The sequence below is a fragment of the Prauserella oleivorans genome, assembly GCF_042685745.1.
Taxonomy (GTDB): domain Bacteria; phylum Actinomycetota; class Actinomycetes; order Mycobacteriales; family Pseudonocardiaceae; genus Prauserella_A; species Prauserella_A oleivorans.
Map to the genome: position 1 here is coordinate 2304664 of NZ_JBHUNT010000001.1, position 113409 is coordinate 2418072.

The following is a 113409-nucleotide window of genomic DNA, read 5'->3' on the forward strand; positions in this document are numbered from 1 at the left end:
ACGCAGCAGGCCGGCGAGTCGGAAGCGCGGGTCCGGCGCGGTCGGGTCGGTCTCGCCGAGGCGTGGGGCACCGGTCGCGGGCGGCAGCTCGCGGACCCGGCGCAGCAGCTCCGGCGTGGGCGGCAGGTCCAGCGCCGCCCGGGCGCCCGGCCCGCCGCCACCCCCGGCGCTCGTCGCGCTGCGTGCCGAGGCGGTGCGGGCGAGGGCGTCGACGTCGTCCGGGTCGTGCTGCCGCGGCCACAGCTGGGGCGTGATGCCGGAGGCGTCCCGGGCGGGCACGTCGTCGCGGTGGCGTTGTTCGACGTCGTCGCCCGGGCCCGCCACGAGCTCGCGGAACAACGCGCACCGCTGCTCGAGCTCGCCGGCCGTGCCGACGTCGACGACCCGCCCGGCATCGAGCACGGCGATGCGGTCGGCCAGGGCCAGCGTCGAGCGCCGATGGGCGATCAGCACCGTCGTGCGCGAGCTGGTGACCGTCCGCAACGTCTCGTGAATGGCGGCCTCGGTCGCCGTGTCGACCGCCGAGGTCGCGTCGTCGAGGATCAGCACTCGCGGGTCGGTGAGCAGCGCCCGCGCGAGGCCGAGCCGCTGGCGCTGGCCGCCGGAGAGGGTCAGCCCGCGCTCGCCGACCTGCGTGTCGTAGCCCTCGGGCAGGGCGCTGATGAACTCGTGTGCCTCGGCGGCCTTCGCGGCGGCGATCACCTCCTCGTCGGAGGCATCGGGCCTGCCGTAGGCGATGTTGTCCCGCACCGACGTCGAGAAGAGGAACGCCTCCTCGAACACGACGCCGATCGTGCGCCGCAGGTCGGCCAGGGGCAGGTCCCGCACGTCGGTGCCGCCGATCCGGACCGCGCCGGAGTGCACGTCGTAGAACCGGGGCAGCAGCAGGGAGATCGTGGACTTGCCCGAGCCGGCCGTGCCCACCAGCGCCAGCGTCTCGCCCGGACGGGCGCGCAGGGAGAGCCCGTCGAGTACGGGCTCGCTCAGCGTGTAGCCGAACCGGACGTCGTCGAGTTCGAGGTCGAGCGGCCCGTCCGGGATCGGCGCCGGGTCCGGGCATTCGCGGACCTCGGGCTGGGCGTCGACGAGTTCGTGGACACGTTCGGCGCCCGCGCGCGTGAGCTGGGCCTGCACGACGAGGCTCGCGAGCATGCGCGCCGGGCTGATGAGCGCCGAGACGTAGGTGGCGAAGGCGAGGAACGTGCCGAGGCTGATCTGTCCGCGCAGCGCGAGAATGCCGCCGACCGCGAGCACCGCGATCTGGCCCGCCGCGGGCAACGCGGCCGTGGTGGCGGTGGGGATCGCGGACAGCTTCGCCGCGCGCAGCCGCTCGGCGTAGAGCTTGCGTGCCGACCGGGACAACCGCTCGGTCTCGCGGGACTCCTGCCCGAACCCCTTCACCACGCGCACGCCGGTGACGGTCTCCTCCACCTGCTGCGCGATCTCCGCGGCGCGCTGCTGCGCCGCCCACGTGGCGGGGAAGAGCTTGCGCCTGCTGACCGCCAGCACGATCGCCACGGCTGGTGCCACCACCAGGGCGATGAGGGTGAGCAGCGGCGACATCCACACCATCGCGCCGAGGGCCAGCACCGCGAACACCACCGAGCCCGCCGAGAGCGGGACCTGCATCAGGAACCCGGTGACGAGCTGCAGGTCGGTGATGGCGCGGGACACGATCTGGCCGGTACGCAGCGAGTCCTGCTTGCCTCCGTCCAGGCGTGACACCGACGCGAACACGGCTTGCCGCAGGTCGTGCTGAACGTCGAGGGCGAGCCGGCCGCCGACGTAGCGGCGGGCGAAGGCGCTGCCGAACGCCAGGAGATGCAGCCCCAGCAGCGCGGCGGCGAGCCAGCCGAGCCGGGAGGTGTGGCCGTCGACGGCGTCGTCCACGGCCGCGCGGACCAGCAGCGGGCTCGCGGCCTGGAGCCCGACACCGAGCATGGCGGCGCCGAGCGAGAGCACCACCAGCACCGGGTGCCGCCAGCAGGCGGCGGCGATGCGGCGGATCCAGCCGGTGGGGCGGTCGTGAGTGCCGGGCGGCGGCTCGGCCGGGGAGCGAGTGTCCCGCGCGGCGTTACCGACTTCGCTCGACACTCACGACCTCCCGACTCCTCAGGTGATGTCTCGGCGCTGGTTGGCCGCCCATCCGCCCACGAAGAACAGCATCGTCCACGCCAGGAAGATCAAGGCGGCCGCCCACCACGAGAACGCGCCGGGTGCACCGGCGGCGTACTGCAGCAGCCACTGCAGGTCGTCGTCGAGTGCCCCGGGCACGGACAGCCCGGCCGCGCCGAACGCCTCCGCACCGATGGCGCCGACCACACCGTTCAGCGTGCCGTTGGGCAGCACGCCGCCGAGCCACGTTACGCCCCACCAGCCGAAGGCGACGAACACGAGCACGTTCTCCACCACCAGCATCCAGATGGTGAGCGTGATCGTCGCGCCGACGACACTGTTCCACACGGCGCCGACGCCGATCCCGAACAGCGTCGCGAGGATGGTGGCCAGCACGCCCGCGCCGAGCACGCCGAGCCACTGACTCGCCGTGGGCAGGCCCCGGCTGTCGACGGTGAGCACGGTGCCGAGGCTCGACGCACCGACGATCACGAGGCCGTAGATGGCACCCCAGACCATGTAGGTGAGCATCTTCGCGGTCAGTGCCGATCCGCGGTTGGGCGCGGTGAGGAACGTCGTGGTGATCGTCTTCTTGCTGTACTCGCCCGCGAGGGCGAACACGCCGAAGATCACCGGGAACATCATGCCGATGTTGGCGCCGTGGGCCAGCGCCAGCAGCCCGACCGGCAGCTCGACCAGCTGCACGCCCGTGGCCGCCGCGAACTCCTCGGCCTCGGAGCTGCCGAAGAAGTCATTGACGTCGTTGGTGACCGCGCCCCAGCCGAGCGCGAACAGGAACGCGAACAGCACGGCCGGGATCATCAGGCCCCACCAGCTCTTGGTGGTGAGCGTCTTGCGGAACTCCGCCTTGACGAGGTTGCCCATCACTGGTGACCTCCCCAGCTCTGCTGGTAGCCCTGCGGCTGCTGGTGTCCGGGTGGCGGCGGGCCCCAGCCGCCGGGTGGTTGCTGCGGGGGAGGACCGTACTGGGCCGCCCCGTACTGCGGGTTGGTGAGCTGGAAGAACAGCTTCTCCAGGTCGGCCTTCTCCTCTTCCATGCCGTACACGGCGATGCCGGCCTTCGCGGCGAGGTCACCGATCTGCTGCACGCTCGCCCCGTACACGGCGACGCGGCCGTCCGGAGTCGGCTCGAGCTGGGTGAGCCCGCCCTCCCGTAGCGCCGCGACCAGACCGTTCGCGTCGGCAGGCTGCACGAGCACGCGCGACTGCTGGCCCGCGCGCAGCTGGTCGAGCGAACCGTAGTAGCGGGTGGTCCCGGCGCTGACGATCACGACCTGGTCGATGGTCTGCTCGAGCTCGGAGAGCAGGTGGCTGGACACCAGCACCGTGCGGCCCTGCTGCGCGAACGACCGCAGGAAGTTCCGCAGCCACGCGATGCCCTCGGGGTCGAGGCCGTTGGCCGGTTCGTCGAGCACCAGCACCTGGGGGTCGCCGAGCAGGGCCGTCGCGAGCGAGAGCCGCTGCCGCATGCCGAGCGAGAAGTCGCCCGCCTTGCGGTCGGCTGCCGGTGCCAGACCCACCAGCTGCAGGAGCTCGTCGGCGCGCTGGTCGGGCACACCGATCGCAGCCGCGTACACCCGCAGGTGGTTGCGCGCCGTGCGCTTGGGGTGGAAGCCCTCGTTCTCCAGCACCGCGCCGACGACGCGGGCCGGGTTGCCGAGCTGGTGGTACGGGCGGCCGTTGATGGTCGCGATGCCCATCGTCGGCGTGACCAGGCCGAGCAACATTCTGAGCGTGGTCGTCTTGCCGGCCCCGTTGGGTCCGATGAAGCCCGTGACCGAACCGGGCTCCACGGTGAAGCTGAGGTTCTGGACCGCGGTGACGGCCCCGAACTGTTTGGTGAGGTTCTGCACCGCGATGCGGCCGCTGCCGTCGTGCATGGTCCTCTCTGTCCCCTCGTGTCTGCGCTGTGGCGGTGGCCATCCTGCCGTACCGGCTGTTCGACCTCCGGCCGGGTGGTCCGGTTCCCCGGTGACCGGGGTGGCACGGCCGCACGCGGTGGGTGACGGGACGGGAACAGACCCGCTGACGTGGACATTCACCGGTGTCCACGGGCGGGTGAGAAGAAATAACACCGCGACATGACGCCCCCGGGGGAGCGAAGTCGCGCGGGACGACCTAAGCTTGTTGGTGGCGGCCCGCTCCCGGTGACCCCCAGGCTGGTTGAGCGGGCCGCCCCTTCTTGTCATCCCGGTTTCCCCGAGCCGCAACGCTTTGTGCGGCTCGCGGTGATCCGGCAACTACAGTCCCACGGGCTCGTGGCTCAGGCCGTGTGCCGTCGCGACGGCTTCGTTGGTGAGCGCCCCGGCGTGCGTGTTGAGTCCCTTGGCGAGACTCGCGTCCTCCCGCAGCGCCCGGCGCCAGCCGAGCTCCGCGAGCCGCAGCACGTACGGCAGCGTGACGTTGGTGAGGCCGTAGGTCGACGTCCTCGGCACCGCTCCTGGCATGTTGGCGACGCAGTAGAACACCGAGCCGTGCACGAGGTAGGTCGGGTCGTCGTGCGTGGTCGGCCGGGAATCGGCGAAACAGCCGCCCTGATCGATGGAGATGTCCACGAGCACGCTGCCCGGCCGCATCCGCGACACCAGTTCGTTGGACACGAGTTTCGGCGCCTTCGCGCCCGGTACGAGCACGGCCCCGATCACCAGGTCGGCCTCGACGACGGCGGCGTCGAGCGCCAGCGCGTTGGACGCGACCGTGCGGATGCGGGCACCGAAGTCGTGGTCGATCTGGCGAAGCCGGTCGACGTTGGTGTCGAGCACCTCGACATCGGCGCCCAGCCCGAGCGCCACGCGGGCCGCGTTCAGCCCGGCGACCCCGCCGCCGATCACGACGACGCGCGCCGGGTGCACACCGGGGATCCCGCCGATGAGCACGCCGCGCCCGCCGCCGGGCTTCATGAGCGAGTACGCCCCGACCTGCGGCGCCAGCCTGCCCGCGACCTCCGACATCGGCGCGAGCAGCGGCAGGCTGCCGTTGGGCAGTTGCACCGTCTCGTAGGCGATCGCCGTGGTGCCCGCGGCCAGGAGCGCGTCGGTGAGCGCGCGGTCGGCGGCCAGGTGCAGATAGGTGAACAGCACCTGGTCCGGGCGCAGCCGCCGGTACTCCTCGGCGACCGGCTCCTTGACCTTGAGCACGATCTCGCCCTCGGCCCAGGTTTCCTCCGCGGTGGGCAGGATCTTCGCGCCCGCGGAGAGGTACTCCTCGTCCCGGATGGCCGACCCGGCGCCGGCCTCGGTCTCGATGAACACCTCGTGCCCGCGCTGGACGAGCTCGTGGACGCCAGCCGGAGTCAGCGCGACGCGGTACTCGTGCTTCTTGATCTCTCGCGGGACGGCGATGCGCACGGCTTCCTCCTGATGTGTGCGGTGTCGCTGACCACGGTGGAGTACCCGGAACGCGGTGTCATCGTGGGCGCACGACAATCATGACCTGATTCGGTCGTCGTGGCAGAACAAGCCTTGACCTCCAGTTAGCTGGAGCCAGCAGGCTTCCTGTGTGAGGAAAGGGGAGCCATGAAAGCGGTGTGGTTGACGAGGTTCGGCGGGCCGGATGTGCTCGTGCCGGGCGAGGCTCCGGACCCGGAACCCGGGCCGGGCGAGGTGCTCGTCGACGTCGAGTACGCGGGCATCACGTTCGTCGAGACGCAGTTCCGGCGCAGCGGTTTCGGCCCGTTCCGCGCGGAGCCGCCGGTGATTCCGGGCAACGGCGTCGGTGGCGTGGTCGCCGCGGCCGGGGTGGGCGTCGATCCGGCGCTCGTGGGGACGCGGGTGGTCACCGGTCTCGGGGGATCGGGCGGATACGCCGAGCGCGCGGTCGCCGACGCGGCGGCTGTGCTGGCGGTTCCGGACGGGCTGGCGCTCGACGATGCGGTGGCCCTGCTGGCCGACGGGCGCACGGCGATGATGCTGCGGCAGGAGGCACGATTCCGGCCGGGCGAGCGGGTGCTGGTCGAGGCGGCTGCCGGTGGCGTGGGAAGTCTGCTGGTGCAGCTCGCCCGGCGCGCCGGTGCCGTCGTGGTCGCGGCGGCGGGCGGGGAGCGCAAGCTCGACCTCGCCGCGGACCTCGGCGCGCAGTACACAGTGGACTACCGCAAGCCGGAGTGGACGGACACGGTGCGCGAGGCCGTCGGCGGGGTCGATGTCGTGCTCGACGCGGTGGGCGGTGAACTCGGGCGCGCGGCGTTCGACCTGCTTGTGCCCGGCGGCCGGATGGTCGGTTACGGCCTCGCCAGCGGGACGGCGACCGAGATCCCGGACGGGCTCGCCGCCGAGCGTGGCGTCAGCGTGAGTTGGGGCATCCGGGCCACTCCGGAGCAGCTGCGGAACTACGCGCGGGACGCGCTGGCCGAGGCGGCGGCAGGCCGGCTGCGGCCGGTGATCGGCCAGCGGTTCCCGCTCGATCGGGCCGCGGACGCCCACGCCGCCATCGAGGCGCGCTCGACGCTCGGCAAGACGCTGCTCGAGGTCCGGTAACCCGGGTCACGACCAGCGCAGGGCGACGAGCTGGGTGAGGAGGGCGAGGCGCACGTCCGGGTCGTCGAGGTCCAGCGGCACCAGTTCGAGCAGCCTGCGCATGCGATACCGCAGGGTGTTGGGGTGGATGCTCAGCTCCTTCGCCGCGCTGCGCGGGTCGCCGGGATGGCGCAGCCACTGGTACAGCGTCGCCACGTAACCGGTGTCGTGGGCCTCGTCGTGTGCCAGGAGTGTCCCGAGTGGACCGAGCTCGGGCACCCCGGCGCCGCGGGCGGCCGTCGCCGCGCGGTGCAGGGCGAGCTGGGTCCACACCTCGTCGAACGTCGCCACCCGGCCGCGCAGCACGCCGGAGCGGAGCAGGCCGAGAGTCTCCTCGGCCTCGGTGCGGGAGCGCGTCAGCTCGGCGAGGCCGGCGGCGCTGCCCGCGGCGGCCCGCAGCTCGCCCGCCTCGCGTCCGCCGTGGACCGCGGCGAGCGCGTCGTGCAGCTCAGGCCACGACCCTGGTCCCGCGCCGTCCGGCACCACGGCGTAGAGCAGGCCGGCGTGCTCGGCGGCGACCGGCCTGCGACCGATGCCCTGCGAGAGGCGTTCCAACAGGGCAAGGCGAAGGCCCTCTCCGTCCAGCGTCTCGCCGCCGGGCGTCTCGACCACCACCACACGGTGCGGTTCGTCGGCGAGACCGAGCTCCGCGACGGCCTTGCGCGGCCCGACCTCGCCGTGCAGCAACGCGCGCACCAGCTCGGCCGACGCCCTCCGCCGGACGTCGGCGTGGGCCCGGCGGCGTAGCAGGTGCAGGGCCACGACGGGGGCCGTGTCGGCGAAGGCGGCGGCGCGTTCGTCGGGCACCGGCCCGCTCACCACGGCCCACATCGAGCCGAGCAACTCGCCGCCCATCCGGATGGGCACGATCAACCGGGGCAGGGTGCCGTCGCGCTGGCCCGGCACGAAGATGGTCTGCCTGCCTCGTGACAGTTCCCGGAACACGCCGCGTGAGCGGAACCGGGCGAGCACGTCGTCCGGGATACGCCTGCCCATGATGGTCGCGACGCGGGCGGGGTCGGTGATGTCCTGGCGCGCCGAGTAGGCGAGCACGCGCGAGTTGGTGTCCTCAATGGTCACCGGAGCGTCCACAACGGAGGCGACGGCATCGGCGAGGCGGAACAGGTCGCCCGCCGCGGGATCGTCGCCGCCCTCCAGCGTGTCGGCCTCGTCGGCGATGGCATCGAGCACCGTGCGCAGCAACCACACGAGCTGGGCCCACGACGTCGCGGCGTGCACCTCGATCAGCCCGATGGCCGACTTCCTCGCCGCCTGCCGCACGCGTGGGGTGCGGGCCAGCGGTGCCTTCATCAGGACGGCGGCCGCCCCGTGCTCGGCGCTCTCGCGGACGAGCGCCGTCGCCGCCGGGGCGTCGGGCACGGCGACGCCCAGCACGAGATCGCCCGCCCCGGGTCGCGGGGTCGCGCCGGGCTCGGCGATCACCACGTCGCCGACCGCGACCGTGTCCTCCGGCAGGTGGACGGCGTGCAGCAAGGTCGGTCCGACCCGGTCGACGACACTGCGCACGCTGACCATCAGCGTCCGGTGTGGGTCCGCGCGGCGATGCCGCCGACAACGCCGACGACGCCGACGACGCCGACGACGCTGACGACGCCGACGAGACCGACAACGCGGGCGACGTGCCGCACCCGGCTGGTCATGCGGACCTCGCCTGCCGGTCGAGCAGGCCGGCCTCGGCGGCGGCCGCGGTGAGGCGGTCGAGCAGCCGGGCCTCGCGGACGGCGACCGTCCGGCCGAGCTCGGTCAGCCGGTAGTAGCGGCGACGCGCGTCATGCGGTCCGTTCCCCGTCCGGCCGGTGACCTCCTCCACGAGTCCGTCGGCGGAGAGCCGGGACAGGGTTCGGTAGAGCGTCCCGGGACCGAGTTTCGCCGAGCCTGCCGTGAGCTCGTCGACGTAGCCCATGATGGCGTAGCCGTGCGACCGCCCGCGGGCCAGGGCGAGCAGCACCTGGAACGCGGCCGGCGTGATGGCCGGCAGGTTGCCGTTCGGCATGCGCGGAGCATACACTCCGATTTCGTTGTATCCGGAGTGGATATAGCGGAGGCGGGCTCCCGGTAGGCGGGTTTCCGCACACGACTCGGGAGTCGGCCATGGCCATCCGCGGCGTCAGCAAGGTCGTCATCGGCGTGCGCGACCAGGACCGCGCGAAACGCTTCTGGTCCGAGACGCTCGGCTTCGAAATCACCACCGATGTGCCCTACGACGACGCGGGCAACCACTGGGTGGAGGTCACCTCGCCGGACGGCGCGACGATCCTGATCCTCAGCCCGGACCCACAGGATCAGTACCGCCGGGAAACGAGCGGGGACCTCCCCACCACCAACGTCTTCTTCTACGCCGACGACATCGAGCGGACCTGTGAGGAACTGTCGGCGCGCGGGGTGGAGTTCCCGGCCGCGCCGGAGTGGCAGCCGTGGGGCTGGTGGGCCATGTTCGTCGACTCCGAGGGCAACCGTTTCGCCCTGCAGCAGCGCTGAGCGGCGCGAGGCCGATACGCGTCAGTCCGCCAGGGCCTCCGAGATCCAGGGCGCCACGGGCAGCTCCCGCTCCAGGCACTCCGCCGACAGCCGCACCGTCCAGCGCAACGCCTGCAGGATCAGGCTGTCCACCTCGTCGGGGGCGGCGTTCGTCAGCGCGATCTCGACCTGTTCCCTGGCGGCGTCGGTGTTGCCGTGCACCTCGGCCAGCAGCGTCCGCACGGCGGTGCGCACCGGCGGGTCCGCCTGGTCGATCGACACTTCCTCGCCCGCTTCGTCGAACACCTGGACCTTCACCGGGGCCGCACCGCCGTCACCGAGCGTGGCGACCATCGCGCTGCACGCGCCGAACAGCAGCAGCATCAGCTCGCGGGTGTCGGCCATGCGCGCCTCCGGAGTGGGTGCGAGCACCTCCAGCGCTTCGGTGTCGTCCCCGAAGCGCATGGCGATGAGCGCCCGCTGCGCCCTCTCGACGAGGTCGGCGGGCTCCTGCTCGCTTCCTTCCGCGTGCACGTGCCCCATCAAACACCAGCGTGCGCGGATTCGGTGCCGCCCGCTGGAGTGATCATCACTTCGCCGCGTACAGGGCCCCGAGCGCGAGCCGGGTGAGCAGCTCGGCGAGTTCGTCATCGGGCAGATGCCGGTTGTACGGCGTGGAATTGATGAGCCCGAACACCGCGTGCGCGGCCGACCGCGCATGCGGCTCGTCCAGCTGTGGCACCGCCGCCCGCAGCACCGACACCCACACCTCGACGTAGCGCCGCTGCAGGGCCCGCACCTGCCTGCGATCGGCATCGGTGAGGTTGGCGAGGTTGCGTTCCTGCACGGTGATCAGCGCCGGCTGCTGCAGCGCGAAGTCGACGTGGAACCGCACGAGCCCGGCGAGGATCTCGTCCGCGTCGCCCGCGCGCTCGATGCGTCGCCTGCCGCCCTCGAGCAGATACTCGCTGATCGACGTCAGCATCTCGCCGAGCATCGCGTCCTTGCTGCGGAAGTGGCGGTACAGCGCGGGACCGGAGATGCCGACCGCCGCGCCGATGTCGTCGATGCCGACCCCGTGGAAGCCGTGCTTGGCGAACAGCTCGGCCGCCGCCGCGAGGATCTGCTCGCGCCGGGTCGGGTTCTCATTGCCGGACAACGGGGCGGAGCCGTGGGACATCGCGTCATTCTAAACAGCGGGGTTAGCGAGCGCTAACCTGCCGTCCGACTTCCGGGGTGATCCATGCGGGTCAAGCCCGGTCTGAACCCTTTCCGCGGCCGTGAGCGACTGGTAATCCTTCTGACCGGCCAACGGTTGACGGAAAGGGTGGCCATGGCGGTTAGAACCTTTCGCTCCCTGTCCCTGCTTCTGGTCACCGCGCTGACGTTGGTCGGCGCAGCGGTGGCCGCTACGGCGGCCCCGGCTTCGGCTGGCGGCTACGTCGCGCTCGGCGACTCCTACTCCAGCGGCGTCGGTGCCGGCGACTACGGCGACTCGGGCGGCTGCAAGCGCAGCGCCAACGCCTATCCGCAGCTCTACGCCGACGCGAACGGCATCACCGACTTCCAGTTCGTGGCGTGTCTCGGCGCCCGCACCGACGACGTGCTCGCCCAGACCTCCGCGCTGAGTGCGAGCACCACACTCGTCACGGTGTCGGTGGGCGGCAACGACGCCGGATTCACCGACGTGATGATCGACTGCACCACGAGCGGTGACCAGGGCTGCGTCGACCGCGTGGAGGAGGCCAAGAGCTACGCCGAGACCACGTTGCCCGGCCTGCTCGACGAGGTGTACTCGACGATCCGCAGCAAGGCGCCCAACGCCGAGGTCGTCGTGCTCGGCTATCCGCGCTTCTACGAGATCGGCGGCTCGTGCAAGGCGGGCCTCTCCGACACCAAGCGCGCCGCCATCAATTCCGGAGCCGACACGCTCGCCGACGTCATCGGCAAGCAGGCGGCCGATGCCGGGTTCACCTTCGTCGACGTGCGTGACCGGTTCACCGGCCACGAGATCTGCTCGGCCGACTGGTGGCTGAAGAGTCTCAGCTGGCCGGTCGACGAGTCGTACCACCCGAACGTCAACGGCCAGCGGCTCGGCTACCTGCCCGCGCTGGAGGCCGCGGCAGGCTGACACACCGCGGCTGGACACCCAGGTTAGCGGCCACTAACATCCTCACCGGTGTTAACGGCTGCTAACCTTGAGGTGCGTGATGGACACTCCGGCGCTCACCAGCCACGCCGATCCGCGCAGTGAGGCGTTCGCCCGCAACGTCGGGGCCCACGCCGAGCTCGTGGAGGACCTCCGCAAGCGGCTCGCCGTCGCCCGGCTCGGCGGTCCGGAGAAGGCGCGCGCCCGCCATGTGGAACGTGGCAAGCTGTTGCCGCGGGACCGGGTGGACGCCTTGCTCGACCCCGGGTCGCCGTTCCTCGAGCTCTCGCCGCTGGCCGCGAACGGGCTCTACGACGACGAGGCGCCGTCCGCGGGGATCATCACCGGCATCGGCCGCGTGTCCGGCCGCGAGTGCGTGGTCGTCGCCAACGACGCGACGGTCAAAGGCGGCACGTACTACCCGATGACCGTCAAAAAGCACCTGCGCGCCCAGGAGGTCGCGCTGCACAACAACCTGCCGTGCGTCTACCTCGTCGACTCCGGCGGCGCGTTCCTGCCGCGGCAGGACGAGGTGTTCCCGGACCGCGAGCACTTCGGCCGGATCTTCTACAACCAGGCCACGATGTCCGCCCGCGGCATCCCGCAGATCGCCGCGGTGCTCGGCTCGTGCACGGCGGGCGGGGCCTACGTTCCCGCGATGAGCGACGAGGCCGTGATCGTGCGCAATCAGGGCACGATCTTCCTCGGCGGGCCGCCGCTGGTGAAGGCGGCCACCGGCGAGGTCGTCACGGCGGAGGAACTCGGCGGCGGCGACGTGCACGCACGTCAGTCCGGCGTCACCGACCACCTCGCCGCCGACGACGCCGACGCGCTGCGGATCGTGCGCTCGATCGTCTCGACCCTCGGCCCGCGGGCGCAGCGCCCCTGGGAGGTCGCGCCTGCCGAGGAGCCCGCGGTGGACCCGAGGGAGCTCTACGGCGTGGTTCCCGTCGACCCGCGGACGCCCTACGACGTGCGCGAGGTGATCGCCAGGATCGTCGACGGCAGCCGGTTCGCCGAGTTCAAGAAGGAGTACGGCGCCACGCTCGTCACCGGGTTCGCGCGGATCCACGGCCACCCGGTAGGCATCATCGCCAACAACGGCGTCCTGTTCTCCGAGTCGGCGATGAAGGGAGCCCACTTCATCGAGCTGTGCGACCGGCGCTCGATTCCGCTGGTGTTCCTGCAGAACATCACCGGCTTCATGGTCGGTCAGGCCTACGAGGCGGGCGGCATCGCCAAACACGGCGCGAAGATGGTGACGGCGGTCGCGTGCGCGCGGGTGCCGAAGTTCACCGTCATCATCGGCGGCTCGTTCGGCGCGGGCAACTACTCGATGTGCGGCCGGGCCTACTCGCCGCGGTTCTTGTGGATGTGGCCGAACGCGCGGATCTCCGTGATGGGCGGCGAGCAGGCGGCGTCGGTGCTGGCGACCGTGCGCCGGGACTCGATCGAGTCCAGGGGCGGGGAGTGGCCCGCCGAGGAGGAAGAGGCGTTCAAGGAGCCGATCCGCCGGCAGTACGAACACCAGGGCAGCCCGTACTACTCCACGGCGCGCCTGTGGGACGACGGCGTGATCGACCCCCTGGACACCCGCATGGTGCTCGGCCTGGCCCTGTCGGCGGCCGCGAACGCACCACTGGAACCCGTCGGCTACGGCGTCTTCAGGATGTGAGCACATGTTCGATGCAGTTCTCGTCGCCAACCGTGGAGAGATCGCCGTCCGCGTGATCCGGACGCTGCGGCGGCTGGGAATCCGGTCGGTCGCCGTCTACAGCGACGCCGACGCCGACGCCCGCCACGTCCGGGAGGCCGACACGGCCGTCCGGCTCGGGCCCGCCGAGGCCGCTCGGAGCTATCTGTCCATTCCGGACGTCGTGCGTGCCGCGGTCGAGTCGGGAGCGCAGGCTGTGCACCCCGGTTACGGATTCCTCGCCGAGAACGCGGCCTTCGCGCAGGCGTGCGCGGACGCCGGGCTCGTGTTCGTCGGGCCGCCCGCCTCCGCCATCGACGCGATGGGCGACAAGATCCGGGCGAAGGCGACCGTTTCGGCGGCCGGAGTTCCGGTCGTGCCCGGGAAGTCCGATGTGGACGACTTCGCCGCCGCGGCCGCCGAGGTGGGCTATCCGGTGTTGCTCAAGCCGTCCGCCGGCGGTGGCGGCAAGGGCATGCGGCTGGTGACCGAACCGGCCCAGCTGGCCGCGGCCGTCGAGTCGGCGCAGCGGGAGGCCAGGGGTGCGTTCGGTGACGACCGGCTGCTGCTGGAACGGTTCGTCGAATCGCCGCGGCACATCGAGATCCAGGTGCTGGCGGACGCCCACGGCAACGTCGTCCACCTCGCCGAGCGCGAGTGCAGCTTGCAGCGGCGGCACCAGAAGATCGTGGAGGAGGCGCCGTCGGTGCTGCTCGACGGCGACACGCGTGCCCGCATGGGCGCGGCGGCGGTCGAGGCGGCGCGCTCGGTGGGCTACGTCGGGGCCGGCACGGTGGAGTTCATCGTCTCCTCGGCCGACCCGGGCGAGTTCTTCTTCATGGAGATGAACACGCGGCTGCAGGTGGAGCACCCCGTCACCGAACTCGTCACGGGCATCGACCTCGTCGAGTGGCAGTTGCGCGTCGCGGCGGGTGAGCCGCTGACCCTGCGGCAGGAGGACGTCCGGCTGGACGGGCACGCCGTGGAGGCGCGCGTCTACGCCGAGGACCCGGCGCGAGGCTTCGTGCCCACCGGCGGAACCGTGCTGCGGCTGGCCGAACCGTGCGGTGACCACGTGCGCGTCGACTCCGGTCTGCGTGAGGGCACCCAGGTCGGCTCGAACTACGACCCCATGCTCGCCAAGGTGGTGGCCTGGGGCCCTGATCGGGCGTCGGCGCTGCACCGGCTCGACCGGGCGCTGGCCGAGACCGCCGTGCTCGGCGTGCACACCAACGTCGCCTTCCTGCGCGCGCTCGTGACCGACGACGACGTCCGGGTGGGCAGGCTGGACACGGGACTCGTCGAGCGGAAGCTGGAGAGCCTCACCTCCTCCGGCGTTCCCGACGACGTCTTCGTCGCCGCCGCGCTCGACCGGCTCATCGGGCTGTATCCGCAGTCGCCCGGGGCCGGTCCGTGGGACGTGCCGAGCGGCTGGCGACTGGGTACGTCCGCGAGCGTGACGTTCCGGCTGCGGGCCGAGCAGGACGAGACCCTCGTGCGCGTGGAGGGCTCACCCGGCCGCGCGCTGGTCACCATCGGCGACGGCGAACCGGTCGAGGCCGCCGCCGAGCGCGTCGACCACGGGCTCGCCGTCCACTGTGGCGGCCGGTACCGGCGATACCTGCGCGCGGAGGCGCCGGACGGCACCCTGTGGCTGGCCCGCGACGGCCTCGGCGTCGCGATCGGGGAGCGGCCGAACCTCCTCGCCAGCCACGCCGAGAACGTCGACGCGGGCCCGGTCACCAGCCCGATGCCCGGCACGGTGCTGGTGGTCAAGGCCGCGCCCGGTGACGTGGTGTCCGCCGGGACGCCGTTGCTCGTCGTGGAGGCGATGAAGATGGAGCACACCATCACCGCGCCCGTCGACGGCGTCGTCACCGAACTGCACGTCCAGGCGGGCCAACAGGTCGCGCTGGACGAACCCCTCGCACTGGTCACCCCTGAGGAGCAGCGACCATGATCGACTTCCGGCTCGACGACGAGTACGAAGCTCTGCGCAAGACCGTTCACGACTTCGCCCAGTCCGAGGTCAAGCCGGTGATCGGCGGATACTACGAGCGGGAGGAGTTCCCGTACGACCTCGTGGCCCGCATGGGCGGTATGGGGTTGTTCGGGCTGCCCTTCCCGGAGGAGTACGGGGGCATGGGCGGCGACTACTTCGCGCTGTGCCTGGCCTTGGAGGAGCTGGCGCGCGTCGATTCGTCGGTCGCCATCACGCTCGAGGCCGGTGTGTCGCTCGGCGCGATGCCGATCTACCGCTTTGGTTCCGACGAGCAGAAACGGCAGTGGCTGCCCGCGTTGTGTGCCGGTGAGGCGCTGGGCGCGTTCGGGCTGACCGAGCCCGGCGGCGGTTCCGACGCCGGCGCCACCCGCACCACGGCCCGGCTCGACGGTGACGAGTGGGTCATCAACGGCAGCAAGGCGTTCATCACCAACTCCGGCACCGACATCACGCGGCTGGTGATCGTCACGGCCGTCACGGGCCGCGAGGGCGACGGGAGCAAGGAGATCTCGGCGATCCTCGTGCCGTCGGGAACACCGGGATTCACGGTGGCGCCGAAGTACTCGAAGGTGGGTTGGAACGCCTCCGACACCCACGAGTTGTCGTTCTCCGACTGCCGGGTGCCCGCCGACAACCTCGTGGGCGAGCGCGGCCGCGGCTACGCGCAGTTCCTGCGGATCCTCGACGAGGGCCGCATCGCCATCGCGGCGGTGAGCGTCGGCCTCGCGCAGGGGTGCGTCGACGAATGCCTGCGCTACGCCGGCGAACGCGAGGCGTTCGGCAACAAGATCGGCGCGTACCAGGCCATCCAGTTCAAGATCGCCGACATGGAGGCGCGCGTGCACACCGCCCGGCTGGCCTACTACCAGGCGGCGGCGAAGATGCTGCGCGGCGAGCCCTTCAAGAAGGAGGCGGCGATCGCGAAGCTCGTCTCGTCCAATGCCGCCATGGACAACGCCCGCGACGCCACGCAGATCTTCGGCGGGTACGGGTTCATGAACGAGTTTCCGGTCGGCCGGTTCTACCGCGACGCCAAGATCCTCGAGATCGGCGAGGGGACGAGCGAGGTGCAGCGGATGCTCATTGCCCGGGAGCTGGGGCTGCGGTAAGTGGCTCGTTGGCGCCTGCCGGTGTGGTGGGCCGGGTCGGCTGTGGCGGTGTGCGCGGTTCGCGTTGGCGTGTTTGCCGTTCCGGTAGGCGTGTCTGCCGTTCGCGTCGCCGTGTCTGCCGTTCGCGTCGTCGTGTCTGTCGTTCCCGTCGTCGTGTCTGTCGTTCGCGTCGTCGTGTCTGTCGTTCCCGTCACCGTGTCTGCCGTTCCCGTCGTCGTGTGCGCCGTTTGCGTTGGCGGGTTGGCCGTTTGCGTCGGGCGGGGTGCCGTTGTGGTGGTTGCCGGAGTCGCGTTGGTGGGTGGGTTTCAGGCACGCCTTCGGCGCGCCGTGGGAAACTGCCGCTCCACGCATCACCTCTCATTGTCTGATTGCTAGCGGCAGTTCCCCACGGAACGGGTTTCGTGGTCACGTTCCGTTGTTTGCGGCTTCACCCATATGATTCGATATTTCGCGGTAGAATCGTTGGCATGGGGAAAGTTCTATCGATGAGGTCGTTCGACTGGAGCGTGAGATCGCTCGGCTGCAGGCGTTGCAGGTAGGGGCTTTGGCGGAGTATTCGGCGGCGCGGGACGATGCTGCGGATGTGGCGTCGGAAGTGGCGCTGGCGTTGGCGATTTCGGAGAATGCGGCGCGGATCAAAATCGGGTTGGCGCGGGATTTGGTGTCGCGGCTGCCGGAAACGTTGGGTGCGTTGTCGCGGGGTGAGATTGATTTGTACAAGGCGTCGAAGGTGTCGGAACCGACAGCGGTCTTGTCTGATTCGCGGGCGCGGGAGGTGGATGCGCTGGTCTCCGGGCGGTTGGTGGGGCGGGATCCGTCGTGGATTCGGCGGATGGTGAACCGTGCGGTGTACAAGGTGGATCCGGAGGGTGCTGTGGCGCGGGCGGAGGCGCGGCGGCGGGAACGGCGGGTGGAGTTGCGGCACGGCGATGATGCGATGGCCACGTTGACCGCCGAGCTGCCCGCCGAGGTCGCCTCCGCCGCCTATGCGCGCATCGACCGGTGTGCCCGCGCGCTGCGCAACGCCGGCGACGGCCGGACCATGGACCAGCTGCGAGCCGACGTGTTCGCCGACCTGCTTCTCAGCGGGCCGTCCGGCGAGGCGTCGGTGCGGGCGGAGGTGTTCGTGCACATTGACGTCGCCACCCTGGCCGGTTTGTCGGACAACCCTGCTGAGTTGGCTGGGCACGGGCCGCTGCCCGCGTCGATCGCGCGGGCGATCGCGTTCGACCCGAACTCGACCTGGCGGCGGATCATCAGGCACTGTCATGATTTCCGTGTAAGCCACGGATGATGTGTTTCTTATCTTAGTGGAGTGGTATGCGGTTGGGGAAGAGGGTGACGAGGGTGTTGAGTGCTTGTTTCCAGCCCCATGTGCCTGTTCCTGATGGTCCTCCTCGGTGGCTGGTGATGTTGCGTAGTCCGAGGTAGAGGAGTTTCGTTGCGGCGGCGTCGCTGTCGAAATGTCCGCGGTTCTTGGTGAGTTTGCGGAGTTGGAAGTTGATGTTCTCGATGAGGTTTGTGGTGTAGATGACCCGGCGTAGTTCGGGTGGGTAGTCGAGGAACGGGGTGAAATCGTTCCAGGCGTGTTGCCATACCTGGACGGCGGCGGGGTATTGGGTGCCGAATTCTTTGTCGAAGTTCTTCAGTGCGATCTCGGCGGCCTCGAGTGTGGGGGCGGTGTAGATGTCGCGCATTCCGGCGGCGACCTTTTTGCGGTCGCTGTAGGAGATGAAGCGCATGGCGTTGCGGATCACGTGTACCACGCAGGTTTGGATCACGGTGTCGGGAAACGCCGAGCGGATCGCGTCGGGCAGTCCGGTCAGTCCGTCGCAGCAGGCGATCACGATGTCTTTCACGCCGCGGTTGCGTAGGTCGGTGAGGACCTTGGCCCAGAACTTCGCGGCTTCGGTGTCGGCGATCCAGAGCCCGAGGGCGTGTTTGCGGCCCTCGACGTCTACGCCGAGGGCCAAGTAGCCGACCTTGGTGGTGACCACGCCCTTGTCCTTGATCCGCAGGCGCAGCCCGTCCACGTACAGGATGGGATACACCTCGTCCAGCGGGCGGGATTGCCAGAGTGCGATCTCGTCGACCACGACCTCGGTGACATTGGAAATCAATTCCCGCGACGCGTTCACGCCGTATACTTCGTGCAGGTGGGATTCAATATCGCGGGTGGTCATGCCACGTGAATACAGTGACAGGATCGCCTCGTCGATGTTGCCGAGACGTCGGGCGCGTTTCGGCACGATCGCGGGCTCGAACGAGCCATTCCGATCCCGCGGCACTGCGACCTCGATCGGGCCGTTCGTCGTGGACACCGTTTTCGTCGACTTGCCATTGCGTGAATTACCACTCCCGGCGCCGGCCGGGTCGCCTTTCTCGTAGCCGAGGTGATGTGTCATCTCGGTTTCCAGCGAGCGCTCCAGCACGGCCTTGGTCATGCGATTCAGCAATTCCTGGGCACCCAACGCGCCGCCATTGGCGTAGGCGTCTTTCACCAAAGCATCAAGGGCCTCCGATGACAACGCGCCGGCGAGCGCCTTACCGGCCGCGGAATCCCCAGCCTGAGTAGGTGTGTTCTCGGTCACAGATGGATCCTTTCTGGATCGCGTCGGACAAGCTGATCTTGGTCCATCCGCGGCTTACACAGTTGTCATGACACGGCCGATCATCACCGACCCGCAGACGGGCGCCCCGCTCGATGTCGGCCGCACCCGCTACCGGCCACCGGCCGTCACCGCCGACCACGTCACAATCCGGGGCCGGGAATGCCGGTTCCCGACCTGCCACCGCCCGGCGCACTTTGTCGATCTCGACCACGTGATCCCGTACCAGCGTGGCGGTGAGACCAACACCGGCAACCTCATCGGGCTGTGCCGACGTCACCACTGGACCAAACACACCCCCGGCTGGCGATTCCACCTCACCGACACCGGCCAACTCCACATCACCACCCCCACCGGCCACACCTACCCGACGCCCTGACGCCGAACAGAGCTGGCCGGAAGCCCGGCCGTGCATTCCCGTAGTAGGTACCCGCAGCAGGTACCGCCTCGTCAGGCGTTCAATCTGCTCGATGCGCCTTGCCCCACGGGGACCGGCTCTGATGGGCACACTGCTGGAGAAGCCCGGCCGTCGCCACGCGCCAGGCGTGCTGCTGGACGGACCCCTGACATGCCGAGAACCCGGCAAGGCCCGTGCTCTGCCGCGCGCGGTGGCGAGCACGCCGGCGTCGTGGACTTCCGCCGCGGCGAGACCGGTCAGCGGTGCCCGGACGACTTGGCCGTCTCCATGTGACAGCACACCGGCGCCCCCCCCAACCGGATTTCCGCCCGCCACGGCGCGACACCACCGACCGCCGCGAACTTGGTCGCGCGGGGTGGTCCGCCACGGCGCTGTACCGGTCACCCCCGGATGCACGGGTACCTCGCCACGCCGAGGTACTCACCCTCGATACCCCCACGTCCTGCCTACCGACCCGCCCAGGTAGACACCGGCCCGGCAACCCGCACACCCCAACCCACCCACGAGCCCCTTCACCGCACCCACCGAGTGTGATAAATATACCGGTATAACTATCCGGTTTTCGGCGAAGTGGGCATGCGGTGATCGAGATCAAGACGCAGGGTGAGCTGGACGCCATGCGAGTGGCGGGCAAGGTGGTCGCGACGGCGCTGCAGGCCGTCAAGGAAACCGCGGGTGTCGGTACCTCGCTGCGGGAACTCGACCAGGTCGCAGCGGACGTGCTCGCCGACGCGGGCGCGCGGTCGTCGTTCCTGAACTACCACCCGCGGTTCGCGCCCAGCCCGTACCCGGGGGTGCTGTGCACGAGCGTCAACGACGCAGTCGTGCACGGAATCCCGACAGGTTACCGGCTGCGCGACGGCGACCTGCTGAGCGTCGACTTCGGTGCCGAAGTGGACGGCTGGCACGGCGACGCCGCCATCAGCTTCGTCGTCGGCACGCCCGATCCCCAAGACGTGGAGTTGATCGAGACCACCGAGCGCGGCCTGGCCGCCGGCATCGAGCAGGCCCGGCCGGGCAACCGGCTCGGCGACATCGGCCACGCCATCGGCACCGTCGGCCGCCGCGCGGGCTACGGGCTCCTCGCCGACCACGGCGGACACGGTGTCGGCCACGCCATGCACGAGGACCCGCACGTGCCCAACGAAGGCAGGCCGGGCACGGGCCTGCGGCTGCGCCCGGGCATGGTCATCGCCATCGAGCCGATGTTCATCGCGGGCGGCAAGGACGACTACCGCCACGACGACGACGGCTGGACACTGCGCACCATCGACGGCAGCCGCGCGGCACACGTCGAGCACACGGTAGCCATCACCGACGACGGGCCACGTATCCTCACAGCGCCATGACACACATCGAGACCCGGCCCGGAGCCGCACAGCACGCCGAAGCGGTGCCTGCGTTGGTCGACGGCGCACTCGGGCGGCCTGTCCGGCGCGGACGGGACCGCCAGCGGCGCGTCACCTCGTGGTGGCAGGGTCCCGCCCGGGCCGATCGGGTCACGGTCCTGGCCGTTGGCGGACCGCCCGTAGCGGAGAACGACGGCGCCATGCTCCTGGCCGAGCGCCCGCCCGCGTGCGTCCCGCGAGTCGCCCCGCGCGGGCTCTGCATCGAACTCGGCACCGCGCGTGCCCACACCGGAGAAAGCGCCTGCCTGCCCGGACAGACCGGGGCGGACGCGCGCCGCCTGCCGCGCCGGAACCGCCGGACGGGCGGCGGCAGCACCGGTCGCCAGGACACGCGATGGTCCCCCACGCCGGAGCACGCCCGGCTCGCCGAGGCGCGACAGGAGGTGGCGTGAGCTCCATCGTGTCGCGGCTGGCCGCGGCGGCATCCAACGTCGGCACCAAGCTGGTGCGAGGCGGCGTCGCAGACCTGCGCCCCGTTCCGCGGGTGCTGATCGACCGAGGCCCCAACCGCGCGGTCTACCGCATGAACGGCACGGGCGGGCGCTCGGCGCCGTCCGGACCGCCGGTACTGCTCGTGCCACCGCTGGCCGCGCCCGCGTTGTGCTTCGACCTGCGCCGCGGCTGCAGTCTGGCCGAGCATCTCGTGGAGGGCGGCAGGCGCACCTACCTCGTCGACTACGGCACCGTCGCCTTCTCCGACCGGAGGCTCGGCATCGAGCACTGGGTCGAGGAGGTCCTGCCGCGGGCCATCCGCAAGGTGAGTGCCGACGCGGGCGGCCGGCCGGTGCACGTCGTCGCGTGGTGTCTCGGCGGGATCTTCTCCGTGCTCACCGCCGCCGACCGTCCCGACCTGCCGGTGGCTTCGCTCACCACGATCGCGTCGCCGTTCGACTTCACCGCCATCCCGCTGGTCGCACCGTTCCGTCCGCTCGTCGAAGCCACCGGCGGGCACCTGCTCACACCGTTCTACCGGCTGCTCGGCGGCGCACCGTCCTATGTGGTCGGTCCGGTGTTCCGGGCGACCGGGATCGACAAGGAGATCACCAAGCCCATCGCGATCCTGCGCAAGCTCGACGACCGCGACTTCCTCGCCCAGATCGAGGCCGTGGACCACTTCATGGCCAACATGATCGCCTACCCGGGGCGGACGTTCGGCCAGATCTACCACCGCTTCTTTCGCGCGAACGATCTCGCGGAGGGCAGTGTCGACCTCGGTGGCCGGGTGATCTCGCTGTCCCGGGTGGACGTGCCCACGCTCGTGATCGCGGGCGAGAACGACACCATCGCGCCCCGCAGGGCGGTGGAGCGGCTGGTCGGCCTGCTCGACAAGGCACCCGAGGTGCGCTTCCGCGTCGCGCCGGGCGGCCACCTCGGGGTGCTCACCGGTCGCCGGGCCCGGCACACGACGTGGTGCCACATCGACCAGTTCCTCGACGACCAGTTGACCTCGAGTTGACTGGAGGTAGCAGGCTGGGTGGCATGACCGTCGCCGAGCCACCCCAGCCGCCCGTCATCGCCGATCCGGCGAACCACGAGGACGACATCGCCGCCATCGAGCGCATCACCGCCGATACGGAAAAGGCATACAACGCCAACGATCCCGAGCTGATGACCGTCCACTTCGCACGCAATGCGACGGTGGTCAGCGCGGCGGGAGTCCGGCTGTCCGGCCGGAAGCAGCTGCTCGAGGCCAAACCGGAAGGGCCTCGCCGGCTTCCTGCGGGACCACTATGTGCGCTACGACGTTCTCGACATCAGCTTCCCCCCGACCGGACGTCGCGCTCGCCTACAAGGGCGCCCGGGCGACCGACGCGACAGGGGAGCCGATCGACGTCGGCCACACGATGATCGCGCTCTACGTCCTGGTCAAGTTGAAGGGCCGCTGGTGGACACTCGCCCGGCAGAACACGCTCGTGCCGGAGTGACGCCTGGTCAGGACGTCCGGCGCAGCGCCGAGAGCTGCTCCTCGAACGGCACGACGTCCTCGAAGTCGTCGCGCGGCCGGTGGCGCGCGGGCTTCCCGGTCATGAGACCGGCCAGCTCGCCCGCCGCGCGGTCGATGCGGTCCCGTAGCGCGCCGGCGTCGGCGCCGCCCCAGTCCTCCGACGCCGCGTACACGGCCGTGGGAGCGAGCATCGCGCGCAGGTAGGCGAACAGCGGCCGCACGGCATGGTCGAGGGCGAGGGAGTGCCGCGGCGTGCCGCCGGTCGCGCCGATGAGCACCGGCATGCCCGTCAGCGCGGTGTTGCCGACGACGTCGAAGAACGACTTGAACAGGCCGCTGTAGGACGCCGTGAAGATCGGGGTGACGGCGATGAGGCCGTCGGCGCCCGTGACCGCGTCGATCTCGGCGCGCAGCGTCGGACCGGGGAAGCCGGTGACGAGGTTGTCGGCGATGTCGTGCGCCAGGTCGCGCAGCTCGACGACATGCACCTCCGGCTCCTCACCCAGCTGCCGCACGACCGACTCGGCGAGCCGGTCGGCGAGCAGCCGCGTCGAGGACGGGCTGGTGGTACCGGCTGTGACGACCGCGAGCTTCATCGCGCATCACCGGCGGTGACCGCCTTCTCCTTCTGCGCCACGAGCGAGGCGTGCGTCGGCGCATCCGGCACGTGAGCGGGCCGGCCCTTCGCGAACTCCTCGCGCAGCACGGGCACGACCTCCTCGCCCAGCAGGTCCAGCTGCTCCAGCACCGTCTTCAGTGGCAGGCCGGCGTGGTCCATGAGGAAGAGCTGACGCTGGTAGTCGCCGAAGTGCTCGCGGAAGGTCAGCGTCCGGTCGATCACCTGCTGGGGGCTGCCGACGGTGAGCGGGGTCTGCGCGGTGAAGTCCTCCAGCGACGGGCCGTGCCCGTACACCGGCGCGTTGTCGAAGTAGGGCCGGAACTCGCGGACGGCGTCCTGCGAGTTCTTGCGCATGAACACCTGGCCGCCGAGTCCCACGATGGCCTGGTCGGGATCGCCGTGGCCGTAGTGGGCGAATCGTGCGCGGTAGAACTCGACCATCCGGCGGGTGTGGTCGAGCGGCCAGAAGATGTTGTTGTGGAAGAAGCCGTCGCCGTAGTAGGCGGCCTGTTCCGCGATTTCGGGGCTGCGGATGGAGCCGTGCCAGACGAACGGCGGGACGCCGTCCAGAGGGCGGGGAGTGGAGGTGAAGCCTTGCAGTGGCGTGCGGAACCGGCCTTCCCAGTCGACGACGTCCTCGCGCCACAGTTTGTGCAGCAGGGCGTAGTTCTCGATGGCGAGCGGGATGCCCTGCCGGATGTCCTTGCCGAACCACGGGTAGACCGGGCCGGTGTTGCCGCGGCCCATCATCAGGTCGATGCGGCCGTCGGCGAGGTGCTGCAGGTAGGCGTAGTCCTCGGCCAGGCGGACCGGGTCGTTCGTGGTGATCAGCGTGGTCGCGGTGGAGAGCTGCAGCCGTTCCGTGCGCGCGGCGATGTTCGCGAGCAGCACCGTCGGGTTCGGGGGAGCGGCGAACGGCGGGTTGTGGTGCTCGCCGGTCGCGAAGACGTCCAGTCCGACCTCCTCGGCCTTGAGCGCGATCCGCACCATGGCCTTGATGCGCTCGTTCTCGGTCGGGGTCCGGCCGGTGGTGGGATCGGTCGTGACGTCGCCGACGGTGAAGATCCCGAACTGCATTGCTGTCACCACGCTCATGTAGTTGCTCGTTCAACTAAACAGCCTAACGGTGCCCCGAGCCGACGTATTCCCGGGGCAAGGCCCGGGTAACACTGAGGGCAGCCGAGGAGGAGGAAAGCCCCATGCACACGGTCCTGGAGGGCACGCGGGTGCCGATCCGGATGTGGGCCGATCCGGAGTCCGTCGAGGCCGCGGCGATGCGCCAGCTGCGCAACGTCGCGGACCTGCCGTGGGTGCACGGGCTCGCCGTGATGCCGGACGTGCACTTCGGCAAGGGCGCCACGGTGGGCAGTGTCATCGCGATGCGGGATGCCGTCTCGCCCGCGGCAGTTGGGGTTGACATCGGCTGCGGCATGAGCGCGGTACGGACGTCGCTGACGGCCGGTGACCTGCCGGACGACCTCGGCAGGCTGCGCAGACGCATCGAGGCGGCCGTGCCCGTGGGCTTCGACATGCACAAGCAGCCGGTGAACCCGGCGCGCGTACCGGGCGTCGGTGGCTGGGACGAGTTCTGGGCGCGGTTCGACGACCTGCACCCGGGGGTGCGCGCCCTGCGCGGGCGGGCGCGGGCACAGCTGGGCACCCTCGGTGGCGGCAACCACTTCATCGAGGTGTGCCTGGAACAGGGTGGCCCGGACGAGGGCCGAGTATGGCTGATGCTGCACTCCGGCTCGCGCGGCGTCGGCAACGAGCTCGCCAAGCGCCACATCGACATCGCGCGCGGGCTGCCGCACAACGCCGACCTGCCCGACCGGGACCTCGCCGTGTTCGTGGCGGGCACCCCGCAGATGGAGGCCTACCGGCGGGACCTGTTCTGGGCGCAGGAGTACGCCGCCCGCAACCGGGCCACGATGGTGGCTCTCGTGCAGCGCGCGCTGGCCGACACCGTGCCCGGCGTGCGGTTCGACACGCCGATCTCCTGCCACCACAACTACGTCGCCGAGGAGGTCTACGACGGCATCGAGCTGCTTGTCACGCGCAAGGGCGCCATCCGCGCGGGCGCCGGAGACCTCGGCATCATCCCGGGCAGCATGGGCACCGGGTCCTACATCGTGCGTGGCCTGGGCAACGAGCGCTCGTTCTCCTCCGCCGCCCACGGCGCCGGGCGGACGATGTCCCGGAACAAGGCCCGCAAGACGTTCACCGCGGCCGACCTGGCGGCCCAGACCGCCGGCGTGGAGTGCCGGAAGGACGCGGGTGTGGTGGACGAGATCCCGGCGGCGTACAAGGACATCGAGTCCGTGATCGCCGCGCAGACCGACCTGGTCGAGGTGGTTGCCCACCTCAAGCAGGTCGTCTGCGTCAAGGGCTGATCGGGCCGTCGCTACACCGACGCCGATTCGCGCGCGGGCTCGGCGAGCACGAAGCCGGCCTCCCGGCGCTTGTTCGGCATGGCCGTGAACGTCCACGCCGCCGCGACCGCCGACAGGATCGCGGCGGCGATCATCGCCCAGCTGAGCCCGGTCATCCACGCGCTGGTGGCCGTGTCGACGAACGCGCCCGCCGCGGCAGGCCCCGCCGTCTGCTCGATCATCGGAGCGACGCCCTGCAGCGCGGCGGGGAAGCTGCTCTCCGCCGCCTCGGCCGCGGCCGCGGGCAGGCTGGTCGTCGCCTCCCCGATACCGCTGTCGTAGCCGCGGGCGATGAGCGTGCCCAGTACCGCGATGCCCAGCGAGACGCCCAGTTCCCGCACCGTGTCGTTCATCGCCGAGCCCATGCCGGAGCGGTTCTTCGGCACCGCCGCGATGATGAGGTTCGTCGCGGGCGGCATCACGAACACCATGCCGATCACCACGACGAACAACGGCAGCACGATGCCCCAGTAGCCGGTGTCGCCCGTCCACGTGGAGCACAGCAGGAAGCCGCCGGCGATGACGACGAGCCCGGCGCCGATCGTCAGCTTCGACCCGATCGCCGCGGACACCCTCGGCACCAGTGGCGAGAGCAGCAGCATCGGCACCATGATCGGCAGTGTCAGCAGCGCGGATTTCAGCGTGCCGTAGCCGAGCACGAGCTGGAACAGCTGCGCGAGGAGGTAGAAGGCGCCGCCCAGCGCGAAGAACGCGATGAGGCACGACGTCGAGGACACCGAGAAGAGCGGGTTGTTGAACAGGGTGAGGTCGAGCATCGGGTGGGGCGTCTTGCGCTCCCACCAGATGAACAGGCCGATGCCGACCACCGCCGCCACGATCGCCACGACGACGCCCGGCTCGGTCCAGCCGTGGTGCGGGCCCTCGATGATGGCGTAGACCAGGCCAAGAATGCCCACCGTGGACAGTGCGCCGCCCGGCCAGTCGATCGGCGTCCGCTTCTCGTCCTTCGACTCGTGGCACAGGATCTGGTTGGCCACGAACGCGATCACCCCGAAGACCACGCTCATCAGGAACGCCGAGCGCCAGCTCCAGAACTCCAGCAGGACACCGCTGACGACCGTGCCCAGCCCGGCGCCCGCGCCGGCCACCCCGGTCCACACGGCGATCGCGCCGGCCCGCTGACCGCGTGGGAACGTCGTGTTGATGATCGACAGTGTCGACGGCATCACCATCGCCGCGCCGATTCCCATCACGCCGCGCGCCACGATGAGCTCGACGCCCGTGCTCGCCATGATGCCCGCGTACAGCGAGGGCACCGTGAACAACACCATGCCGATCTGCAGCACGAGCTTGCGGCCGTACCGGTCGCCCACGGCGCCGGCCGTGAACAACAGCGCGGCGAAGACCAGCGAGAACAGATCCACGATCCAGGTCTGCTCGGACTGGGTGATGCCCAGGTCGCTGGTCATGCCCGGCAGTGCCAAGTTCATGCTCGAGTTGGCGAGCATCACCGCCAGCAGGCTGGTGCACATCGCGGCGACGATGATCCAGCGTCGCTTGAACACGTCGAGCGGGATGCCCTCGGCGACCGCTTCGTCGAGTTGTGCGCGCTGCCGTTCGGCTTTCGTGACGGCCGGGGCGTTGTCGGCCGTCGTCTCCTTGCCTGCCATGGGTCTCCTCGTCGTGGCACGGGTCGGTGACCGCGACCGCATGGGCCGCGGGGAGGCGTCCACCTGCCGGCGATGGCGGGCGGGGAGCTCCGGGTGGTGCGTCAGGCGGCCGGGCGGATGCCGTGGCGCAGCATGCGGACGGCCGTGTCGATGTGGTCGAGCGGATCGCCGCCGGCGTGCGCCCACGCCCGGATGGCCACCCGCAGCGCCATCCCCGCTCCCTCGAGGACGAGCTGGGCGTAGATGTCGCGGCCGGCGTCGGCGGCCGTGCGGCGGCTGATCTCGGCCTTGACGCGCAGGTAGAGCTCCTTCGGTGTCGGCTCGCCCACCGCGTGGGCCTCGGCTGCCACGGCCAGCGACGGGGAGGCGGACACCAGGGCGTCCGTGGCGACGACGAGTGCCGGATCGGTGTCCGGCGCCGTGACCGCCGCGCGCAGGGAGTGCTGCACCGCGTCCCAGACCGGCTCGTCGTCTGGCCTGCTCCCGAGCGTGTCGGCGAAGCGGGCCGCCAGCGCGTACAGCGGCCACACGAACGCGGCCTCTTTCGCCGTGAAGTAGTTGAAGAACGTGCGCCGGGAGGTGTTCGCGCGGTCGGCGATGGCCTCGACCGTCACGGCTTCGGGACCGCCACTTTCGGTCGCCAGGGCGATGGCGGCGCGGCACAGCGCGGTCCGCGTCTGCTCCCGCTTGCGCTCGCGCAACCCCGTCCGCATGCCGCCAGGCTACCGGGTTTCGTGCACCCGGATGCAAACATGCATGCAGGTGTAACCGGCGCCACCATGGAATGCCGCCCCGGGCGCTTCCCGTTATGCGGCACATGAAGGCGATCGTTCTCCACCAATACGGCGGCCCCGACGAGCTGACTCTCCAGGACCTCCCGGACCCGAAGGTCGCACCTGGTGAGGTGCTCGTGCGGGTGAAGGCCGCGAGCGTCAACCCTGTCGACTGGAAGATCGGGGCCGGCCACCTCGACGCCATGATGGAGACGCATTTCCCGCTCATCCCGGGCTGGGACGTCGCGGGTGTCGTGGAGGCCGTGGGTCTGGATGTGCAGGAGTACGCCGTCGGTGACGAGGTGATCGGCTATGCCCGCAAGGACAACGTCCAGCTGGGCACCTACGCCGAGCTGGTCGCCGCCAACGTCCGGCTGCTGGCCCCCAAGCCCGCCGCGCTCGACTGGACGCAGGCCGCCGGGCTCCCGCTGGCCGGGCTCACCGCGTACCAGTCGCTGAAGCGGCTCGGCGTGGGGCCGGGTGACACCGTGCTCGTGCACGCGGCCGCGGGTGGCGTCGGTTCGCTGGGCGTGCAGATCGCCCGGGCGCTCGGCGCGCGGGTGATCGGCACCGCGAGCGAACGCAACCACGACTTTCTGCGCGACCTCGGCGCCGAACCGGTCACCTACGGGGACGGGCTCGCCGACCGGGTGCGTGAACTCGCGCCGGACGGCGTGGACGCGGCCGTCGACTACGTCGGCGGCGACGCCGTCGAGGTTTCCACACGGGTGGTGCGCACTCCCGACCGGATCGCCTCCATCGCCGACCCGGGTGTGGAGGAGGTCGGCGGGCGGTACATGTGGGTGCGGCCCAGTTCCGCCGACCTGACCGAACTGGGCAGGATGGCCGACGACGGCAGGCTGACCGTCCACATCGACCGCGTGTACCCGCTCGCGGAGGCCGCCGAGGCCTGGCGGGTCAGCCAGGAGGGCCGCACGCGCGGCAAGCTGGCACTGTCGGTCGACTGAGCGGACCTTGCGCAGCCGCGACGGCGGTCAGCGCGTCGCTGCCACGGAGCGCCCCAGGAGCGCGGCGAGCCGGTCGAGCGGCGGCGCGTGGTCGGCCGCCGGTTGCGGTGGCGCGAACGGACTCCGGTCGGGCGGGACGTCGGCGAGCTTGGCGCGGGCGAATCCCATCTGCCGCTCGACGACGTCGTCGGGGAAGCGGGCCCGCCGGCCGGTGGCCCGGGCGAGGTCCCAGCCGTGCACCAGGTCCTCGACGGCGCGCAGGTGCACGGCGGCGAGGCCGGGGACGGGCCCGACGGGAACCCGGAAGACCCGCTCCAGCACGCCCGGGCGCCGGAAGGCGGCGAGCAGGTCCTCGGCGGCGGACCGGTAGGCGCCCGCCGGGTCGTCGCCGAGCGCGTCGGCTGCCGTGGGGTCCAAGGCGCCGGGCGTGACGGCCGCTCGGTCGCGCAGGATCCCGGCGAAGAGGCGGTTGCCCAGCACCATGTGGTTGACCAGGTCGTGCACCGACCACTGCGGGCACGGAGTCGGCGCGCTCCAGTCCTCCCGCCCGACGGCGGCGACCAGCTCGTGCACGGCGCCCAGGACCGCGGCGAGGTCCTTGAGGGGAGACGGCTCGGGGTGGCCGGTCACTGCCGGGCCCCTTCCCGTTCCCGCAGGCCGGTGACGAACTCGCGGGCTTCCAGCAGGTAGGCGGTGCCGGCGTCCCGGCCGGCCGGCGTGAGGCAGACCCACTGCCGCATCGGCCGGCCGGGACGGGGCTCGCACGGGCGGCCCTCGCCCGTGGCGATCAGCTCGGTGACGCGAGCGGCGGGCAGCTTGACGACCAGGGCGTCGCCGGTGGCGAAGGCGTAGAACGTGCCGGCGGTCTTCAAGCCGGGTGCGTGCAGCATCCGTCCCCGCTCGTCGCCGGGATACCGCTCGAGCACCGCGCGGCTGGCGTGTTCGAACTCGTCCGGATCCATGTCGGTCCTCCCGTTTCCGTGTGGCCTCTCGGTTGTCGAGACACCGCCCGCCGGCGAAACGGAACGCCCGGGACGACACGCGTGGGAGCATGTGCCGGTGACCACGGACCTCCTGGAGCGCGCCCGGCACGGTGACGGGCAGGCGTTTCGCGAGCTCACCGACCCCTACCGGCACGAACTGCACGTCCATTGTTACCGCATGCTCGGCTCGCTCACCGACGCCGAGGACATGCTGCAGGAGACGTTGCTCGCGGCGTGGCGTGGATTGGCCGGCTTCGCGGGCCGCGCCTCGCTGCGGGCCTGGCTGTACCGCATCGCGACCAACCGCTGCCTCAACGCGCTGCGCGACGCCGGGCGACGGCGGCCGCCCGAACCGACGCCGTCGTTCGATCCGCCCGAGCCCACTCACCGCGGCGACGTGACGTGGCTGCAGCCCTACCCGGACCGGCTGCTGGAGCAGATCGCCGAGAGCACGCCGGGTCCGGAGGCCGGCTACCACGCCCGGGAAACGATCGAGCTGGCCTTCATCGCGGGGCTGCAGCACCTTCCCCCGCGCCAAGCCGCGGTCCTCGTGCTGCGGGACGTGCTCGGCTACTCCACCGCGGACGTCGCCGACATGCTGGGGACCACCCCGACCGTCGTCAAGGGCGCCCTGCAACGCGCCCGGGCGCACCTGGACCGCGAGCGGCGCGACCGGAATCCCGAGTGCCTGGCGCTGCCGGAGTCACCGCGAGAACGGGAGCTGTCCCGGCGCTTCGCGGACGCGTTCATCGCCGGCGACGTCGACGGCATCCTCACTCTGCTGACCGGCGACGCGTGGCTGGCCATGCCGCCGGCACCCCACGAGTACCACGGCCGGGCCGCCGTCGCGAGCATGGTCACCACGTTCCTGACCTGGCGGGGCCGGCGCGGCGTCCGGCTGATCCCCACCCGGGCCAACACCCAGCCGGCGTTCGGCTGCTATCTCACCGCACCGGGTGAGACGAGCGGGTACCCGGCGGGGCTGCTGGTGTTGACCGTGGGCCAGCACCGGATCCGTGGCATCACGTGGTTTCTCCACGACGACGTGCCGCCCCGGTTCGCCCTCCCGGACACGACCCGCTGACCACCGCACCGGCCGGAGGCTAGCTGCCGGGCGCCTCGGCGAGCGCGAGTTTGTTGCCGTCCGGGTCGGGTACGACGACATGCCGCACGCCGTTGTCGTAGGTCTCCACGGGTTCGTGCCCGATGCCGTGCGCGGCGAGGCGAGCCAGGATCTCGTCCAGACCGTCGACCTCGAGCGTGAGCAGGGCGTTGCCCGCCCGCTCGGTGTGCTCGTCGACGACCACCCACGCCGTGTCGCTGACCTCCCACAGCGCCTCGGTGCCGATGACCTCGTCGGCCTGCCGCCCGAAGAACACCGCGAACCACTCGAGCGCGGCCGCACGGTCGGCCACCGCAACGACGCTGTACAGCCGGTTCATCGACGCCATGCCGGCACCCTAGCGGCGGCAGGCGACAAATCGCCGTCCTTTGTGCTCTGCGCGAAAGCGGCCGCACGGCGTCCCGGGCCGGTCACCGGGACGCCGCGTGTCCGCTCACGTGGCCGGGTACACCGCGTCCACCTCGATCTCCACCAGCCAGCCCTCGACCGGCAGGTTCTCCACCTCCACAACGAACCGCGACGGCCGGGCGGGATTGACGACCATGGGCGGTGCGGGAGCCGCCGAGCCGAGCGGTACGTCGATCACCTCGCCGGTGGAGACGCTGGTGTTGGCGAAGAACTGCCGGTAGGCGCGGTTGAACCCCGCGAAGTCCAGCCTGTCCTCGCCGTCGGGGTTCTGCAGGAACACCCGCATCGAGACGACGTCGTCGAAGGACAGGCCGGCGTTCTCCAGGTTCTCCCCGATCCGGCGCAGCGCCCCGAGGGCCTGCGCCTCGGTCAGGGTGACGCCCTCGGGCAGGTCCGCGCCGGGGAACAGATCGGTCGGGATGTAGCGCTGCTCGCTGCCCTCCGGCGCGTCGTCGTTCATGTCGGCCGGTCCCAGCCCGCTGCTCTTGTACCACGCGACGTTCTTCCCGATCGCGACGCCGTCGGCGATCATCGGGTTGTCCTGGCCCTCCGGCAGGACGGTGACCGACTCGGTCGGCCTGGGCGGGAACAGACCTCCGGCGACGGCCGTCGCGGGAACGGTCACGGCGGCGGTGGCGGCGATCGCGATGGCCACCTTGGCCCGCGTCGACACGGTACGTTTCACAGGGATCTCCTCGGGAAGTCGGGCCGACGCGGAGCCGGCGGCCGGCGATGGTCAGCCCGCGGCGGCGACGCGGTCCTGGATCCGGGTGACGGTGGCGCGTGCCGAGACCATCGCCCCGTGCTGCCAGGCGATGGCGTGGCTGAGGTGGTCGCCTGCGAAGTGGATGTTCCCGGCCGGTTCGAGCAGGCGGGCGTAGTCCGGGCCGGTCTGGTCGGGCCAAGACACCCAGGCTCCCTCGGAGAACGGCGCACGTGCCCAGTTCTGGGAGAACGATGCGGTGATGCCGCGTGCGTAGACGTCACCGAAAATCTTCTTCCCCTGCTCCACGGTGCGACGCAGCCGCCGGTCGGGCGTGAGCGTGCCGTAGGTGTCGGCGCTGCCCCCGGTGTTGTAGTAGCCGATCATCACGCCCTTGTCGCCGTGGTAGCCGTAGGAGGGATGCCAGATGTTGGCCAGGTCGGTGTTGGCGTTGGAGATCCCGCCGTAGATGCGGTAATCCTCCTCCCACCAGCGCCGGTCGTACTCGATGCCGAGCTTGCCCGCGTTGGTCACGCGCACCGAGGCCAGTGCGTTGACGACCTCGCCGGGCAGGTTGCTGGGGATCCGGGCGGCGAGGTGCGGTGGCAGCGCGTTGACGGCGAAGTCCGCGGTGACCGTCTTGACGGCACCGCCCTGCCGGTAGTCGACCTCCACGCCGCCGGTGGTGTTGCGGTACCGGACGATCTCGGCGTTGTACCGGAAACGGCGCCTGCCGATGGCGTCGGAAAAGGCGTAGGCGATGCGGTCCATCCCGCCCACCGGCTGGAGCATCACCATGGCCTGGTCGAAACCGAACTCGAAGGCGAAGTACTGGCCGATCCCGGACGCCAGCACGTCGGACAGCGCGTAGGGATCCGTTTCGACCCCGGACTCCAGCCCCGCCCCCGGCTGCACCGTGTATCCGCGCCTGCTCGTGCCGGTGTAGGCGAAGCTGCCGTCGGGATCACCGTCCACTTTGTCTCCGATGTCGCCGAACCGGCGCAGGAAGGCGATGAGCGCCTCCTTGTCGTCCTCGGTGAGGTAGGAGTCGAGGGCGCCCTGGTCGGCGGCCTTCGCCAGCAGTTCGGAGGTGTAGCCGTAGACGTCCGCCTTCGCGGCACGGTGCCGGATCGCCTTGCCGTGCAGCCCGTGGTCGCCCTCGCGGTAGAGGAAGGCGTCGGCGTTCTGGTTGTTGAACACCTCCACCGCGACGCCGAGTTCCTTGCAGTAGTCCAGAGTGACGTGCATCTGCGGGATCCGCCCGGGCCCGGTATTCATGTACTCGCCGCGGGAGAAGCCCGCGCGCTGCCGGTTGCCGTCGAGATCGGTGTAGGTGTCACCGCCCCGGACGGTCCAGTTGCGACCGCCGGGCCGGTCGCGGGCCTCGAGGACGGTGACGTCGTAGCCGCCCTTCAGCAGCTCGTACGCCGCGGTCATGCCGGCGATGCCGCCGCCCATGACCACGACGGACCTGCCGCCGCGGCCACGCAGGGCGTTGCTGTCCAACGGGGTGAACGGAGGTGTCTGCGCGGCGGCGGGAGCGAGCCCGAGTGCGCCCATTGTGGAGTACATGACGCCTGCTCCACCGGCGATTCCGATGCTGCGCAGCAGATCACGGCGAGTGATGCTCAATGCGGTCTCCCATTGTCGAACTGCCGCTGTGCGTGGGCAGCCGAACGTTAGGAGACAAAAATGTCGGCGCTGTTAGCGTTTCTCACCGGGCATGACGTGCCGGTTACGGTTCGCGCGCCGGGCGCCGATGGGCGGATGTCCGCGCCCGCATCCGGCGCAGTGGCGCTACGCCGGATGCGGGCACGCGACTACTTCAGCTCGCCGCTCGTCTTGCCGAGGAGCCTGCGGGCGATGATGAGTTGCTGGATCTGTTGCGTGCCCTCGAAGATGTCGAGGATCTTGGCGTCGCGGGCCCACTTCTCCAGCAGCGATTCCTCGGTGTATCCGAGGGTGCCCGCGAGCTCGACGCAGCGCAGGGTGATGTCCACAACGGAACGGCCCGCCTTCGCCTTGGCCATGGACGCCTGCAGCGAGTTGGGCTTGCGGTTGTCGGCCATCCACGCGGACTCGAGCGTCAGCAGGTAGGCCGCCTCGTAGTCGGCCTCCAGCTGCAGGTACGTCGCAGCCGCCGCGGACTGCGTGGCGAGCGGCTGGTCGTAGTCGACGCTGATCCCGGCTTCGTCGAGCAGCCGCTTGGTCTCCTCCGACGCAGCCCGCGCGACGCCGACCGCCATGGCGGCCACCAGCGGCCGGGTGTTGTCGAAGGTCTGCATGACCCCGGCGAAGCCCTTTTTCGTGTCGATGTCCGGGCTGCCGAGCAGGTTCTCCTTGGGCACGCGGCAGTTCTCGAACCGCAGTACCGCTGTGTCGGAGGCGCGGATGCCGAGCTTGTGCTCCAGGCGCACGATCTCGAAGCCCGGGGTGCCCTTCTCGACCACGAAGGACTTGATGGCCGCGCGGCCCTTCGACTTGTCCAGCGTCGCCCACACCACGACCGCGTCGGCGCGCTGGCCCGCCGTCACGAAGATCTTCTCGCCGTTGAGCACATAGGAGTCGCCGTCCGGCGTGGCCGTGGTGGTGATGGCCGCAGAGTCGGACCCGCAGCCCGGCTCGGTGATCGCCATGGCGGCCCACATGCCCTTGAACCGTTCCAGCTGCTCGTCGTCGGCGACCGACGCGATGGCGGCGTTGCCGAGCCCCTGCCGCGGCATCGACAGCAGCAGCGCCACGTCGCCCCAGCACATCTCGATGGCGCCGAGCACAGTGGACAGGTTGCCGCCGTTGCGGTTGCCGGTCTCCTTCTCGTCGCCCCTGCGCCGCACACCCGCCGCGCCCGCGCCGCCCTCGCCCGACGTGTTGAGCCCGTCGAGCAGCGCCGCCAGCATGTCCAGCTCGGTCGGGTAGGCGTGCTCGGCGCGGTCGTACTTGCGCGAGATCGGCCGGAACACCTCCGCGGCCGCCTGGTGCGCCTGGTTGACCAGCGTCTTGGCCTTCTTGGGGATCTCGAGGTTGATCACAGCAGCCCTTTCAGCGCCGGGTCGGAGGAGAACTCAGAGGAGAACGATGCCGTCGAGCACGCCGATGGCGCGCAGATCGCGGTACCAGCGCTCGACGGGGTGCTCCTTGACGAAGCCGTGCCCGCCGAGCAGCTGCACGCCGGTGCTGCCGATCTGCATGCCCTTGTCGACGGCGAGCTTGCGCGCGAGCGCGACCTCCCGCGCGTACGGCTTGCCCTGCTCGGCGCGCGAGGCCGCTCGCAGCATCACCAGCCGCATGCTCTCCAGCTCGATCGCGATGTCGGAGACCTGGAACGCCACACCCTGCCGGTGGCTGATCGGCTCGCCGAACGCCTGCCGCTCGTTGACGTAGGGGATCACGTAGTCGAGCACGGCCTTGCCGGTACCGCAGGCCAGCGCGGCCCAGCCCAGCCGGGAGAGCCGCACGACGTCGGTGAAGACGTCGCGCTTGCCGCCTCCGAGCAGTGCGCCCGCCGGCAGGTTGACCTTGTCCAGCACCAGCTTCGCCGTCGCCGCGCCACGCAGACCCATGGCGGGTTCGGGTTCCACGGACACGCCCGCGATGGAGGACTCCACGATGAACAGGGCGGGGCCGCGGCCTTCCAAATCGGCGGAGACCACGAACAGTTCCGCCTGCCCGGCGCGCGGCACGAGCGACTTGACGCCGTCGAGGCGGTAACCGTTCGGCGTGCGCCTGGCTCGGGTCTTCGGCGCGAACGGGTCGAACAGCGGCGTGCGTTCCTGCAGGGCGAGTGCGGCGGCGGGCACGTGCTCGCCCGCGAACGCGGGCACGTAGGTGGCCTGCTGGTCCTCGTCGCCCCACTGCACCAGCGCCGTGCTCACCGCCGAGGGCGCCAGCACGGCGACGGCCAGCCCCAGATCGCCGTGGGCGAGTGCCTCGGCGACGAGCGCGTTGGTCACCACCGACCGTTCCGAGCCGACTCCGCCGAGCTCCTCGGGGATGCCGACCTGCGTCACGCCGAGTTCGGCGGCGCGGGCGAGCAGGCCGTCGGGCGGGGTGAGCTTGTCGTCGGCCTCGGCGGCCGCTGGACGCAGCTGCTCGGCGGCGAACTCGCTCACCGTCTCGACGATCATCTGCTGCTCGTCGGTGGGGGTGAGATCGAACAGCCCGGCCTCGGGCGCCGGTGCGAGCCGGGCGGGCTTGCCCAGCCGGGTGGTCGCCTTGAAGGTGCGGTTCGCGGCCCCGGCCGCGCGGAAGCCCGCGCGCGTGGCCGACGACACGACGTTCTCCACGGGTTTGCGCAACCCGGCGCGGTCGAGCAGCTTGCTGCCTGCCAGCCGGTTGAGCACGGCCAGGCCCAGCCCCATGGCGTCGCGCCCAGGCTGCGGATTCTGTCGGGCCACAGTCATCCCCTTCGGTTACCTACTCATGAGTAGGTTAGCGCTCCGGGAGGTCACCCGCCAGTGGGGGTGGGCAACGAACGGGCACGGCTGTGGAACTCCACAACGGCCCCCTCTCCGGCATCTGGTCGGCGCCCGGCGGCCGTTCCTAGCGTTGACGCGCATCCGCGGAACACCGACCGCGCGACTCCAGTCGAAGAGGACGGCAGATGAGCTGGGATTTCTCCACCGAACCCGAATTCGAGGCGAAGCTGGACTGGGCACGCCGCTTCGTGCGGGACGAGATCTATCCGCTGGAGGTCCTCGACCTCGACCACGCCACCTTCCGCACAATCGCAGCGCCGCTGCAGCAGCAGGTCAAGGACCACGGGTTGTGGGCGGCCCACCTGGGCCCCGACCTCGGCGGCCAGGGCTACGGCCAGCTTCGGCTGGGCCTGCTGCACGAGATCCTCGGTACCAGCGAACTCGCCCCATACGTCTTCGGCTGCCAGGCACCCGACTCCGGCAACGCCGAACTGCTCGCCATCGCGGGCACCGAGCAGCAGCGCGAGCGCTGGATGCACCCGCTGCTGCGGGGCGAGGTGCTGAGCGCCTTCTCGATGACCGAGCAGGGCACGGGGTCCGACCCCCGGCAGTTCACCACGTCGGCCTACCTCGACGGTGACCACTGGGTGCTGAACGGCACCAAGTGGTTCGTCGGCAACGCCTCGCGCGCCGACTTCCACATCGTCATGGCCGTCACCGAACCGGACGCACCGCCGCACCACCGGATGTCGATGCTCATCGTGCCCACGGACGTTCCCGGCATCGAGACCCGCGAGATCGGCCTCATGAACGACCCGGAGCACAAGAATCCGGTGTGGTCGCACTGCGAGGTCACCTACTCCGACGTGCGCGTACCCGCGGAGAACCTGCTCGGGCACCGGGGTGAGGCGTTCGCGCTCGCCCAGCAGCGGCTCGGCCCCGGCCGCATCCACCACTGCATGCGCTGGATCGGCGTGTGCAGGCGCGCGTTCGACATGCTGTGCGAGCGGGCGGTGAGCATCGACGTGCACGGCAGCCTGCTCTCGGAGAAGCAGACCGTGCAGAACTGGGTGGCCGACTGCGCCGCCGCGATCGAGTCCGCCCGGCTGCTCACCCTCCACACGGCGTGGAAGATCGACCAGGTCGGGGCCAAGGAGGCGCGCACCGAGATCGCGATGATCAAGTACCACGGCGCGGCCGTGCTGCACGACGTCATCGACAAGGCGATCCAGGTGCACGGTTCGCTCGGGTTCTCCACCGACATGCCGCTGGAGCAGATGTACCGGTGGGCGCGCGCCGCGCGGATCTACGACGGGCCTGACGAGGTCCACCGCGTCACCGTCGCCCGCCGGGTGCTGCGGGGCTACCAGCCGGCGAAGGTGCCCACCGAGCACATCCCCACGAGGCGTGCCGAGGCGCTGGAGCGGTTCCGCGACCACCTCGAACTGGCGCTGGCGGCCCAATGACCGCGCCCGGACAGCTGCTGGACACCTCGCTCGGGGACTGGCTGAGCGAGCACACCGGCCGGTCGGGAGCGTGGGAACTGCACCGGCTGGCCGGCGGCAACTCCAACGAGACCTGCCTGCTGACCTGCGACGGCACGCGCTACGTGCTGCGCAGGCCACCGCGGCACGCGCTGTCGGCCTCCGCGCACAGCGTGAGCCGCGAGCACCGCGTGCTCACCGCGCTCGCCGGAACACCGGTCGCCGCGCCGCGGCCCGTCGCTCTGTGTGAGGACCCGGCCGTCCCCATGGCGCCGTTCCTGCTGATGGAGCACGTCCCGGATGCCGTGTCCGTCACCCACGAGCTGCCCGCCGCCTACGCCGGTGACCCGGCCGCCGTCACCCGGCTGGCGGAGGACATGGTGGACGCGCTCGCGGCGATCCACCGCCTCGACTGGCGCGCTGCCGGTCTCGCCGATTTCGGGCGGCCGGAGCGGTTCCTCGAACGTCAGGTGCCGCGGTGGTACCGGCAGTGGCAGGGCGTGGCGCGGCGACCGTTGCCGAGGATGGAGCAGGTGGCGGACTGGCTGGAGCGCAACCGCCCGGAAGGCTCGACGCCCGCCTTGCTGCACGGCGACTTCCATCTCGACAACTGCCTCGTGTCCACGCGGGAGCCACGACTGCTCGCGGTGATCGACTGGGAGATGTCCACCATCGGGGACCCGCTGGTGGACCTCGGGCTGTTGCTGGCTTTCTGGGGTGATCGGCCGCTCCCTCGTCCCGCGATGCCGGCGATCCAGGCGGTGTCCCGGCTGCCTGGATCGCCCACCCGGGAGGACCTGCTCGCCCGTTACGAGCAGGCCGTGGGCAGGCGGGTGGAACACATCGCCTACTACCAGTGCCTCGCGTTCTTCAAGCTCGCCGCGATCGTCGAGGCCGCGTGGTCGCAGCACCTGGCGGGGGAGCTGGACACGCCGTACTCCAGGGCGCTCGAGTACGACGTGCCCGCGCTGCTGGACGAGGCCGCCGCGTTCGCCGGCCTGGCGAGTTGATCTGGAGATTCCGACAACCGGTGCCGGACGTGATCCTGGCCACCACGGTGCGCGCCCGGCATTGTCGGTCCCGGCAGGAACGTCGACAAAGGAGACGACGTGGATCAACGCGACTGCACCTTCGGGCTCTGGTACGACTTCCGTAACCCGCCGCGATGGCACCGGCCGTTCAGCACCCTCTACCGCGAGGCGCTCGACCAGATCGCGTGGGCGGAGAGTCTGGGCATCGGGTCGGTCTGGCTGACCGAACACCACTTCGTCGAGGACGGCTACACGCCCTCGCCGTTCGCGCTGGCCGCCGCCATCGGCGAGCGCACGAGCACCCTGCGGATCGGGACGAACCTCATCGTCGCCCCGCTGCACAACCCGGTGCGGCTCGCGGAGGACGCCGCGACGATCTCCCTGCTCACCGGCGGCCGTTTCGACCTCGGCCTGGGGCAGGGCTACTGGGCGCCGGAGTTCGCCGCGTTCCAGCGGAACCTCAAGCACCGGCCCAGCCTGCTCGAGGAGAGCGTCGCGCTGATCCGGCGCGCCTGGGCAGGCGACGACACGCCGTTCGAGGGCAAGCGGTTCCAGCTGCCCGCGGTCCGGGTGACCCCGGTGCCCGAGCAGCAGCCGAAGCTGCTCGTCGGCGCGATGGCCGAGCCGGCGATCGAGCGGGCGGCGCGGATCGCGGACGGTTTCCTCAGCACCCAGAACATCCACCAGCCGTCCTATCTGGACGCGCTGGACCGGGTCGGGAAGTCGCGTGCGGACGGTGAGATCTACGCGGGCCAGTGGGCGGTGATCGCCGAGGACCCCGAACGGGAGTGGGCCCGGATCGGCGAACACGCCCTGTACCAGCTGAACAACTACATCTCCTGGGGGGCGTTCGGGCCTCCGGATGAGGTGCCGCGGTTCGCCGACCCGGGCGAGATCCTGGCCGCGGGCGCCTTCCAGCTGTGGGACCCGGCGACCGCCGTCGACGAACTGACGGCGCTGCTGCGTGAACGCCCGCAGATCAAGGACGTGCACTTCTGGGCACAGCTCCCCGGCGAGGGAGTGGACAGCGGCTCGGCGAGGGTGGAGCTGCTGGCGTCCAAAGTGATCCCCGAGGTGCGGCAGCGGCTGGCCGTCGAGGTGGCGCGGTGAGCTCTCCGCTGCTGGTCACGGAGTTCCTGCACCGGGCCCGGGAGTTCTTTCCCGGCAAGGAGATCGTGCAGTATCACGACGGCGAGCCGGTGCACCGCTACACCTACCGCGACTACTACGACCGGGTGCTCCGGCTCGCCGGGGCATTGCGCGAGCTGGGGGTGCGGCCGGGTGACCGGGTGGCCACGCTGGCGTGGAACCACTACCGGCACCTCGAGCTCTACCTGGCCGTGCCACTGGCGGGCGCCGTGCTGCACACCGTCAACCTGAGGCTGGAGCCCGCGGAGATCGACTACATCCTCGGCCACGCAGGCGACCGGGTGCTGGTGGCCGACTCGTCACTGCTGCCGAGCGTGGAGCAGGCGCGTGCGGCGCGCCCGGACATGCTCGTCGTCGGCACGGACGGCGCCGGACCCGGCGTGCTGGACTACGAGGACTTGGTCGCGAGCGGCGCGCCACTGCTCGATCCGCCCGCCGTGGCGGAGGACGACCTGGCCGCCCTGTGCTACACGTCCGGGACGACCGGGTTCCCGAAAGGTGTCGGCTACTCGCACCGGGCGCTCTACCTGCACACGTTCGCCGCCTGCCTCGCCGACGGGCACGCGATCAGCGAGCGCGACACCGTGCTGCACGTGGTGCCGATGTTCCACGCCAACGCCTGGGGCATCCCGTTCGCCGCGCTCATGTCGGGCGCCACGCAGGTGCTGCCGGGCGCGCACCCCGTGCCTGCGGGCATCGCGCGCGCGATCGAGGCCGAGCGCGTCACCTACACCGGCATGGTGCCCACGGTGGCGGTCGACCTGCTCCGGGTAGCCGCCGCGACCGGCGCCGACCTGGGCAGCCTGCGGGCACTCGTGCTCGGCGGTTCGTCACCCAGCGAGGAGCTGGTGCGCTCCATCGAGGAGCAACTCGGCGTGCCGGTGTTCCAGGGCTGGGGGATGACCGAGATCTCCCCGATGGGCACGTTCTCGCGGCCGTTGCCGTCGGTCGAGCACGACCCTGCGCAGCGGCGGCGGCTGATCCGCAAGCAGGGCAGGCTGCTGCCCGGGCTGCGCTGGCGGCTCGTGGACGACGAGGGCCGCGAGCAGCCACACGACGGTGTCGCGCGCGGGGAACTGCTCATCCGCGGGCCGTGGGTGGCGACGTCGTACTTCCGGGACGAGCACCCGGAGAGCTTCACCGACGGCTGGCTGCGCACCGGTGACATCGCGACCATCGACGAGCACGGCTATCTGGAGGTCGTCGACCGCGCGAAGGACCTCATCAAGAGCGGCGGGGAGTGGATCAGCTCGGTCGCGCTGGAGCAGGCGCTCACCGGGCATCCCGCCGTCGCCGACGCCGCCGTGGTCGCCGTTCCGCACGAGCGGTGGCAGGAGCGCCCGCTCGCGCTCGTCGTCCTCGACAGCGGTCAGGAGGCCGAGCCGGACGACGTCCTCGAGTGGCTGCGGGGGCAGGTGCCGCGGTGGTGGGTGCCGGAACGCATCGTGGTCGTGGACTCCCTGCCGAGGACCAGCGTCGGCAAGCTCGACAAGAAGGCACTGCGGGACAAGGTGGCCGCAGGCCTGTCCGACGTGCGGGGGCGGCCATGAGATTCGGCGTGTTCTACGTGCTGGAGTGTCCCGACCACGACTTCAGCCGCGCGTACCGGGAGATGCTGGCGCAGATCGACTACGCCGAGTACCTCGGGTTCGACGAGGTGTGGCTCGCCGAACACCACGGCAGCGACTACGGTTCCCTGCCCTCGCCGCAAGTCGCCGCGGCCGCCGTGGCCGAACGCACGACTCGGATGCGGATCGGGATCGCGGTCAGCAACCTGACGTTCGACTGGCCGGTGCGGGTCGCCGAGGACTACGCCATGGTGGATGTGCTCTCCGGCGGGCGGCTCGACTTCGGCGCAGGCCGGGGCTACCAGCCCGCCGAATTCCACAACATGGGCGTGGGTGACCGCCAGCCGGTCAGCCGGGAGGTGTTCGGGGAGGCACTGGAGATCATCCGCGGCCTATGGAGCAAACGGCCGGGGCAGCCGTTCTCCTTCCACGGCAAGCACTTCGACATCGACGGCGTGGACTGCAGGCCCACCCCCGTGCAGCGGCCGACGCCGCCGATGTACGTGGCGTCGATCAGTCCGGAGACCTTCGAGCTGGTCGCCACGACGGGGTACAACCTCCTCGTCACCCCGACACTCATGACGCTTCCGGAGCTGAACCGGCTGGTGGTGGATCTCAAACGCAGGTTGATCGCGGGCGGGCGGGAGCCGCTCTCGCTCGACTTCCCGATGAACTGGCAGATCCACCTCGCCGACACCACGGCCGAGGCGGTCGCGGACGTCGCCCAGCCGCTGACGTGGTACTACCGCAACGTCCTCGACCTGCTGCCGAGCGGGCCGACAGTGCCGCCCAGCTATGAACGCTATGCCGAGCTGGCGGCCACATCCGACGAAGCAGGCGGACTGACGCTGGAGGGCCTGCGCGAGAGCGGTGTCGTCTACGTGGGTGAGCCCGCCGGCCTTGTCGGCGAGATCGAGACGCTCTACCAGGAGACGGGGCTGCAGCACCTGATCTGCTGGATGCGGTTCGGTGGCCTGGCCCACGACAAGGTGATCCGCTCGATGGAGCTGTTCGCCGAGGACGTCATGCCGCATTTCCGCGACCGGCCGCCGGTCGTCCCGCGGGCGCTGCGAGACGAGGTCGCGGCCATCCGATGACGAGGGAATCCGAACGAGAAGGGTGAAACCAATGGCATATCTCGAAGTCGAGGGCAGCCGACGGATCTACTTCGAACACCACGCCGGTTCGGGCAGGCCGGTGGTGCTGGTCCACGGCTGGGGCGCGACCGGGCGGTGCTGGGACACCGTGGCACCCGCCCTCCTGGAGAACGGCAACGAGGTCGTCATCGTCGACCAGCGCGCATGTGGACGGTCCGACAACGACTTCGCCGACGTGTCGATCTCCGCGCTCGGCGCCGACGTCGCACTGCTGTGCACCCGGTTGTCGCTGCGCCAACCGGTCATCAACGGCTGGTCCCTGGGTGGCGCGGTCGCCGTCGACGCCGCATCCCGGCTGGGCGACAAGGCGGGCGGAGTCGTGCTGACCGGAGGCGCGACGCCCCGGTACACCTCCGCGCCGGACTGGCCGCACGGTGGCACGCTCGACGATGTCCAGGGTGTGCTGGACGGACTGGCCGCCGACCGCGCCACCACGCTCAAGGGCGTCGCCGCCGCGGTGTGCGCCAAGCCGGTGTCCCCGGAGGTCATCTCCTGGTTGTGGGGCATGTTCCTGGAAATGGGCCCACGTGGCGACAAGTCCCTGCGTGATCTGGCCGATGTGGACCAGCGCAAGACGCTGGGCGCACTGACGGTGCCGGTCTTGTTCCTGCACGGCACCGAGGACGGGTTCGTTCCGTTCTCCGGGGCGGAGGCCGCGGTCGAACTGTGTGCCGACGGGCGTCTCGTGGACTTCCCGGGCTGCGGGCACGCGCCGTTCCTCGAGGACCGGCAGACCTACCTCGCCGAGCTGATCGGATTCCTGAACCGATGACCACCTGGCTGGTGACCGGTGGCTCCCGCGGCATCGGGCGGGCCGTCGTCGACCACGTCGCCGCGGCGGGCGACTCGGTCGCGACGTTCTCCAGATCCGCACCGGCCACCCCGCCGTCGCATCCCGACCGGGTACTCGAGGTGAAGGCCGACGTGACCGACGCGGAGTCCATCCGGCGCGGCGTCGAGACGGTGCTGGAGAAGTTCGGCTCGATCGACGTGGTGGTCAACAGCGCCGGCGTGCACTGTGGCGGCCGCGTGGACAGCCTGGACCGCGCGGCGTGGGACGAGGTCCTGTCGACCAACCTCACCGGCGCCTTCGACATGTGCCGGGCCGTGGTGCCGGTGCTGCGGCCGGGGTCGGCGATCGTCAACGTCGGCGCCGTCGTCGGATTGCGTGGTTTCCCCGGCGACGTCGCCTACGGTTCGGCCAAGGCGGGCCTGAGTGGACTGACCCAGGTGCTCGCCGTGGAGCTGGCGCCGCGCGGTATCCGGGTCAATCTGGTCGTGCCCGGTTTTGTGGACACCGACATGACCGCCGGGCTCACCGAACGGGCCCGCAGGCGCGTCATCGACACCATTCCCGCGGGCCGCACCGGCACTCCGGAGGAGATCGCCGAGGTGATCGCCGCGGTCGCCCGCTCGACGTACATGACCGGGGCGACCGTGCCCGTGGACGGCGGTCTGCTCGCCACGTTCGGGGGAGGCAGACCATCGGGCATTGTGCCGGTCTCCAACGAGGCCGCGGATTGAGGAGTGCTGCCGCCCGAGCGTTCTCACTAGCGTCGGGCACACAGTGTGAGAAATCCGGCGCGACACGCGTTCAACGAGGAGCCGCATATGACTGCCGGTAGTCCGACCAAGACGGTCGAGGAACGGAACAAGGAACTGGTCGCCTCGTTCATGGAGGTGTTCTCCGCAGGCGAGGTCGACAAGATCCTGTCCTACCTTTCCGATACCGCCACCTGGTGGGTGGCCGGGAACCTGGAGGGAATCTCCGGGACCAAGAACAAAAAGGAGTTCGGCGAGATGCTCGCCGGACTGTCCGCGCTGACCGTGACCGGTGCCATCAAGCTGACTCCGCTGGCCTGGACCGCCGAGGGCGATCGGGTGGCCGTCGAGACGGAGTCCTATTCGGAGCTGAAGAACGGCCGCGTCTACAACAACCTCTATCACTTCGTCTTCGAGATCCGGGACGGCAAGATCGAGCGCATCAAGGAGTTCCTGGACACCGAGCACACGCGAGCGGTCTTCCTCGCCCCGTAAGTCACGACAGCAACCCTTACGAAGGAGATTCCCGATGGACGTCGGCATGCTGCTGGTCTTCCAGAATTGGTTCGAAAACGTCAGCGACGAGGAAGTGTTCACCCGCGAGCTCGAAATGGGTGTGCAGGCCGAGAAATACGGCTTCGACTCGGTGTGGTCGGCCGAGCACCACTTCGACGACTACTCGATGTGTCCCGACAACCTGCAGATCATGGCCTACATCGCGAGCCGTACCTCGCGGATCAAGCTCGGCACGGGCGCGGTGATCCTGCCGTGGAACGACCCGCTGCGGGTGGTCGAGAAGGTCACGATGCTCGACCACATGTCGAAGGGCCGCGTGCTGTTCGGCATGGGCCGGGGCCTGGCGAAGATGGAGTACGAGGGTTTCCGGGTGGACATGAACGAATCCCGGCAGCGCTTCGACGAGGCCGCGGAGATGGTCATTCGCGGCCTGCGCAACGGATACGTCGAGAACGACGGGCCGTTCTACAAGCAGCCGCGCGTGAACGTCCGCCCCGGCCCGAGTGGACGGTCCTGGGACGGCAGGCTGTTCGGCGTCGCGATGTCGCCCGACTCCATCCCGGCGATCGCGAACCTCGGCGTGCAGATGATGACGTTCATGCAGTACGACTTCCCCCAGCACGTGGAGGCCATCGAGCGGTGGCGCGGGTTGCACCGCGAGGCACACGGCACCGAGCCCGGACCGCCGCTGCTGCAGGACTTCGTCTACTGCCACGAGGACCCCGAGGAAGCCAAGCGCGTCGCCCATGAGCACATCTCGCAGTACTTCCTGTCCGTCATCAAGCACTACGACTTCGCGGGCTCGCACTGGCGGAACACGAAGGGCTATGAGGCCTACCAGGTGGGCGCCGACATGATCCGCGAGGCGGGCATGGAGAACGCCGCGAGCGCCTACGTCGAGGCCAACGTCTACGGCACGCCGGAGGAGATCGTCGAGAAGTACGCGGCGCGGCGCGAGCTGGCCGGCGACTTCATGGCCAACGCGGCGTTCTGCTTCGGCGGCCTGCCGCTGGACAAGGCCGAGGCGAGCATGAAGCTGTTCGGCGAGAAGGTCATCCCCGAGTTGCACAAGATGAAGGCCAAGACCCCGGCCGGAGTCTGATCGCAGGCGCGGTCCGGGATCCCGCGTGGTCCCGGACCGCGCCGGGACAAGGCGGGAGCTGGAATGGACACCGCGACGTCTCCGTCGTTGACCGAGGAATTCCGCGAGGTGATGGCCGGGGTGTGCACCCCGGTCTCGGTGGTCACCACGATCGAGGGCACCCGGCCGCACGGCACCACGGTGAGCGCCTTCGCCTCGCTGTCGATGACACCGCCGATGGTGCTGGTCGCCCTCGACCGCGGCTCGGAGCTGCTCGCCCTGCTCGGCGCCACCGGCCGGTTCGGCGTGAACGTCCTCGGCAGCGCTCAGGCGGACCTGGCCGTGCGGTTCGCGGGCAAGGGCAAGGCGAAGTTCGACGGCGTGCCCTGGACGCTCGCCCATGGCGTGCCGCGGCTGTCCCGCGTGCCGGGCTGGCTCGCGTGCACGGTGGACAAGTTCGTGGAGGGCGGCGACCACGTGATCGCGCTGGGCCTGGTCGTGGCCGCCGAACGACGGGCCGGTCCACCGCTGACCTACCACGCACGGTCGTTCGGCACGCACACCACGGCAGGAGGGAAGTCCGCATGACCCGTTCACCGAGTGAGGCGGTGCAGCACGCCGTCGCCGCGCTCGCCCAGGGCAGGATGATCGTGGTGGTCGACGCCGACGACCGGGAGGCCGAGGGAGACCTGGTCGCCGCCGCCGGGTCGGTCACCGCGGAACAGCTGGCGTTCGTGGTGCGGCACAGCACCGGGATCGTGTGCGCGCCCATGACGGCGCGGCGCGCGGACGCGCTGCGGCTGCCGCTGATGGTCGCCGACAACACCGACCGGCACGGCACCGCCTTCACCGTCAGCGTCGACCACGTCTCGACCGGAACCGGTGTGTCGGCGGTCGACCGCGCGGCGACCCTCCGGGCGCTCGCCGACCGGGCCACTGGCCCCGACGAGCTGCGCCGGCCCGGCCACATCTTCCCGCTGCGGGCCCGCGAGGGCGGCGTCCTCGTGCGGGCCGGCCACACCGAGGCGGCCGTCGACCTGGCCGGCATGGCCGGGGCCGGGGACGTCGCGGTGATCAGCGAGCTGGTGGCCGACGACGGGTCGATGTTGCGTGGCGCGGCGCTCGCGGAGTTCGCGCGCGCCCACGACCTGCCGCTGCTGCACATCGCCGACCTGGTTCGCTACCGGCGGGCGACGGAACGGCTGGTGGAACCGGTGGCCAGCGCCGCCATGCCGACGGAGTTCGGCGACTTCCGGGCGGTCGCGTACCGGTCGACGCTCGATGGCACCGAGCACCTCGCCCTCGTCCTGGGTGACGTCGCCGAGGCCGGGCACACCGACGCCGGGGCGCTGGTACGGGTGCACAGCGAATGCCTGACCGGAGACATCCTCGGTTCGTTGCGCTGTGACTGTGGTGCCCAGCTGGAGCAGGCGCTGCGGGCGGTCGCCGACGAGGGCTCTGGCGCGGTGGTCTACCTGCGCGGGCACGAGGGCCGGGGGATCGGGCTCGCCCACAAGATCCGCGCCTACGCCCTGCAGGAGCAGGGTCTGGACACCGTCGACGCCAACCTGGCGCAGGGGTTGCCGGTGGACTCCCGCAGCTACGGCATCGGTGCGCAGATTCTCGCCGACCTGGGCATCCGGCGGCTGCGTCTCATCACCAACAACCCGGCCAAGTACGGCGGGCTGGACGGGTACGGCCTGGACATCGTCGGCCGGGTGGCCCTGCCGGTGACGCAGACCCCGCACAACGTCCGGTACCTGCGTACGAAACGCACCCGGATGGGTCACCAGTTCGGTGCCGACCGGCCGTACCCGGTCGTGGGTATGGACCGGACCGGCCGGCGTAAGGCAACGTAGGAGCGCCCGCAGAACCGGCATTCAACGATGAAGGCGGTTTCCATGCACGACTCGACCGTGCGTGCCCTGCCGTCGGCGGAGCTGGCGGATTCGCCGTGGTACGACTGTGCCGGGCCCGACTCCGGGCACCGGGAGCGCGACGTCATCGCGGCCTTCAGCGAGATCACGACCGAGGCGATCACCGCCACTCGGCTGGAGGGGCTGCTCAGCCTGCTCGGCCGGAAGCTGTGCCAGCTGCTCGGGGTGATGCGGTGCTCGGTGTACCTGCGCCGCGACGACGGCCGGTTCCGGGGCGCCGCGGGATACTGCGAGCGGGACGGTGACATCTCCGCCGCCGTCCAGGCGCAGGAGGCGGGCATCCCCGGCGACCACTTCAGCCGCGAAGTGATCGACACCGCCGCGCCGGTGCTGATCAGCGACGTGACCAGCGATCCGCGGCCGCACCGGCGGACGATGGAGCACTGGCACGTCCGGGCGATGTTGGGTGTGCCACTCGTGTTCGACGACGAGGTGATCGGCCTCATCTTCGTCGACAACGTCGACCAGGAGCACGTCTACACCGGCGAGGACGTGGCACTGGCCGAGCTGTTCGCCAGGCTCGGCGCGCTGTTCCTGCGGCAGGCGATGCTCAACGCGGACCTGAAGAAGAAGGCCGCCGAGGTGGTCCGGCAGAAGAACACCCTGGCTTACCTCGCCGACGTGCACCAGAAGCTGACCAACGCCGTGCTCGACGGCGCGAGCATCCAGGCCGTCGTGACGCTGCTGGGGGAGCTGTCGGCCAAACCTGTGGTGCTCTACAACGAGGACTTCCAGGTGCTGGCCTGGTCGGCACCGCCCGCCCTGAAGATGACGCAGCCGCCGGTGCTCTCGGCGCGGATCCGGCAGCTGCCGTCGGTGCGGCGGACACTGGCCGGCCTCAGCGCGAGCTGCCCGTCCGCCGTGGTGCCGCAGACCCTGGCCGTCGGGCTCGGCCGCAGGCACCTGATGTGCCGGCTGGTCATCGAGGGCCGCCCCAGCGGGTATCTCGGGATCGTCGAGGTCGGGCGCAGCCTGGAGCACCGGGACAGCAAACTCGCCGAGCACGGGGCCACCGTCCTGTCGTTGCAGATCCTCTCCGAGCGCAGGCAGGCCGAGGCCGAGGGCCAGGCGCGCGAGGACTTCCTGTCCGACCTGCTGCACCGCGCCCGCGATGCCGAGCAGCTGATCCGGCGCGGACCACAGTTCGGCGTGGATCTGTCCCAGCCCCACGTGCTCGTGCGGTTCTCGCTCGACCACGCCAACCAGAGCGTGAGCGTGTCCGTGGGCCGCAAGCTCGTGATCGAGGCGCTGGCGCGGGCGCTGGACACCCCGGACCCGGCCGCCGTCAGCCTGCCGGGCGCGGTGATCGCGCTGGTCCGGCTGCCCGAGGGGGCGGAGCCGGAGGACCTGCGGGAGGCCGTCGGCGAGGTGCGCACTGCGCTCGCGCCGCGGCTGAACGTGCGCACCGCGGCGATCTCGGCGGTGTGCCGCGGCCCCGAGGACTTCCCCATGGCACACCGGGAGCTGCGGGAGATCGACGAGCTCGCCCGGTCGTTCGGCTGGGCCGGCGGGGTCCTTACCGCCGACGAGCTCGGCCTGTTCCGAGTGGTCGCCGCGACCGGCCGCGTCAAGGAGGCCGTGCACTTCGCCCACAACTTCATCCGCCCGCTGCAGGACGGTGACGGCGACGCGCTGCTGGAGACCTGGCGCGTGTTCGTCAAGGCGGAGGGAAAGGTGCAGGCCACGGCCGCCGAGCTGGGCGTGCACGAGAACACGATCCGCTACCGGCTCGGCAAGATCCGCCGCCTCGTGCATCAGGATCCGGCCCGGCTCGACTGCCTGTTGCAGGCCCGGCTGGCGTTCCAGATCCTCGACCTCGCCGGCTGGTGACCGGTCGCCGGACGCGGCGACCACCGATCCTGACCACCGATAATCCGGCCGCGTTGACGAAGCTCGTGACAGGTCGTGCTTCGAGACGGCCGTGCGGGCGATCGTGCGGTGGGAGACTGGGCGCCGGGAGACTTGGGAGCAAGCGGAGTTGGGGGCGTCGTGCTGACGTTCGACGAGGCGCGTGAGGTGCTTCGGCGGTATCTGCGGGCGCACCCGCGGTTGCCGGTGGGGTATATCGCACCGGAGGGGCTTGAGGACGCGACGCACTATCTGCCGTTCTGGCGTGAGCAGGAGGCACCGGTGGATGGGCAGTTCGCGTACTTGCTCCGGAACAGGCGCGTGTTCTTCGTCGACAAGCGCACCGGTGAGGTGACGGAGGAACTGCGCAACGCGGCGCACAAGCGGATCATGGCGATGACGCCGGTGCGCTCGGAGGGCGAGTCGAGCGGGCACGACGTGGCTGCTGACGTGGCCGACGTGACCCGCCTGCACGCCACCCCGGAACAGGTGGCGCGAGCGCGCAGGGCCGAGCGGCGGATCACGCTGATCTCGGTGATACCCGGCGCGTTCGGGCTGTTCTCCCTGTGGATGGGCGTGATCGCTCCGCTGCTCGACGGCGAGCCGGTCGCGATCCCGGCGGTCGTGATGGCGGCGATCCTGATCGGATGCGTGATCGGGGCGTTCTTCATGGCGCGCACGGCGCGGGCGGCGAGCCGGCGTTCCGTCGGCGCCGACGGTCTGGTGTTCGCCGTGTCGCCCGATGCTCTCACGCTGGCGGACCGGGTGATCCCGTGGCGTGAGGTCGAGAGCGTGACGTTCCGGAACACCGCGGAGGTCGGCACCGCCGGGATCGGTCAGCGACTCGCCGCGGCGTCCGGGCGCAGCTTCCACAACATCATCGTGACGCTCACGGACGGGTCGACGGCCACCTTTCCGTTCGGCTCCCTGCTCGGCACCCGCGAGTTCGAACAGGCGCAGATCGCGACCTGGAGCGTGGCCCCGGTGAGGGTGAGGCGCACCGGTCGGTACGCCGACCCCGGCGACGTCGCGCCGATGCGCGACTGCTGACCCTGCGACTCGCCAGTTGTCGGAAGCCACAACCGGCGCGGTGCGTGGCGCTGGACCGGGCTCGGTGCGGAGATGTTGCCTCGGGATGCCAACACACTCGGATCGGAGGCCAGGAATGACAGTCGCGTTCGTCACCGGGGCGACACAGGGAATCGGCCGCGCCACCGCGGAGCGGGTCGCCGCCGACGGAGTACACGTCGTGTGCGCGGACATCCAGGAGACGGCCACCACCGTCAAGGCCATCGAGGCCGCGGGCGGCACGGCCGAAGCGGTGTCGCTCGACGTGCGGTCCGCGAGCGCGTGGGAGGAGGCGGTGTCCGGCGTGCTGGAGCGGCACGGCCGCATCGACTTCCTCGCCAACGTCGCCGGCGTGGTCAACATGGTCAGCGAGGACACGGTCGTCGGGCTCACCGAGGAGGGCTGGGACTACGTCATCGATACCGACCTCAAGGGACCGTGGCTCGGCATGCGTGCCGTCATACCCGGCATGATCGACAGTGGCGGCGGCCGGATCGTCAACATCTCCTCGCTCGCCGCCCTGCGGGGCCTGCCGAACCTCGCCGCCTACAGCGCCGCCAAGGGCGGTGTCGCGGCCCTGACCAGGCAGGCCGCCTACGAGTACGGCCCGCACAACATCCTCGTCAACGCCATCGCCCCGGGCACCATCGACACCCCGATCCTCGGCGACATCACTCCCGAGATGAAGGAGGCCAACGCGGCCGCGCACATCATCAAGCGGCTGGGCCGCCCGGAGGAGATCGCCTCGATGGTCGCCTACCTGTTCCGCGAGGGCTCCTTCCTGACCGGCCTGACCTACCCCGTGGACGGCGGCTGGTCGGCCAAGGGCAACTACTGACCCAGCACGGCGCCCAGCAACGCCACCAGCTCGGCGGCCAGGTTCGGCCTGCGGTTGACCCGCCGGGTCCGGGTGAGGTCGTTGGCGACGGTCAGCGCCGCGTGGACGGTGATCTTGGCCTCGCGGCCGTCGAGCTCGGGGCGGGCGGCCTCGAGCAGCTGCACCCAGCGCGCGACGTAGTCCCGCTGGATGCGCAGCAGTTCCGCCCGGTCGCGCTCGTCGATGTGCACCCGGTCGACCGAGAACGACACGAGCAGCTCCGGCGGCCCCGTCAGGGTGGCCACGTAGGACTCGGCGAGCCGGTGCAGGGCCTCCCGCGCGTCCGGGGATGCACCACTGCGCAGGGCGTGCTCGGCGGCCAGCGCGAGCCGGTCGCCCGCCCGGCGCCCGATGGCCCCCAGCAGGCTCGCCTTGCTGGGAAAGTGCCGGTAGACGCTCGGCCCGGCGATGCCCGCGGCCCGGCCGATGTCGTCCATGCTCACCGCGGTGAATCCGTGCCTGCGGAACAGGTCGGTGGCCGCGGTGAGGATCTGCTCGCGCCGGGACGGCGTGCCGAGTGGCAGCTCCGGCTCGCCGGTGTCGCCGGGCGTGGGGTCGTGCTCGGGCAGATCGGCATGCAATACCCGTAGCGCGATGTCGACCAGCAGCTGCTCGAACCGCCGTTTGGCGACGCTCGTGCGGTGCACCGAGACGCTGCCGAACACCGACAGTCCGGCCCAGCACAGCAGCTCGGCGTCGTCGGGCGGAAGGTCGGGACGCACGCGCATGAGCACCTTCGCCCAGGTGGCGAGCATCGCCGTGGAGCGCTCGCGGATGGCGCGCTGGCTGTCCGGGTCGAGGTGCCTGCCCTCCCAGCGCCACAGGGCCGCGACCTCGCGCCGCTCGACCGACTTGGCGGCCAGCCGGGTCAGCAGCGTCCGGATCTGCTCCGGGGTCGGGTGCTCGCTCGCGCGCACGGCCGCGTCGGTGGCCGCCTCGATCTCCTCGAGCCCGGAGAGCAGTACGTGGGCGAGGACCGCCTGCTTGTCCTTGAAGTGCCGGTAGAGCGCGGGACCCGTGATGCCCGCGGCCGCCGCGATGTCGTTGATGCCGACCCCGTGGTAGCCCCCCGCTCGGAACAGCTCGGCCGCGACGGCGGCGAGCTGGCTCTTGCGGTCGCGTGGGCGTTTCCCGCTGGTCGGTCGCTGAGTCATAGGTGATCCCACTTTAGCGCGCGATGTTGCGGCGACAACCCATTGACACCATGCGCCGGAAGCGGATTATGTTAGTAGCGATTAGCACCGCAATGGGCAGTGTTGACCATGCGGCCGAGGTGGCCGCCGGCAAGGGCCAGGAAGGACCGTTGGTGTGAGTACAGAGGCGTTCATCTACGAGGCCATCCGCACGCCTCGTGGCAAGAACAAGGGCGGATCCCTGCACGGGACCAAGCCGATCGACCTGGTGGTCGGCCTGATCGACGAACTCAAGGCGCGGCACCCCGGCCTGGACCCCGCGCTGATCGACGACATCGTCCTCGGCGTCGTATCCCCGGTGGGCGACCAGGGTGCCGACATCGCCCGGGGCGCCGCCATGGCCGCCGGCCTGCCGGACACGGTCGCCGGCGTCCAGCTCAACCGCTTCTGTGCGTCCGGGCTCGAAGCGGTGAACACGGCCGCGCAGAAGGTCCGCGCCGGCTGGGACAAGCTCGTCATCGGCGGTGGCGTGGAGTCCATGTCGCGCGTGCCGATGGGCTCCGACGGCGGTGCGATGTTCACCGACCCGGCCACCAACTACGACACCTACTTCGTGCCGCAGGGCATCGGAGCCGACTTGATCGCCACGATCGAGGGCTTCTCGCGCGAGGACGTCGACCGCTTCGCCGTGCGCTCGCAGGAGAACGCCGAGAAGGCCTGGTCGGCCGGCTACTTCGCGAAGTCGGTCGTGCCGGTCAAGGACATGAACGGCGTGACCATCCTCGACCACGACGAGCACCGCCGTCCGGGCACCACGCTCGAGTCGCTGGCCAAGCTCAAGCCGGCCTTCGAGGGCATCGGCGAGATGGGCGGCTTCGACGCCGTGGCGTTGCAGAAGTACCACTGGGTGGAGAAGATCAACCACGTCCACACCGGCGGCAACTCCTCCGGCATCGTCGACGGCGCCGCGCTGGTGCTGGTCGGCAACGAGGAGATCGGCAAGACCGCCGGTCTCACGCCGCGCGCCCGGATCGTCGCCACCGCCATCACCGGCAGCGAGCCGACGATCATGCTCACCGGCCCGACGCCCGCCACGAAGAAGGTCCTCGACATGGCGGGCCTGACGATCGACGACATCGACCTGTTCGAGCTCAACGAGGCCTTCGCGTCCGTCGTGCTCAAGTGGATGAAGGACCTCAAGATCCCGGAGGAGAAGGTCAACGTCAACGGCGGCGCCATCGCGATGGGGCACCCGCTCGGGGCGACCGGGGCCATGATCCTCGGCACGATGGTGGACGAGCTGGAGCGCCGTCAGGCCCGGCGGGCGCTCGTGACCCTGTGCGTCGGCGGCGGCATGGGCATCGCCACGATCATCGAGCGCGTGTGAGGACGAGAGAAGACCAATGACTGAAGCCAAGACCATCCGCTGGGAGCAGGACTCCGACGGCATCGTCCTGCTGACGATGGACGACCCGAAGCAGTCGGCCAACACGATGAACGACGACTATCGCCAGTCGATGGGCGTCATCGTGGACCGGCTGGAGGCGGAGAAGGACTCGATCACCGGCGTGGTGCTCACGTCCGCCAAGAAGACGTTCTTCGCCGGCGGTGACCTCAACGACCTCATCAAGGCCACGCCGGAGGACGCGGCGGCCATCACCGACACGACCAACGAGCTCAAGTCGCAGCTGCGCAGGCTGGAGACGTTCGGCAAGCCGGTGGTCGCCGCCATCAACGGCGCCGCGCTCGGCGGCGGCCTCGAGATCGCCCTCGCCTGCCACCGCCGTATCGCCGCCGATGTCAAGGGCAGCGTCATCGGTCTGCCTGAGGTCACCTTGGGCCTGCTGCCCGGTGGCGGCGGCATCGTCCGCACCGTGCGGCTGCTCGGTATCCAGAGCGCGATCATGAACGTGCTCGTGCAGGGTCAGCGGCACAAGCCGGCGAAGGCACTGGAGCTGGGGCTCGTCCACGAGCTGGTCGACTCCGTCGACGAACTGGTGCCGCGCGCCAAGGAGTGGATCAAGGCCAACCCGGACGGCGGTGTGCAGCCGTGGGACCAGAAGGGCTACAAGATCCCGGGCGGCAGCCCGTCGAACCCGAGCTTCGCGGCGAACCTGCCCGCGTTCCCGGCGAACCTGCGCAAGCAGCTCAAGGGCGCTCCGATGCCCGCACCGCGCGCGATCCTGGCGGCCGCCGTCGAGGGCGCCCAGGTGGACGTCGACACCGCGGCATTGATCGAGACGCGCTACTTCGTCAGCCTGGTGACCGGCCAGGTCGCGAAGAACATGACCAAGGCGTTCTTCTTCGACCTGCAGCGCATCAACTCGGGCGGCTCCCGGCCGGATGGCTACGAGAAGTACACCGCGAAGAAGGTCGGTGTGCTCGGCGCGGGCATGATGGGCGCCGCTATCGCCTACGTCGCCGCCAAGGCGGGTATCGAGGTGGTGCTCAAGGACGTCTCCCTGGAGAACGCCGAGAAGGGCAAGGGCTACGCCGTCAAGCTCGAGGAGAAGGCCCTCAAGCGCGGCAAGACCACCAAGGAGCGCTCCGACGCGCTGCTGAGCCGGATCACGCCGACCGCCGACCCCGCGGACTTCAAGGGCGTCGACTTCGTGATCGAGGCCGTGTTCGAGAGCCAGGAGCTCAAGCACAAGGTCTTCGGTGAGATCGAGGACATCGTCAACCCGGACGCGGTGCTCGGCTCGAACACCTCGACGCTGCCCATCACCGGCCTGGCCCAGGGTGTGCGGCGCCAGGAGGACTTCATCGGCATCCACTTCTTCTCGCCGGTGGACAAGATGCCGCTCGTGGAGATCATCCGCGGGGAGAAGACCTCCGACGCCACGCTGGCGAAGGTCTTCGACTTCACGCTGCAGATCAAGAAGACGCCGATCGTCGTCAACGACAGCCGGGGCTTCTTCACCAGCCGCGTGATCGGCACGTTCATCAACGAGGCCGTCGCCGCCGTGGGCGAGGGTGTCGAGCCCGCCACCATCGAGCAGGCGGGTGCGCAGGCCGGCTACCCCGCGCCGCCGCTGCAGCTGATGGACGAGCTGACGCTGACCCTGCCGCGCAAGATCCGGCAGGAGACGCGGGCGGCGGTCGAGGCCGAGGGCGGCACGTGGAACGAGCACCCGTCCGAGGCCGTGATCGACCGGATGATCGACGAGTTCGACCGCAAGGGCCGCTCGTCCGGTGCCGGCTTCTACGAGTACGACGAGAACGGCAAGCGCGTCCGGATCTGGCCGGGCCTGCGGGAGGCGTTCAACTCGGGCAGCAAGACGATCCCGTTCGAGGACCTCAAGGAGCGCATGCTCTTCGCCGAGGCCCTGGAGACCGTCAAGTGCTTCGACGAAGGCGTGCTCAAGACGGTGGAGGACGCCAACATCGGCTCGATCTTCGGCATCGGCTTCCCGGCGTGGACCGGTGGTGTCATCCAGTACATCAACCAGTACGAGGGTGGCCTGAAGGGCTTCGTCGCACGTGCCCGTGAACTCGCGGAGCGCTACGGCGACCACTTCCTGCCGCCGCAGTCACTGGTGGAGAAGGCCGAGAAGGGCGAGATCTACGAGTAATCCCCGGCCGTAGGCAGGGAGTGTTGCCGAGGGCGCTTCGGCCGTGACCGACGGCCGGAGCGCCCTCGCGTGTGTCTGCCGTTCCCGTTGCCGTGTGCGCCGTTCGGGTAGCCGTGTCTGCCGTTCCCGTCGCCGTGTGCGCCGTTCGGGTAGCCGTGTCTGCCGTTCCCGTCGCCGTGTGCGCCGTTCGCGTCGTCCGGGAGCCCACCGTCGCCCCGGAACACGGCGTCACAGCGACGGTGCAGGCGCCGGTGTGCGCAAGGCGCCGACGCCGTTGACGACGGCATCCGGCAGATCGCCGCGTAGCGCCTCGCCGAGCGAGGCCAGGGCGCCCGAGACCATGGCCTGCGTCGACTCCACGGTCGAGCCCGCGAGGTGCGGTGACAGGAACACGTTGTCCAGCCCCGCCCAGCGGTGCGGACCGGTCAGCGGCTCCTCCGAGAACACGTCCAGTGCCGCGGCCTTGATCTCTCGCGCACTCAGCGCGGTGTGCAGCGCGTCCTCGTCGACGATGGCGCCACGTGCGGTGTTGACCAACACCCCGTCGGGACCGAGCAGCCGCAGCCTGCGCCGGTCGATGAGGTGTCGGGTGTCGCCGGTGAGCGGGACGTGCAGGGTGAGCACGTCGCTGCGCGCGCACAGCTCGTCCACATGGGACACGCGCTCCAGCGGCAGCGCGGCTGCGAGCTCGGCGGAGATGGCCGAGCGGTGGTGGTAGAGGATCCGCTGGACGCCGAACGCGTGCAGCCGCCGCGCCACACCCCGGCCGGTGCGTCCCATCCCGAGGATGCCGACCGTGCGGCTGCTCAGGTCGTACACGCCCTCCGCGGCCGCCTCCGCCATCCACCACTCGCCGCGGCGGGTGCGCTCGTGATTGACCAGCGCGTTCTTGACGAGCAGCAGCATCGCCATGACGGCCCATTCGGCGACGCCGCGGGAGTTGGCGCCAGGCGTGTTCACCACGGGGATCCCGAGCTCCCGCGCCGCCTCGACGTCGATCGAGTCGTACCCCGCCGTCGGCTGCACGATCAGCCTGCACCGCCGCGCCGACTGCAGCGCGGCCCGGTCGAGTCGCATTTCCCCGGTCCAGTCGCCGAGCACGAAATCGGCGTCCGCAATGCGCGCGCGGAGTTCCTCCGGAGAACGTGGATCGAGAATGTGAAGTTCGTGCTCGGGAATGTCCGTGATGGTGTGATATACCGGCAGAATCACCTTTCCGGGACTTGTACTGAGGATGGTGGGCTGGGACATCGGGCTCCTACGGACGGACATTCGACGCCTCAGTGAAACCCACCGAATTTACGGGGAGATCACCGTCATGTTACCGGTACGCGTTGCGCGTACCCGGGCGTCGACGGAGCGTCCCGCCGGCCCGTTGGAGCACATCAGGATGGACCACCTCAAGGACATTTCGATCACACAGTTGCGCTACTTCATCGCGGCGGCGGAACGGGAGAGCATGACGCGCGCCGCGGAGGACCTCTTCGTGGCGCAGTCGGCGATCTCGTCGGCGGTGACACACCTCGAACGCGAGCTGCGGACCCAGCTGTTCATCCGCAGGCGCGCGAAGGGACTGATCCTCACCAGCGCGGGCAGCAAGCTGCTCATGCACGCCCGGCGGGTGCTGGACTCGCTCGCCGAGTCGCTGGAGGAACTCGCCACCGACGGCCAGGTGACGTGGGGAGACCTGCACGTCGTGTGCTTCAGCACGATCGTCCCGTTCTACCTGCCGGACATCCTGGCCGGGCTCCGGGACGACCACCCCGGGCTCACCGTGCACGTGAGCGAGGCCGTGGGCGGCGAGGTGAGCGCCTACCTCGAGACGGGCCGCGCCGAGGTCGCGCTCACCTACGACCTCGGCCTCGGCGACCTCGTCGAGCGCGAGACGCTGGCCGAGATGCGCCCGTACCTCGCGCTGTCGCAGGACCACCCGCTGGCCGGTCACAGCCGGCTGCGCCTCGCCGACCTCGTGGCCGAACCGATGATCCTCGTCGATCTGCCGCACAGCCGTGACTACTTCCTCAGCATCTTCACGGGGCTCGGGCTCACGCCGAACATCCAGTACCGGTCGAGCAACTACGAGGCCGTCCGGGCAATGGTGGCGCAGAACCACGGCTACGCCGTGCTCAACCAGCGGCCCGCGATGGACTCCACCTACGCGGGTGGCCGGGTGGTCGCCGTGCCGATCGCCGAGGACGTGCCCTGCCTCGACATCGTGCTGGCGTCGCTGAAATCGGCGCGGATCAGCCGCCGGGCGGAGGTGTTCGGCGCGCGCTGCCGGGAGGTCGTGCGCGCGGCGGCCGGTCAGGGGGCGCCCGCTCGCACGGCGTGAGGTGTCCATCGGTTCAGCCGATGCTGCTCTTCTCGTTCCTGTGTTTGACCTGCTCGGATCCGTTCTCCGAGAATCGAGGTCGAAATACTGTTCGGAGGACGCGTGATCGCCCAAGAATATTCACCGGGATATGTGCTCACCGACGTAGGGCGGCTGCATTACGTCACCCGAGGCACCGGGCCGGTGCTGGTTTTGCTGCACCAGACACCGCGTTCGTGGGACGAATTCGAGCCGGTGCTGAACCAGCTGGACGGATACCGCCTCATCGCGCCCGATCTGCTCGGACACGGCAATTCCGCGCCGACTCGGGAAAACACGATCGAGGAGCACGCGGCGGGCGTGCTGGGGCTGCTCGACGCGCTCGGGGTGAGCCGATTTCATCTCGTCGGCCACCATTTCGGCGGGCTTGTCGCGTACCACGTGGCCGCCGTCGCGGCGGAGCGGGTGGAGTCGCTGGTGCTGTCCTCGACGCCGTACATCGACGCGCCCGAACGCGAGCGCAGGCGCCAGGCCGAGCCGTTCAACGTCGTGCCGCCGAGCGAGGACGGGAGCCATCTCGCCCGGCTGTGGCAACGCCGTACGGACTACCTTGCCGGCCCCGATCAGGGCGTGCTTTCGCGGTACATGCGCGACGTGCTCGGCCACCCGGACGCCGATCGGGGCCACGCGGCCGTCGCGAAGTACCGCTCCGAGGACTATGTCGGCAGCTACGCCGGTCCGGTGTTGTGCATCGCCTCGGCCAGGGATCCGCGGGCCTTCCCGGTCCGCCACCGGATCCGGACGGCGTTCCCGCACGCCCGCGAGGTCGTCCTGGCCGACGGCGACATCTCGGCGCCGGAGCGGGTGCCCGGCGAGTTCGCCGAGGCGATCCGGGGCTTGCACGCGGAAACCGTCGCCGCATGATGCGCGCCGCACGGTTTCACGGACAGGGCGGACCCGACGTCGTCCGCATCGACGAGGTCCCGCGGCCGGTGCCCGCGCCGGGCGAGGTGCTGGTGCGGGTGAGCGCCTTCGGCCTCAACAACGCCGAGGTGTTGCAACGGCGCGGAGTCGTGCCCGCGCCGGCAGGCGGTGTGCCGGGGCTGGAATGCGTCGGCCGGGTCGTCGAGACGCGGGCGGGTGCGGACGGGCCCGCCGTCGGAGACCGGGTGGGTGTGCTGTTGCGTGGCGGTGGGTACGCGGACTACGTGGCCGCGCCCGCCGGGGCATGTCTGCCTGTGCCGGACGATGTGGACGAGGTCAAGGCTGCGGCTGTTCCCGAAGCCGCTGTGACGGCGTGGTGGAACCTGGTCCACAGAGGACGGGTGCGCTCCGGTGAGCGGGTACTCGTGCACGGTGCCGCGGGCGGCGTCGGCATGCTGGCCGCACAGCTCGCCCGGGAGCTCGGTGCGGAGGTGATCGGCACCGCACGGGGCGCGGCGAAGGTGGGTCTGTGCCGGCAGCTCAAAGTTCCGCACGTGATCGACTACGGCGCCGACGACGTGGCCGCCGCCGTCCTGCGGCAGTTCCCCGGCGGAGTCGACGTGATCCTGGACAACCAGGGCGGGCCTGCCCTCGAGCGCAATGTCGGGATGCTCGCGCCGCTCGGCAGGCTCGTCATCGTCGGCACGCAGGCGGGCCCGGTGGGCGAACTGGACGTGGGTCGGTTGATGGGTCTCGGTGCGGAGGTGTCGTCGTCGAGCCTCGGCAAACTCGACGACGCTCGCCGAGTGGCCCTGTGCGCGGAGGTGGGCGAGCGGGTGCTGCCGCTGGTCGCCTCGGGTGGCATCGTTCCGGTCGTCGACTCGGTGTTCCCCCTTTCCGGCATCGTCGCCGCACACGCGCGGTTCGAGCACCCCGAGCGGATCGGCAAGGTCGTCGTGACGACCGGCTGAGGGCCGCTGCATCGGATTTCGCGATCCACCGTAGAAGAAACGTCTGTTTGCCCGATGCGGTGTTCGACGGGAGCATGAACGCATGACAACCGAACCGGCGCAAGCGATCCAGGTCCATGCAGTCGTCCACAAAGGAGGATCCATCGTGCGAGATCGGCTCGCTGCGACGACCTCACATGCGTTCGTCAGGGCGTGCAGCAGGACCGCGACGCCCGTCACGATCGTGACCACGGAGGCAACGCACGGTCGGTTCGGGCAGACGGTGTCGGCCTTCAGCCGGGTTTCGGACGAACCGCCGGTGGTGGGTGTCTGCATCCAGCGACGGAGCCCGATCAACGACGTGATCGCGCACCGGCGCGGGTTCAACGTGTCGGTGCTGGGGGCCGGACACGCACCGGTCGCGGACAGTTTCGCCGGCCGGGAGTCGGCAGACCGGCCGCCCTTCACCTTCCTCGACGACGAGTGGCGGCCCGGCGAGAACCGCCTTCCGGTGCTCGCCGGCGCGGCCGCCGTCTTCGAGTGCGACCTCGCCGATATCCGCGATATCGGCACGCATCACCTGTACCTCGGCCGGGTGCGGCGCGCGGAGTACGCCGACATCGAGCCGTTGCTGCATCTGCGGGGCGCCTATCGCCGGCTCGCATCGAACTCACGGGAGGAGACCCACAGATGATCAGGACCGGTGACGAGTACCGCGCATCCATCAGCACGGGCCGCAAGATCTGGATCGACGGCGAGACCGTCGACGACGTGACGACGCATCCGATGTTCCGGCCCATTGTGGACATCCGGGCCCGTATCTACGACCTCGCCCACGAGGAGTCCACACGCGACGTCATGAGCTACGTCGACCCGGAGACGGACGAGCGCAACAGCGTGGCCAACAAGCTGCCGTTCACTCAGCAGGACTGGATCGACAAGCGCGCCGCCATCGATGTCGTGCTCGACGAGGCCCGCGGTGTGGTGACCCGGGTCGGCGACGAGACGATCGGCGAGATGTGGTCGCTCTACGACGGACAGGACGTGCTCAACGAGGTGGACCCCCGGTTCGCCGAGAACATCCGCAACCACGTGCACAAGGCAGTGGTCTCCGACCCGTTCCACATCTCCGCCAACACCGACCCGAAGGGTGACCGCTCGAAGCGTCCGCAGGATCAGGATCCCGACATGCTGCTGCACGTGGTCGCCGAGACCGACGCAGGCATCGTCGTGCGCGGCGCGAAGTACGAGACCGCGGCGCCCTACGCGACACAGGCGTTCACCAAACCGACCATCGCCAACTGGGGCGACGACCAGCTCTCCGACTACGCCGTGGGCTTCGTGCTCGACCTGAACAACCCGGCGTTGAAGTTCATCTGCCGCACGGGATTCGCCGGGCGCAAGCCAGCCGATGACTATCCACTGTCGAATCGCCTCGACGAGGTCGAGGCGCTGGTGATCTTCGACGACGCGCTGATCCCGTGGGAGGACGTGCTGTTCTACCGGCACACGAGGGCGGCCACGTACATCCGCGGGACGCTGCACCGGTACAGCGCGCTGCCATACGTGCACCGTTCGATCCGGTACGCGGACCTGATGATCGGTGCCGCCCTCGCGAACGTCCGTCAGACCGGATTGGATAAGAACCCCGCCGTGCAGGAGAAGCTGGCGGTGCTCGCGTGTTACCGGGAGGGCATCGACGCTCATCTCACGGCGTCGATCGCCAAGGCCGAGCCCAGCCCCGGTGGGCTGCTCATGCCGAACCCCTCCCTGCTGTACGCGGGGCGCGTGTGGGCGCAGACGCAGCTGCCGCAGATGATGCACATCGCGCGTGAACTGTGCGGCGGCCAGATCTGCATCACCCCGGACTCGGCGACGTTCGCCATGCCCGAGGCGCAGCCGTGGCTGGAGAAGTTCTACACGCTCAACGACGAGTGGCACTCCGACGACCGGCGCAGGCTTCTCGCGTTCGCCCGGGACCTGCTCAACAGCGACTACGCGGGCCACCGGGTGACCTTCCAGCTGTTCGCCCAGGCGCCGCCGTACTCGCACTACCAGGCCGTGTACCGCAACTTCGACTACGACGGCCCGCTCGACCTCGTCAGGGAGGCGGCCGGTCTGTCGGAGCGGGTCGGTGCGAAGGCGGGGCAGGCATGACCTTCTCACTGGCCGCGCTCGACCGCGACTCCGGTGCGTTCGGCATGGTGATCGCCTCGTCCTCCCCGGCTGTCGCGTCGCGCTGCCTCGGTCTGCGTGCCGGTCTCGGCGCGAGCGCGACGCAGAACGTGACCGACCCGCGGCTGTCCGGCCGGATTCTGGATCGCCTGGCCACGGGCGTCGCCGCGCGGGAGGCGCTCGATGCCGTCGTGGCCGAGCACGAACTGCGCGACTACCGTCAGCTCACCGTGGTCGATGCGGAAGGCCGGACGGCCGTGTTCAGCGGAGCGGGAACGCTCGGCAAGCACCACCACGTCGCCGGCGACGGCGTCGTGGCGGCAGGCAACATGCTCGCCGGACCGGAGACCATCGAGGCCTACGTCCGCGGGTACGAGGCCTCCACCGCGGCGGAGTTCGAACAGCGGCTGCTGGATGGCCTCGCCGCGGCATTGGACGCCGGCGGCGAGGAGGGCCCGGTCTATTCGGCGGGGCTCGTCGTGGTCCGCGAGGTCGAGTGGCCGGAGACGACCCTGCGCGTGGATTGGGCGGAGGACCCGTTCGCGCGGCTCGCCGAGGCGTGGGCCGTCTGGGCGCCACAGCGGGACATCTACGTGCAGCGCGCACTCGACCCGTCCGCCGCGCCCAGCTACGGCGTGCCCGGAGATCCGTAGGCCGGCAGTGGGCGCGGGCGGTCGGGTGGTCGCGGGTCGTAGGTGCGGGGTGATCGCCGGCCTGCTGGGGTTGGTTGCCGAGGTCCGGTGGTCGAGTCGGTCTGGTGGGTGCCCGGCGTTGTGCGCTCGGAGGCGTGCGGGCGTGTCGAGACGTGCGCACGGGTTCGCGCAGCGGTCGGTGTGACGCGCACGATGGCCGTCGTTGCGCGGATTCTGCGGCGCAGGTCCCTGTCGGCAGCCGTCGTTCGTACCGTCAGGGCGTCGGGTAGGTGTGGTCGGTGGGGGTGGTGATGTGGAGTTGGCCGGTGTTGGTGAGGTGGAAGTGCCAGCGGGGGGTGTCCCTATGTGGTTGTCAAGCCGCAGCGGGTGTGGTCTTGGGTTGCGGGGTTCGGTAGTGGGTGCGGTTGCGGAGCATGGCGAAGAGCACGTCGCAGCGGCGGCGGGCCAGGCAGATGAGGGCGGCGTTGTGTTTCTTGCCCTCGGCTCTCTTGCGGTCGTAGTAGGCCCTGCTGGTGGGGTCGTGCAGGGCGGCGAAGGCGGCCAGGAAGAACGCCCGTTTGAGCTTGCGGTTGCCGGTGCGGGCGGGGTGTTCGCCCTTGATCGAGCTGCCGGAGGTGCGGGTGACGGGGGCGATCCCGGCGTAGGCGGCGAGGTGGCCGGAGCTCTTGAAGGCGGAGGCGTCGCCGATCTCGAGCAGGATGCGGGCGGCGGTCCTGACCCCGATGCCGGGCATGGAGGTCAGGACCCCGGCAAGAGGGTGCGCATCGAGGATCTCCTCCACCTCGTTGGCGACTGTTTTGCGTTGGTGCAGCACGGTTTTCAGGCTGTCGGCGAGCCGTGGGAGCACGGTGTCGGCGGCCGCCGTGCCGGGGACGGTCACGGTCTGCTCGTCCAGCGCGGCGAGGATGCTCTCGACCAGCTTGGCGCCCATGCGGGGCGCGTGCGCCGTGGCGATGGCGCTCAGTTTGCGGCGTCCGGCTGTACGGATCCCGGCGGGGCCGCCGCAGCGGGAGAGGATCTCCAGCACGGCCGCGTGTGTGATGCGGGGTCCCAGGACGCGTTCCAGGGCGGGGTGGATGCCGGTGAGCAAGCCGCGGATGCGGTTGCCGAGGCGGGTGCCCTCACCGGCCAGGTCATCGTCGAACCCGACCAGCACCCCCAGCTCGGCAAGGGCGTCGTCACCGACATCGACCTGGCGCAGCGTGTGCGGCAGGCTGCGGGCGGCATCGGCGATGATGAACGCGTCCCGGGCGTCGGTCTTGGCGGTGCCGGGGTACAGGTCGGCGATGCGGCGCATTGCCAGGCCGGGCAGGTAGGCCACCTGGTGCCCGCAGGCGCGGGCAACCGCGACCGGCAGCGCGCCGATCGTGGCCGGTTGATCGACCACGACCAGCAGCGGCCCGTGGGCGGCGAGCGTGTCGAACAACGTTCGCAGCTTGGGTTCGCTGTTGGGCAGTGGCCCGTCATGCAGCCGCTTCCCTGCCGGGTCCAGGCCGACGGCGTGGTGGTTGCCTTTGCCGACGTCCAACCCCAGGAACACGCCATAACCGCTGGTCATCCACCACGTCCTTCGTCCGTCGCGGGTGGTCGCCGGTCGAGCATCGATGGCCGGCACCCACGTTACGACGAGACCTACCCGAAGGCGGCCGTGTCCCTATTCAGCGGTCCCTCGATGCCCCCAGGCCCGGCGACACCACCCCCCGGATCATGGACTCGACTGGGGGCATCAGTCATACCGAACCTGGCGACCACAGCTCCTTGATCAGGAACCACGAAAAAGGTAACGGGGGTGTGTTTGGTGCGGTGGTGGCGTCGGCAGAGGCCGATGAGGTTGGCGGTGTTGGTGTCGCCGTTGCGCTGGTATGGGATGACGTGGTCGAGGTCGGTGTCGTGGGCGGGTCGGTGGCAGGTGGGGAAGCGGCATTCGCGGTCGCGGATCTTGACGTGGTCGGCGGTGACGGCGGGCGGCCGGTAGCGGGTGCGGCCGACATCGACAGGCGCCCCGGTGTGGGGGTCGGTGATGATCCGTCGCCAGGTGGAGTTGGGGTCGAACGCGATCGCCCGCGCGATCGAGGCGGGCAGCGGGCCGTGCCCCGCGAGCTCGGCAGGGTTCTCGGCGAGCCCGATCAGGGTGGCGACGTCGATGTACACGAACACCTCCGCCCGCACCGATGCCTCGCCCGGAGTCCCGCTGAGCAGCAGATCGGCGAACACGTCGGCCCGCAGCTGGTCCATGGTCCGGCCGTCCCCGGCGTTGCGCAGCGCGCGGGCACACCGATCGATCCGGGCATACGCGGCGGAGGCGACCTCGGCGGGCAGCTCGGCGGTCAACGTGGCCATCGCGTCGTCGGCGTGTCGCAGCTCGACCCGGCGTTCCCGCCGCCGTGCCTCCGCCCGCGCCGCGGCACCCTCCGGATCGATCTTGTGCACGGTCCGGTTCACCATCCGCCGAATCGACGAAGCATCCCGCCCGGCCAACCGATCCGCCACCGCCGCATCGACCTCGCGGGCCATGTCATCGGACAACACCGAGGTCGGCTCCGACACTTTCGAGGCTTTGTACAAATCAATGTCACCCCGGGACAACGCACCCAACGTTTCCGGAAGCCGGGTCACCAAATCCCGCGCCAACCCGATTTTGATCCGCGCCGCATTCTCCGAAATCGCCAATGCCAGTGCCACTTCCGACGCCACATCCGCAGCATCGTCACGAGCGGAAGAATAATCAGCAAGCACTCGGACCTGCAACGCCTGCAGCCGAGCAATCTCCCGCTCCAGCTCGACCAGGCACTCGATAGAACTTTCCCCCATACCAACGATTCTACCGCGAAATACCGAATCATATGGGTGAGCCGCAAACAACGGAACGTGACCACGAAACCCGTCCCGTGGGGAACTGCCGCTAGCAAACAGCCAATGAGAGGTGATGCGTGGAGCGGCAGTTTCCCACGGCGCGCCGAAGGCATGCTTGAAACCCAACCACCAACGCGACTCCGGCAACCACCACAACGGCACCCCGCCCGACGCAAACGGCCAACCCGCCAACGCAAACGGCGCACACGGTGACGGGAACGACAGACACGACGACGCGAACGGCAGACACGGCGATGCGAACGGCAGACACGACGACGCGAACGGCACATGGACGAAGGCCGCGTACCAGGACATGCCGTCCCGGTACGCGGCCTGCCGATGCTGTCCAGGAGGGGAACGGCTCGCCGAGCCGCCGACCCAACCGTCCAGCCCGCCGCCGGCCACTCCGCCCGCTCAGCCAGGGGCGCGGCCATCCAACCCCGCCGCCCGGTCCGGTCTGGCCGCCCCCGCCGCCGGGCGCCGCCAGCCCAACCCCGCCGCACGGCCCCAGCCGCCGACCCCCGGCGTCAGCTCACAACCCTCACGCCCACAGCTCGTCGGTGACGCGCTTGCGCAGGGCGTTGAAGGCGTCCGAGGTCCGATCTCGGGGACGGTCCAAGGTGACGTCGATGACCGCCTTGACCCGGCCGGGGTGGGCCGCCATCACGACGATGCGGTCGCCGAGCACGATCGCCTCCTCGATGGAGTGGGTGACAAACACCGCCGTCTTGCGGCGTTGCTCCCACACCCGCAGGAGCTCGTCCTGCAGCTGGACGCGCCGCTGCTCGTCGAGTGCGCCGAACGGCTCGTCCATGAGCAGGATCTTCGGGTCGATGGCGAGCACGCGCGCCAGCGACACGCGTTGCTTCATCCCGCCGGAGAGCTGGTGCGGATAGTGGTCGGCGACCTGGCGCAGCCCGACGAGCTCCAGCATCTCGTCGACGATCCGGTTTCGCTCGGCCTTGCCTGCTCCCTGCTCACGCAGGCCGTAGGCGATGTTGCGGCGCACCGACAGCCACGGGAACAACGCGAAGTCCTGGAAGACCACGCCCTTGTCGGGCGACGGCCCGCGCACCGGCGAGCCGTCGACGAGCAGCGAGCCGCCCGTCGGGTGGTCGAAGCCGGCGATCATGTTGAGCAAAGTGGACTTGCCACAGCCGGACGGGCCGAGGACGGTGATGAACTCGTCGGCCGCAATGTCGAGATCCACTCCGTCCAGTGCGACGAACGTGCCGGCGCCCGTCCGGAATTCCTTGGCGACGTCGCGGCAGCTGATCATGACATCCGACGCGGGCGCCGACGCCTGCTCCACCCGCTGCTGAGATTCAACGGACATTCGGCGACCACTTCAGCACGGGCCTCGCGGCGAGGCCGAGAATCTTGTCGGACAGGTATCCGAGCAACCCGACGGTGAACATGGCGACCACGATCACGTCCATTCTTCCGAAGTAGTAGGCGTCCCACAGGCTGAACCCGAGACCGGACTTGACGGCGACCATTTCGGACACGATGACGAGCACCCAGGCCAGTGCCAGCCCGACCCGCAGTCCGGTCACAATGGACGGCAATGCCGAGGGCAGGCCGACGCGCCACAGTGTCATCCTCGGGTTGGTGCCCAGCATTCGCGCCGCCGAGACGAGCACCTTCGGAGTGCCGAGAGCACCGGCCGTCGCGTTGAGCACGATCGGCGGGAAGCACCCCATGGCGATGAGGAAGATCGACGCGGTCGGCTGGATCCCGAAGAACACCACGGCGAAGGGCACCCACGCCGTGGTGGGTATGGGTCGGAGGATGTCGATCACCGGCTGCAGCAGCACCCTGACCCACTGGGACCAACCGATCAGTAGCCCGATCGCCGTGCCCGCGACGGCCGAGATGAGGAAGCCGAAGAACACACGCTGGGTGCTGGCGAACACGGCGGAGAGCCAGGTGCCGCTGTACGGGTCGGTCGTGCCCTCGGCTCCACCGGTCGCCCACGTCCACCAGGTCGCGGCCACGGTGTGCGGGGCGGGCACCGAGCGAGAGTCGATCACTCCGGTCACGACGGCGAGCTCCCACAGCACTACCAGCAGCAGCGGTACGGCCAGGTACTGCGGGCGCACGCGGACTCCGCGTGCGCCGCGGCGCGTTCCGGTGCTGGCCTGCGTGGTGCGCTCGGCCGTCGTCGGTCCCGTCATGGTGGTCATTTGGCTCCGAGTTCGGACTTCGGGGACCCTGTCACTCGCTCCAGCGGGCCGTAGTCGAAGAACTCGCCGACCCGCGCGCTGGTGTCGGAGACCAGGCCGTTCTCCGCGAATTCGGCGATGATCTTCTCCGCCGAATCCTGTGCGAGCGTGAGGTCCATCGTCCCGGTCTCGATGGCGGCGCGCGCGACCTTCTCCTCCATGCCTGTCTTCTGCTGCAGGGCCGTCACCCACGCCTCGACGTCGTTGGTCAGCGCGTGGGTGCGCTCGCGCAGGCAGCTCACCACGGCGTCGACCGCGGCCTGGTCGCCGCTGAGCTCCTCCGACACGTACATGAGGCTGGTGGCGTCGCCGATCGAGCCGTCCTGGATGTTGAACGGCGGCGCCTCGCCGAAGCCCTGCACGATCGCGGTGGCGGCGTTGGGCTCCCAGGCGACCATCGCGTCGACCTCGCCGTCGCGCAGTGCCGTCTGCAGGGGCGGACCGGCCCCGGCGAACGGCACGAGTTCGACCTCGGAAATGTCCACGCCCGCTTCCTTCAGCGAATGGCGGAGCAGCATTTCGACGAAGCTGTTGGGCGGTACCCCGACCTTCTTGCCACGCAGGTCGTCCCAGGAGTCGATTCCGGAGCCCTTGCGGACGGTGATGTGCTCGCCGCCCCGGTAGACGCCCGCGACGGCGCGGAAGTTCTCGTAGCCGTTGTCGAGCATCTGGCCCAGGTTCTGGTAGCCCATCATGGCGGCGTCGATCTGGCCCTGCTCGAGTCCGCGCTGGATTTCCGCGAACTGTTTGAACGCGCTCAGTTCGATCTGGACCGTGTCGGTCTCGCACTGATCCATCGTCCAGACGTTGGCCGCGTGGACGTCGTACATGAAACCGACGGTGACCGTGGTCGTCGCGCCGTCCTCGGCCTCGTCGCTGCCCGCCAGGGTGCACCCGCTCAGCGTGGCGGCCAGAACGGTGGCCATCGTCGCGGTCAGGAGTCTGCCCGGGGTCGAAAGTCGGCTCACCGAACCTCCAGTCGAAATCGGTAATGGGTGGGGAAGGGATGAATCGGGGCCGCGAGAAACGATGCGCCACGTGCTCGGCAGTCCGTTGACCGGCGGTTTCCCGTGGTGTTTCCGTAGCCTCACACGGTGCGAAACCCGCTGTCAAACAAGGAAAGCAGAGACACGGAATCAGCCGGACAGATGCAGTAACATCCATTTCAACCGGCAGTGGGAAAACGTTACAACGGCGTCATCGCGGCCTAACACGACCGTTCTGCGGAGACGGCCTCACGACCGGTTGTCATTCCCCGAGCACCGACGGCAGCCAGGTGGCCAGCGCGGGGAACAGCAGCACGAGAACGAGCACGCCGGCCGTCGCGACGAGGAAGGGCATGTTGGCCTTGAACACGTGCCACGCGTCGACCTTGGCGATCTTGGCGGCCACCACGAGCGACATCGCGACGGGTGGCGTGATCTGTCCGATCACGACGGTCAGCACGATGAGGACGCCGAACTGGATCGGATCGATGCCCACCTCGATGATCGTCGGCATCAGCACCGGCATGACCACCGGGATGAGCGGGTCGAACAGCATTCCCGCGACGATCGCGACCAGCACGAGCACCACCAGGTAACCGAGCTGCGCATCGCCGGGCACGATCGATGTGGCGAACTCCGTCAGCGCGGCAGGCAGGCCCGCCATCGCCAGCACCGCGCCGAGCGCGACCGACACGCCGACGATCAGCATCACCTCGCCGGTGAGCACGGCGGCGTCCACGAGGCAGCGATACAACCGTCGCAGGCCGAGCGAGCGATACGCCACGGCCGACACGGCGACCGCGTACACCGCGGCGAACGCCCCCGACTCGGTGGGGGTGAACACGCCGACGGTCAGGCCCAGCACCACCAGCACCGGCACCCCGAAGGCGAGGATCGCCGACCGCAGGGTGCGCCCCACCTCCCGCAGGTTGAACGGGATCCGCTCGCCCCAGCCGTTGCGGGCCGCCTGCACGGCGACCACCACCATCAACGCGACGGTGAGCAGCAACCCGGGCACGATGCCGGCGATGAACAGCGTGCTCAGCGACGTTCCGGTCGCGGCCGCGTAGAGGATCATCGGGGACGAGGGCGGGATGAGCGGGCCGATTCCCGACGACGAGGCCGTGACCGCGGCGCTGTAGGCGCCGGGGTAGCCGTGCTTCTTCATCTGCGGGATCAGCGTGGAGCCGGTGCCCGCGAGGTCGGCGACCGACGTGCCGACCATGCCGCCGAAGAACAGGCTTGTCGACACGTCGACCTGGGCCAGCCCGCCGGGCAGGGGACCGGTCAACGACCGCGCGAACGCGAACACGCGCTCGGCGATGCCGCCCGCGTTCATCACGATCCCGGCGAAGATGAACAGCGGCATCGCCAGCAGCACGAAGCTGCCCATCCCGTCGGCCACCTGCTGCGGGTACTGCAGCATCCACGAGCCCTCGAGCGTCGCGTAGAGCCCGACGCCGGCGGCCATGCACACGATCAGCGGTGTGCCGAGCAGCAGCAGCCCGACGATCACCAGCAGCGTCAGCGCGAGGATCACGGCTGTTCCTCCTCACGGAGCCGGAGGATCGTCGCCCGCGCCGACGGCAGCCGCAGCAGCACGACGAGTGCTGCCGCGCCCGCGCCCACCGGCAGCGCGGCGGTGAAGAACCCGCGCGGCAGCCGCAGATAGGGCGTCGCGTCGGAGCCGAAGTCGAGGACGTACCGCAGCGCGAACCACGCCAGGTGCAGCAACACCGCCGCCGTCACGACGTCGGTGACGAGCTTCAGGGCCACCTGGACGTTCATCGGCAGCCGGGTGACGAATGCTCGCACCGTGATGGACTCGTGCCTGCGCAGGCCGAGCACGAACCCGAACATCGTCAGCCACAGCATCAGTCCGGTGACGATCTCCTCCACCCACGGCAGGGGCATGTCCGCGGCGAACCGCAGCGTCGCGTTTGCGAACAGCAGCACGATGATCGCCGCCAGGGACAGCGCGGCGAGCGCCTCCAGGATCCGGTCGGCCACGAGCCCGGCGCGGGCGGCCCGTGCCTCCGCCCGCCCCGCCGATGTCGTCGCCTGTGTCACGGCACGCCCCCGTCGTCGGCGACCATGCCGGTGAGCCGGAACAGGCTGCCGAAACCGGGCCGCGCGGCGGGTGCGTCCGCGAGCCGCAGGCAGTGCCAGAACGACGCCTGTACGGCGCTGACGACGGGCTTGCCGAGCGCGTCCTCCAGCGCCGCGATGGCGCCGACGCTGGCGAAGTTGGTGCAGCTGATGAACACCGCGTCGGCCTCCGGGGTGTCGGTCTCCACGGCGAGGTCGAAGACCCGCTCCAGCGGGACCTCGGCGAGTGCGCGGTCGTCGGTGATGTCGAGCCCCACCGACGCCACCACGGGATGGCCGTTGTCCCCGAAGAAGCGCACGGCCCGGTCCACGACCTCCTGCCGGTACGGCGTGACCAGCGTGATCGACCCGGCGCCGACCGCGTCCAGGGCGGCGATGCTCGCGGTCGACGTGGTGGTGCAGCGGCCGGTGAGCCCGGTCCACGCGGTGAGTTGCTCGGTGAGCAGCCGGTCCCAGGCCGTCCCGTGCAGGAACGACGCGCTCGTCCCGCCGAAGATCAGCACGTCCAGGGGTGCCTGAGCCACCAGCTCCGCGGCCTCCCGCAGCTGCGGTGAGCGCATCATCGCGTCGATCCCCTCGACGGTCACCTTCGGCAACGTGACCCGGCTCGTGTGGACGGTCACGCCGGGCGTGGCCATCGCGTACATCTCGGCCTCCATCAGCGTGCTGGAGGCCATGTAGACGAGGCCGATGCGCTTGGCGGTGTTGAGTGCCGCGAGCGGCAGCCGTGGCCGCACACCCTCCGCCGGGCCGCTCATCGGTTCGCGCTCTCGACGACGCGGCGGGCGAAGTCCCCGGGGATGCCGGCGACGATCTCGTCACGCACGCCGGCGACGGCGTTGCGGAGTTCGTCGACGTCGGCCTCGTTGACCTTCATGCCCGCCTGTTCGAACTTCGCCCTGAGCGTGCGGTCGGCATCCGCACCGGCCTCCCGGCTGATCGTGGCGGCTTTGGCGGCCGCGGTCTGCAGTCCCTGCTGGATATCCTGCGGCAACCCCGACCAGCTCCGCTCGTTCATCGTCAGGTAGACCGGGCTGTAGATGTGCGAGGTGAGCGAAAGATACTTCTGCTTCTCGTAGAAGGAGAACGCGTCGACCACCTTGAGCGGGTTCTCCTGTCCGTCGAGTACACCCTGGTCGAGGGCGAGGTAGGCCTCACCGAGGTCGATCTGTGTCGGCACGGCGCCCAGGCCTTCGAACAGGGACACCCGCGCGGGGCTGCCCGGCACGCGGATGCGGAGCCCGGCGAGGTCGGTGGAGGTCCGGATCGGACGCTCGTTGTTGGTGATGTGCCGGAAGCCGTTCTCACCGAACGCGAGCACCCGGGCACCGATCGAGCCGACGAGGGAGCCACTCATCTCCCGGCCGAGCTCGCCGTCGAGGTGCCTCGCCGCCGACTCCCGGTCGGTGAACAGGAACGGCACCTCCATGATGTTGAACGTCGGGTCCAGGTTGGCGACCGAGCCGCTCAGCGCGGCGATGTCGATCGAGCCGCCGCGCAAGGCCTGCAGCACGGCCTCCTCGTCGCCGATCGCGCCGCCCGTCTGCACCTTCAGCTCGACCTTGTCACCGAGCTCGGCCTCGACCTGGTCGGCGAAGGCCAGCAGCATGTCGGCCAGCGGGTCGCCCTCGCTCGTCTCCACGGCGAGCGAGAGGGTCGGTACGCCGGAGCTTCCCGCGGACCCGGATGTGCAGGCCGACAGGGCGAGCGCCGCGACGAGCCCGCCGATCGCGACTCTTCTGGTGAGTGACCTCATGACGTTCCTCTCGGGCGCTGCCCGCAACGGGACGCGCCGACTCTTCAGGAGCGGGGACCGGGACGAACCGGGCGAACGCGGTTCGTGTCCAAGGCTCGAAGAGTGTGAGGACGAGGTCAAACAGTGAGATTCGACCCTCTGTATCGGCGATCGAGATGCTACGTAACACGCCGTTCAACCGGACGACGCGAAGCCACAACGCGGCTGTGTGCTCGGCCGCCTGAGTTCGGCCAGGCACGGCCCGGTGTCAGAGCAGAGGCGGGATCGCCGCGTCGATCAGGTGCGGGCCCGGCTCGGCGAGCGCCCGCGCGAACTGCTCGGCCAGCTCCTCCGCTGTCGTCGCGCGCGACGCGGGAACGCCCATGCCCTCGGCGATCCGGACGAAGTCGATGTCCGGTGTGGACAGATCGAGCAGACTCTTCGCCTTCGGCCCGGACCCCTCGGCACCGACCCGCTGCAGCTCCATCCGCAGGATCGCGTACGCGCGGTTGTTGAGGATCACCGTGGTGACGTTGAGGTTCTCGCGCGCCTGGGTCCACAGTGCCGAGATCGTGTAGAGCGCGCTGCCGTCGGCTTCGAGGTTCACCACCGGACGGTCGGGGGCCGCGACGGCCGCGCCCGTCGCCACGGGGATGCCCTGGCCGATCGCGCCGCCGGTGAGCGTGAGCACGTCGTGCCGCGGCGCACCGGCGGTCGCGCCCGGCAGCAGCAGGCCGGAGGTGTTCGTCTCGTCGGAGACGATCGCGCCCTCCGGCAGCAGCGCACCGATGACCTGCACCCAGTTCTGCGCGGTGAGCTCGCCGGTGGGCAGTTCCGGACGCTCGGCCGGCGCGAGCACCGGCTCGGTGTCCGCGGCGACGATGCCGGCCACGCCCTCCAGCGCCGCGACGACGTCCTCGTCGAGCGTCGCGAGGGTGTGCACCTGCGCGCCGTCGGGGACGAGGTCGCTGGCCTTGCCGGGGTAGGCGAAGAAGGAGACGGGCGCCTTCGTGCCGGCCACGACGACGTGCTTGATGCCGTCGAGCTGGTAGGCCACCTGTTCGGCGAGGTAGCCGAGACGCTCGATGGCGGGCAGGCCGGCGCCGCGTTCGAGCCGGGCGGGGAAGGTCTCGATGAATGGCTTCGCGCCGGTGGCCGCGGCGATCCGGCTCGCCGCGCGCAGCCCGGGCTCGCGGCACGCCGCACCGCCGAGCAGCAACGCGACGGGTTCGCCGGTGCGGAACACCTCGGCGACCTGCTTCACCGTCGTCTCGGACACGGCCTTCGGCGCGCGCGGGGGCACGGCCGCGCAGGGTTTGCCGCCGTCGCCCCACGACACGTCGGCAGGCAGGATCAGTGTCGCCACGCGGCCGGGCGGGTCCTGCGCGGCGGCGACCGCGGCCGCGGCGTCGGCACCGACGTCGGCCGTGCTGTCCGACCGGCGCAGCCACCCGCCCAGCGTTCCGGCGACGGAGTCGATGTCGGATTCCAGCGGCGCGTCGTAGCGTTTGTGGTAGGTCGCGTGGTCGCCGATCACGTTGACGATCGGCGTGTGCGCGCGGCGGGCGTTGTGCAGGTTGGCGAGTCCGTTGCCGAGGCCCGGGCCAAGATGCAGCAACGTCACGGCGGGCTTGCCCGCGATGCGCGCGTAGCCGTCGGCGGCACCGGTGACCACGCCCTCGGCCAGGCCGAGCACACCCCGCATCTCGGGAACGCTGTCGAGCGCGGCGACGAAGTGCATCTCGGACGTCCCGGGGTTCGAGAAACACACGTCGACTCCCGCGTCGACGAGCGTGCGGATGAGGGACTGCGCGCCGTTCATGTCGCTCCCATTGCAGTTGCCGATCAGGTGGTCAGTCGAACAGGACGCCGGGATTGAGGATCCCGGCCGGGTCGAACGCCTGCTTGAGCCGCCGCAGCAGCGCGACCTTCGCCGGGTCCTCCAGCTCGACGAAGCGCTCCTTCTTCGCCCGGCCGATGCCGTGCTCGCCCGAGATCACGCCGCCCAGTTCCATGCCGAGGGCGAAGACGTCGTGCAGCAGGCTCGCCCGCTTCTCCTTGTCCTTCTGGAAGATGGCCAGGTGAACGTTGCCGTCGCCCGCGTGCCCGCAGCCGACCACACCGGATTCGGTCTTGGTGGCCAGCTCCCGCGACCGCGACAGGAACTCCGGCATCGCCGAGCGCGGCACGACCACGTCGATCACGTCGTCGGCACCGGCGGACTTGGCCGTCCAGAACGCCTTCTCGCGCGCCTCGATGAGCTTGCGGGCCGCGGTCCCTTCCAGCACGTAGACATCGGCCGCGCCGAGCCCGGTGAGCAGCTCGCCGAGCTCGGCCGTGTCGCCGCCGAGCCGCTCGGCGTCGCGATTCTCCAGTCCGACCACGAGGTAGGCCTGCGACGCGTCCCGCACCTCGTCGGGGATGCCGAGCGCGAGGTCGGCGTTGTAGGTGATCGCGGCCATGGTGAGCGCGTCGATGTACTCGAGGATGTGCGGCGCGAGTCCACTGGAGACGATCGCGGGCACGGCGGCCATCACCCGGTCCAGGTCGGAGAAGGGGGCGAGCACCGTGGCACCGTGGCGCAGCCGCGGGTGGAGCTTGACGATGACCTCGGTGGCCAGCGCGAGCGTGCCCTCGGAGCCGATGATGAGCTGGGTGAGGTCGTAGCCGGTGGAGGTCTTCACGATCTTGCCGCCGGTACGGATGATCTCGCCGGTCGGCAGGACGGCCTGCAGGCCCAGGACGTTGTTGCGCGTGACGCCGTACTTGACCGCGCGCATGCCACCCGCGTTGGTCCCGACGTTGCCGCCGACGCTCGCGCTCATCTCACCGGGGTAGACGGTGTAGCCGAGCCCGGAGCTCGCGGTCTTTTCGTCCAGTTCGGACAGTGTGACTCCGGGCTGCACGACGGCGACGTGGTTGACGGTGTCGATCTCGAGGACGGCGTTCATGCGCTCGAACGAGACGAGGATGCCGTCCGGGTGCGGCTGCGCGGCGGCGGAGAGCCCGGTGCCGGACCCGCGGGCGGTGACGGGGATGCGGTGGTCCGAAGCGGTGGTGAGCACGGCCGCCACCTCCTCGGCGGTGGCCGGCTTGACGACGTACCGGGGTGTCGTGGGCGTCCCGGTCAGCGCCTCGTCACCTGAGTAGTCCTCGGGGATGCCGTCGCCGGTCAGGAGGTGGGACTCGCCGACGATCTCGGCAAGTCGCTGCGCCACGTCGCCCATGGCCAAAGAGTAGTACGGTGGTCGCTCCCACCGCCATGAAGGTTGTTCACGTTTCGCGGGTGGGGTGTCTGCCGTTCGCGTAGCCGTGTCTGCCGTTGGGGTAGCCGTGTCTGCCGTTGGGGTAGCCGTGTCTGCCGGTCGCGTTGTCGCATCGGCCGGCTGGGCGAGCGGGGGACTCGGGTCGGGCGGCTCCGGAGCCGGGTGCGCTCGTCGGCCGCGGTTCACCTCGCCGGGTCCGGTGGGGCCGGCCCGCGCCAACGTGCCGACCCCACCTTCACGCTCGGTGCGTCAGACCAGCCAGCCGAGCAGGTGGGCGAGTCCGGCGAGGATGTTGCTCAGGACGTCTCCACCGTGCATGGCGATGAACTGCATTTCGAGGGGCTCCTTCATGCTGAATCACTTGGTTGCGGTTTGTGTGCGCACACCTGGCTTTCGAAAGCACGGCAACGTTTTCAGCAGGCGAGCCCGGGTGTCAAAAAGGACTCTGAGCGCCGGTCCTCAGACGTGAAATCTCTTCAGTCTAAACATGTAAGGCTTTCGTGTTCTCGGCCGGGGCTGGTTGTCGTACATCGCGATGACAGTGGGTATCGACAACGCCCGTAGTCACTCTGCGTGAAGGTGATCTTGATCCGGTATCCGGGCGGTTCGTCCACCCGAAGGAGTGGATCTTTAGTCGCGGCAAGTAGTTTCGAGACATTCACTCAGCCGAGTGAGGTGACGCGTCCGGGGTGGTCTCCGGTGTCGCGTGATGCGGTGGTGTGCGCCCACGGAGGATGGTCGGCCGGGCGCTGTGACGCAACCCGTCGGTCGGCTGAAGTGACGGGAGCGGCGGACACGGCGACCGGAGCGGCGGACACGGCGACGGGAACCGCAGACACGGCTACCGGAACGGCGGACACGGCGACCGGAACGGCCGACACGGCTACCGGAGCGGCGGACACGGCGACCGGTCACCCACAGATACGAAGCGGGGGTGGGCACGCCGTTCGGCATGCCCACCCCCGCTATCGGGACATCACGCCCGGGCGAAGGTCATCGTCTCGCCCTCGACGCCACGCAGCCACAGGTCCTGGGCGGCAGCGGCCATCCGGTCGAGACCCTCCTCGATCGTGGCGAAGACGTTGCCGGGAACCCAGCCGGCGTCGCCGTTGATGAGCAGGTTGTTGCGGCCGTAGAAGATCGCCAGGTCCGTGGCGCCGCGATCGCTGTGTGCCTCGCTGCCCTCGTCGTAACCGTAGGCGGGGTTGCCGATCTCCCACGGTTCGAAGCCGAAGTAGCAGACGTCGCCCGGGATGGGCGTGATGGTCGGGTTCTCCCGTCCCGGCTTCGGGTCCGCGAACGGCGGGACGAGGGTGTAGACCTCGTTGCGGGCGTACTTCGCGTGGTAGGCCGAGCCGCTCTGCGGCAGGGCGTCCCACACCGCCTGGCACGTGCGCGGTGCCTCCTCGTCGAGCAGGCGGGCACGGCAGGACACGCCGCGCTTGTCGAGCGTGATGGTGATGTAGCGGGCCACGGAAACGTTCTCCTGAGGGTCGGGATCGGCTACTTGGTGACGGACGCGACGACGTCGCCCCAGATGTCGAGGGCCTCGTCGATCTGCTCGGCCGTCACGACGAGCGGCGGGATCATGCGCACGACGTTCGAGTACGCCCCGCACGTGAGCAGCAGCAGGCCACGCTCGGCGGCGGCCTTCTGGGCGGCCTGGGCCGTGGCGGTGTCCGGCTTGCCGTCGGCGGTGGTGAACTCCGTGCCGACGAGGAGGCCGAGGCCGCGCACGTCCCCGACGGCCCCGCTCTTCTCGCCGATGGCGCGCACACCCTCGATCAGCTGGCGGCCCCGCTCGGCGGCGTTCTCGACGAGGTTCTCGTCACGGATGACGTCCAGCGTCGCGACGGCGGCCGCGCAGGCCACGGCGTTGCCGCCGTAGGTGCCGCCCTGCGAGCCCGGCCACGCCTTGGCCATCAGCTCCTCCGACGCCGCGATGCCGGAGAGCGGGAAGCCGCTGGCGAGGCCCTTGGCGATGAGCACGACGTCGGGGCGCACGTCGAAGTGCTGGTGGCCCCAGAACTTGCCGGTGCGGCCGAAACCGGTTTGGATCTCGTCGACGACCAGCAGGATGCCGTGCTCGTCGGCCCGGCGGCGCAGCCCAGCCAGGAACTCCGGGTTCGCCGGCACGTAACCGCCCTCGCCGAGCATCGGCTCGATGAAGAACGCGGCCGTCTCGCCCGGCGCGGTCTGGGTGGCGAAGAGGTAGTCCAGCTCCCGCAGCGCGAACTCGGTGGCCGTCTTCTCGTCCCAGCCGTAGTGGTAGGCGAAGGGGAACGGCGCCACGTGCACCCCGGACATCAGCGGCGAGATGCCCGCGCTGAACCGGGTGCCCGAGGTGGTCAGCGACGCCGCGGCCACCGTGCGGCCGTGGAAGCTGCCCTGGAAGACGACGATGTTGGGCCGTCCGGTGGCCTGCCGGGCCAGGCGCAGTGCCGCCTCGACGGCCTCGCTGCCGGAGTTGGCGAAGAACAGGGAGTCGAGGCCGGAGGGCAGCACCTCGCTGAGCCGCTCGGTCAGCTGGAGCAGCGGCTGGTGCATGACGGTGGTGTACTGGCCGTGAATGAGCTTGCCGACCTGTTCCTGTGCGGCGGCGACGACGCGGGGGTGGCAGTGGCCGGTGCTGGTCACCCCGATGCCGGCGGTGAAGTCGAGGTGGCGGCGACCGTCGACGTCGTAGAGGTACACGCCCTCGCCGTGGTCGACCACGACGGGCGTGGCCTGCTTGAGGATGGGGGAGAGCTTGGCCATGACTGCGGCCTCCTTCTGGCGCGGAGGGGCGAACCACCGGGGTTGTAGATTGTCAACAATATTCGTAGCATGGCAGTCGTAGCGGCGCAATGACGGCCGTTCCGATGATGGATGACGGTCGGGAAGTCCTGAAGCTTGGGAGCTGTGGAAATGAGCACGGTCAGCGAATCCGGCGTGGTCTCGGCGGTGAACAAGGAACTGTTCATCGGCGGCAAGTGGACCTCGGCGGCCGAGGGCAAGACCTTCGGTGTGTACGACCCGGCGACGGGCGAGAGGCTGTGCGAGGTGGCCGACGCCTCCCCGCAGGACGGCATCGCCGCGCTGGACGCCGCCGTCGCCGCGCAGGCCGACTGGGCGGCGCACCCACCGCGTGTGCGTGGCGAGATCCTCCGCAGGGCCTACGACAAGCTCATGGCGCGCCAGGAGGAGCTGGCGCTGCTGATGACCCTGGAGATGGGCAAGCCGCTGCCCGAGGCGCGGGGCGAGATCGCCTACGCCGCCGAGTTCTTCCGGTGGTTCGCCGAGGAGGCCGTGCGCATCGACGGCGGCTACGCGGTCGCCCCCAACGGCGCCAGCCGGTTCCTGGTCCTCAAGCAGCCGGTGGGCCCCTCGCTGCTGATCACGCCGTGGAACTTCCCGATGGCCATGGGCACCCGCAAGATCGGGCCCGCCGTGGCCGCGGGCTGCACGATGGTCATCAAGCCCGCCGCGCAGACGCCGCTGTCGATGCTCGCGCTCGCCGAGATCCTCGCCGAGTCCGGGCTGCCCGAGGGCGTGCTCAACGTGGTCACCACGACCGACGCGGGCGGTGTCATGGAGCCGATGATCCGGGACGGCCGCGCGCGCAAGCTGTCCTTCACCGGCTCCACCGCCGTGGGTCGCAAGCTGCTCGAGCAGTGCGCGGGCACCGTCATGCGCACGTCGATGGAGCTCGGCGGCAACGCGCCGTTCCTGGTCTTCGACGACGCCGACCTCGACGAGGCGGTCGAGGGCGCGATGCAGGCCAAGATGCGCAACATCGGCGAGGCGTGCACGGCCGCCAACCGCTTCTACGTCCAGCGCGGCATCGCCGACGAGTTCGCCCGCAGGCTCACCGAGCGGATGGAGGGGCTGCCCATCGGGCGGGGCACCGAGGACGGTGTCGTCGTCGGCCCGCTGATCGACGAGAAGGCGATCGCGAAGGTGAACGAGCTCGTCTCGGACGCCGCCCAGCGTGGCGCGAAGGTGCTCACCGGCGGCGCCACTGTGGACGGTCCGGGGCACTTCTACCAGCCGACCGTCCTCACCGGCGTCCCGCTCGAGGCGCGGATGACGCGCGAGGAGATCTTCGGCCCGGTCGCGCCGATCTCGGTGTTCGACACCGAGGACGAGGCGGTGGCCGCCGCCAACGACACCGAGTACGGCCTGGTCGGTTACGTCTTCACCAACGACCTCAAGCGCGCCCTGCGGGTCAGCGAGCGGCTGGAGAGCGGCATGGTGGGGCTCAACCAGGGCGTCGTGTCGAACCCGGCGGCTCCGTTCGGCGGGGTCAAGCAGTCCGGCCTCGGTCGCGAGGGCGGCACGGTCGGGATCGAGGAGTTCCTGGAGACCAAGTACGTCGCGGTGGGCCTGTGAGCACCTATCGCATCGCCTCGATCCCGGGAGACGGCATCGGTGTCGACGTCACCGCCGAGGCGAGGAAGGTCCTCGACCGCGCGGCGTCGGCGTTCGGATTCGGTCTGGAATGGACGGAGTTCGACTGGAGCTGCGAGCGGTATGCGAAGACCGGCACGATGATGCCGGAGGACGGGATCGAGACGCTGCGGGCGTTCGACTCCGTGCTGCTCGGTGCCGTCGGGTTCCCCGGCGTGCCGGACCACGTCTCCCTGTGGGGACTGCTGATTCCGGTGCGCCGGGCGTTCGCCCAATACGTGAACCTGCGTCCGGTGCGGCTGTTGCCGGGGACCCGGTCCGTCCTCGAGGGGCGCACCGCCGAGGACCTCGAGATGGTGATCGTCCGCGAGAACTCCGAGGGCGAGTACTCCACGCTCGGCGGCAGGCACAACGCGGGCAGGCCCGACGAGTTCGCCCTCCAGGAGTCGGTGTTCACCCGGACCGGTGTGGAACGCATCATCCGGTACGCCTTCGAGCTCGCCCGGACACGCAGCAGGCGGGTGTGCTCGGCCACGAAGTCGAACGGCATCATCCACACGATGCCGTTCTGGGACGAGATCTTCGCCGAGATCGCCGCCCAGTATCCGGATGTCGAGTCGGAGCAGATGCACATCGACGCGCTCGCCGCGCGGATGGTGCAGCGGCCGGACCGGCTCGACGTCGTGGTCGGGTCCAATTTGTTCGGTGACATCCTCAGCGACCTCGCGGCCGCGGTGACCGGCGGCCTCGGTATGGCGCCGTCGGGCAACATCAACCCCGAGGGCGATCACCCGTCGATGTTCGAGGCCGTGCACGGCAGCGCGCCCGACATCGCCGGCCAAGGCATCGCGAACCCGGTGGCCCAGGTGCTCGCGGCGGCGATGATGCTCGAGCAGCTTGGGGAGAAGGCCGCCGCGCGGGCGGTGAACTCGGCCGTGGAAACCGCGCTCGCCGACGGCTCGGTGCTCACCCCGGACCTCGGGGGGACCGCCACCACCGCACAGCTCGGCTCGGCGATCGCCGACGCGCTGTAGGTCCTCCGGGAACGGCGGACACGGCGACGGGAACGGCCGACACGGCGACGGGAACGGCGGACACGGCGACGGGAACGGCCGACACGGCGACGGGAACGGCGGACACGGCTGGTGGCGCGGGCGTGGGCAGTTCGCGCCACCGGCCGTCTCGTGGGCGATGCATAGTTTCCGGGCGGTGTGGGCACTACCTTCGCCATGAAAATGCTCGGCCTCGGCGTCCCGGATCCGCTGTCACTGCTCGGCACCACCATCGGAACCGCACGCGGACTGGCCGGACTGGTCCGCGGTCCGAGACGGCACGTATGGTCGTGTGCTGGCAAGTTCTACATCGAGGCGCACGGTGTGCACGGTGCGGGCGGCGAGCAGGTCGCCCGGCGCATCGAACAGGCTCTCGAGGAACGTGACGACGTCCTGTGGGCTCGGGTGAACGCGCCGTCCTCGCGGGTGATCGTCGCGGTGGCCGACACGAGGCAGGCGAAGTCGATCGAGGCCGAGCTCGTGCGCGTGGTGGAGCAGGCCGAGGCGCCGCCGTCCGGCCCGGACGAGGAGGCCGCCGAGGACGAGTTGCACCACCCGGCGGACGGCGCGCGCGGCACGCGGCTGCTGCCGACGATGCTCACCGACGCCGCGGGCATCGCCATGTCGCTGGTCACCCGGCTCGCACCGTGGGCGCCCTTGCCCCCCGAGGTCTCCGCGCTGACGTCCGTCGTCGACCACCACCCGGAGCTCCGGGAGCGACTCGCCCAGGGCAGGCACAGCCACGAGAAGGCGGACGCGACGACATCGCGGTTCTCCGCGCTGGCACAAGGACTTTCCGGCGGCGGCGAGAGCGCCTTCCTCGACGCGGTGAAGCGCGCCGCCCAGATCAGGGAGGCGCGAGCGCACGAACGTGCGTGGTGCGCGGCCGAGAGCAGCCTGGTCACCGGACCGGAGACGGCGGCCGCGGAGTCGTGCGCCATCGAGCGCCCGATGCCGCTGCCCGAGGGGCAGGTCGAGGAGTACGAGCGGCGCGTGCTGACGCTCGGCGCGGCGGCCGGTGCGGTCGCCGTGCCGTTCGCGGGACCGCGGCGGGCCCTCGCACTCGGCCTCTCGTCGGTCCCGAAGGCGGCCGAGTCGGGCCGCTCGGCGTTCGCGAGCGCGGTCGGCACCATCCTCGCCCGGCGCGGCGTGCTCGTCATGGACCGGGCCGCACTGCGCAAGCTCGATCGCATCGACACCCTCGTGCTCGACCACTCGGCGCTGGAGACCGGCCGGGCGATGCTGCGGGATCTCGTGCCGCTGCCGGACAGCGACCAGCACGCGGTGGCCGAGGTCGCCTGGCGGCTGTTCGATCCGGCGCATCCGAAGCAGGTCCAGACCGACGGCTCGTGGCGGCTCGGCCCGCTCGACGAGCTCGACACCGCGGGCACCGAGACTGCGGCGACCACCGGGAGCGCCGAGGCCGCCATCGCCGAGCACCGCGCCCGGCTGGAGCGGCAGGGCGCGACCGGGGTGCTCGGCCTGGCGAAGGACGGCCGGATGCAGGCTGTGCTCGCGCTCGCGGGCGAGCCGCTGCCGGGCGTCCACGCCCTGATGGTCGCGGCCCGGCGGTCCGGGCTGCGCGTGGTGGACGCGGACAAGCCGTTCACGTGTGTCCGGGAGCTGCAGGACCAGGGTGCTGCGACCCTGCTCGTGTCGGACGACCGGCGGGCGCTGGGCGCGTCCGACTGCGGCGTCGGTGTCCATCTCGACGGCGGCGCCCCGCCGTGGGGAGCGCACGTCCTGGTCGGTGACGATGTCGCCGCGGCCGCGTTGCTGGTCGAGGCCGTCATCGGGATGAAGGCCGTGAATGCCGAGAGCATCCGGATCGCCCAGGCCTCCACCGGCGTGGGCGTCGTGTCGGCGTTGCAGCGTGGCCGGACCAATCCGACGTCACGCGCCATGCGGGCGACCACGGCCGGGGCCGCGATCGCGATGGCGAACGCGGCCAGGCACGCCCGCAAGCTCGCCGTGCCCGAGGCGGAGGCGCCCGCCACCGAGCCGTGGCATTTGATGCCGGTCGACGCCGTGCTCGAACGGCTGGGGACCTCTGCGGCCGGGCTCTCCGGCGAGGCGGCGGCCCGCCGGGCGCGCGGCCGGAGCGGCGGTCCGCTCGGAACCAGCCTCGGCTCCGCCTTCCTCGCCGAACTCGCGAACCCGCTGACTCCGGTGCTCGCGGGCGGGGCGGCGCTCTCCGCCGCCGTGGGCTCGCCCGTCGACGCCCTGCTCGTCGCCGGCGTCACCGGGTTGTCGGCGCTGATCGGCAGCGTGCAGCAGGTGCGCACCGAACGCGAACTGGCCGAGCTGCTCAGCCGGTCGTCGGTGAGCGCCACGGTGCTGCGCGACGGCGAGGAACGCGTCGTCACCGCCGACGATCTCGCGCCTGGTGACGTGGTCGCGCTGACCTCGGGCGACGTCGTGCCCGCCGACTGCAGGCTGCTCGACTCCCAGGGACTCGAGGTGGACGAGTCGTCGCTGACCGGCGAGTCGCTGCCGCTGGCGAAGGATCCCGCTCCGGTGGTGGCCGGGCATGTCGCCGAGCGCACCTCGATGGTCTACGAGGGCACCACCGTCGCCGCCGGCGAGGCCACGGCGGTGGTGGTCGCGGTCGGGGACGACACCGAGGCGGGCCGCAGCATGGCGCTGGCCCGGCAGAGCGCGCCCGCGACCGGCGTCGAGAACCGGCTCACCGAGCTCACCGAGAAGACCTTGCCGCTCGCCGTCGGCTCGGCCGTCGGCGTGGCGGGATTGGGCCTGCTGCGGGGAGTTCCCCTGCGGGAGAGTCTGGGTGCGGCGGTCAACCTCGCGGTCGGGTCCGTGCCCGAGGGCCTGCCGTTCCTCGTCAACGCCGCGCAGCTGGCCGCGGCGCGACGGCTCGCCGCGCACGGCGCGCTGGTGCGCAACCCGCGCAGCATCGAGACCCTCGGCCGCGTGGACGTGCTCTGCTTCGACAAGACGGGCACCCTCACCGAGGGCAAGCTCAGCGTGAGCGAGATCGACGACGGCAAACAACGCAGCCGCATCGACGCGCTCGGCGAGGCACTGCGGCCCGTGGTCGCCGCGGCGCTGCGGGCGACCCCGCACTCCGCCGACGCCGAGGATCTTCCGCACGCCACGGACCGCGCCATCGTCGAGGCGGGCCGGCGGCTCAGCATGACGCCGGCGGCGGGCGCGTCGGGCTGGCAACCGGTGTCGTCCTCGCCGTTCGAGCCGTCCCGCGGCTACCACGCCACCATCGGCCGGACCAAGAAGGGCTTGCTGCTCAGTGTCAAGGGAGCGCCGGAGCAGGTGCTGCCGCGGTGTGCGCTCGACAACGCCGCCCGCAAGCGGCTCAACGGCCGCATGCGCGCGCTGGCGAAGTCCGGCCACCGGGTGCTGGCCGTCGCCGAGCGCAGCGTCGACGACGAGCGGTTCACCGAATCCACTGTGGACGGATTGACGTTCCGCGGGTTCGTGGCCATCTCCGATCCGGTGCGTGGCAGCGCCGCTCCGGCCGCGGCCGCGGTGCGCGACGCGGGCGTGCACATCGTCATGATCACCGGCGATCACCCGGTGACCGGCGAGGCGATCGCATCGGAGATCAACGGTCACCACGGTGAGCTCCACGTCGTCACCGGCGCCGAACTCGACGAGCTCGACGACGACGGACTCCGGGAGACCCTGCCCGGCGTGGACGTGGTCGCCCGATGCAGCCCGGCGCAGAAGGTCCGGATCATCAAGGCCTACCAGAGCCTCGGCAAGACGGTGGCCATGACCGGGGACGGCGCCAACGACGCGCCCGCCATCCGGCTCGCCGACGTCGGCATCGCCCTGGGCGGGCACGGCACGCCCGCCGCCCGCGCCGCCGCCGACCTCGTGGTGACCGACGACCGACTGGAAACGATCATCGCGGCGCTCACCGAGGGGCGGGCCATGTGGGCGTCGGTCCGTTCGGCGCTCGGCGTGCTCCTGGGCGGCAACGTCGGCGAGATCGGCTTCAACGTGCTCGGCGCGGCCGTCACCGGGCGTTCGCCGCTCAACGCACGTCAGCTGCTGCTCGTCAACCTCCTGACGGACCTGGCGCCGGCGCTGGCCATCGCGCTGCGCCGCCCGGGCGGGGCAAGCGAGGAGGAACTCCTGCGCGAGGGACCGGAGAGCTCGCTGGGCCGCCCGCTCTACCGCGAGATCGGCGTGCGCGCGGGCACGACGACGCTGGGTGCGACGGCGGCGTGGGCGATCGCGCGGTTCACCGGCCGCCGCAGGCGCGCGGACACGGTGGCGCTGGCCGCGCTCGTCGGCACTCAGCTCGGCCAGACACTCCTCACGGGGGCGCGGAGTCCGTCGGTGCTGGGCGCGAGTCTGGGCTCGGCCGCGGCACTCGCGGCCGTCATCCAGACGCCCGGGGTGAGCCAGTTCTTCGGCTGCACGCCGCTGGGGCCGGTGGGCTGGGGAGTCGCGCTGGGCAGCGCGGCGGGCGCGAGCGTGCTCGGTGCCCTGACGGTGTGAGGCGCACGCGCGGCACCGGCGGAGCGGGCGGACACGCGCGTGGCCGGGGCGGGCGCGACCTACGCTGGGTCGGCCTGCGGGACGGGCGGGAAGAGGCTCGTGCCGGGCGCCAGCCGCTGCACGGCGTCCTCCATGTGCGCCTCCAGCAACTCCACCACGGCCTGCTCGTCGCCCGCCCGCAGCGCCTCGATGATCGCGTTGTGCTCGCTGATCCGCTCGTCGACGCCCTGGTAGTTCTTGCGGTAGGTGCCCTCCAGCGCGGACAGGCACATGCGGGTCTCGATCATCAGCGTGCGGGCCATCCGGACCAGCCGGCGACTGCCGGACGCCTCGATCAGCGCCTCGTGGAACCGCAGGTCCGCCTCGGTCAGCGCGGTCGGGTCGTCCTGCTCGTCGGCCTCGGCCATGGCCTTCACCGCGTCGGTCAGGATCGCCGCCACGCGATCGCGGTCACCGCTGCGCACGACCCGCGTGGCCGCCGCGCGCTCGACGGCCGAGCGTGCCGTGTAGATGTCGTGGACGTCCTCGGGCTCGAGATCGATGACGAACAGCCCACGGTGCCGCTCGCTGCGCAACAGGCCCTCGGAGACGAGCCGCTGCATGGCCTCGCGCAGCGGCCCGCGGGACACCTGGAACTGCGCCGCCAGCTCGGTCTCGCCCAGCTGCGTGCCCGGCGGCAGCGAGCCGTGCATGATCGCGTCCCGGAGCTGCCGGGCGATGATGGCGGCGGTCGACTCCCGGTTGACCGGCTCGATGTCGGCGATCATCGCCCCTCGTCCTTCGTCCGGAACAGGGTGCCGAGTCCGTCCACCGCCCGCGCGGCCCCGGCGAGCCGCAGGCCCTCCCAGACCGTCACCTGGTTGGCCGTCAGCACGGGCTTGCCCAGCCGCGTCTCGATCGTCTCGACGAGCGCCAGCGTGCGCATCGCGGTGTCGGGCACCAGCAGCGCCTCGGCGTCCGGGTGGTCGCGGCTGACGACCAGCTCGACGACCTCCTCCGGGGGCAGCTCGCCGACCTCGGCGGCGGTGTCGATGTCGGCGGCCGACATCGACACGACCTCGATGCCGCCGCGGTCGAGGAACTCGACGAACAGCTTGGCGACGTCGTCCGGGTAGCTGGCCGCCACGGCCACGCGCCGCAGGCCGAGTGCGGTGGCCGCCCGGACGAACGCGAACGAGGTGCTCGACGCGGGCAGGCCGCCCGCGGCCTCGGAGAGCTGGGCGACCTGGTCGGCGGCGCCGTCCCAGCCGTAGACGAAGCTGCCGCTCGTGCACGCCCACACCACGGCAGTGGGGTCGTGCTTGGCGAGCAGCGAGGCGCCTTCGGCGAGCCGCTCGGGCGAGCCCAGGTCGAGCAGCTCGGCCACGGCGTGCAGGTCGGTGCCGTAGATGTGCTCGACGGGCAGGCGCGTGCCGTCGCCGAGCAGGCGCTCGGCGAGCGGGTAGTCGTCCTCTGCGGCGTGGTCGGGATAGATGAAGCCGACGGTGGCCATGTGCACCTCCTGGTGAGGATTGTCGACAATCCTATTGGAACGGGTCAAGACACCTCACGCAGCCACTTGCCGGGCCCCACGATCGGCAGGTTCATCCGCTTCAGGCAGGCCCACATGGTGAGCTGGTTGGCCGTCAGCACGGGCTTGCCGAGCGTGTTCTCCAGTGGCTCGATGAGGTCGTAGGTGGGCAGGTTCGTGCAGCTGACGAAGATGGCCTCCGCCGCGTCGTGGTTGGCGGCCATGATCCGTTCGGCGATGGTGCGGTAACTGACCTTCCAGATACCGCCGCCGAGGCCGAGGTGGTCGCTCGACATCGTCTTGACGCCGAGCTCGTCGAGGAACTCGTGCAGCTTGCCGGTGAGGTCGGCGTCGTACGGGGTCAGCACCGACACCCGGGTGAGGTCGAGCTGCTCGAGGACCTCGGCGAGCGCGCCGGAGGTGGTGACGGCCGTGGGCGCGCCCGCGTCGCAGATGACCTTGCGCAGGGTGCGCTCGGCGTCGACGCCGTTGACGAAGCTGCCCGACGTGCACAGGTAGGCGACCACCTCGGGCTCCACGTGGAGGACGTCGCGGGTGGCCGCGGCGAGGTGGTGCGCGTTGCTGACGAGGTGAGCCATCTCCATGCTCACGGGCACCGGCTCGTAGGGCGTCCGTGCCAGGTGCAGCGAGACCTCCATCGGCACCCAGCGCCACAGCTCCCGCTCCAAGGCGAGATCGAACGGCGCGATGACGCCGATGCCCCGCTGGGCCAGGGGCCCTTCGAAAGCGGGGAAGTCAAAGGCTGCGAAATCCAAGGCTCAACCTCCGACGACTTTATCTATGCAGGGGTGTGCGTCCGGGGTGGCTCCTCGGATTGTTGACAATCATACGACCGACTCTTACCGTGTCAACGTGAGTGGCACGGAAACACCGGTGCTCGCGGTGCTACGCGGGGACAAGCATCCTCCGGACATGGAGCCCATCGAAGAGGCGGCGGTCGTTCGTTACACCGACGCCGACGGGCTCGCCGACGCGCTGCGCGGAGCCGACGCCCTGTTCGTCTACGACTTCCTCTCCTCGGCGGTTCCGGCTGCCTGGCACGCCGCCGACCGGCTGCGCTGGCTGCACATCGCGAGCGCCGGCGTCGACCCGGTGATGTTCCCCGAGCTGCGGGAGAGCGACGTCGTGCTCACCAACTCGCGCGGGGTGTTCGACGACTCCATCGCCGAGTACGTGCTGGGTCAGATCCTGGCGTTCGCCAAGGACCTCCCGCGCTCCCTGCGGCTGCAGGCGCAGCGCACGTGGCAGCACCGGGAGAGCGAGCGGGTCCAGGGCCGCTCGGTGCTCGTGGTGGGCACCGGGCCGATCGGCCGGTCGATCGCGCGGCTGCTGAAGGCGGCCGGGCTGCGCGTCAGCGGCGCCGGCCGTCGCGAGCGGGCGGGCGATCCCGACTTCGGCACCGTGTACGCCTCGGACAGGCTGACCGAGTACCTGCCCGAGATGGACTACGTCGTCGCGGTGGCCCCGCTGACCGAGCAGACGAAGGGCATGTTCGACGCCCGCGCGTTCGCCGCCATGAGGCCGCAGGCGCGGTTCATCAACGTCGGCCGCGGCGAGCTCGTCGTCACCGCCGACCTGGTCGAGGCGCTGCGCACCGGGGCCATCGCCGGCGCGGGACTCGACGTCTTCGACACCGAACCCCTGCCGCCCGAAAGTCCCCTGTGGACAATGGATAACGTGCTCGTGTCGCCGCACATGTCGGGCGATTTCATCGGTTGGCGCAACGCGCTGGTCGAGGTGTTCGCCGACAACTTCTGGCGCTGGCGTGCCGGGGAGCCGCTGCGGAATGTGGTCGACAAGAAGTTGGGCTACGTTCCCTCCAGTGGCTGACCGGCACACACCGACGTGGACCGAGGGAGAGATATGCCGAGCACGGGAACCCTGCTGACCGCGAGCGAGCTCGTCGCCGCCTATTCGTCGGGCGAGCTGTCCCCGGTCGAGGCGACCAGGGCCGCGCTCGAGGTCATCGACCAGCGCGACAAGGAGTACAACGCCTTCACCCTGATCGATCCCGAGGTGGCCCTCGAAGCGGCCCGCGCGTCCGAGGAACGCTGGCGGGAGGGCAACCCGATCGGCTGGCTCGATGGTGTCCCCGCCTCGATCAAGGACATGTTCCTCACTCAGGGCTGGCCGACACTGCGTGGTTCGCGGTGCATCGACCGCGACCAGGTATGGGAGATCGACAGCCCGGTCACCGCCCGGATGCGCGAGAACGGGCTGGTGCTGCTCGGCAAGACCACCACGCCCGAGCTCGCGTGGAAGGCCGTCACGGACAGCCCGCTCGACGGCATCACCCGCAACCCGTGGAACCCGGCACTCACCTGCGGCGGCTCGAGCGGCGGCAGCGCCGTCGCGGTGGCCGCGGGCATGGGGGAGCTGTCGGTCGGCACGGACGGTGGCGGTTCGGTGCGCATTCCGGCGTCCTTCTGCGGCATCGTCGGGTTCAAGCCGACGGCGGGCCGCATCCCGCTGTACCCGGCGAGCCCGTTCGGCCCGTTGTCGCACGCCGGTCCGATGGCACGCTCGGTGGACGATGTGGCACTGCTGCTCGATGTGCTCGCCACCCCCGACCACCGCGACCCCAGCGCACTGCCGCCGCCCATCGGCACCTACCGCGAGGCCGTGCGCCGGGACGTCCGTGGTCTGCGGGCGGCGTTCTCCGCCGACCTCGGCTACGTCGACGTCGACCCGGAGATCGCGCAGGCGGTGCTGTCCACGGTCGCGAAGCTGAACGAGGCCGGCCTGTCGGTCGAGGAGGCCGACCCCGGCTTCACCGACCCGATCGACGCGTTCGGCGTGCTGTGGTCGACCGGCGCGGCGAAGTGGCTCGACACGTTCCCTCCGGGCTCGGAGGAGCGCGTCGACCCGGGCCTGCGCCGGGTGTGGGAGCAGGGACGCACCTACTCGGCCAGCGACTATCTCGAGGCCACGGCGACCCGCGCGGCGCTGGGCATCCAAATGGGCGAGTTCCACACCCGCTACGACGTGCTGATCACGCCCACGATGCCGATCCCGCCCTTCGAGGCCGGCCACGACGTGCCGCCGGGCGGGCCGTACGAGACGTGGCCACAGTGGACACGGTTCACCTACCCGTTCAACATGACCCAGCAGCCCGCCATCACGGTGCCCGTCGGCTTCACCTCCAAGGGCCTGCCGGTGGGCCTGCAGATCGTCGGGCCGCGGCACTCCGACGACCTGGTGCTGGCGGTGGCCAAGCTGGTCGAGGAGGTCCAGCCGTGGGCCACCGACCGTCCTGCCGGGCTCCGCTGACTCGGTCCGCGACGGGCTCGGCGGCCCGGCAGGTGAGCGTGCGGACCTCCCGGCTCGCCAGCACCGGCAGGGCGGCCGGCACGCTCAGGGCGGCGCCAGCGAGCAGTGTCGTCCGCAGGCCCCACGCTTGGCCGCCCCGGATGCACGCCTCCTCGGCGACGTCGAGCAGCCCGGCCTGGCGCAGCCTCCGCAGGTGGTAGCCGGGGTACGGCTGCGTTAGCCCGAGCTCCCGGGCCACCTCGGCCGCGCTCATCGCCGCGCCGGTGAGCAGCGAGACTGCCGCGGCACCAGCAAATGGTTCGTTGGTGGTCGTCGCGTGCACCACCTCACGCTGCGTCGCCCGTGGTTGTTGTGCTGTGCTGGGGACATGCGCATGACGACTTTGGGCAAGAGCGGACTCGAGGTGTCGCGGATCTGCTTCGGCACATGGCAGCTCGGCGGCGAGTGGGGCTCCTTCGACGAGGACGCCGCCATCGGCGCCATCCGGCACGCCCGCGACCTCGGGGTCAACTTCTTCGACACCGCGCAGGCCTACGGGTTCGGCGCCGCGGAGTCGTTGCTCGGCAAGGCCTTGCGTGACGACATCCGGCGCGATCGCGACAGTGTGGTGATCGCCACCAAGGGCGGGATCGAGCCCGGCGGCGAGCGACCCCGCAACGCGTCGCGGGAGTTCCTGCGGCGCGGGGTGGAGGAGAGCCTGCGCCACCTCGGGGTCGACCACATCGACCTCTACCAGGTGCACTGGCCCGACTCCGATACGCCGGCCGAGGAGACGGCGTCGGCGTTACAGGAGCTGGTGGACGAGGGCAAGATCCGCCACGTCGGAGTGTCCAATTACGACACCGCGCAGCTTGCCGAGTTCGACCGCACCCGTCCCGTGGAGACACTCCAGCCGCCGTACCACCTGTTCCGGCGCGGCATCGAGGCCGACCCGCTGCCGTACGCCCGGGAGCACGACATCGGTGTGCTCGTCTACAGCGCGCTCGGCAGTGGACTGCTGACCGGCGCCTTGCGGCCGGACTCGACGTTCGAGGCCTCCGACTGGCGCTCGCAGTCGTCGGCGTTCCAGGGCGAGAACCTCCGGCGCAACCTGGCCGTGGTGGACGAGCTGAAGGAGTTCGCGGCGGGAAAGAACGCCACCGTCAGCCAGGTCGCCATCGCGTGGGTGCTGGCCCAGCCCGGCGTGCACGTCGCCATCGTGGGCGCTCGCAGGGCCCGCAACATCGAGGACAGCCTCGCCGCGGCCGATCTCGACCTGACCGACGCCGATCTCGCCGAGATCGAGCGCATCACCGCCAAGGGTGTGCAGGTGGAGGGCGCCAGCCCGGAAGGCGTCGCCTGATCGCCCGGTGACCGGCTCGGACGCGGTGGGCGACCCCGGGTCAGCCCACCGCGTCCTCCAGCTCGGCCAGCGCCGTCTCGAGGTGGGTGAGCAACCGCTGCAGGTGCGGCACGCTGCGCCGGCAGCCCGTGATGCCGAAGTCGAGGTTGTCGCCGTTGCTGGTGAGCGTGATGTTGAGTGCTTGCCCGTCGAGCAGCACTGAGGCCGGATAGATGCCGTCGAGGGCCGCGCCGTTCCAGTACATCTGCTTGCGTGGCCCGGGCACGTTGGAGATGACGAGGTTGAACGGCGGCCGCGTGTTGCCGACGTAGCCGGGTACCGGTGTCGCCGCCAGTGGGGCCACGTTGAGCGCCGAGAGCAACAGCGTCTGCAGCGGCGTGAGCTCCTTGAACAGGCGCTTGCCGTCGGCTGTCGAGCGCGCGATGGTGGTGAGCCGGTCGGCGGGGTCGGCCTTGTCCGTGCCGAGGTTGCACAGCAGCGCGCCGATCCGGTTGCCCGACGCCTCCCGCTGCTCGGCCCGGCTTCGCAGGGACACGGGCACCATCGCGATCAGCGGTGCGGGTGGCAGGGCCCGCTGTTCGATGAGGTAGTCGCGCAACGCGCCCGAGCACATCGCGAGCACGACGTCGTTGCTCGTGACGCCTGCCGCCGCGGCCACCTTGCGCACGCGCTCCTGAGGCCACGACTGTGCCGCGAACCGGCGGGCCCCGCCGATGGGCACGTTGAGCATCGTCTTCGGCGCCTCCAGCGGCAGGGTGAGCGTGTGCTCGCGGAAGGCCTCCATGGCGACCTTCCACGCCGCCCGCGGGGTATCGGCGAGTTGCTTCGCCGTGCCGGTGAGTGTGCGGAGCAAACCGCGCGGGTCCGCAGGAACGCGCCGAGACTTCTGCGATTCACGGATGCCCCACGGTGGCGGGCAGTCCCGGGCGTCCGGATCGTCGCTGAGCGTGCTCTGCAACTGCCGCAACGCCGACACGCCGTCCATCACCGAGTGGTGGATCTTGCTGTAGACGGCGAACCGGCCGTCGTCGAGGCCCTCGACAAGGTGCACCTCCCACAGCGGCCGGTGCCGGTCGAGCAGCGTGCTGTGCCAGCGTGACGTGAGCTCGAGCAGCTCCCGGATCCGGCCGGGCCGGGGCAGCGCGGAGTGCCGGAAGTGGTAGTCGAGGTCGAGAGCCGGGTCCGCCCGCCAGGCCAGGTAGCCCGCCGTGTTGACGGGGCGCGCCAGCCGCTGCCGGAACAGGTCGCGCACGCTGCTGTTGTGCAGCAGGTCGTGCCGCACCTCCCGCAAATAGTCGGGCCCGGCGCCCTCGGGCGGGGTGAACAGCTGCAGCCCGCCGACGTGCATGGGGTGCTCGCGGGTTTCGATGAACAGGAACATCGAGTCGGTCACGGGCATCATCGACATCGCGCTCACCCCTCGGACTCCGTCGGCCGGTGTCGGACACGCTGAGTGGGAGTCTACGTACTCCTGATCTCGCCGGAAGGTCATGATTGCCGACGAGCCGCGTGCCGGCACGGTGGTGACGCGGCCAGGTCAGGTGTGCGCGCCGGCCGTGGACGTCGCGTAGTCCGGGCGCCCCGCAGGCCGGTAGGTCTGGATGGTGATGCCCCGCGACGTGCTCCGCGACGTGAGCAGCTCGAGCGCGATGTCCGGACCGGTGGTGGGGAACAGTGCGTGCCCTGGCCCACCACGACGGATAGGTGAGCAGATCGAGCTGGTCGACCAGGTCGTCGGCGAGCAGCCATCGGACGAGGACACCGCTGCCGGGCACCAGCAGGTCGCCGTCGTCCCGGGCCTTCACAACACGCACAGCCGTGGCGACGTCGCCGCTCAGCACGGTCGTGCCCGCCCACCGCGGGGCGGTGAGGCTGGTCGAAACCAGGTATTGGGCTTGCCGTTCAGCGCGGCGGCGATCGCGTTGCCCGGATCGATCATCGTTGCCCACGAGCCCGCGAGGATCTCGTAGGTCCGCCTGCCGAACAGAAACGCGGCCGCGCCGCCGTAGACCTGGTCCAGATGGTCCCCGGTTTCGGCCTCGACAAGGGGAAGGGCCCACCCGCCGCGGTCGAAGCAGCCGCGGCGATCCTCGTCAGGCCCGCCCAGGCCCTGCATCACGCCGTCCACCGAGATGTTGGTCGTGGTCGTCAGCCTCATGTCGTGCTCCCCTCGCCGAACAACCGATTCGCGTCGCCTCGTTCAGGCAAGCACACGTGCCGGCCCAGGTGATCCCGGCGAATGCGCGGCCGCGCTACTAGTGTCGGGACCATGACGATCCCGACGGACCCGGAGACCGGCGAGTTCCACCGGGCGCCCAACCGGTTCACCGACCGCATCACCGCCGACGGCCGGGACGGCTGGCCGGTGGAGCCCGGCCGGTACCGGCTCGTGGTCAGCAGGGCGTGCCCGTGGGCGAGCCGCGGGCTGATCGTGCGCAGGCTGCTCGGGCTCGAGCAGGTGCTCTCGGTCGCGGTCGCCGACCCGATCCAGGACGAGAAGAGCTGGCGATTCACGCTCGACCCGGGCGGCATCGATCCCGTGCTCGGCATCGGGTACCTGTACGAGGCCTACGAGAAGGCCGATCCCGACTACACCGGCGGCATCAGTGTTCCCGCGATCGTCGACATCCCGAGCGGCAAGCTCGTCACCAACGACTACCCCCAGATCACGCTCGACCTGGCCACCGAGTGGACCGCCTACCAGCGGGACGGCGCGCCCGAGCTGTACCCGGAACCGCTGCGCGGGGAGATCGACGAGATCAACGCCCAGGTCTACGCCGACGTCAACGCGGCCGTGTACGAGGCCGGGTTCGCGACCAAGCAGGCCGCCTACGAGGACGCCTACGACCGCCTGTTCGCCCGGCTCGACGCGCTGTCCGAGCGGCTGGCCACGCAGCGCTACCTCGTCGGCGACACGATCACCGAGGCCGACATCCGGTTGTTCACCACGCTGGTCCGGTTCGACGCCGTCTATCACGGCCACTTCAAGTGCAACCGCACCAAGCTCACCGAGATGCCCGTGCTGTGGGCGTATGCCCGCGACCTGTTCCAGACACCGGGATTCGGCGACACCGTGGACTTCGACCACATCAAGCGGCACTACTACCAGGTGCACGAACAGATCAACCCGACGCGCATCGTACCGAAAGGTCCAGACCTATCGGTGTGGGCGACGCCGCACGGCCGGGAACGGCTCGGTGGCAGGCCTTTCGGTGACGGTACGCCTCCGCCTCCGCCGCCCGCGCAGGAGACCCTGCCACCGCAGTGGTGAGGTGGCTCGTATCCTCGGCCCGTGGGAGGGACCGGGGCGGAGCGTCTTGCCGATGCACTCAGTGAGCTCGAGGTCGACGTGGCGTTCGGGTTGCCGGGCGTGCACAACCTGCCGGCGTGGAATGCCCTGCCCGCCAAGGGAATCCGGTTGCTCGGCGTGCGCCACGAGCAGGCCGCCGGGTTCGCCGCCGACGGCTACGCCCGCACGACCGGCAGACTCGGCGTCGCCGTCGTCACGACCGGTCCCGGCGCGGCCAACACCCTCGCGGCCGTCGGCGAGGCACAGGCGTCGGCGTCGCCGGTGCTCGTACTCGCCACCGACATCCCGTCGACGCTGCGCAGACCCGGCACGGTGCGCGGGGTGCTGCACGAGACAAGCGACCAGCAGGCGCTGTTCGCTCCGGTGACCAAGGCCGCCTTCACCGTCGACCACCCGGACGCCATCGCGTCCGTCGTGCGGCGCGCGGGCAGGTTGGCGTTGCGGCCACAGAGCGGTCCGGTGTATGTCGGCATCCCCACCGATTTCCTGAGCCAGGAGGCCGACGATCCGTTCCCGGCAGAGCCGACCGAGGTACTCCACGCCGTGGACGTCGCTGATCTGCTGCGGGCCCGCGAGGTGCTGATCACGGCGGAGCGGCCGCTGATCTGGGCCGGCGGGGGCGCGTTGCGGGCAGGCGCGGGCGAGGCGGTCGGGCAGCTGGCCGAGAAGCTCGCCGCGCCCGTCATCACCACCTACGCCTCCCGCGGCATCGTGCCGCCCGACCACCCGTGCCGGGCGTCGAACCCGGTCCACACGCCGGAGGTCGGTGCGCTGTGGGACGAGGCGGACGTGGTGCTCGCGATCGGCACCGACTTCGACGGCATGATGACCCAGAACTGGCGCATGCCGCGGCCACGCAGGCTCATCGCCGTCAACGTCGACCCGGCCGACGCGGCGAAGAACTACCCGCCCGACCTGCTCCTGCGCGGCGACGCGCGCGAGGTGACCGAGCGGCTGCTGGCCGGGATGCCGCAGCGGCCCGGGCTGGAGGAACTGTCCCGCAGGCTCGACGAGATCGAGCTGCGGGTGCGCCGCCGGGTCCGCAAGGAGGAGCCGCAGGCGGCCGAGTTCCTCTCCGCGCTCGGGGAGACGCTCCCGGACGACGCCGTGCTCGTCTCGGACATGTGCGTCGCGGGGTACTGGCTCGGCGGCTTCTACCGGGTCGCCGCGCCCCGCAAGCTCGCCTATCCGATGGGCTGGGGCACGCTCGGCTTCGGCTTTCCCGCCTCGCTCGGCGTGGCCACGGCCGGGGTCGGCCGGGCGGTGTGCATCACCGGCGACGGCGGTTTCCTCTACGGCGTGGGCGAGCTCGCGACCGCCATCCAGGAGAACCTGCCGATCACGGTGGTGGTCGTCGACGACGGCGGCTACGGCATGCTCCGGTACGACCAGACCCGCGCCGGGCTGCCGAACGAAGGCGTCGACCTGGTGACGCCGGATTTCGTGGGGCTGGCGAAGTCGTTCGGCATCTACGCCGACCGCGTGGACGGCTTCGGCAGGGCCTTCCGCAGGCTGCTGCGGGAGTTCACGCGCGCCGATGAGCCGAACGTGCTGGTGGTGAGCGCGGAGCTCAGCCCCCCCGCTGAACACGTCCCCGCGCTGGTACCGGCGCTAGCCCGGGGCCGCGCGCACAATGGCGGTATGGACGACACCGCTGTAGCGATCCTCACCGAGTCCAAGACCATCGCCGTGGTGGGTCTCAGCCGTGACCCGGCCAAGTCCGCGCACTCCGTGCCCGCCGCGATGCAGGGCGCCGGATTCCGCGTGATCCCGGTGAACCCCACCGCCGACACGCTGCTCGGCGAGACCGTGTACCGGTCCCTGGAGGACATCCCGGAGCCCGTGGACGTGGTGAACGTCTTCCGGCCGTCGCCCGAGGCCGCCGGCATCGCCCGGCAGGCGGTTCGGATCGGCGCGAAGGCGCTGTGGCTGCAGCAGGGCATCGCCTCGTCCGAGGCGCGGGCGATCGCCGAGGAGGCCGGGCTGGCCTATGTCGAGGACCAGTGCATGGCGGTGGTCCGGGCCCTCTCCGGCATCCGCAAGTGAGTTCTCACGTCTGGCCGGGGTGGTCCTCGGACAGGTAGAGGACGTCGGTGGCCCCAAGCAACCCGAGGCCGGACCGGATCGGCTCGGGCACCACCGAAGGCCGCTCGTCGTGGACGATGCGCGGAGTGCGCAGCGGCACGGTGCGGCCGCGGGTCTCCAGCCGGCAGCCGCCGGAGGCCAGGACGTTGCGGACCCAGTCGGTCCGCGTGCCGTAGGGCAGCGGGATCACGTAGCCGTCGCCGGTGCGGAAGGCGTTGACCGGCGTGCGGTAGATCCGCCCGGACGTGCGCCCGGTGTGCACCACGTTGGCGAGACCCGGCACCCGGCCGGCGACCGGACGGGCGAACCGGTTGGTGACGGCGCGGTTGAACCGGGCGAGCCGGGCGGGAAAGGCCATGCTCCGAGTGTCGGCACCGGAAACACCCGCGACAAATCGGGTGCGACGGGGTTACCGTCGTCTCATGCCGTTCCGTTGACGCACGTCACCGCTCCCGGACTCGGTCCGAACGCCCGCCCGGCTGATCCGGGTCTGGGCGCTGCTCGCGGACTTCGTGCCGCTGTACCCGCTGTACGCACTCCTGTTCACGCACACGGGACTGTCCGACGCCGAGATCTCGGCGCTGTTCGCCCTCTGGTCGGTGGTCGGCGTGGTCGGCGAGGTGCCGACGGGTGCGCTGGCCGACCGCTTCTCCCGCAGGTCGTCGCTGGCTGTCGGCGGTGTGCTGCAGGCGGCGGGTTACCTGCTGTGGACGACGCTGCCCGGCTTCTCCGCCTTCGCCGCCGGTTTCGTGCTGTGGGGAATCGGCGGCACGCTCGTCTCCGGTGCGGTGGAGGCCTGGCTGTACGACACCCTCGCCGCCGCGGATGCCGAGTCGTCCTTCGCCAGGCTGTACGGCCAGGTCAACGCGTGTGAGCTGATCGCCCAGGTGCCGTCGGCCCTCGCCGCGACCCTGCTGCTGCCGCTGGGCGGATTCGACCTGGTCGGCTGGGCGAGTGTGGCCACCTGTCTCGGCGCGGCGCTGCTGGCGGCGCGGCTGCCGGAACCGCCCCGGCACGGTGCCGACGAACCCGGTGACGGCCTCGGCTACCTGGCGACGCTGAAGGCCGGCGTCACCGAGGCCGTCACCACGCCCGGTGTACGGGGCGCCGTGGTGGTGGTCGCGCTGCTGGCCTCGCTGGACGGCATCGAGGAGTACTTCGGTGTGCTCGCCGAGGACTGGCAGGTGCCGCTGCAGTGGATCTCCCTCGCGGTGCTCGGCATCCCGCTCGCCGGTGCGGCCGGTGCGGCGGTCGCGGGCAGGCTGGCGCCCCGGGCGCTCGCGCCGGTGCTCCTCGCCGGTGTGCTGATCTTCGCGGCGGCGGGCCTGTTCGCGCATCCGTCCGGTCTGGCGCTGGTGGCGCTGTTCTACGCGCTGTACCGGGCGGTGCTGGTGGTCGGCGAGGCCCGGCTGCAGGAGCGCATCGACGGCCGCGCCCGGGCCACGGTGACGTCGGTCGCCGGCGTGGGCACCGACCTCGCCGGACTGCTGCTGTACGGCTCGTGGGCCGTCGCGGGGCTGCCCGCGGCCCTCGTGCTGGCGGCGGTCGTGGCCCTGGTGCTGCCGCTGGGGCTCGGCCGCGCCCGAGCACGCCGTGGGCCGGACCCCATCCGGCCGCCGTCTGCCACCACGACATGAGCGGGGGTTACCGTCGGCGGCATGCTGATCGACGACCTGCGCCGCGACCTGCCCGCCGACCGGCTCGTGCAGGATCCCGACGTCATAGCCGGGTATCTCCACGACGACGCCGAGTGGGCTCCGCACGGCAAGCCCGCCGTGGTGGTGCGGCCGCGCACCGCCGAGGAGGTCCGCTCCGTGGTGCGGGCATGCGTGCGGCACCGGGTCCCGCTCGTCACGCGCGGCGCCGGCACCGGGCTCTCCGGCGGGGCGAACGCCGTCGACGGCGGCGTGGTGCTGTCCACCGAGCTGATGTCGGCGATCCGCGAGATCAACCCGATGGAGCGGCTGGCCGTTGTCGAGCCCGGCGTGGTGAACGACGACCTGCGGGCGGCGTGCGCCGAGCACGACCTGTGGTACCCGCCCGACCCCGCGAGCGCGCCGTGGTCGACCATCGGCGGCAACGTCGCCACCAACGCGGGCGGGTTGTGCTGCGTCAAGTACGGCGTCACGCGCGACTACGTGCTCGGGCTGCAGGTCGTCACCGGCACCGGCGAGCTCGTGCGGCTCGGCAGGCGGACCGCGAAGGGCGTGGCGGGCTACGACCTCGCCGGGCTCATGGTCGGTTCCGAGGGCACGCTCGGAGTCATCACCGAGGTCACCGTGAAACTGCGCCCGCTGCGCGATCCCGAGCACACGGTCGCCGGCTACTTCTCCTCGGTCGTCGACGCGGGCCGCGCCGTCGCCGCCGTGGCCGACGCGGGCCTGACTCCGTCGGCGCTGGAACTGGTGGACCGGCACTGCCTCGCCGCCGTCGACCGGTGGAAGAACATGGGACTGGCCGTGGACGCCGACGTGGTGCTGCTCGGCCGCACCGACACGCCGGGCGCGGCGGGCGAGCAGGAGGCCGAGCGGATGCTCGACTGTTTCCACCGCGGCGGTGCCACCTGGGCGGCGCGTTCGACCGACCAGGAGGAGGCCGACGCGCTGTTCGCCGCGCGCAGGCTCGCCTATCCGGCGCTGGAGCGGCTCGGCCCGGTGCTCACCGAGGACGTGTGCGTGCCCAAGGCCGTGGTGCCCGAGATGCTCGCCCGCATCGAAGCCACGGCGAACAGGCACGACACGCTCATCGCCAACATCGCGCACGCCGGCGACGGCAACCTGCATCCGCTGCTCATCACGCCGCCCGGCGACGACGCCGCGCGCGAGCGTGCGCAGGCGGCATTCCACGACATCATCGCCGACGCGCTCGATCTCGGCGGCACGGTGACCGGCGAGCACGGGGTGGGCCTGCTCAAGCGCGACGGTCTCGCCGCGGAACTGGAGCCCGCCGTGCTCGGCATGCACCGGGCCGTCAAGGCCGCCCTCGACCCGCACGGGATCCTCAACCCCGGCAAGGTCATTCCCGACTGAGGCTCACCGGAGCGGTCAGCGGGGCAGCAGCCGCATCGGCAGGCCGTCGGCGGGCACGGGCAGCGACGTGTTGTCCCAGCGGGCGCGGTAACCGGAGGGCACCGTCCAGCGGTAGGCGCGCAGCATCTCGTGCAGGATCGCCTTGACCTCCAGGGTGCCGAAGTGCAGGCCGATGCACTTGTGCACGCCGCCGCCGAACGGGATCCAGGCGAACCGGTGGCTGCTGTCCTCCCGTCGGTGCGCCGCGAAGCGTTCCGGATCGAAGGTGTCCGGGTCGGTCCAGCACTCGCGCACGAAATGGTTCACGCCCGGTGCCGCGACCACCACGGTGTCCTCCGGGATGTGGTAGCCGAGCACCTGGGTGGGCTTGACCGTCTTGCGCATCAGCGTCGGCACCGGGGCCAGCAGGCGCAGCGACTCCTTGATGACCCGCTCGAGCGTCTCCAGCCTCTCCAGCGCGTGGATGTCGGGCACCTCGTCGCCGAGGGCGAGCGACTCCTCGCGCGCGCGTTGCTGCCATTCCGGGTGCTTGCCGAGGTAGTAGGCCGCGACGCTGGTGGTGATGGTCGACGTGTCGTGTGCGGCCATCATCAGGAAGATCATGTGGCTGATGATGTCGTCGTCGCTGAACCGCTCGCCGTCGGACGTCGTGGCCTGGCACAGCGCGGAGAACAGGTCCGATCCGCCCGACGCCCTGGCCGCGGGCAGGTGCCGGGCGAAATAGTCCTCGAGCAGCTTGCGGCCCTTGACGCCGGCGCGGAACCGCGTGCCCGGCAGCGGATAGCGGACCAGCGACGTCGCCGCCCGCACCGCGGCCACGAACGCCTGGTTGATGCGGTTCAGGTCCTCGTCGCCGCCGCGGCCGCCCATGAACACCTGAGTCGCCACATCCAGCGTCAACTTCTTGAGCAGCCAATATATCCGGACCGGACGGCCGGTCGTCCACTGTGGAACGCGGTCACGCACGCCCGGCGCGATCTGCCCGACGTAACCGGTGAGCCGGTCGCGGGTGAACGCCTCCTGCATGATCCGCCGGTGCATCCGGTGCTCGTCGAAGTCGAGCAGCATGAGCCCGCGGTGGAAGAACTCGTCGATCAGCAGCGTCCAGCCGCCTTGGGAGAACGCCTTGTCCTTGTTGGTCAGCACCTGCTGGGTGGCCTCGGGGCCGGCGACCGTCACGACCTTGAAGCCGACCGAACCCATCCACGACACGGGCCCGTAGCGCTCGTAGCGGTCGCGCAGCAGCTCGTTGCCGAAGCGGATGTAGTTCAGCGTGTGGCCCACCAGCGGCAGGCCCGCATCGCCCGGCACGGGCCGCAGGCCGCTGCCCGGTGGCGGGGGCGCGAGCTCACCCTCGGGCCGGCGCCGGGCGAGACGCAGGAGCGCGTCGTCCACCGGCTCGGGTGCCGGCGCGGCCAGGACCGACGACAACCGTTGCCGGGCTGCCTGGCTGGTGCGCTCGAGCAGGGAAACCATCTCGTCTCCTCACGGTCGTGGTCCGGCGACATCGCCGCGGTGGTGTGTGTGGTCCGTTGTGGACGCAGGAGTCAGTGGGCGAGGTTCCGGGCGTTGCCCACCGCGCGCGCCTCGTACCCTTTGCGGGCAGCGTGGTCGGCACCGCCGAGGATCCGGTGGGCGCCGCTGGCGCGGAGCAGCGCGTCGCCGAGCCTGCGCGGCAGCAGGGCGTTGAGCTTGTTGGCGACGACGAGGTCGCGCGGCACGTAGACGTCGAAGCGCGGGCGGCGCACGGTGGCGAGGATGGCGGCGGCCACGTCCTCCGGGCTCACCGAACGCACCACTGTGGACTCGCCGAGCCCGGTGGCCAGTTCCGTGCGGACCACCGACGGCATGACGACGGAGACGTGCACGCCGGTGCGGTGCAGCTCCGCGCGGAGGGCGTCGGAGAAGCCGACCACGCCGTGCTTGGTCGCGCAGTAGGTGGCGGCGCCGAGGAAGCCGATTTTGCCCGCTTCCGAGGCCAGGTTGACGATGTGGCCGCGGCCGCGCGGGCGCATCCGGCGCACGGCCTCCCTGCTGCCGTGGATCACGGCGTGCAGGTTGATCTCCAGTTGCCGGACGGTGACCTCGTCGGGCTCGTCGTCGATCCGCCCGAGCGGCATGATGCCGGCGTTGTTGACCAGCACGTCGATGGGTCCGAAGGCGGCCTCCACCTCATCCAGGAACCGCGTGTAGGCGGCCGTGTCGGTCACGTCGAGCTGCCAGGCGCGCAGGCGCGGCCGGTCGCGGAGTTCGGCGGAAAGCGCGGAGACGTCCAGGTCGGCGACCGCTACGGTCGCTCCCGCGTCGAGGAATGCCTGCGCGGTCTTCGCGCCGATGCCGCGTGCGCCGCCGGTGATCACCACGACTGTGCCTTCGACCTGCTGTTTCCTGCCGAACCTGCGTGTGGGCTGGTCCATCGGCGGCGCCTCCTTGCGACTTCTGACAGACAACGCAGTCAGAATGGATCTGACAGCAGGGTATGTCAAGATGAATCGGTGTCCATGCCCAAGCGGAGTTACCGAGGAGTCAGCGCCCAGCAGCGGCACGACCAGCGGCGCGAGCAGCTGCTCGACGCCGGCCTGGACCTGCTGGGCACCGTGGGTTGGCGCAAGACCACGATGACCGCCGTCTGTGCGAGGGCCGGGTTGACCGAGCGCTACTTCTACGAGAGTTTCGCCAACCGCGACGAGCTCCTGCTCGCGGTGATCGACCGCATCGCCGGCCGGATCCGCGACGTCGCCCTCGCGGCACTCGCCGGTCCCGGTGACCCGCAGGCCAAGGTGGAGGCGGCCGTCGGCGCGCTCGTCGACCTGCTCACCCACGACCCGCGCGTCGGGCGCGCGGCCATGCTGGAGTCGGCCGCCGCCGAGCCGCTACGGGCCCGGCGGCACGAGTTGTTGCTCGAGTTCGCCCAGCTCATCGCCACGCAAGCGCATGCGCTCTACGGCGACGAAGCCCTCCCACCGCCCCGGGACCAGGTCAACGGCCTGATGCTCACCGGTGGGCTCGCCGAGCTGCTCATGGCGTGGCTGAGCGGCGAGCTGTCCATCACCCGCCAGGACATCATCGACATCGTGGCCCGCCAGTTCGCCGTCACGGCTCGCGACCGCCGCTCCTGACGCAGTCCGCCGCCGTGTGCGCCGTTCCGGTAGCCGTGTCTGCGACTCCGGTAGTCGTGTCTGCGGTCCAGGTAGCCGTGTCTGCGGTCCAGGTAGCCGTGTGCGCGGTTCCCGTAGCCGTGTCGGTCCTTCCGGGCTCCTTCCGGCGCCGCGGGTCGTTCGGCCCTAGCCGCCGGTGCGCCCGGGCGGCGATTCTCACGTCGAGGACCGTCGAGGGAGCGGCGATGGGGCATGCGCAAGGCGACCTGGACTCCGGCCTGAGCTTCCACTTGCAATTGGGATCGGGTGCGATCGTCTGGCTGTTCGCCGCCTTCGTGGTCACCTTCGTCGTCACGCGGGTGATCGTGCGCCTCATCAGATCCGGGCGGGGGCCGTTTCGCGACACCGACGTCGGCGGTGTGCACGTTCATCACCACGTCTACGGCATCTTCCTGATCCTGGCCTCGGGAGTCGCCGAATTCGTCTACCGCCCGGACGCGCCCTGGGTGCACGTGCTGGCCGCCGTCTTCGGTGTGGGTGCCGCGCTCACCCTCGACGAGTTCGCGCTGTGGCTGTACCTCGACGACGTGTACTGGACCGAGGAGGGCCGCAAGTCGATCGACGTGGTGCTCGGGGCCACGCTGGTCGGCCTGCTGTTCGTGCTCGGCGCGCGCCCGTTCGAGGACAACGCGGGGGAAGGGCGGATCGTCTTCGCCGTCACCGTGACGCTGAACCTGGTCTTCTCGCTGATCGCGATCGTCAAGGGCAAGGTCGGCTCCGGTGTGATCGGCCTGATGGTTCCGTTCGTGGCGATGATCGCGGCACTGCGATTGGCCAAACCCGCATCGCCGTGGGCCCGCAGGCGCTACCCGGAGGGCTCCCGCAAGCTCGAGCGGGCTCAAGCGCGCTTCCCGCGGCATCGCCGTGGCCGCCTGTCCGGCGTCGGCGACCGCCTGGCGGGTGTCCCGACCGACTCGAAGTCGTAGCGACGCGGCGATCACGCGAACGTCGGGCTGGCCAGGTCAGCGTGCAGCTCCTAGGGTCGGTGGAGCGCGCGGGCCGAATGCAGGCGTCAAGGAGGACGGATGGCTGGTCTCGAGCGGTTCAGACTGATGATCGGCGGCAAGCAGGTCGACGCACGCACCGGGAAGACCTTCGAATCACGCAATCCCTACACCGGCCGGAGCTGGGCCGAGCTGGCGGACGGTTCCCCGGAGGACGTCGACGCCGCGGTGGCCGCCGCCCGGTCCGCCTTCACCGGCGAGTGGAGCCGGACCACCGGATTCGTGCGGGCGCAGCTGCTGCGCCGTGTCGGCGACCTCGTCACCGACAATGCCGATCGGCTCGCGCGCCTGGAGGTCAACGACTCGGGCAAGCTGTATCGGGAAATGATCGGCCAGGTGAACGGAATCGGCTCCTGGTTCCACTACTACGCCGGACTTGCCGACAAGCTCGAGGGCCGCCAGATTCCCGCGCCCAATCCGAACTATCTCGTCTACACGCGCAAGGAACCGATCGGTGTCGTCGCGGCGATCACCCCGTGGAACTCGCCGCTGCTGCTGTTGACCTGGAAGCTGGCGCCGGCACTCGCCGCCGGCTGCACCGTGGTGGTGAAGCCGTCGGAACACGCGCCGGCGTCCACGGTCGCGCTGGCGGAGCTGTTCGACGAGGCCGGGTTCCCGCCCGGTGTGCTGAACGTCGTGACGAGCAGCGCGCCCGAGGTCGGCGCGGCGCTCGCGGGCCATCCCGGGGTCGACAAGGTCGCGTTCACCGGCTCCACGTCGACGGGACGGCATGTCGCGCACGCCGCCGCGGAGAACCTCAATCCGGTCACTCTGGAGCTCGGCGGGAAATCGCCGCAGATCGTGTTCCCGGACGCCGATCTCGAGGCGGCGGCGAACGGGGTCGTATCCGGTGTGTTCGCCGCGACCGGGCAGACGTGCATGGCCGGATCGCGGCTGATCGTCCACGAGTCGGTGCACGACGAGCTGGTGCGCCTGGTCGCCGACCGGGCCGCCACCATCCGGCTCGGTGACCCGATGGACACGGCCACCGAGATGGGCCCGGTGGCCAACGAGCCGCAGTACGAGAAGGTGCTGCACTACCTGCGGACGGCGCAGGACGAAGGGGCCACGGTCGCCTACGGCGGCGCGGCCGACGACGGTCTGGGTGGCCTGTTCGTCAAGCCGACAGTCCTCACCGGAGTGAGTCCCGAATCGACCGTCGTGCGCGAGGAGGTGTTCGGCCCGGTGCTGTCCGCCTACGCGTTCGGCGAGGAGGACGAGGCGGTGAAGCTCGCCAACGACACCTCGTTCGGGCTGGCCGGTGCGGTGTGGACCAAGGACGTGCACCGCGCGCACCGGGTCGCCGCGCAGGTGCGGGCGGGCACCGTGTGGATCAACGCCTATCGCGTCGTCGCGCCCAGCGTTCCGTTCGGTGGCTACGGGTTGTCGGGAATCGGCCGGGAGAACGGCGTCGAGGCGATCGACGCCTACACCGAGAACAAGTCGGTCTGGGTGGAGCTCACGGGCGGCACGCGGGATCCGTTCACGCTGGGCTGAGCGTCGGTCGCGCGGCTGCGGCCCGGCCGGCGCCGTGTCCGGTACCGGCCGGGCCGTCGCGAGCCGGCGCAGTGCCGCCCGGCGTCCTGTCGATCCACTGTGGTCACTGTTTCGGCACGGTGAGCGTCGTCGCGAGCGTCCTACTCCTTCTTCAGCTTGTCTTGGGCGGTTCCGGCCATCTTCTCCATCTTGTTGGGCAGTTCCGTCGTGCCGTAGAACCGGGAATCCGGGTGGGTCGGCGGCGGCATGGGTGCCGTGGTCGTCGGCCCCTCGTGGTAGCTGAATTCGCCGTGGCCGTCCGGCGTCGCCCCGGCGGCCCAGCGTCCCTCGCCGGCGTGCTGACCGTCGCTGAAGTTCAGGTACTGGTAGGCCACCTCGCGCTGTTCGTTGCCCAGCGGGAAGTTGCTCGGCACGGGAAGGTCCTCGGCGCCCTCTTCGCGCAACTCGGCCGCGGCGGCGATCCACTGGTTCTGGTGCATGGTGTCCCGGGCGAGCAGGAACGACAGCAGCTCGCGCACGCCGTGGTCGTCGGTCATGTGGTAGAGCCGCGCGACCTGGGCGCGTCCCTGCATCTCGGCGTTGGCGTTGGCGGTGAAGTCCGCGAGCAGGTTTCCACTCGCGGTGATGTAGGAGCCCTGCCAGGGGTTGGCCATGCTGTCCACCGGCCGCGCGCCGGCCCCCGCCACGATGGCGTGTTGCAAGTCGGTGCCGCCGATCACGGCCGCGACCGTCGAGTCGGCCTGCACCGCGTCGCCGGTGATTCCCAGCGGCGCCTTCTCCAACAACTGCGCGATCATGGTCGCGAGCATCTCGACATGGCCGAATTCCTCCGAGCCGATACCGAAAACGAGATCCCGATATTTCCCGGGAATGTGCATGTTCCATCCCTGGAACATGTATTGCATCGCCACCGTGATCTCGCCGTACTGACCGCCAAGCACCTCCTGCAGCTTGCGCGCGTAGACGGCGTCCGGCTGATCCGGGGTCGACTTGAACTGCAGCTCCTGCCGGTGAAGAAACATCGAAAACTCCCCTGTTCGGGTGTGGCATGAAGCACATGCGTTCCCGGCGTTTCCCGGTCCCAAACAAGCCGGCCACGCGTATAGCCGCGTGCACGCGGGGTAGCCCGAGCCGACGTGCGCCTGAGTGATGTAACGACATGGCATCGGTCGCCTGCAGCCCGTGATGCGGGCCGAGATCAAGACGAAGGGACATTCAACTGGGAGGAAAACCATGTCGCAGCCCCACCTCGCCCCTTACCCGCGCGTTCATACCGCGCCCGACACATCCAGGGCACTCGCCTGGTCCGCTCTGATCCTCGGAATCGTCGGCACGATCGGTTCGCCGATCTTCTTCCTGAACACCGTGACCGCCGTGGCAGCTGGAGTCGGCGTGATTCTGGGTGTGATCGCCCTGCTCGGCACCAGGAGGGCTCTGGCCGGTACTGGCTGTGTCGCGTGCATTGGTGCGATCGTGTTCACCGTCCTGGTGCGACAAGTCGCCATCGACGAATCCGGTCGCGGCAACGAGGAGTTCGGGTCCCAGACGGAACACATCATCGAAGAACGTGGCGGCGGAAGTCTGGGTGCACCGACCGGTGTGCCCTTGCTCGGAGTCGAGGCCGCGCGGCAATTGCTCAAGCGTGGCGCACACGTCGGCCCTGGTGTCGCGCCGGAGGCGCAAACATGAGAGTCCGTGGGGCAGCGGGACGTCGGCGCGCGGTGACCGAGAGACCCGCCGGCGGCCGTCATCTGGGGCCACGCTGTCGGAAGCGCAAGCGTTGGGTTCGGAGTAGCTCGCCGAGTCGGCCCCGGCAACCCCACGCGACGAGACCCCTCGGCGCACGTGCCCGGCAGATCGGCCCCGCCTGTGAGCTCAGCCGACCGCGGCACCGAACCACCGGGGCAGCCGTTCGAGCAGATCCTGCTGATCGTCACCGACCCAGGCCACGTGAGCGTCCGGGCGCAGCAGCACAGCGGGCACGTCCAGTTCCTCGCTGACGTCGACGACGTGGTCGACCCGGTCCGCCCATCCCGCCACCGACAGCCGGCCGGTCTGATCGAGCAGCAGCCCGCGGCCGCCGTGCATCCGCTCGTAGAGACGTCCGTGCTTCAGTGGCACGTCCCGCATCCGCCGGCCGAGCAGGTCGTGGCCGTCGCCGAAGTCGTACCGGATCGCGGTCGCGGTGATCTTCTCGGTCAGGTACCGGTTCACCTCCTCGAAGTCCATCAGTTCCGACACCAGCCTGCGCACGGCCCGCGCACCCGGTTCGAGGGACATCAGCTCCATCTGCGCGCGGGTGTTGTCGAGGACGCCGGCGGCCACCGGGTGCCGTTCGGTGTGGTAGCTGTCGAGCAGCCCCTCGGGCGCCCAGCCGGCCACCTCGGCGGCGAGTTTCCAGCCGAGGTTGAACGCGTCCTGGATACCGAGGTTGAGGCCCTGCCCGCCGACCGGCGGGTGGATGTGTGCCGCATCGCCGGCCAGCAGCACCCGGCCGACGCGGTAACGCTCGGCCTGCCGTGTGGCGTCGCCGAAGCGGGACAGCCAGCGCGGCGAGTGCACGCCGAAATCGGTGCCGGCTACCGCCCGCAGCTGTTTCCGGACCTCCTCGAGGGTCGGCGGAACCGTACGATCCTCGGCCAGGCCGTCGGCGGGCACGACAACGCGGTGCAGGCCACTGTCCCCGAGGGGGCCGACACCGAACCGCAGCTGGGTCTTGCGCACCTCTGCGACGACGTTGGCCACGGTCTCCGGCGACGCGGTCACCTCCATCTCGCCCAGCAGCGTCTCGACGCGGCTGGGCTCGCCGGGGAAATCGACGCCGAGCAATGTGCGTACCGTGCTGCGGCCGCCGTCGCAGCCGACGAGGTAGCGTGCACGCACCTGCCTGCTCTCGCCGTCGGCGGTGGTCACGTCGACGGTGACGCCGTCCGCGTCCTGGTCGAGACTCACCAGTTCCCAGCCGCGCCGGATGTCGGCGCCGACCTCGGTGGCGTGCTCGGCCAGCAGTCGGTCGGTGCTGGTCTGCGGGATGCCGAGGACGTAGGAATGCGCGCTGTCCAGGGCAGGCGCCGGCTTGGGGATGGCGGCGAAGAAGCCGCCGACGGGATACCGCCTGCCGTGTGCGAGGAACCGCTCCAGCAGCCCGCGCTGGTCCATCACCTCGATGCTGCGTGCGTGCAAGCCGAGCGCACGGACCACCGGTGTCGGCTCCGGTTCCTTCTCCAGGACGAGCACGCGCACCCCGTGCAGCCGCAGCTCGGAGGCCAGCATCAAACCGGTCGGTCCGCCGCCGGCAACGATCACATCGAACATGAACCCGCCAATTCGCTGAGGTTGGCTTGTGGCCAGCTGCTCGGAAACGGCCCGGAGCGCACATCGACGCCGCGCATTCCCGGATTTCTCCGCAGGTTCTGGCTTCGGCCGCACAGTGTGCGGCACGTCCCAGGCCTTGCCGCAAGCCCCCTGGTGCGCTATATGGTGAAAGTGGCAGGGAGATGTTCTCCCTGCCTTTTGTGTCTGGTGTGGACGAACAGCGCTGTCGCCGACCGCGTCGGCTCTCGGCTGCTCGCGCCGTCGAGCGGTGAGGACGAGAAGATGCCGGGTGGCTGAGTGCCAGAACGGGGAAGATCATCGAGCCCCTGCCCTCTTCACGATATGGCGCACTCCCGGGCTTGCGGCAAGGCCCGGGAAGTGGCGCCGAATCGTCGCCCGAACCGGGATTCGGTGGAAACGGGGGACGGTGCAATGCGGGTGCTGTTGTCGACACGACTCGCGCGGGGGCGTCGAACCGCTGGTGGCACTCGCGGTGCGCCTGCGGGACCTCGGCGTCGAGGCGCGGGTGTGCGCGCCGCGGGACTGCGCGGACCGGCTGGCCGAGGTGGGCGTGCCGCTGCTGCCGGTCGGTCCGTCGGGACGGGGGATGCTGCACGGGGGCCGCACCGCTCACGGTGGTGGACGTGCCCCGGGTCGCGAAGGACTTGATCACCACGCAGGTGGAGAAGCTCACCGCGGCCGCCGCCGAGGGCTGTGACGCGCTGGTGCTGTCGGGTCTGGTGCCCGCCGCGGTCGGTGGCCGAGAAGCTTGGCATCACGGCCGTCCACGTCAGCGACTGTCCGATCTTCCTGCCGTCGCCGCATCACATCGGCCGACACCGCTGCCGGGGCGGCCGATTCCGCCGGAGGTCACCGGAGAGGCAAGAGCTGGACAGGCTTTCCGTCGAGAACTACAACGCGGTCGTCCGCGAGGGGCTGAACACCAACCGGGTGGCCCTCGGGCTGCCGCCGGTGGACAACGTTCGCGACTACCTGCTCGGCGACCGGCCGTGGCTGGTGACGGACCCGGTCCTGGCTCCCTGGCAGGAGGCGGCGGACCTCGATGTCGTGCAGACCGGCGCGTGGATGCTGTCCGACGAACGCCCGCCCCCGGCCGACCTGGAGGCGTTCCTGGACGCGGGTGCGCCACCGGTCTATGTGGGTTTCGGCAGCGTGCCCGTGCCGGAGGACGTCGCCCGAATGGCCGTCGAGGCGGCCCGGGCGCACGGCCGGCGCGTCATCCTCGCCCGCGGCTGGGCGAACCTGGCACCGATCGACGACCGGGACGACTGCTTCTCCGTCGGCGAGGTCGATCAGCAGGTACTGTTCCGCCGGGTGGCCACCGTCGTGCACCACGGCGGTGCGGGCACCACGACCACGGCCGCCCGGGCGTGCGCGCCGCAGGTGGTGGTGCCCCGGATGGGCGACCAGCCGTACTGGGCGAGCCGTGTCGCCGAACTCGGCATCGGTGCGGCCGACGACTGTCCGACGCCGAGCACCCAGTCCCTGTCGGCCGCGCTCGCCACGGCCCTGGCTCCCGATACGCGAGACCGCGCGACGGCCGTGGGCGGCCGCATCCGCACCGACCGAGCGACGGTGGCCGGGGAACTGGTGCTCGACACGGTCGGCCAGGGCAGGGCGCCCGTGTCCGCTGAGGACGCCGTGGCCGTCGGCGGGCACGGCGTGGAACGAGGCCGGTCGAGCCGGGGCCTGGTGCGAGGCCTGCGCTTGGGGGAGCGCTGGTGCGTTCGACGATGTCGTCGCGGGTGCCGCACTCCCCGACGTGCCGGGCAACGCTGGTGCGCGCCCGGCGCCAGCCAGCAAAAAGCCCTTGACCGGCGTTCCTCGCTGGTCAAGGGCTGGTGCTTCATTGTCACATCTGGGCGCCCTCGGCAGGATTCGAACCTGCGACACCTGCCTCCGGAGCCCTAGGCTGCGTGCGCGCTGCCCAAAGCGTCTACCAGGGCAAACGTGCTGGTGTGAGCTGAACCGGCCGTGGGTTCGCACGCGCATTGCACGTGAACCTTTTCAACCGTTCCAGCTCCGCTACGCGTCGGCCGGAGCAAGGCTGAAACACCGGAGGGGCTGGTCGCCCGAGTGTTCCAGCCTTGCGTGACTGGTGTGACATAGAAAGAGAGTGGGGAGTGACAGCCGGACGGCAGTGTCACTCCCCTGTCACTCCCGTTTTCGCAGGTCAACCCACATTGAGTGACAGAGTGACAGGTGTGACAGCTTTGGCACCACCCTGGTTGTCACTCATACCGCCAGACATTTCGGGCCCTCAGTTGCTCTGTGCCGTTTCCCAACAGCCGACCACACCGGGTATCGGACGCTGTGCCGCCAGAGGCCGTCTCAGGGCGCAAAAATTGGGGGCTACGCGGGGCTGACGGGCTCACTGACGACAGAAGTTTCGCGCTCAGTGTGAAGGTCGGGACTCGGTCTGGCACCCAGCCCAGGTGTCGGGTGGCGGCATAACAGCGCCCGCGTGACGTGGCCCGCGTATGTTGCCGGTTGGCGCTAGGAGTTGCCACCTACTGGGGAAGTGATGGCCATCGAACCGTCACAACTACCGAGTCTTCCTGCGCCTCCCACGAGTGGTCGGTGCCTGGACCCCAGATGAGGTAGTCACCCTGCCTCGTCAAAGGAGCGTCACCGTCTCGGAATTTCACGTGGAAGTGCCCGGATACAAGCAACACTAAGGTTGTCCGTTTGTCCCCGGTCACCCAGTCAGCTCGCTGTTCGCCAGCAGCGTGTATGCCCCACTTGACTTCCAATGTATCGGTGGAGCGCTCTCCCGCTGACGAATCCATGAAATGGCCGAGGATCCAGCCCCGGGTGTGAGCGCCGTCGTCCTCCGCGTTGCCTGCGTACCACGTTTGGTTACTCAATCAAGCTCCCAGTCTACAGTTGGTGCATCGACGCGTTCGCCACCTATTTCAGCGAGTCGGCGCAGTCCCTGGAGAAACGCGAAGAGGCCTTCGTTGCTCCACGCCTTGTCGGATACAAGTTCTTCGAGCATCTCGCGGTCAGTGCTGGAGTACTGCCGGAGGCTTTCCGACTCCCAATTGGCCGCGATCTCGCCGCCACATTCGGCCCAAAATTCGTCATCCTCTATCACAACAAGGCTAGCGTACTCGTAGTTCCCACTCACTAGGTTCAGGCCGAATCCGGTACACTCCATTCTCCAGGAGTCTGGTCGTTCGCTAAGCCAACGCATAGGCGTCGACAACCGGCTTGGGTGCATCGGATCGGCGCTGCGGGGTGAGCTGATCGTG

Annotated in this window: 99 protein-coding genes and 3 pseudogenes (2 of these 102 cut by a window edge); 53 read left to right on the forward strand and 49 right to left on the reverse strand. The window is 70.4% G+C overall.

The features are described 5' to 3' along the window. The 4 genes from ACFSZT_RS11385 to ald form a co-directional block, all read right to left on the reverse strand. Nucleotides 1-2007, reverse strand: partial view of an ABC transporter ATP-binding protein gene (locus ACFSZT_RS11385; RefSeq protein ID WP_377384571.1) — the 5' portion only. Its footprint begins 1695 nt before the window's first position; the window shows 2007 of its 3702 coding nt (coding positions 1-2007); its start codon is at nt 2005-2007; the stop codon falls past the left edge of the window. A gap of 105 nt (nt 2008-2112) precedes the next feature. Then, nucleotides 2113-3000 carry an ABC transporter permease subunit gene (locus tag ACFSZT_RS11390; RefSeq protein ID WP_377384535.1) on the reverse strand — a complete coding sequence of 296 codons (888 nt, stop codon included), beginning with the start codon at nt 2998-3000 and terminating at the stop codon, nt 2113-2115. Next, entirely contained in the window at nt 3000-4016 is a 1017-nt protein-coding gene (locus tag ACFSZT_RS11395; RefSeq protein ID WP_377384537.1) for an ABC transporter ATP-binding protein, read from the reverse strand. Before ACFSZT_RS11395 ends, ACFSZT_RS11390 begins: the two co-directional genes overlap by 1 nt. 360 nt (nt 4017-4376) lie before the next feature. After that, nucleotides 4377-5483, reverse strand: coding sequence for an alanine dehydrogenase (gene ald / locus ACFSZT_RS11400; protein ID WP_377384539.1), 1107 nt, complete (start codon nt 5481-5483; stop codon nt 4377-4379). A 168-nt stretch (nt 5484-5651) separates the two neighbouring features. On the opposite strand from ald, the gene ACFSZT_RS11405 reads away from it, so the two are divergent. Next, complete coding sequence (locus tag ACFSZT_RS11405; protein WP_377384541.1) at nt 5652-6611, forward strand: zinc-binding dehydrogenase; 960 nt, start codon at nt 5652-5654, stop codon at nt 6609-6611. Between the two features lie 6 nt (nt 6612-6617). Here ACFSZT_RS11405 and ACFSZT_RS11410 read toward each other — a convergent pair whose 3' ends face one another. From ACFSZT_RS11410 to ACFSZT_RS11420, 3 genes are read right to left on the reverse strand one after another with little or no spacing between them, the layout of a single operon-like run. Continuing rightward, nucleotides 6618-8186 carry a PucR family transcriptional regulator gene (locus tag ACFSZT_RS11410; RefSeq protein ID WP_377384542.1) on the reverse strand — a complete coding sequence of 523 codons (1569 nt, stop codon included), beginning with the start codon at nt 8184-8186 and terminating at the stop codon, nt 6618-6620. Next, nucleotides 8186-8311 (reverse strand): hypothetical protein, encoded by a 126-nt coding sequence (locus tag ACFSZT_RS11415; protein WP_377384544.1) that lies wholly within the window; start codon nt 8309-8311, stop codon nt 8186-8188. Before ACFSZT_RS11415 ends, ACFSZT_RS11410 begins: the two co-directional genes overlap by 1 nt. Continuing rightward, entirely contained in the window at nt 8308-8664 is a 357-nt protein-coding gene (locus tag ACFSZT_RS11420) for a PadR family transcriptional regulator (RefSeq protein ID WP_377384546.1), read from the reverse strand. The genes ACFSZT_RS11415 and ACFSZT_RS11420 overlap by 4 nt, the downstream gene beginning before the upstream one ends. 98 nt (nt 8665-8762) lie before the next feature. Here ACFSZT_RS11420 and ACFSZT_RS11425 point away from each other — a divergent pair, with 98 nt between their 5' ends. After that, nucleotides 8763-9149 carry a VOC family protein gene (locus tag ACFSZT_RS11425; RefSeq protein WP_377384547.1) on the forward strand — a complete coding sequence of 129 codons (387 nt, stop codon included), beginning with the start codon at nt 8763-8765 and terminating at the stop codon, nt 9147-9149. 21 nt (nt 9150-9170) lie between these two features. On the opposite strand, the gene ACFSZT_RS11430 is transcribed toward ACFSZT_RS11425, so the two are convergent. Together ACFSZT_RS11430 and ACFSZT_RS11435 are read right to left on the reverse strand one after the other, a co-directional pair. Continuing rightward, a complete protein-coding gene (locus ACFSZT_RS11430; RefSeq protein WP_377384549.1) occupies nt 9171-9671 on the reverse strand; it encodes a hypothetical protein in 501 nt (166 codons plus the stop codon). A 46-nt stretch (nt 9672-9717) separates the two neighbouring features. Beyond that, on the reverse strand, nt 9718-10308 hold the full coding sequence (locus ACFSZT_RS11435; RefSeq protein WP_377384551.1) for an SACE_7040 family transcriptional regulator: 591 nt from the start codon (nt 10306-10308) through the stop codon (nt 9718-9720). A gap of 153 nt (nt 10309-10461) precedes the next feature. On the opposite strand from ACFSZT_RS11435, the gene ACFSZT_RS11440 reads away from it, so the two are divergent. The 5 genes from ACFSZT_RS11440 to ACFSZT_RS11460 all read left to right on the forward strand — a co-directional run bounded on the left by ACFSZT_RS11440 (nt 10462) and on the right by ACFSZT_RS11460 (nt 17375). Beyond that, nucleotides 10462-11259: an SGNH/GDSL hydrolase family protein gene (locus ACFSZT_RS11440; RefSeq protein WP_377384553.1), complete on the forward strand. Its 798-nt coding sequence runs from the start codon at nt 10462-10464 to the stop codon at nt 11257-11259. A 79-nt stretch (nt 11260-11338) separates the two neighbouring features. Next, nucleotides 11339-12952: a carboxyl transferase domain-containing protein gene (locus ACFSZT_RS11445; protein WP_377384555.1), complete on the forward strand. Its 1614-nt coding sequence runs from the start codon at nt 11339-11341 to the stop codon at nt 12950-12952. 4 nt (nt 12953-12956) lie between these two features. After that, the gene (locus tag ACFSZT_RS11450; RefSeq protein WP_377384556.1) at nt 12957-14930 is read left to right on the forward strand and encodes an acetyl/propionyl/methylcrotonyl-CoA carboxylase subunit alpha; all 1974 of its coding nucleotides are present in this window, start codon (nt 12957-12959) and stop codon (nt 14928-14930) included. Continuing rightward, complete coding sequence (locus ACFSZT_RS11455) at nt 14927-16081, forward strand: acyl-CoA dehydrogenase family protein (protein WP_377384558.1); 1155 nt, start codon at nt 14927-14929, stop codon at nt 16079-16081. Before ACFSZT_RS11450 ends, ACFSZT_RS11455 begins: the two co-directional genes overlap by 4 nt. Before the next feature lie 499 nt (nt 16082-16580). Continuing rightward, nucleotides 16581-17375 carry a DUF222 domain-containing protein gene (locus tag ACFSZT_RS11460; RefSeq protein WP_377384572.1) on the forward strand — a complete coding sequence of 265 codons (795 nt, stop codon included), beginning with the start codon at nt 16581-16583 and terminating at the stop codon, nt 17373-17375. A 13-nt stretch (nt 17376-17388) separates the two neighbouring features. Here the strand turns inward: ACFSZT_RS11460 and ACFSZT_RS11465 are convergent, their stop codons facing one another. Next, a complete protein-coding gene (locus ACFSZT_RS11465) occupies nt 17389-18672 on the reverse strand; it encodes an IS256 family transposase (RefSeq protein WP_377478200.1) in 1284 nt (427 codons plus the stop codon). Between the two features lie 67 nt (nt 18673-18739). Between ACFSZT_RS11465 and ACFSZT_RS11470 the strand changes: the two genes are divergently transcribed. From ACFSZT_RS11470 to ACFSZT_RS11490, 5 genes are all read left to right on the forward strand, one after another. Next, nucleotides 18740-19069, forward strand: a complete 330-nt coding sequence (locus tag ACFSZT_RS11470; protein ID WP_377392762.1) for an HNH endonuclease — start codon at nt 18740-18742, stop codon at nt 19067-19069. A gap of 620 nt (nt 19070-19689) precedes the next feature. Then, the gene (gene map / locus ACFSZT_RS11475) at nt 19690-20457 is read left to right on the forward strand and encodes a type I methionyl aminopeptidase (RefSeq protein ID WP_377392764.1); all 768 of its coding nucleotides are present in this window, start codon (nt 19690-19692) and stop codon (nt 20455-20457) included. Next, nucleotides 20454-20909: a hypothetical protein gene (locus ACFSZT_RS11480; protein ID WP_377392767.1), complete on the forward strand. Its 456-nt coding sequence runs from the start codon at nt 20454-20456 to the stop codon at nt 20907-20909. The genes map and ACFSZT_RS11480 overlap by 4 nt, the downstream gene beginning before the upstream one ends. After that, nucleotides 20906-21973: an alpha/beta fold hydrolase gene (locus tag ACFSZT_RS11485; RefSeq protein ID WP_377392770.1), complete on the forward strand. Its 1068-nt coding sequence runs from the start codon at nt 20906-20908 to the stop codon at nt 21971-21973. Before ACFSZT_RS11480 ends, ACFSZT_RS11485 begins: the two co-directional genes overlap by 4 nt. A 274-nt stretch (nt 21974-22247) precedes the next feature. Next, the gene (locus tag ACFSZT_RS11490) at nt 22248-22442 is read left to right on the forward strand and encodes a hypothetical protein (RefSeq protein ID WP_377392773.1); all 195 of its coding nucleotides are present in this window, start codon (nt 22248-22250) and stop codon (nt 22440-22442) included. Between the two features lie 7 nt (nt 22443-22449). Here the strand turns inward: ACFSZT_RS11490 and ACFSZT_RS11495 are convergent, their stop codons facing one another. Then, nucleotides 22450-23058, reverse strand: coding sequence for an FMN reductase (locus ACFSZT_RS11495; protein ID WP_377392776.1), 609 nt, complete (start codon nt 23056-23058; stop codon nt 22450-22452). Beyond that, nucleotides 23055-24158 carry an LLM class flavin-dependent oxidoreductase gene (locus ACFSZT_RS11500; RefSeq protein ID WP_377392883.1) on the reverse strand — a complete coding sequence of 368 codons (1104 nt, stop codon included), beginning with the start codon at nt 24156-24158 and terminating at the stop codon, nt 23055-23057. Before ACFSZT_RS11500 ends, ACFSZT_RS11495 begins: the two co-directional genes overlap by 4 nt. A 122-nt stretch (nt 24159-24280) precedes the next feature. On the opposite strand from ACFSZT_RS11500, the gene ACFSZT_RS11505 reads away from it, so the two are divergent. After that, nucleotides 24281-25471 (forward strand): RtcB family protein, encoded by a 1191-nt coding sequence (locus ACFSZT_RS11505; protein ID WP_377392779.1) that lies wholly within the window; start codon nt 24281-24283, stop codon nt 25469-25471. Nucleotides 25472-25482: 11 nt separating this feature from the next. Here the strand turns inward: ACFSZT_RS11505 and ACFSZT_RS11510 are convergent, their stop codons facing one another. Continuing rightward, nucleotides 25483-27141, reverse strand: a complete 1659-nt coding sequence (locus tag ACFSZT_RS11510) for an MFS transporter (protein WP_377392782.1) — start codon at nt 27139-27141, stop codon at nt 25483-25485. Nucleotides 27142-27242: 101 nt separating this feature from the next. Next, nucleotides 27243-27854 carry a TetR/AcrR family transcriptional regulator gene (locus tag ACFSZT_RS11515; RefSeq protein ID WP_377392785.1) on the reverse strand — a complete coding sequence of 204 codons (612 nt, stop codon included), beginning with the start codon at nt 27852-27854 and terminating at the stop codon, nt 27243-27245. A gap of 104 nt (nt 27855-27958) precedes the next feature. On the opposite strand from ACFSZT_RS11515, the gene ACFSZT_RS11520 reads away from it, so the two are divergent. Further along, entirely contained in the window at nt 27959-28882 is a 924-nt protein-coding gene (locus ACFSZT_RS11520) for an NADP-dependent oxidoreductase (RefSeq protein WP_377392788.1), read from the forward strand. Between the two features lie 27 nt (nt 28883-28909). Here ACFSZT_RS11520 and ACFSZT_RS11525 read toward each other — a convergent pair whose 3' ends face one another. Both ACFSZT_RS11525 and ACFSZT_RS11530 read right to left on the reverse strand, forming a co-directional pair. Beyond that, nucleotides 28910-29512, reverse strand: coding sequence for a TIGR03086 family metal-binding protein (locus ACFSZT_RS11525; protein WP_377392791.1), 603 nt, complete (start codon nt 29510-29512; stop codon nt 28910-28912). Then, entirely contained in the window at nt 29509-29844 is a 336-nt protein-coding gene (locus ACFSZT_RS11530; RefSeq protein ID WP_377392794.1) for a hypothetical protein, read from the reverse strand. The genes ACFSZT_RS11525 and ACFSZT_RS11530 overlap by 4 nt, the downstream gene beginning before the upstream one ends. Before the next feature lie 97 nt (nt 29845-29941). Here ACFSZT_RS11530 and ACFSZT_RS11535 point away from each other — a divergent pair, with 97 nt between their 5' ends. Further along, nucleotides 29942-30949, forward strand: a complete 1008-nt coding sequence (locus tag ACFSZT_RS11535; RefSeq protein ID WP_377392797.1) for an RNA polymerase subunit sigma-70 — start codon at nt 29942-29944, stop codon at nt 30947-30949. Nucleotides 30950-30968: 19 nt separating this feature from the next. Here the strand turns inward: ACFSZT_RS11535 and ACFSZT_RS11540 are convergent, their stop codons facing one another. The 5 genes from ACFSZT_RS11540 to ACFSZT_RS11560 form a co-directional block, all read right to left on the reverse strand. Then, nucleotides 30969-31316 (reverse strand): VOC family protein, encoded by a 348-nt coding sequence (locus ACFSZT_RS11540; RefSeq protein WP_377392800.1) that lies wholly within the window; start codon nt 31314-31316, stop codon nt 30969-30971. A gap of 105 nt (nt 31317-31421) precedes the next feature. Further along, nucleotides 31422-32081, reverse strand: coding sequence for a Rid family hydrolase (locus tag ACFSZT_RS11545; RefSeq protein WP_377392803.1), 660 nt, complete (start codon nt 32079-32081; stop codon nt 31422-31424). A gap of 51 nt (nt 32082-32132) precedes the next feature. Then, nucleotides 32133-33731, reverse strand: a complete 1599-nt coding sequence (locus ACFSZT_RS11550) for a flavin monoamine oxidase family protein (protein WP_377392806.1) — start codon at nt 33729-33731, stop codon at nt 32133-32135. Nucleotides 33732-33919: 188 nt separating this feature from the next. Continuing rightward, a complete protein-coding gene (locus ACFSZT_RS11555) occupies nt 33920-35128 on the reverse strand; it encodes an acyl-CoA dehydrogenase family protein (RefSeq protein WP_377392809.1) in 1209 nt (402 codons plus the stop codon). 33 nt (nt 35129-35161) lie between these two features. After that, nucleotides 35162-36457 (reverse strand): acyl-CoA dehydrogenase family protein, encoded by a 1296-nt coding sequence (locus tag ACFSZT_RS11560; protein WP_377392886.1) that lies wholly within the window; start codon nt 36455-36457, stop codon nt 35162-35164. A 242-nt stretch (nt 36458-36699) separates the two neighbouring features. Between ACFSZT_RS11560 and ACFSZT_RS11565 the strand changes: the two genes are divergently transcribed. The 14 genes from ACFSZT_RS11565 to ACFSZT_RS11630 all read left to right on the forward strand — a co-directional run bounded on the left by ACFSZT_RS11565 (nt 36700) and on the right by ACFSZT_RS11630 (nt 51733). Further along, a complete protein-coding gene (locus ACFSZT_RS11565) occupies nt 36700-37980 on the forward strand; it encodes an acyl-CoA dehydrogenase family protein (RefSeq protein ID WP_377392812.1) in 1281 nt (426 codons plus the stop codon). Beyond that, complete coding sequence (locus ACFSZT_RS11570) at nt 37977-39008, forward strand: phosphotransferase family protein (RefSeq protein WP_377392815.1); 1032 nt, start codon at nt 37977-37979, stop codon at nt 39006-39008. Before ACFSZT_RS11565 ends, ACFSZT_RS11570 begins: the two co-directional genes overlap by 4 nt. 99 nt (nt 39009-39107) lie before the next feature. Further along, the gene (locus ACFSZT_RS11575) at nt 39108-40139 is read left to right on the forward strand and encodes an LLM class flavin-dependent oxidoreductase (protein WP_377392818.1); all 1032 of its coding nucleotides are present in this window, start codon (nt 39108-39110) and stop codon (nt 40137-40139) included. Next, nucleotides 40136-41728: a long-chain fatty acid--CoA ligase gene (locus ACFSZT_RS11580; protein WP_377392821.1), complete on the forward strand. Its 1593-nt coding sequence runs from the start codon at nt 40136-40138 to the stop codon at nt 41726-41728. Before ACFSZT_RS11575 ends, ACFSZT_RS11580 begins: the two co-directional genes overlap by 4 nt. Next, nucleotides 41725-42843 (forward strand): LLM class flavin-dependent oxidoreductase, encoded by a 1119-nt coding sequence (locus ACFSZT_RS11585; RefSeq protein ID WP_377392824.1) that lies wholly within the window; start codon nt 41725-41727, stop codon nt 42841-42843. Before ACFSZT_RS11580 ends, ACFSZT_RS11585 begins: the two co-directional genes overlap by 4 nt. A gap of 31 nt (nt 42844-42874) precedes the next feature. Further along, entirely contained in the window at nt 42875-43675 is an 801-nt protein-coding gene (locus ACFSZT_RS11590) for an alpha/beta fold hydrolase (RefSeq protein ID WP_377392827.1), read from the forward strand. After that, nucleotides 43672-44427 carry an SDR family NAD(P)-dependent oxidoreductase gene (locus ACFSZT_RS11595; protein ID WP_377392830.1) on the forward strand — a complete coding sequence of 252 codons (756 nt, stop codon included), beginning with the start codon at nt 43672-43674 and terminating at the stop codon, nt 44425-44427. The genes ACFSZT_RS11590 and ACFSZT_RS11595 overlap by 4 nt, the downstream gene beginning before the upstream one ends. Before the next feature lie 87 nt (nt 44428-44514). Then, nucleotides 44515-44940, forward strand: coding sequence for a nuclear transport factor 2 family protein (locus tag ACFSZT_RS11600; protein ID WP_377392834.1), 426 nt, complete (start codon nt 44515-44517; stop codon nt 44938-44940). 34 nt (nt 44941-44974) lie between these two features. Beyond that, nucleotides 44975-46063 (forward strand): LLM class flavin-dependent oxidoreductase, encoded by a 1089-nt coding sequence (locus tag ACFSZT_RS11605; protein WP_377392837.1) that lies wholly within the window; start codon nt 44975-44977, stop codon nt 46061-46063. Nucleotides 46064-46126: 63 nt separating this feature from the next. After that, nucleotides 46127-46630, forward strand: coding sequence for a flavin reductase family protein (locus tag ACFSZT_RS11610; protein ID WP_377392840.1), 504 nt, complete (start codon nt 46127-46129; stop codon nt 46628-46630). Further along, a complete protein-coding gene (locus ACFSZT_RS11615) occupies nt 46627-47901 on the forward strand; it encodes a bifunctional 3,4-dihydroxy-2-butanone-4-phosphate synthase/GTP cyclohydrolase II (RefSeq protein ID WP_377392843.1) in 1275 nt (424 codons plus the stop codon). Before ACFSZT_RS11610 ends, ACFSZT_RS11615 begins: the two co-directional genes overlap by 4 nt. Before the next feature lie 42 nt (nt 47902-47943). Further along, nucleotides 47944-49809, forward strand: a complete 1866-nt coding sequence (locus ACFSZT_RS11620) for a GAF domain-containing protein (protein ID WP_377392845.1) — start codon at nt 47944-47946, stop codon at nt 49807-49809. Nucleotides 49810-49968: 159 nt separating this feature from the next. Beyond that, a complete protein-coding gene (locus tag ACFSZT_RS11625; RefSeq protein WP_377392848.1) occupies nt 49969-50877 on the forward strand; it encodes a hypothetical protein in 909 nt (302 codons plus the stop codon). Nucleotides 50878-50992: 115 nt separating this feature from the next. Continuing rightward, the gene (locus tag ACFSZT_RS11630; RefSeq protein ID WP_377392851.1) at nt 50993-51733 is read left to right on the forward strand and encodes an SDR family NAD(P)-dependent oxidoreductase; all 741 of its coding nucleotides are present in this window, start codon (nt 50993-50995) and stop codon (nt 51731-51733) included. Here the strand turns inward: ACFSZT_RS11630 and ACFSZT_RS11635 are convergent. Further along, nucleotides 51727-52926, reverse strand: coding sequence for a TetR/AcrR family transcriptional regulator (locus ACFSZT_RS11635; protein WP_377392854.1), 1200 nt, complete (start codon nt 52924-52926; stop codon nt 51727-51729). The genes ACFSZT_RS11630 and ACFSZT_RS11635 overlap by 7 nt on opposite strands. A gap of 154 nt (nt 52927-53080) precedes the next feature. Here ACFSZT_RS11635 and ACFSZT_RS11640 point away from each other — a divergent pair, with 154 nt between their 5' ends. Continuing rightward, the gene (locus tag ACFSZT_RS11640; protein WP_377392857.1) at nt 53081-54292 is read left to right on the forward strand and encodes an acetyl-CoA C-acetyltransferase; all 1212 of its coding nucleotides are present in this window, start codon (nt 53081-53083) and stop codon (nt 54290-54292) included. Nucleotides 54293-54308: 16 nt separating this feature from the next. Continuing rightward, complete coding sequence (locus ACFSZT_RS11645; RefSeq protein WP_377392860.1) at nt 54309-56480, forward strand: 3-hydroxyacyl-CoA dehydrogenase NAD-binding domain-containing protein; 2172 nt, start codon at nt 54309-54311, stop codon at nt 56478-56480. A gap of 228 nt (nt 56481-56708) precedes the next feature. Here the strand turns inward: ACFSZT_RS11645 and ACFSZT_RS11650 are convergent, their stop codons facing one another. Next, nucleotides 56709-57731: a 2-hydroxyacid dehydrogenase gene (locus ACFSZT_RS11650; protein ID WP_377392863.1), complete on the reverse strand. Its 1023-nt coding sequence runs from the start codon at nt 57729-57731 to the stop codon at nt 56709-56711. Nucleotides 57732-57870: 139 nt separating this feature from the next. On the opposite strand from ACFSZT_RS11650, the gene ACFSZT_RS11655 reads away from it, so the two are divergent. From ACFSZT_RS11655 to ACFSZT_RS11680, 6 genes are all read left to right on the forward strand, one after another. Next, a complete protein-coding gene (locus ACFSZT_RS11655) occupies nt 57871-58812 on the forward strand; it encodes a LysR family transcriptional regulator (protein WP_377392866.1) in 942 nt (313 codons plus the stop codon). A gap of 102 nt (nt 58813-58914) precedes the next feature. Next, on the forward strand, nt 58915-59715 hold the full coding sequence (locus tag ACFSZT_RS11660) for an alpha/beta fold hydrolase (protein WP_377392869.1): 801 nt from the start codon (nt 58915-58917) through the stop codon (nt 59713-59715). Continuing rightward, a complete protein-coding gene (locus tag ACFSZT_RS11665) occupies nt 59712-60686 on the forward strand; it encodes an NAD(P)H-quinone oxidoreductase (protein WP_377392872.1) in 975 nt (324 codons plus the stop codon). Before ACFSZT_RS11660 ends, ACFSZT_RS11665 begins: the two co-directional genes overlap by 4 nt. A gap of 82 nt (nt 60687-60768) precedes the next feature. After that, the gene (locus tag ACFSZT_RS11670) at nt 60769-61359 is read left to right on the forward strand and encodes a flavin reductase family protein (RefSeq protein WP_377392875.1); all 591 of its coding nucleotides are present in this window, start codon (nt 60769-60771) and stop codon (nt 61357-61359) included. Continuing rightward, nucleotides 61356-62822: a 4-hydroxyphenylacetate 3-hydroxylase family protein gene (locus ACFSZT_RS11675; protein WP_377392878.1), complete on the forward strand. Its 1467-nt coding sequence runs from the start codon at nt 61356-61358 to the stop codon at nt 62820-62822. Before ACFSZT_RS11670 ends, ACFSZT_RS11675 begins: the two co-directional genes overlap by 4 nt. Then, entirely contained in the window at nt 62819-63493 is a 675-nt protein-coding gene (locus tag ACFSZT_RS11680) for a DUF1028 domain-containing protein (RefSeq protein ID WP_377392880.1), read from the forward strand. Before ACFSZT_RS11675 ends, ACFSZT_RS11680 begins: the two co-directional genes overlap by 4 nt. A 352-nt stretch (nt 63494-63845) precedes the next feature. Here ACFSZT_RS11680 and ACFSZT_RS11685 read toward each other — a convergent pair whose 3' ends face one another. From ACFSZT_RS11685 to ACFSZT_RS11745, 13 genes are all read right to left on the reverse strand, one after another. Beyond that, on the reverse strand, nt 63846-65051 hold the full coding sequence (locus tag ACFSZT_RS11685; RefSeq protein ID WP_377478238.1) for an IS110 family transposase: 1206 nt from the start codon (nt 65049-65051) through the stop codon (nt 63846-63848). Between the two features lie 74 nt (nt 65052-65125). Continuing rightward, nucleotides 65126-66661 (reverse strand): HNH endonuclease signature motif containing protein, encoded by a 1536-nt coding sequence (locus ACFSZT_RS11690; protein ID WP_377478240.1) that lies wholly within the window; start codon nt 66659-66661, stop codon nt 65126-65128. A 226-nt stretch (nt 66662-66887) separates the two neighbouring features. After that, nucleotides 66888-67682 (reverse strand): ABC transporter ATP-binding protein, encoded by a 795-nt coding sequence (locus ACFSZT_RS11695; RefSeq protein WP_377384364.1) that lies wholly within the window; start codon nt 67680-67682, stop codon nt 66888-66890. Then, nucleotides 67672-68532: an ABC transporter permease gene (locus tag ACFSZT_RS11700; RefSeq protein ID WP_377384365.1), complete on the reverse strand. Its 861-nt coding sequence runs from the start codon at nt 68530-68532 to the stop codon at nt 67672-67674. The genes ACFSZT_RS11695 and ACFSZT_RS11700 overlap by 11 nt, the downstream gene beginning before the upstream one ends. Then, nucleotides 68529-69539, reverse strand: a complete 1011-nt coding sequence (locus ACFSZT_RS11705; protein WP_377384367.1) for an ABC transporter substrate-binding protein — start codon at nt 69537-69539, stop codon at nt 68529-68531. The genes ACFSZT_RS11700 and ACFSZT_RS11705 overlap by 4 nt, the downstream gene beginning before the upstream one ends. A gap of 280 nt (nt 69540-69819) precedes the next feature. Further along, entirely contained in the window at nt 69820-71097 is a 1278-nt protein-coding gene (locus tag ACFSZT_RS11710) for a TRAP transporter large permease (protein ID WP_377384369.1), read from the reverse strand. Next, nucleotides 71094-71627 carry a TRAP transporter small permease gene (locus ACFSZT_RS11715; RefSeq protein ID WP_377384371.1) on the reverse strand — a complete coding sequence of 178 codons (534 nt, stop codon included), beginning with the start codon at nt 71625-71627 and terminating at the stop codon, nt 71094-71096. Before ACFSZT_RS11715 ends, ACFSZT_RS11710 begins: the two co-directional genes overlap by 4 nt. Beyond that, nucleotides 71624-72424: a maleate cis-trans isomerase family protein gene (locus ACFSZT_RS11720; protein WP_377384373.1), complete on the reverse strand. Its 801-nt coding sequence runs from the start codon at nt 72422-72424 to the stop codon at nt 71624-71626. The genes ACFSZT_RS11715 and ACFSZT_RS11720 overlap by 4 nt, the downstream gene beginning before the upstream one ends. After that, complete coding sequence (locus ACFSZT_RS11725) at nt 72421-73422, reverse strand: TRAP transporter substrate-binding protein (protein ID WP_377384375.1); 1002 nt, start codon at nt 73420-73422, stop codon at nt 72421-72423. Before ACFSZT_RS11725 ends, ACFSZT_RS11720 begins: the two co-directional genes overlap by 4 nt. Nucleotides 73423-73669: 247 nt before the next feature. Further along, the gene (locus tag ACFSZT_RS11730; RefSeq protein WP_377384377.1) at nt 73670-75223 is read right to left on the reverse strand and encodes an acetolactate synthase large subunit; all 1554 of its coding nucleotides are present in this window, start codon (nt 75221-75223) and stop codon (nt 73670-73672) included. Between the two features lie 31 nt (nt 75224-75254). Then, nucleotides 75255-76628 carry an FAD-binding oxidoreductase gene (locus tag ACFSZT_RS11735; RefSeq protein ID WP_377384378.1) on the reverse strand — a complete coding sequence of 458 codons (1374 nt, stop codon included), beginning with the start codon at nt 76626-76628 and terminating at the stop codon, nt 75255-75257. 1015 nt (nt 76629-77643) lie between these two features. Then, nucleotides 77644-78141, reverse strand: coding sequence for a DUF3830 family protein (locus ACFSZT_RS11740; RefSeq protein ID WP_377384380.1), 498 nt, complete (start codon nt 78139-78141; stop codon nt 77644-77646). 29 nt (nt 78142-78170) lie between these two features. After that, nucleotides 78171-79424 carry an aspartate aminotransferase family protein gene (locus ACFSZT_RS11745; protein WP_377384382.1) on the reverse strand — a complete coding sequence of 418 codons (1254 nt, stop codon included), beginning with the start codon at nt 79422-79424 and terminating at the stop codon, nt 78171-78173. A gap of 150 nt (nt 79425-79574) precedes the next feature. On the opposite strand from ACFSZT_RS11745, the gene ACFSZT_RS11750 reads away from it, so the two are divergent. From ACFSZT_RS11750 to ACFSZT_RS11760, 3 genes are all read left to right on the forward strand, one after another. Next, nucleotides 79575-81038 (forward strand): NAD-dependent succinate-semialdehyde dehydrogenase, encoded by a 1464-nt coding sequence (locus ACFSZT_RS11750; protein WP_377384384.1) that lies wholly within the window; start codon nt 79575-79577, stop codon nt 81036-81038. Next, a complete protein-coding gene (locus ACFSZT_RS11755; RefSeq protein ID WP_377384386.1) occupies nt 81035-82090 on the forward strand; it encodes a tartrate dehydrogenase in 1056 nt (351 codons plus the stop codon). Before ACFSZT_RS11750 ends, ACFSZT_RS11755 begins: the two co-directional genes overlap by 4 nt. Before the next feature lie 195 nt (nt 82091-82285). Then, nucleotides 82286-86593, forward strand: a complete 4308-nt coding sequence (locus tag ACFSZT_RS11760) for an HAD-IC family P-type ATPase (RefSeq protein WP_377384388.1) — start codon at nt 82286-82288, stop codon at nt 86591-86593. A gap of 59 nt (nt 86594-86652) precedes the next feature. On the opposite strand, the gene ACFSZT_RS11765 is transcribed toward ACFSZT_RS11760, so the two are convergent. From ACFSZT_RS11765 to ACFSZT_RS11775, 3 genes are read right to left on the reverse strand one after another with little or no spacing between them, the layout of a single operon-like run. After that, nucleotides 86653-87360 (reverse strand): GntR family transcriptional regulator, encoded by a 708-nt coding sequence (locus ACFSZT_RS11765; RefSeq protein WP_377384390.1) that lies wholly within the window; start codon nt 87358-87360, stop codon nt 86653-86655. After that, complete coding sequence (locus tag ACFSZT_RS11770; protein WP_377384392.1) at nt 87357-88085, reverse strand: maleate cis-trans isomerase family protein; 729 nt, start codon at nt 88083-88085, stop codon at nt 87357-87359. The genes ACFSZT_RS11765 and ACFSZT_RS11770 overlap by 4 nt, the downstream gene beginning before the upstream one ends. A gap of 44 nt (nt 88086-88129) precedes the next feature. Next, nucleotides 88130-88879 carry a maleate cis-trans isomerase family protein gene (locus ACFSZT_RS11775; protein ID WP_377384393.1) on the reverse strand — a complete coding sequence of 250 codons (750 nt, stop codon included), beginning with the start codon at nt 88877-88879 and terminating at the stop codon, nt 88130-88132. A 97-nt stretch (nt 88880-88976) separates the two neighbouring features. Here ACFSZT_RS11775 and ACFSZT_RS11780 point away from each other — a divergent pair, with 97 nt between their 5' ends. Further along, nucleotides 88977-89954 carry a D-2-hydroxyacid dehydrogenase gene (locus ACFSZT_RS11780; RefSeq protein WP_377384394.1) on the forward strand — a complete coding sequence of 326 codons (978 nt, stop codon included), beginning with the start codon at nt 88977-88979 and terminating at the stop codon, nt 89952-89954. Nucleotides 89955-89987: 33 nt separating this feature from the next. After that, complete coding sequence (locus tag ACFSZT_RS11785; protein ID WP_377384395.1) at nt 89988-91394, forward strand: amidase; 1407 nt, start codon at nt 89988-89990, stop codon at nt 91392-91394. 169 nt (nt 91395-91563) lie between these two features. Here the strand turns inward: ACFSZT_RS11785 and ACFSZT_RS28420 are convergent. Continuing rightward, a pseudogene (locus tag ACFSZT_RS28420) lies at nt 91564-91884 on the reverse strand (winged helix-turn-helix domain-containing protein); the annotation flags it as partial. Between ACFSZT_RS28420 and ACFSZT_RS11795 the strand changes: the two are divergent. After that, the gene (locus ACFSZT_RS11795) at nt 91768-92736 is read left to right on the forward strand and encodes an aldo/keto reductase (RefSeq protein ID WP_449301413.1); all 969 of its coding nucleotides are present in this window, start codon (nt 91768-91770) and stop codon (nt 92734-92736) included. The pseudogene ACFSZT_RS28420 and the gene ACFSZT_RS11795 overlap by 117 nt on opposite strands. Nucleotides 92737-92776: 40 nt before the next feature. Here ACFSZT_RS11795 and ACFSZT_RS11800 read toward each other — a convergent pair whose 3' ends face one another. The 3 genes from ACFSZT_RS11800 to ACFSZT_RS11810 form a co-directional block, all read right to left on the reverse strand. Further along, nucleotides 92777-94144 carry a WS/DGAT/MGAT family O-acyltransferase gene (locus tag ACFSZT_RS11800; protein ID WP_377384399.1) on the reverse strand — a complete coding sequence of 456 codons (1368 nt, stop codon included), beginning with the start codon at nt 94142-94144 and terminating at the stop codon, nt 92777-92779. 129 nt (nt 94145-94273) lie between these two features. Further along, nucleotides 94274-94498 carry a hypothetical protein gene (locus ACFSZT_RS11805; RefSeq protein WP_377384401.1) on the reverse strand — a complete coding sequence of 75 codons (225 nt, stop codon included), beginning with the start codon at nt 94496-94498 and terminating at the stop codon, nt 94274-94276. 72 nt (nt 94499-94570) lie between these two features. Continuing rightward, a complete protein-coding gene (locus ACFSZT_RS11810) occupies nt 94571-94894 on the reverse strand; it encodes a hypothetical protein (protein ID WP_377384403.1) in 324 nt (107 codons plus the stop codon). Nucleotides 94895-95005: 111 nt separating this feature from the next. On the opposite strand from ACFSZT_RS11810, the gene ACFSZT_RS11815 reads away from it, so the two are divergent. The 3 genes and pseudogenes from ACFSZT_RS11815 to ACFSZT_RS11825 form a co-directional block, all read left to right on the forward strand. Beyond that, entirely contained in the window at nt 95006-96007 is a 1002-nt protein-coding gene (locus ACFSZT_RS11815; protein ID WP_377384405.1) for a glutathione S-transferase family protein, read from the forward strand. A gap of 21 nt (nt 96008-96028) precedes the next feature. After that, a pseudogene (locus tag ACFSZT_RS11820) lies at nt 96029-97661 on the forward strand (thiamine pyrophosphate-binding protein). 68 nt (nt 97662-97729) lie between these two features. Further along, nucleotides 97730-98092: pseudogene (locus ACFSZT_RS11825) on the forward strand (CoA-binding protein); the annotation flags it as partial. 4 nt (nt 98093-98096) lie between these two features. Here ACFSZT_RS11825 and ACFSZT_RS11830 read toward each other — a convergent pair. Further along, on the reverse strand, nt 98097-98489 hold the full coding sequence (locus ACFSZT_RS11830; RefSeq protein ID WP_377384411.1) for a nitroreductase/quinone reductase family protein: 393 nt from the start codon (nt 98487-98489) through the stop codon (nt 98097-98099). 154 nt (nt 98490-98643) lie between these two features. Between ACFSZT_RS11830 and ACFSZT_RS11835 the strand changes: the two genes are divergently transcribed. Next, entirely contained in the window at nt 98644-99768 is a 1125-nt protein-coding gene (locus ACFSZT_RS11835) for an MFS transporter (protein WP_377384413.1), read from the forward strand. A 21-nt stretch (nt 99769-99789) separates the two neighbouring features. Further along, nucleotides 99790-101160, forward strand: coding sequence for an FAD-binding oxidoreductase (locus ACFSZT_RS11840; RefSeq protein ID WP_377384415.1), 1371 nt, complete (start codon nt 99790-99792; stop codon nt 101158-101160). 15 nt (nt 101161-101175) lie between these two features. On the opposite strand, the gene ACFSZT_RS11845 is transcribed toward ACFSZT_RS11840, so the two are convergent. Together ACFSZT_RS11845 and ACFSZT_RS11850 are read right to left on the reverse strand one after the other, a co-directional pair. Then, nucleotides 101176-102636, reverse strand: coding sequence for a cytochrome P450 (locus ACFSZT_RS11845; protein ID WP_377384417.1), 1461 nt, complete (start codon nt 102634-102636; stop codon nt 101176-101178). A gap of 71 nt (nt 102637-102707) precedes the next feature. After that, the gene (locus ACFSZT_RS11850) at nt 102708-103577 is read right to left on the reverse strand and encodes an SDR family oxidoreductase (protein ID WP_377384419.1); all 870 of its coding nucleotides are present in this window, start codon (nt 103575-103577) and stop codon (nt 102708-102710) included. A gap of 84 nt (nt 103578-103661) precedes the next feature. On the opposite strand from ACFSZT_RS11850, the gene ACFSZT_RS11855 reads away from it, so the two are divergent. The 3 genes from ACFSZT_RS11855 to ACFSZT_RS11865 all read left to right on the forward strand — a co-directional run bounded on the left by ACFSZT_RS11855 (nt 103662) and on the right by ACFSZT_RS11865 (nt 106819). Beyond that, a complete protein-coding gene (locus ACFSZT_RS11855) occupies nt 103662-104279 on the forward strand; it encodes a TetR/AcrR family transcriptional regulator (protein WP_377384444.1) in 618 nt (205 codons plus the stop codon). A gap of 224 nt (nt 104280-104503) precedes the next feature. Next, nucleotides 104504-105244: a hypothetical protein gene (locus tag ACFSZT_RS11860; protein WP_377384421.1), complete on the forward strand. Its 741-nt coding sequence runs from the start codon at nt 104504-104506 to the stop codon at nt 105242-105244. 99 nt (nt 105245-105343) lie between these two features. Next, nucleotides 105344-106819, forward strand: coding sequence for an aldehyde dehydrogenase (locus ACFSZT_RS11865; protein ID WP_377384423.1), 1476 nt, complete (start codon nt 105344-105346; stop codon nt 106817-106819). Nucleotides 106820-106959: 140 nt separating this feature from the next. Here the strand turns inward: ACFSZT_RS11865 and ACFSZT_RS11870 are convergent, their stop codons facing one another. After that, a complete protein-coding gene (locus ACFSZT_RS11870) occupies nt 106960-107841 on the reverse strand; it encodes a manganese catalase family protein (protein WP_377384425.1) in 882 nt (293 codons plus the stop codon). Between the two features lie 211 nt (nt 107842-108052). Here ACFSZT_RS11870 and ACFSZT_RS11875 point away from each other — a divergent pair, with 211 nt between their 5' ends. Then, the gene (locus tag ACFSZT_RS11875; RefSeq protein ID WP_377384426.1) at nt 108053-108508 is read left to right on the forward strand and encodes a hypothetical protein; all 456 of its coding nucleotides are present in this window, start codon (nt 108053-108055) and stop codon (nt 108506-108508) included. A gap of 186 nt (nt 108509-108694) precedes the next feature. Here the strand turns inward: ACFSZT_RS11875 and rox are convergent, their stop codons facing one another. Continuing rightward, entirely contained in the window at nt 108695-110134 is a 1440-nt protein-coding gene (gene rox / locus ACFSZT_RS11880; RefSeq protein WP_377384428.1) for a rifampin monooxygenase, read from the reverse strand. 756 nt (nt 110135-110890) lie between these two features. Between rox and ACFSZT_RS11885 the strand changes: the two genes are divergently transcribed. Then, entirely contained in the window at nt 110891-112066 is a 1176-nt protein-coding gene (locus ACFSZT_RS11885; protein WP_377384430.1) for a glycosyltransferase, read from the forward strand. A 952-nt stretch (nt 112067-113018) separates the two neighbouring features. Here ACFSZT_RS11885 and ACFSZT_RS11890 read toward each other — a convergent pair. Next, nucleotides 113019-113409, reverse strand: partial view of a transcriptional regulator gene (locus ACFSZT_RS11890; protein WP_377384432.1) — the 3' end only. Its footprint extends 1184 nt past the window's final position; the window shows 391 of its 1575 coding nt (coding positions 1185-1575); the start codon falls outside the window, past its right edge — the gene reads right to left on this strand; the stop codon is at nt 113019-113021.

Excerpts from the sequence above, each read along its gene's own strand:
- ACFSZT_RS11855 (WP_377384444.1), top strand. The coding sequence starts at position 103,662 with ATGCCCAAGCGGAGTTACCGAGGAGTCAGCGCCCAGCAGCGGCACGAC.
- ACFSZT_RS11720 (WP_377384373.1), bottom strand. The coding sequence starts at position 72,424 with ATGAGCGGCCCGGCGGAGGGTGTGCGGCCACGGCTGCCGCTCGCGGCA.
- ACFSZT_RS11395 (WP_377384537.1), bottom strand. The coding sequence starts at position 4,016 with ATGCACGACGGCAGCGGCCGCATCGCGGTGCAGAACCTCACCAAACAG.
- ACFSZT_RS11565 (WP_377392812.1), top strand. The coding sequence starts at position 36,700 with ATGAGCTGGGATTTCTCCACCGAACCCGAATTCGAGGCGAAGCTGGAC.
- ACFSZT_RS11510 (WP_377392782.1), bottom strand. The coding sequence starts at position 27,141 with ATGGCAGGCAAGGAGACGACGGCCGACAACGCCCCGGCCGTCACGAAA.
- ACFSZT_RS11425 (WP_377384547.1), top strand. The coding sequence starts at position 8,763 with ATGGCCATCCGCGGCGTCAGCAAGGTCGTCATCGGCGTGCGCGACCAG.
- ACFSZT_RS11860 (WP_377384421.1), top strand. The coding sequence starts at position 104,504 with ATGGGGCATGCGCAAGGCGACCTGGACTCCGGCCTGAGCTTCCACTTG.
- ACFSZT_RS11730 (WP_377384377.1), bottom strand. The coding sequence starts at position 75,223 with ATGAACGGCGCGCAGTCCCTCATCCGCACGCTCGTCGACGCGGGAGTC.
- ACFSZT_RS11760 (WP_377384388.1), top strand. The coding sequence starts at position 82,286 with ATGAAAATGCTCGGCCTCGGCGTCCCGGATCCGCTGTCACTGCTCGGC.
- ACFSZT_RS11440 (WP_377384553.1), top strand. The coding sequence starts at position 10,462 with ATGGCGGTTAGAACCTTTCGCTCCCTGTCCCTGCTTCTGGTCACCGCG.
- ACFSZT_RS11680 (WP_377392880.1), top strand. The coding sequence starts at position 62,819 with ATGACCTTCTCACTGGCCGCGCTCGACCGCGACTCCGGTGCGTTCGGC.
- ACFSZT_RS11830 (WP_377384411.1), bottom strand. The coding sequence starts at position 98,489 with ATGGCCTTTCCCGCCCGGCTCGCCCGGTTCAACCGCGCCGTCACCAAC.
- ACFSZT_RS11445 (WP_377384555.1), top strand. The coding sequence starts at position 11,339 with ATGGACACTCCGGCGCTCACCAGCCACGCCGATCCGCGCAGTGAGGCG.
- ACFSZT_RS11435 (WP_377384551.1), bottom strand. The coding sequence starts at position 10,308 with ATGTCCCACGGCTCCGCCCCGTTGTCCGGCAATGAGAACCCGACCCGG.
- ACFSZT_RS11865 (WP_377384423.1), top strand. The coding sequence starts at position 105,344 with ATGGCTGGTCTCGAGCGGTTCAGACTGATGATCGGCGGCAAGCAGGTC.
- ACFSZT_RS11450 (WP_377384556.1), top strand. The coding sequence starts at position 12,957 with ATGTTCGATGCAGTTCTCGTCGCCAACCGTGGAGAGATCGCCGTCCGC.
- ACFSZT_RS11655 (WP_377392866.1), top strand. The coding sequence starts at position 57,871 with ATGGACCACCTCAAGGACATTTCGATCACACAGTTGCGCTACTTCATC.
- ACFSZT_RS11670 (WP_377392875.1), top strand. The coding sequence starts at position 60,769 with ATGACAACCGAACCGGCGCAAGCGATCCAGGTCCATGCAGTCGTCCAC.
- ACFSZT_RS11410 (WP_377384542.1), bottom strand. The coding sequence starts at position 8,186 with ATGGTCAGCGTGCGCAGTGTCGTCGACCGGGTCGGACCGACCTTGCTG.
- ACFSZT_RS11615 (WP_377392843.1), top strand. The coding sequence starts at position 46,627 with ATGACCCGTTCACCGAGTGAGGCGGTGCAGCACGCCGTCGCCGCGCTC.
- ACFSZT_RS11480 (WP_377392767.1), top strand. The coding sequence starts at position 20,454 with ATGACACACATCGAGACCCGGCCCGGAGCCGCACAGCACGCCGAAGCG.
- ACFSZT_RS11650 (WP_377392863.1), bottom strand. The coding sequence starts at position 57,731 with ATGTCCCAGCCCACCATCCTCAGTACAAGTCCCGGAAAGGTGATTCTG.
- ACFSZT_RS11505 (WP_377392779.1), top strand. The coding sequence starts at position 24,281 with ATGCACACGGTCCTGGAGGGCACGCGGGTGCCGATCCGGATGTGGGCC.
- ACFSZT_RS11585 (WP_377392824.1), top strand. The coding sequence starts at position 41,725 with ATGAGATTCGGCGTGTTCTACGTGCTGGAGTGTCCCGACCACGACTTC.
- ACFSZT_RS11690 (WP_377478240.1), bottom strand. The coding sequence starts at position 66,661 with ATGTCCTGGTACGCGGCCTTCGTCCATGTGCCGTTCGCGTCGTCGTGT.
- ACFSZT_RS11675 (WP_377392878.1), top strand. The coding sequence starts at position 61,356 with ATGATCAGGACCGGTGACGAGTACCGCGCATCCATCAGCACGGGCCGC.
- ACFSZT_RS11560 (WP_377392886.1), bottom strand. The coding sequence starts at position 36,457 with ATGGGGCTGGGCCTGGCCGTGCTCAACCGGCTGGCAGGCAGCAAGCTG.
- ACFSZT_RS11845 (WP_377384417.1), bottom strand. The coding sequence starts at position 102,636 with ATGGTTTCCCTGCTCGAGCGCACCAGCCAGGCAGCCCGGCAACGGTTG.
- ACFSZT_RS11645 (WP_377392860.1), top strand. The coding sequence starts at position 54,309 with ATGACTGAAGCCAAGACCATCCGCTGGGAGCAGGACTCCGACGGCATC.
- ACFSZT_RS11810 (WP_377384403.1), bottom strand. The coding sequence starts at position 94,894 with ATGAGGCTGACGACCACGACCAACATCTCGGTGGACGGCGTGATGCAG.
- ACFSZT_RS11455 (WP_377384558.1), top strand. The coding sequence starts at position 14,927 with ATGATCGACTTCCGGCTCGACGACGAGTACGAAGCTCTGCGCAAGACC.
- ACFSZT_RS11695 (WP_377384364.1), bottom strand. The coding sequence starts at position 67,682 with ATGTCCGTTGAATCTCAGCAGCGGGTGGAGCAGGCGTCGGCGCCCGCG.
- ACFSZT_RS11725 (WP_377384375.1), bottom strand. The coding sequence starts at position 73,422 with ATGAGGTCACTCACCAGAAGAGTCGCGATCGGCGGGCTCGTCGCGGCG.
- ACFSZT_RS11500 (WP_377392883.1), bottom strand. The coding sequence starts at position 24,158 with ATGCAGTTCGGGATCTTCACCGTCGGCGACGTCACGACCGATCCCACC.
- ACFSZT_RS11700 (WP_377384365.1), bottom strand. The coding sequence starts at position 68,532 with ATGACCACCATGACGGGACCGACGACGGCCGAGCGCACCACGCAGGCC.
- ACFSZT_RS11590 (WP_377392827.1), top strand. The coding sequence starts at position 42,875 with ATGGCATATCTCGAAGTCGAGGGCAGCCGACGGATCTACTTCGAACAC.
- ACFSZT_RS11600 (WP_377392834.1), top strand. The coding sequence starts at position 44,515 with ATGACTGCCGGTAGTCCGACCAAGACGGTCGAGGAACGGAACAAGGAA.
- ACFSZT_RS11420 (WP_377384546.1), bottom strand. The coding sequence starts at position 8,664 with ATGCCGAACGGCAACCTGCCGGCCATCACGCCGGCCGCGTTCCAGGTG.
- ACFSZT_RS11785 (WP_377384395.1), top strand. The coding sequence starts at position 89,988 with ATGCCGAGCACGGGAACCCTGCTGACCGCGAGCGAGCTCGTCGCCGCC.
- ACFSZT_RS11795 (WP_449301413.1), top strand. The coding sequence starts at position 91,768 with ATGACGACTTTGGGCAAGAGCGGACTCGAGGTGTCGCGGATCTGCTTC.
- ACFSZT_RS11875 (WP_377384426.1), top strand. The coding sequence starts at position 108,053 with ATGTCGCAGCCCCACCTCGCCCCTTACCCGCGCGTTCATACCGCGCCC.
- ACFSZT_RS11850 (WP_377384419.1), bottom strand. The coding sequence starts at position 103,577 with ATGGACCAGCCCACACGCAGGTTCGGCAGGAAACAGCAGGTCGAAGGC.
- ACFSZT_RS11630 (WP_377392851.1), top strand. The coding sequence starts at position 50,993 with ATGACAGTCGCGTTCGTCACCGGGGCGACACAGGGAATCGGCCGCGCC.
- ACFSZT_RS11770 (WP_377384392.1), bottom strand. The coding sequence starts at position 88,085 with ATGGCCACCGTCGGCTTCATCTATCCCGACCACGCCGCAGAGGACGAC.
- ACFSZT_RS11390 (WP_377384535.1), bottom strand. The coding sequence starts at position 3,000 with ATGGGCAACCTCGTCAAGGCGGAGTTCCGCAAGACGCTCACCACCAAG.
- rox (WP_377384428.1), bottom strand. The coding sequence starts at position 110,134 with ATGTTCGATGTGATCGTTGCCGGCGGCGGACCGACCGGTTTGATGCTG.
- ACFSZT_RS11470 (WP_377392762.1), top strand. The coding sequence starts at position 18,740 with ATGACACGGCCGATCATCACCGACCCGCAGACGGGCGCCCCGCTCGAT.
- ACFSZT_RS11610 (WP_377392840.1), top strand. The coding sequence starts at position 46,127 with ATGGACACCGCGACGTCTCCGTCGTTGACCGAGGAATTCCGCGAGGTG.
- ACFSZT_RS11815 (WP_377384405.1), top strand. The coding sequence starts at position 95,006 with ATGACGATCCCGACGGACCCGGAGACCGGCGAGTTCCACCGGGCGCCC.
- ACFSZT_RS11870 (WP_377384425.1), bottom strand. The coding sequence starts at position 107,841 with ATGTTTCTTCACCGGCAGGAGCTGCAGTTCAAGTCGACCCCGGATCAG.
- ACFSZT_RS11620 (WP_377392845.1), top strand. The coding sequence starts at position 47,944 with ATGCACGACTCGACCGTGCGTGCCCTGCCGTCGGCGGAGCTGGCGGAT.
- ACFSZT_RS11515 (WP_377392785.1), bottom strand. The coding sequence starts at position 27,854 with ATGCGGACGGGGTTGCGCGAGCGCAAGCGGGAGCAGACGCGGACCGCG.
- ACFSZT_RS11765 (WP_377384390.1), bottom strand. The coding sequence starts at position 87,360 with ATGATCGCCGACATCGAGCCGGTCAACCGGGAGTCGACCGCCGCCATC.
- ACFSZT_RS11685 (WP_377478238.1), bottom strand. The coding sequence starts at position 65,051 with ATGACCAGCGGTTATGGCGTGTTCCTGGGGTTGGACGTCGGCAAAGGC.
- ACFSZT_RS11605 (WP_377392837.1), top strand. The coding sequence starts at position 44,975 with ATGGACGTCGGCATGCTGCTGGTCTTCCAGAATTGGTTCGAAAACGTC.
- ACFSZT_RS11415 (WP_377384544.1), bottom strand. The coding sequence starts at position 8,311 with ATGACCAGCCGGGTGCGGCACGTCGCCCGCGTTGTCGGTCTCGTCGGC.
- ACFSZT_RS11745 (WP_377384382.1), bottom strand. The coding sequence starts at position 79,424 with ATGGCCAAGCTCTCCCCCATCCTCAAGCAGGCCACGCCCGTCGTGGTC.
- ACFSZT_RS11800 (WP_377384399.1), bottom strand. The coding sequence starts at position 94,144 with ATGTCGATGATGCCCGTGACCGACTCGATGTTCCTGTTCATCGAAACC.
- ACFSZT_RS11520 (WP_377392788.1), top strand. The coding sequence starts at position 27,959 with ATGAAGGCGATCGTTCTCCACCAATACGGCGGCCCCGACGAGCTGACT.
- ACFSZT_RS11405 (WP_377384541.1), top strand. The coding sequence starts at position 5,652 with ATGAAAGCGGTGTGGTTGACGAGGTTCGGCGGGCCGGATGTGCTCGTG.
- ACFSZT_RS11490 (WP_377392773.1), top strand. The coding sequence starts at position 22,248 with ATGTGCGCTACGACGTTCTCGACATCAGCTTCCCCCCGACCGGACGTC.
- ACFSZT_RS11595 (WP_377392830.1), top strand. The coding sequence starts at position 43,672 with ATGACCACCTGGCTGGTGACCGGTGGCTCCCGCGGCATCGGGCGGGCC.
- ACFSZT_RS11840 (WP_377384415.1), top strand. The coding sequence starts at position 99,790 with ATGCTGATCGACGACCTGCGCCGCGACCTGCCCGCCGACCGGCTCGTG.
- ACFSZT_RS11495 (WP_377392776.1), bottom strand. The coding sequence starts at position 23,058 with ATGAAGCTCGCGGTCGTCACAGCCGGTACCACCAGCCCGTCCTCGACG.
- ACFSZT_RS11750 (WP_377384384.1), top strand. The coding sequence starts at position 79,575 with ATGAGCACGGTCAGCGAATCCGGCGTGGTCTCGGCGGTGAACAAGGAA.
- ACFSZT_RS11540 (WP_377392800.1), bottom strand. The coding sequence starts at position 31,316 with ATGGCGTCGATGAACCGGCTGTACAGCGTCGTTGCGGTGGCCGACCGT.
- ACFSZT_RS11530 (WP_377392794.1), bottom strand. The coding sequence starts at position 29,844 with ATGGATCCGGACGAGTTCGAACACGCCAGCCGCGCGGTGCTCGAGCGG.
- ACFSZT_RS11665 (WP_377392872.1), top strand. The coding sequence starts at position 59,712 with ATGATGCGCGCCGCACGGTTTCACGGACAGGGCGGACCCGACGTCGTC.
- ACFSZT_RS11570 (WP_377392815.1), top strand. The coding sequence starts at position 37,977 with ATGACCGCGCCCGGACAGCTGCTGGACACCTCGCTCGGGGACTGGCTG.
- ACFSZT_RS11635 (WP_377392854.1), bottom strand. The coding sequence starts at position 52,926 with ATGACTCAGCGACCGACCAGCGGGAAACGCCCACGCGACCGCAAGAGC.
- ACFSZT_RS11430 (WP_377384549.1), bottom strand. The coding sequence starts at position 9,671 with ATGGGGCACGTGCACGCGGAAGGAAGCGAGCAGGAGCCCGCCGACCTC.
- ACFSZT_RS11735 (WP_377384378.1), bottom strand. The coding sequence starts at position 76,628 with ATGGGCGACGTGGCGCAGCGACTTGCCGAGATCGTCGGCGAGTCCCAC.